This window comes from Gemmatimonadaceae bacterium, from assembly GCA_030647905.1.
Lineage (GTDB): Bacteria > Gemmatimonadota > Gemmatimonadetes > Gemmatimonadales > Gemmatimonadaceae > UBA4720.
Genome location: JAUSJA010000034.1, coordinates 57,672 through 152,778 on the forward strand (window position 1 = coordinate 57,672; position 95,107 = coordinate 152,778).

The window sequence follows — 95,107 nt, forward strand, 5'->3', positions numbered from 1 at the left end:
GTCGAGACGCTTCGCCTCGTCGCGAACGCCGATCTGCTTGAGTTCGATGCGCGCGCGGAAGAGCGCCGCCAGATCGCGCACGAGGTTCCGGAAGTCCACGCGCTTTTCGGCGGTGAAGTAGAACGTCAGCTTCTTGCGGTCCCACTGCCACTCGGCGTCGGAGAGCTTCATCACCAGGCCGTTGGCGCGAACGCGCTCCATGGCCTTGAGCCGGGCCTCCCCGTTCAGCTTGCGCAGATCCTCCGCCGCGGCCCTGTCGCGCGCTGTCGCCATGCGCAGCGCCTTGCGCGTCGGCGCCGACGTGCCGCAACCGTGCGCGCATCCGCCGCTCCTGATCTGCGCCAGCTCGCCAAGCGAGTGCACGTAGCCCAGATCCTCACCGCGGTCGGCATCCACGATGATCGCTGATTTCAGCGCTGGAGGATCGGGATAGTCCCAGAGGAAGAATTCCTTGCGGTTTCCCCTGAAGGCGACTTCTACGAGATGAGCCAAGATCAGTTTTTCACTCGGTCCACTGGCCAAGCCGCAGGAATCTCTGCCTCCGTCGCCGCACCAGCTTCTCGGGGCGGAACTTCCGCAGCTCCTCGAGATGCCGGTTGAGGGTCTCCTGTAATACTTTCGCCGTCGCCGCGTGGTCCGTGTGTGCGCCGCCCGGCGGCTCGGGGATTATCTCGTCGATCACGCGAAGCTCGAACAGGTCGGGAGCGGTGATGCGGAGCGCGGTCGCCGCCTTCTCGCGCATCTCGGGGCTCTTGCCGTCCTTCCAGAGAATCGTCGCGCAACCCTCGACGCTGATCACCGAGTACACCGCGTTCTCGAGCATCAGCACGCGGTCGGCGACTCCGAGCGCGAGCGCTCCGCCGGATCCGCCCTCGCCGATCACCGTCGCGATGATCGGCACCTTGAGCTGGCTCATCTCGAACAGATTACGCGCGATGGCCTCCGACTGCCCCCGCTCCTCGGCGCCGATCCCTGCCCACGCTCCCATCGTGTCAATGAACGTTATCACCGGCACGTGGAACTTCTCGGCGAGCTTCATGAGGCGCAGCGCCTTGCGGTACCCTTCGGGGTGCGGCATGCCGAAGTTGCGCTTGAGCAGCTCCTTGGTGTCGCGGCCGCGCTGCTGTCCCATCACCATCACCGTCTCGCCGTCGAGGCGCGCCCATCCGCCGACGATCGCCGGGTCGTCGCGGAACGCGCGGTCTCCGTGAAGCTCGATGAAATCGGTGAATGCGAGCTCGATCAGCTCCGACGTGAAGGGTCGTCTCGAATTGCGCGCGACCTGCACGCGCTGCCACGGCGTGAGACTGCGGTAGATCTGCTCGCGCAGCTCGGCCAGCTTGCGCTCGAGGGGAACGATTTCGTCGGCGACGCTCATCTGGCGATCGCCGGCGAGCCGCTTCAGCTCGTCGATCTGCCTCTCCAACTCTACGATCGGCTTCTCGAAATCCAGCGTTTGGGTGGAAGTCGCCACCTATCTGCTCCCGCGTTGCAGGCGCACAGAGTCGTTCCCGAGCAGCGATCGCAGCTCGCCGAGCGCGGTGTTGTTGACGGCAAGTGTCAAACTGCGGGAACGGAGTGTCGCCCGCAACCCGTTGCCGTCCGAGTACTGCACCTCGAGCGGAACCGTGCCGGGATAGGCTTCCACTATGGAACGCAGCTCGCGCATCGTCTCCGGCATGCGCGACGGATCGTTGCGCAACTCGATCGCGATCATCACCTGGCCGTTGGCGCGCAGCTCGGCCAGCTTCGTCACCGAGTCCACGACGAACGCAGGATTGTCGGCGTCCTGATCCCGCCGCGCGTAGCCGCCGCGCATGAGAATCGGCACATCGGTCTTCACCTGGTCGGAGAGCGCTGACCATTTCTCGGGGAACACGAGAACTTCCGTCGATCCCGAAAAATCCTCGATCGTAAGCCGGGCGAACTCCGCGCCCGTGCGCTTGCTCATCTGACGCTTGATCGCCGTCACGACGACCGCCAGCGCCATGGGGTCGGAACTCCACTTTCCGATGTCCGCGACCTTGTGCGTCGAGAAGAGCTCGCATTCCGTCGCGAACGGCTCGAGCGGATGACCCGAAGTGTAGAAGCCGAGGATCTCCTTCTCGCGCGCCAGGCGGATTGATTCCGCCCACGGAGCGACGTTGGGGAGCGTCTGCTGCACATGCTCGCGCGATGAGCCCGCCGGTGGAGTGCCGAACATGGACACCTGTCCCGACGCCGCCTCTTCCTGCTGCAGCGACGCCTCGCGGAGCGCGGTGTCGAGCACGGTCATGTACTGCGCGCGATGCCCGCCCAGCCCGTCGAGTGCGCCCGACTGGATGAGCGCCTCGAATACCCGCTTGTTACAGACGCGGAGATCGACGCGCTCCGCCAGATCGAAGATGGACTTGAACGGCGCTTTCTCCCGTGCGGACAGCATCGAATCGATCGCTGACCTGCCGACATTGCGGATTCCACCGAGGCCGAAGCGAATCCGCTTCTCGCCGATGACGGTGAATTTGTAGCCCGATTCGTTCACGTCCGGCGGCAGCAGCTCGATGCCGATCTCGCGCGCTTCGTTGATGTACTTGACGACGCTGTCAGTGTCGCCGATCATCGCCGAGAGAAGCGCCGCCATGAAGTCGGCCGGATAGTGCGCCTTGAGCCAGGCCGTGTGGAACGAGATGATCGAGTACGCAACCGAGTGCGACTTGTTGAAGCCGTAGCGGCCGAACGTCTGGATCTGCCCGGCGATGTCCTTGATGATCTCCCGGGCGTAGCCGCGCGCGACGGCCTTCTCGACGAACTTGCCCAGCTCTGCGCGAATGAGCTCGGCATCCTTCTTTCCCACGGCCTTTCTCAGCACGTCCGCTTCGGCGAGCGAGATGCCCGCCAGCTTCTGCGCGATCCTCATCACCTGCTCCTGATAGGTGATGACCCCGTACGTCGTGTTGAGGATCTCCTCCAGCTCGGGCAGCTGAAAGGTGACCTTCTCCTCGCCCCTCTTCCTCCGGATGTACACCTTGTGCATGCCCGCATCGAGCGGGCCCGGCCGCATCAACGCGTTGGACGCGACGAGATCGTCGAATCTGTCCGCGCGCATGCTCTTCAACATGTCCGTGGCGAGGCTGGACTCGAACTGGAATACTCCCGCGGTCTTCCCCGCGCGGAGCATGCGGAATGTCTCCTCGTCCTCGAGCGGAAGCGAGTCGAGGTCGGGCGCACTGCCGGTCCGCGCACGGATAGACGCCAGCGCGTCCTTGATGATCGTGAGCGTCGTGAGGCCGAGGAAGTCCATCTTGAGCATCCCCACCTTCTCGAGCGCGTTCATGTCGTACTGTGTGACGACGATGGCGTCTTCGCTTCCCGCGCCAGCTCCCTTCGAGCCCTGCGTGCAGATCGGCACGTACTCGTCGAGAGGGCCCGGCGCGATGACGACGCCGGCCGCATGGACGCCCGCATGCCGAGAGAGGCCTTCGAGCGCGATTGCGAAATCGAGCAGCTCGCGGTAGCGCTCTTCTTCCTTATAGAGCTTGCGTACTTCCGGAACCTTGTCGATCGCCTCCTTCACGGTGAGCGAGTAGTTCGGCATGTTCGGAATCAGTTTCGCCAGCGCGTCGGTCTCGGCGGGGGTGAATCCCAGCGTGCGTCCGACGTCCTTCACCGCCGCGCGCGACTTGAGCGTTCCGAAGGTGATGATCTGTCCCACCGAGTCGCGGCCGTACTTCTCGCGCACGTACTCGATCACCTCGCCGCGCCGCTCGAAGCAGAAGTCCACGTCTATGTCGGGCATGGACACGCGCTCCGGATTCAGGAAGCGTTCGAAAAGCAGATCGAACCTGAGCGGACAGACGTTGGTGATGCGCAGACAATACGCGACGACCGAGCCGGCGGCTGATCCGCGGCCTGGTCCGACGGGGATGTCCTTCTCGCGTGCGGCGCGAATGAAGTCGGCGACGATGAGGAAATAGCCCGCGTAACCAGTCTTGGTGATGACGTCGAGCTCGTACTTCAGCCGATCCTGCACCTCGGGGGAAAGCACTTCGCCGTAGCGCTCGTGCGCGCCCTTCTCGGCCAGCGAGACGAGCAGGTCATTCTCGCTTGACGCGCCCTCGGGGAGCGGGAAAGCGGGGACCTGATACTTCTTGGACAGCTCAATCTGTGCTTCCTCGCCGATCCTGAGCGTGTTCTCGATGACGTCCGGCCTGTCGGGAAACGCCGCCTTTATCTCGTCCACGTTCTTGAAGTACAGCCCTTCGTTGTACCGCATCCGGTCGGTGGATGCGTAATCCTTTCCGAGCCCGATGCAGAGCAGGACATCATGCGCTTCGTGGTCCTCACGGCGGAGGAAATGCGCATCGTTGGTGGCGACCACTGGAAGACCGAGCTCAGCGGCGAGCATGAATACGCGCCGGTTCAGCTCGGCCTGGTTCTCCGTGTCGTGCGCCTGCACCTCGAGGTAGTAGTCCTTGAAGGTGTTGGCGTACCACGATGCGGCTTCGCGCGCCCCATCCCAGTTGTCGGTGAGGAGATGGGAGGCCACTTCTCCCGCCATGCAAGCCGAACTGACAACTAATCCTTCGTTGTAGCGGGCGAGCAGCTCGCGGTCCACGCGCGGGCGGGAGTAGAACCCCTCCGTGTAAGCGAGCGAGGAGAGCTTCACGAGGTTCCGGTAGCCGGTGGCGTTCCTGGCGAGGATAACCAGGTGGTAGTACGGCTTGCGGTTGCCCTCGCGCTGCTTGTTGCGGCGGTCGCCCGGGGCGACGTAGGCCTCCATCCCGATGATCGGCCTGATTCCGGCCTTGCGCGCCTTTTCCTGGAATTCCCACGCGCCGTGCAAGTTGCCATGGTCGGTGATGGCGAGAGCGGGCTGCTCGAACTCCAGCGCCCGCGCGATCAGGTCATCGATCCGGTTTGCGCCGTCGAGGAGGGAGTATTCGGAGTGGCAGTGGAGATGTACGAAGGACACCCCTGAAAAATAACACGTTTTCCGGCGCCGCTTTTTCTATTTCGTGTTGACCATGATCACGGCGCTGGCGGGCCCTGTACTCATATCGCGGACAACCGTCGCGGCGCGGGTCGGGGTCAGGTATTCCATCGATACGATGGTGGAGGTCATGATTGTCCGCAGCGCCTCGATGCCGCCGAGACGCAAGCCGTCGAGGTAGACGAGAACCTGCTGATTCATGCTGTTCTGGATTCCCGGGCGCATTTCGGCCTCCTTGCTGGTTTGGACCGATGGAAGTCGAGTCCTGATTCGAGTTTCGCGACTGGGGCAATGCAATCAATTGAATATGGTAGTCCGGCCCGGGAGGCTGCAATCGATCGCTCGACGGAGATGGCGGGGACGGCTGGGGGCCGGCGCCCAAAAAAGACTTGCGTGGGACCGTGGCCGTTCCATATTTGGCGGTTGGAACACACGGAATCACCGTCACCACCGCCCATTTGCTTCGATGCGGCAGGGCTAGTTCCACAATCTTCGTCGTATACGCGAGGCTCCCGATTACCCGTGACAGGAATCTCACTCACTTGGACACTGGCACACCTGGAAAGGTTTGCCGGGTCGATGGCATTCGGCGCGTTGCAGATTCTTCACCTTAGCGAAAGGGGGAACGGGATCTTTCAATGTCAGCTCAGCTACAGTTGCTCGCAGGATACTCACAGCAGCCAATGGCAGTGAAAGGGCAGTGCAATTGGTGGTTTCTCAATCACTTTATTGAGGTATGCATGAAGAGACTATTCCGTTCTACAAGATTCCTCGCCTGGTCTCTGGCGGTGCTGGCGGGCGTGAGCCCGGCGCTGGCACAGGGGCAGGGGGCGGTAATCACGGGTCGGGTTACCTCCAGGGACGGCGATCCTATCCGGGGAGCGAATGTTTACATCAACGACCTGCAGATCTCGGTCGGTAGCAACGAAACCGGCAACTATACCATCAGCATCCCGCAGGCGCGTCTCAGCGGACAGTCGGTCAATCTGCGGGTACGTGCGATCGGGTATACGCCGGATGTAAAGCAGATCACGCTGACCGCCGGCTCGCAGACTGCGAGCTTTACGCTTCGCCGTGATGTGAACCGCCTGGCGGAAGTGGTGGTGACGGGCGTGACCGGCGCCACGGAGCAGACCAAGGTTCCTTTCGCGGTCGCGCGCGTTGACGCGGAGGAGCTCGAGAAGGTTCCGTCGGCCAACCCGCTGGCGGCGCTTTCCGGCAAGGTGGCTGGTTTGAACATCGTTGCGGCTTCCGGCCGCCCTGGCGCGCCTCCTTCGGTGATGCTTCGCGCGCCGACATCTATCGCGACATCGGGGACGGGCGCGAGTCCGCTGTACATCGTCGACGGGGTTGTGCTCAGCGACCAGCTGGCGAACACCGGTGGTGGCGGTCTCGCCAGCATCAACGTCCAGGATATCGCGAGCATCGAAATCGTGAAAGGCGCAGCCGGATCGTCGTTGTATGGCTCGCGCGCGGCACGTGGCGTGATCGCGATCACCACCAAATCCGGAAAGGGGATGGCCGAGGGCATTCGCTTCGGCACTCGCACCGAGTACGGCACCAGCAACATCGAGCACAAGTTCAAGCTCTCCCAGTCGCACGCGTACCGGCTGGACGAGACAGGAACCCGTTTCTGCATAAACGTCACGGGATTCGCCGGCACATCGTGCGCCCGGTCGATCAACTATCAGGCTGAAGTGGCCCGCATCAACAACTATGGCGACGTCTTCGCGCTGTCGCCTGTGGGTTCGTTCCCGGTTGATCCGGGTTCGACTCTGTCGAAGACGACGGCCGGGAACCCCCTCCGCAACGTTTTCGAGAATGAGCGGTGGCCGGGGACCAACTATGACAAGATCGGGCAGTTTGCCGATCCCAAGCCGTTCTGGCAGCAGAACGTCGACATGCGCGGCCGCAGCGGAAACACGTCCTTTTATGCCAGCGCCAACGCATATAACGAAGGCGGGGCCATCAAGTACCTCGACGGTTTCCAGCGTCAGAGCGGGCGCCTGAATCTCGACCACACGAAGGGCGACTGGACGCTCGGTCTTACAAGCTACTTTGCGAAAGACCGCAAGGACGGATTCGTTCAGGAGGATGGCGGCGGAGCCTTTTTCCGGCTGACTCGCCAGATCCCGATTGCGAATCTGGATGCGCGCGACGATTTCGGCCGTCTTTACATCCGGCCGAATCTTGGCGGCGGCGGTACTCAGAACTACAACCCGATGTACTACCTCGAGAATTTCCGGGACATCGCGAACACCTCCCGGTTCCTCGGCAGCGCCAACGCGCAGTGGCGGCCGCTCACGTGGGCGGAGATGGACTTCAACTTCAGCTACGACGGGGCTGATGTCGCGTACCAGCAGTTCCGCGACAAGAATTTCAGATCGACTGCCGGTCCGTCGACCTCCTTCAACCAGGGCACGCTAGTTAAGCGGGCAGAGACTCAGCATCAGTACAACACCGGATCGAACCTCATCCTCCGGAAGACCTTCCTGAGCGATCTCAACACGCGCGCGACCTTCCGCTACGGCTATGAGAATCAGCTGTACGACTATCGCCGCGGCGAAGGTACGACGCTCGCGGCCGTCGGCGTGCCGAACCTGAATAACGTCGGAGCCGATGTTTCCATCACGTCGGGCACCCAGCGCGTGAAGAGTATCGGTTACTTCGGCGGCCTCGACATGGACTGGAAGGACAGGTACGTCGTCGGGGGCCTCGTTCGGCGTGACGGCAGCTCTCTGTTCGGATCGGCGAACAGGTGGAGCACGTGGGCGCGCGGCTCGGTCGCGTGGAGAGTTTCGCAGGAGCCCTGGTGGTTCCTGCCGCAGATGAACGAGCTCAAGCTTCGCGCATCGCGCGGTACAGCGGGCAACCGTCCCGTGTTTGCCGCCCAGTTCGAAACCTACAGCCTGGCGAACGGTGTCCTCGGTGGCGCCGCCACGATCGGTAACAAGGATCTCAAGCCGGAGACGGTACAGGAGACCGAACTTGGCGCCGACGCGGAAATTTTCAATCGCATTGGCCTTGGGTTCACCTGGGCCAGGACCAAGGCGACAGACCAGATACTCGTGGTGCCGCTGGCGACGTTCAATGGTGCATCACAGCAGTATCAGAACGCTGGCCAGCTCGACGGCCAGACGTATGAGGCGTCTGTAAACATACCGGTTCTCATTGGAAAGGATCTCAACTATTCCATCCGTGGCACCTATGACCGGTCGTGGGCGACGATCACCAAGCTGCTCGTGCCGCCGTACACGTTTGGCTCAAGCGCTCAGGGGACGGACAAGCTCTTTTTCGCACGCGAAGGCGAGAAGTATGGCACGTTCTATGGCCGGGTCTTCATGACCAGTTGCGGCCAGCTTCCGATCGCGCTTCAGGCGTCGTGCGGAGCGGGCCAGGATTTCCAGAAGAACAAGGAGGGCTACATCGTCTACGCCGGCGCCGGAAACTCGCCGTCGGACGGTATCACGAAGAACCTCTGGCAGTCCTCGCTATCCAAGAAATCGGGCTACTACACTTCAAAGGCGGGTGGCGAAACCGGAAAGCTGAATCCATCGGTTGACGTGAACTGGGGAATGCCGATGGTGCTCCGGGATTCGACTGGCCAAGCGATCACCTCGCCGCTCGGCAACGCGCTGCCGAAGTATCGTTTCGGAATCGCGCAGACGTTCTCGTTCAAGCGCCTGACGGCGTATGCCCTGATCGACGCGGCCATCGGGCGCAGTGTTTACAATCAGGGACGTGGCTGGGCGCACCTCGACTTCCTGTCCGGCGACCAGGACCAGGCCGGCAAGAACGTCGAAGACGCGAAGCCCCTCGGCTACTACTACCGTGTCGGTCTTCCGGATAACGGTGCCGGAATCGGCGGTTTCTATGACGTGCTTGGCCCGAATTCCAGGTTCGTCGAAGATGCCAGCTACAAGAAGCTTCGCGAGGCCAGCATTGGCTTCCATATCGGGAGCGTCCCCGGCATCAACGGCGATTGGACCGCGTCGGTGGTCGGGCACAATCTCAAGACGTGGACCAAGTACACGGGCTTCGATCCTGAAGTCGGGTTCGGTGCCGTGAGCGGTACTGGCGGGAATCAGGCCAACTCTTCGGGTTCCGCTCTCATCAACGCAGTAGACGCGTTCCAGTTCCCCAACACGCGGACGTTCACATTCTCGCTGTCCACCAGTTTCTAATCAGTCGTGTTGCTGGCGCGGAGGGTTGCCTCCGCGCCAGCAGCAGCTACCGAGGAATACAATGCGAAAGCTGAGTTTTTGGATCGCTCCCATCGCTGCCGGACTGGTTGCGTGCAACAGCGATCTTGTAGTGACGAACCCCAACAACCCTGACGTGAGCCGGGTGCTGGCCCGTCCGGTGGATGTGGAGACTTCGATAGGGAACTCCTACGGCCGGATGCAGCAGGCTGCGTTCGGATTCAACGGTTCGATCACGCCGTCGCTGCTCACGATGTCGTTCGAGAACTCGTCCGACCTCAACAACTGGGGGATGGGACCGCGCAGCTCGATTCCGCGGGTCACCATCGCAAACAATCGCGGGAATCTCTACCAGGACGAAAACCAGACCCAGTTCACGAGCTCTGCGCGCGCTGCGAGGGCGGCCGCCGATGGACTGAACTCCCTCGACAAGCCTGCATTCACTATCGGTTCCGCAGCCGCCGATCAGCGGGCGCGCGCATTCGCCTGGCTGGTGATGGGCGCTGCCAACGGAAACGTTGCATTGGCGTACGATTCGCTGACGGTCGTCACCCCGGTGAACAAGGGGGCGCCTCCAACTCTGATCTCCTACAAGGATGCGATGGCGATAGCGCTGGCCCAGCTCGATACCGCGATCATCATCGCAGGCCAGAGCCCCGGCTTCACGCTACCCAACACGTGGGTGAATGGAAACGGACTCACGTCGGTGCAGGTACAGCAGCTGGCGCGTGGCTGGAGGGCTCGCCTGCGTGCCGGCGTGGCTCGTACTCCAGCCGAGGCTGCGGCAGTCAACTGGGATGCTGTGATCGCGGATGCGGGCGCCGCTTTGGTCGCCGATCTCAAAATAATCACGTCCAATGCGGCCGGCAGTGTCTGGACCGTCGGCGATGCTCAGCATTACACCTATGACACGTGGTCGCAGATGAGCCCGATGATACTCGGCATGGCCGACAGTGCGCGCAATTGCGCACCCGGAGGTGATTGCTATGACGGGTGGCTCGCGACTCCGCTCAACAGCAGGTACCCGTTCCTGATCAAATCGGCGGACCAGCGTCTTCCCTCGGGCGCAACGCGGGATGACCAGCGCGTCAGCTCAGGAGATGGAAACTTCCCCAACCCGCCGCGCACCAACCTGTACTTCCGTAACCGTCGGCCGACAGATCCGGCCGGCGCGGCGTTCAATCTCTCGCAGTACGATTTTTACCGCTTCCAGGAATGGGCCAATACCCGGAACGGCCCGTACCCCTTGATGACGCGCGCTGAAATGGATCTCCTCATGGCAGAGGGCTACATCAGGAAGGGTGACTACGCCAACGCAATGGCCAGGATCAACATTACTCGTGTGGCCAACGGCAAGCTGCCTCAACTCGCGGGCATAACCTCGGCGACCCAACCAATCAGCGCTGCCGGTTCGTGCGTGCCGCGCGTTCCGCAAGGCCCGGCGTTCAACGCGGCAAGCTGCGGGAACATCATGGAGGCGATGAAGTGGGAGAAGCGCCTTGAAACCGCGTTTACTCACTTTGGGGCGTGGTTCTTCGATAGTCGTGGCTGGGGCGATTTGCCGGAAGGCACGCCGCTTCAGTATCCGGTTCCGTTCCAGGAGCTCGACGTGCGTGGGATTCCGTTGTATAACCTCGGCGGCGTTGGCGGTCCTTCCTCGGCGGCTCGTGGTTCCTACGGCTACTGAGGACGGAGTAGTTGGCGGGTTTTCGAGTGTCGCCACTCGCGGGTGCGGTCCGTCACGCTATGCGTGCGACGGGCCGCGCGCTGGCCGTGAACTCCTGCCGAGCGGTTGCGGCGGCGGGAATAGCGAGCATGGCTCTGTGGACATCCGGTTGTTACGCCTACGTTCCGAGAACGACATCGGATGTGAGGCCGAACACGGTGGTCACCGCGGACATCACGGATGTCGGGCGCGTGGCATTGGGCGAACGGGTGGGTGCGGAAGTGATGCGGATCGAAGGCAAGGTAGTTCAGCGGTCCGATACCGCGTTTCGTCTTATGGTTTCAGAAGTGGTCTATCTGAACGGGCTTTCGAATCACTGGCAGGGTCAGGAGGTCAGCCTCCGGACGCAAGACGTAAAGTCAGTGTCGCAGCGCACTTTCTCGACAAGTCGGACGGCGATCATGGTGGGTGCGGTCGTCGCCGGGGCGCTGTTTGCAATTTTCGGTCTCAGTTTTCTCGGTCTTACGAGCGGCGACTCATCCAGGGACAAGCCCGGTGAGCCGCCGCCAGAGTCGTAACACAGATTTTCAACAGAGGAGCGATTTGATGCAATTTTCCCGTGCATTCTTGTTGGGGCTCGCTGTTTCCGCTGTCGCGGCGTGCAGCTCCGATCCTGTTTCGAAGGAAGTAGCGCCTGAGCCGTCTGCCGCGATTCGCTGGGTAAACGCGGTGGCCGATACAGTTCCAATGGACTATAGGATCATCGATTACCCGTCCAATGCCTCCGAACCCAACCTGGCCTTCCAAGCCAACAGCGGGCGCTGGCGGATAGTTCCCGCCGGGTCGCACAAGGTTAAGGCGTTCTTCACCAATACGACTGCGGCCGGCGATGGCGTTTCAATCGTCTCACAGGTGATTGATGAGGCCACGTTCAGCCTCGAGGCGAACAAGAAGTACACGATTCTTCACTACGGTTTCGCCAAGGCCGGAGCGTCGCCTCAACGGCGGTTAATCCTCATCGAGGACGTTGTTCCGACTGTGCCGGCTGGTCAGGTCGCCATCCGCGTGATAAACGCCGCGCCCGCTCTTGGCACGGTGAATGTCTTCACAAACCTTGGAACCGCGGTCGGCGGACCGGCCACAGGTACCGCCGCATTCGCGAACGTTGCCGCAGGAGCTGTAACACAGTGGGTCAATTTCCCAGCGGCGTCCGCGCCCAATACTTACCGGGTGACTGCGACGGCGCCTGGCTCGACCGCCCCGCTCGCCGATGCACTCGCCTCAGTTGGGGCTGCGGCCGTAGCGGCGTCGGCCACGACCGGGGCGCTCGATGCGGTTCCGGGTACCCGGCAGGCTACTTCCGCCATCACGGTCGTGATCTTTGGGCGACGCGTGGCGTACGTTCTTACCACGCCGACGGGTGGAACCAGCGCCGTCGCGGCCACGACGACGGGTGCAGTCGGTATGCTGCCCGATGTATGGCCGACGCGTATCAGTCCCTGATCCCAGGCGGGTAGCGACAAAGAGAACGGCCCGCCTGGTTGCGGGCCGTTCTCTTTTGTGCTCGCGGGCTTTGTGCTCGCGGGCTTCGTGGTATCAGGCTAGATTGTATCATTCCCAGCCGGGAGATCCCAGTGCGCATTGCCGGCGCGCGTGGCGCTTTTTTAGGGGCCTTTATTCTTGCCGGCGCCCCCGGAAAGTCGGACGCGCGGCAGCTGCAGGCCACGAGTTCCGGATTGAGCGGGATCGTTGTTGACTCGCTCGACAGCCCGGTGCAGTACGCGCTCGTCACCGTTGGAAACAGCAACAGACGCGCGACCGCCGACGAAGATGGGCGATTCCGCCTGAGGGGTCTCAGCACCGGAAAGACTCTCTTCCAGGTGCGCCGGATCGGGTACGATCCGGTATTCTTCGAAGTCGAGCTGCCTGAGGCCGCCACTGTCGAAGTGCGGGTGCGGATGCGCGAGACCGTTCGCGATCTGGCACCGGTCGAGATTTCTGACGTCAGGGAGCCCCTTCGCCGCGTCGGGTTCTACGAGCGAATGGCCGCCGGGAACGGTTATTTCATCACCCCCGAATACCTCGAGCGCATACGGCCAGTGCGCGCGTCAGACGCATTCGCAAACATTCCGAATCTCGTCGTGGACAGGCGCGGGAATCGCAGCCGCCTCGTGACAGCCAATTACAGATGCGAGTATGCAGTTGTCATAGACCAGGTGCTTGTAGGCGAACCCGGCTCGCGGGTCCGTACCACCTCGCCCGATGATCTTGTTTCCGCGAACGATCTGTACGCCATCGAGGTTTATCCCAGGAACCGCGGCGTGCCGGCGCGATTTCTCGGTATGTCTCACGAAGATGGTTGTGGGACAGTCGTGATCTGGACCAAGGGAATGATTCCCCGGTAAAGCGCGTCTCAGTTCGCCGCCAGCCGGCGTACGCAGAGCGCGCCCTCTGCTTCGGCAGGGGGCGCGCTTTAGTTTTATGCTGAACCGGGCGCAGGCCGGCGTGTACCCGCAGCCATGGAGAATCCCATCATCGTGAAAGTCCGAAGGAGAGTCTGGGCCGTCCTCGCTGTCGGTCTGATTGCGATGGTCGCTCTGTCTCCGACCGCCTGCTATCTGAGCAGGGGAGCGTGGGAGGAGGGGAAGATTCTCGCGCGACGCCAGCCAATAGCCGAGCTCGTGGCGGACAGGCGGACTGATTCCCTCGTTCGCCGGAAGCTCGCGATCGTCCTCGAAGCGCGGCAGTTTGCACAGGATTCCATTCGGCTCCGGACGAGGAAGAGCTTCACCACCTACTCGAAGCTGGATCGCGACACGCTCGTGCTCGTTCTCTCGGCCGCGTACCGCGACCGGCTCGAGCTGTACACGTGGTGGTTTCCCATTGTGGGCCGCGTCCCGTACAAGGGGTTCTTCGACTTTGGCAATGCCAGGCGGGCGGCGAAATCGTACTACGACGATGGCTATGATGTCGCGCTCAGGCCGTCTGCCGCCTTCAGCACGCTCGGGTTCTTCAACGATCCTCTGACGAGCACGACATTGGCGAGAGACACGCTCGACCTCGTCAACACCGTGATTCACGAGGTGACCCACAACACGTTCTACGCGCCCGGCGAGGCGGCCTTCAACGAATCGTTTGCCAGCTTCGCGGGTGCACGTGGGGCGGCCGCGTTCTTTCGCTCGAGGGGGCAGCCAGAGGCCGCGACGCGCGTGGATGCGGAGTGGGAGGACGAGAAGCTGCTCGGCGATTTCTGGACGCGTCTCGTGAAATCCATCGACTCGGCCTACGCCCGCCATCCGGAGAGCAAGGAGGCGAGAATCGCCGCCCGTGACACTGTCTACGTGAGAGCGAGGCAGGCTCTCGTCAGCGAGATAGGGCCTCAGCTCAGAACCATCGGTCCTTTCTACGTGCAGCGCGTTCCGCTCGACAACGCATCCCTTCTCGCTCGACGGGTGTATGCGAAGGACCTCGACCTGTTCGACCAGGTGTACGCGCGGGAAGGCGCGAACCTGAAACGCACCATCGGCCGGATCATTGCTCTGGCGAAGTCGGACAAGCAAGATCCTTACGCCGCGCTCAGGCGCTGGCTCGGACTGCCCGGCCAAGCGTCACTCCGCTACGGCCAGAGGGCTCACCAACCTATTCACCGCTCGGATGCGCGCCGATGAGCTAGCCTCCGAACCGCCCTCTCAAGAGCGCACGAAGATCCACCATGGGCACCGCCGGCGCTTCCGCCGGCTTCTGCACCTCCTGAGCTCCAAGCGCAATCCGCTCCATCCTGTCCCGCACGCCCCGGTCAATGAACCTCGACAGCTGGTCGAGCGAGTACTCCGACCCGCGCCGGGTCGAATACGCGTTGAGCGGGTACGTCACACTGAGATAGTTCTTCGCGCGGGTCATTGCGACATACATCAGGCGGCGCTCTTCATCAGTCTCTTCGTCGCTGCCGAGGCAGCGTGCGGAAGGGAACCAGCCATCCACCGCCCAGATCAGGAACACTGCGTCCCACTCCTTCCCCTTGGCGGAGTGAGCGGTGCTGAGAACGAGGCAGTCGTCGTCTTCATTTCCAGCGGCTCCAGCCAGGTCCTGCGTCGCCTGAGGCGGCTCCAAGGCAAGCGCCGAAAGAAATGTCGCGCGGTCCGGGTAGCCGGCTGCGATCTGCTGGAGCTGATCGAGGTCGGAGAGGCGGGGCTCGGTCTTGTCGTAGCGCTCGCGGAGGATGTTGTCGTATAACATGCGCACCCGCGCGATCTCGGCGGCTACGATCGCCTCATCGGCAGGTTTGCCGGAGCGGAGCTCTTCCAGAAGCGCCACCAGCGCCGAGTGCGCCGCCCGTGCCCTCGGCGGTGGCACGTATCTCCCGAACGCAGCCGACTCCCACGCCGCGCTCGCCATTGTGTCAATCGCCGAGCGCGCGGTCGCATCGCCGATCCCCGGAAGAAGCAGCAGGATGCGGTACCAGCTCACCTCATCGCGCGGGTTTTCCAGTATCCGCAGGAAAGCGAGCACATCCTTCACGTGTGCGGCTTCGAGAAACTTGAGGCCGCCCCACTTCTCGAACGGGATCTTGCGATTGGTCAGTTCGATCTCGAGATCGGCGGACATGTAGCCGGCGCGGAAGAGCACCGCTATCTCTCTCAGCGGAATTCCCTCCTCGTGCAGCTCGAGGATGCGGTCCACCACGAACTGTGTCTGCTGCTGCTCGTCCTGGGCGGCGACGAGCCACGGCGGCTCCCCGCCTGTTCTCTCGGTCCACAGATTCTTGGTGAACCTCTCCGTGGCGCGGGAGATCAACGTATTCGTCACCTCGAGGATCGGAGGCGTCGAGCGGTAATTCTGCTCCAGCGTCACGACCGTCGCGCCCTCGAACTGCTGAGGAAATCCGAGGATGTTGCGGAAGTTGGCGCCGCGGAACGAGTAAATGCTCTGCGCGTCGTCGCCGACAACGGTGATGTTGTTGTGCGCACGGCACATTCCGCGGAGAATGCGGGCCTGGAGTACGTTCGTGTCCTGATACTCGTCCACCAGTACGTGATCGTAGAGCCCGGAAATTTTCGTGGCCAGCTCCGGCGACGCCTCGAGCATCAGTGCCCAGAAGAGGAGGAGATCGTCGTAGTCCACGAGATTCCGTGCCTGCTTTCGCGCGGTGTAGTCGCCGAAGATCTTCGTGAAGTCCTCGAGATAATCCGTGAACTGGGGATAATCGTCGCGGACGATGTCCTCGATCGAGATGCCGGTGTTGATGTGGCGCGAGTAGACGTAGTGAAGCGTCTCCTTTTTCGGGAAGCGCTTCGATTTCTGCGCGTAGCCGAGCTGCGACCGGGAGAGCTGCATAAGATCGGCGGAATCTCCCTGGTCCATGATCGTAAAGTCCTTCGCGAGTCCGGCCGCGGCGCCAAAGCGGCGCAGCAGGCGGTGCGCGGTGGCGTGAAAGGTCCCGCCGTGCACCTTCTTGCTCGTCGCACCGACAAGCCGCTCGGCGCGCGTGAGCATTTCCTGCGCGGCGCGGCGCGTGAAAGTGAGGAGAAGGATTCTGTCCGGGCGGACACCACGCTTGATCAGGTGGGCAACGCGATAGACGAGCGTTCTCGTTTTGCCTGTGCCGGCGCCGGCGATGATGAGGAGGGGGCCGTCGGGGTGGGTGGCAGCGGCAGCCTGCTCGGGGTTCAGATCGGCCGCGATATCCCTTGGATTGTCAGGCGCGACGACGCGCTCGCGTGCAGGATAGACGCGAGGGACCGGTGCTTCACTCATCGGTCGTAATATAGGCGGGGTGACCGAAAAGGGGCCGAAAGAGGGCAGTTGCCCGGTACCCGTTCCCCGGCACAACGAGCCGTCTTGACGTCATAACGCTATAGCGCCATACTGCCAATATGCCAACAGCCAAACGCGCTACCGTGTACTTCGATGAACGCCTCCATAAAGCGCTGCGACTCAAGGCCGCCGGGCGACGATCACCAATGTCGACTCAGCTCGGATGGACGTCGTGCTGAGCTGACCCGCACGTCGCCAGAGGGAACCTCCAACGGCACGAGCTCGAAGACGCGTCCGAGCATCGATGCGGCAATATCTCCCGCAGCATCGACAGTGCAGGGCGGCGGCTTATCCCGGAACGCCAGCTCCTTCGCGATAGACGTCATCTCTACTCCGACGATTCCGCAAGGAACGATCAGATCGAAGTACGAGAGATCCGTCGTGACGTTGAGTGCGAAGCCATGCCAGGTGACCCAGTCGCGAGTGTGAACGCCGATTGACGCGATCTTGCGGCCGCCGGTCCACACGCCGGTGTACCCCGCGCTCCGCTCTCCCGGAATCCCATATTCACCGATAGTCCTGATGAGCGCCTCTTCAACCGAGCGCAGATACCAGTGCAGATCCTTCCGGTGACGCTTGAGGTCAATGACCGGATAGCCGACGAGCTGACCGGGCCCGTGGAACGTCACGTCGCCGCCACGCTCGACCTCGAACAGCTCGACCCCTTTCGACGCAAGAAACTCAGGGCTCGAGATCATGTTCTTCTGCTTCGACGACCTGCCGAGCGTCACTACGGGCGGATGCTCCACCAGCAGAAGGACGTCCTGAGGGATTGCGCCGCTGATCCTGTCACGCGCAACGGACCTCTGAAGATCCAACGCCTCCGAATAGCCCATGCGCCCGAGACGAACGACCCATACCTCACGCGCGCCGGGCTCACCCATCACAACATCGACCGCGTCAGGCGTGGATCACCTTGCCGAGCGAATCGAGACACGCTTCGGCAATGGCTTCAGAAAGAGTCGGGTGGGCGTGTACGGCAAGGTCAATCTCCTCCACCGTGAACTCGTTCTCTCGTGCGACGACGATCTCGTGCAGGATCTCGGTAGCATGCGAGCCGATGATGTGTGCGCCGAGGATCTCACCGTACTTCGAGTCGCGGATGATCTTCACGAAGCCCTCGGTCTCACCCGACGTGCGCGCGCGGCCGTTGGCGGAGAAAGGGAACTTCCCGACCTTGTAGTCGAGCTTCTTCTCCTTGCACTGCGCCTCGGTGAGTCCAACAGATGCAATTTCCGGATGGCAATACGTCGCGTTGGGAATGTTGCCGTAGTTCACGAGGTGCGGCGTCTGTCCCGCGAGCAGCTCGGCGAGAACGACGCCTTCGCGTGAGCTCTTGTGCGCCAGCATCGGCGGGCCGGCGACGTCGCCGATGGCGTAGATGCCCTTCGTGCTCGTCTCCATCCGCTCGGTGATCCGGATGAAGCCGCGCTCGGTGAGCTGGACGCCGTTCTCCTTGAGCCCGATGTCCTCGACATTTGGCGCGCGGCCGGTCGCGACGAGCACCTGCTCGACCTCGAGGTCCTGCTTCTTCCCGCCGGCGTCTATGGTCATGCTCACCGACGTCTTCCCGATCTTCACGTTGCCGATCTTCGCGCCGGCAATGACGTCTATCTTCCTTTTCCTGAACGCCTTCGTCAGCTCCGCCGAGCAGTCGGCGTCCTCGAGCGGAAGAATGCTTGGCGCAACATCAATCAGCGTCACCATCGTTCCGAACGCATTGAACACGTCGGCGAATTCGCACCCGACCGCGCCGGCGCCGACGATCGCCATCGTCTTCGGCGCTTTCTCGAGGACGAGCACTTCGTCCGACGACAGCACGTTCGTCTTGTTGAGCTCGAGCCCGGCCTGCGGCAGTCCCTTCACGCGCGAGCCGGTGGCGATCACCACTCCCTTCTTCGCGTCGTGTTTTTCTTCCTTGCCGTCGGCCAGCTTCACCGAGACGGAGTTCTTTCCAGCCAGCTTGGCCGTGCCCTTGATGTGCGTGATCTTGTGCTTCCTGAAGAGGAACTCCACGCCCTTCGAGTTCTGAGTGCTCACTCCGCGCGAGCGTTTCATCGCCACGCCGTAGTCGAAGCTCGGCTCGCCGACGTTCACGCCAAACTCGGCTGCCTTCTTCACCTTCTGGGCGAGCGCAGCTGATTCGAGCAACGCCTTGGCGGGAATGCATCCCCAGAGGACGCATGTTCCACCGAGCCCCTCGCGCTCGATCACCGCGACCGACATGCCCAACTGCGCCGAGCGGATGGCGCCGACGTATCCGGCCGGTCCGCCGCCTATGAAGATCACATCGAATGATGCCATTTTCCGTTACCCGTTACCCGTTACCCGTTACCCGTTACCCGTTACCCGTTAGATCACAAGCAGAAGCGGATTCTCGAACAGCCGCTTCACCGACTGGAGGAACCTGGCGCCGGTCGCACCATCTATCACCCGGTGATCGCAGCTCATCGTGACGCGCATTCTTTGCCTCACGACGACCTGTCCGTCCACCACGACCGGCTTTGCTTCGACACCGCCGATGGCGAGGATGCCGGCTTCGGGCGGATTGATGATCGCCGTGAACTGGTCAATGCCGAGCATGCCGAGGTTGGAGACGGAGAACGTCGAGCCGGTGTACTGCGCCGGCATGAGCTTCCGCGCGCGGGCGAGCCCGGCGAGCTGCTTTGCTTCGGCCGAGATCTGTCCGATGGATTTGCGATCCGCATCGAAGATCACCGGTGTGATGAGCCCTTCCGGGATCGCGACCGCCATCGCCACGTGCACGCGGTTGAAGTGGCGAACGTGGTCGCCCATCCAGTGCGCGTTGATCTCCGGGTGATCGGAGAGCGCGTTTGCGACGGCTTTGATGACGATGTCGTTGAAGCTGATCTTGTAATCGTCGCCCAGCTCCTTGAGCTGCGCGCGCATGTCGGCCGCCCTCTCCGCATCCCACTCGGCCGTGAGATAGAACGTTGGCACGGGACCGATGGATTCGGCGAGCCGGCGTGCGATCGTTTTCCGGATCTGCGTGAGCGGAATGTCCTGGTAGTCGCCTTCGCGCGTGATGAATCGCGGAGCGGCTTGGGGTGCGGCGGCAGCGGCGCGCACGGGGCCCGCGGCAACGGCTGTCTCGACATCCTTCTTGATGATGCGACCGCCAGGGCCGGAGCCGCGAACGTTCGACAGCTCGACGCCGCGCTCGGAGGCGAGGCGCCGCGCGAGCGGTGAAGAGCGGGGACGGGAAGAAGAGGACGCAAAGGGAGCAGAGATCACAGAGATTGGAACCGCTCCGAACCCGGATGTGCGCGTCGGTGGCGGCGGAGGCGCGGGCACCTGCGATGGGGCGTCTGTCGCAGCCGGCGCCGTTGCCGGCGCTTCCGGCGACGGCTTTGGAGCAGCCGCGCTCGCTATGATCGCGTCAATGTTCTCGTCGGGTCCAGCGATGACGGCGAGCAGCGTTCCCACCGGCGACGAATCGCCCTCGTTGGCGATGCGCTTCCGTATTACCCCATCGCTGCGGGCAACCAGCTCCATCACCGCCTTGTCGGTCTCGACCTCGGCGAGGACGTCGCCCGATTTCACGGCGTCGCCTTCGTTCTTGAGCCATTTGACGAGGCGCCCTTCCTCCATCGTCGGAGAGAGCGCCTCCATCACAACGTTCGTCGCCATAGATCGTTAGCCGAGGTACATGACTTTTCTGATGGCCGCGATCGCCTTGGGGGCGTCGGCCTTCGCGAGCCTTTCCAGATTCTTCGCGTACGGCATGGGTACGTCTGCCTGGTGGACGCGGAGAACGGGCGCGTCGAGATCGTCGAAGCACTCTCTCTGAATGAAATCCACCACCTGCGCGCCAATGCCGCAGATCTCCCAGCCTTCCTCGAGAACGACCGCGCGATTCGTCTTGCTCACCGACGTCGCGATGGCTTCGACGTCCATCGGTCTCACCGTGCGGAGATCCACCACGTCCACCTTGATGTTCTCCTTCGCCAATGTGTCGGCCACCTGCATCGCCACCAGCGCCATCCTGCCGTGCGCGATGATCGAGCAGTCGCCGCCTTCGCGCTTCAGCTCGGCCTTTCCAATCGGGATGACGAGCTCACCGTCGGGCACTTCGCCCTTGGTGTTGTAGAGCATCTCGCCTTCGAGGAAAACAACCGGGTTGTCGTCACGGATGGCCGCCTTGAGCAGTCCCTTCGCGTCAGCGGGCGTTCCCGGGCAGATGACCTTGAGTCCGGGAATGTGCGCGAGCCAGCTCTCCCACGCCTGCGAATGCTGCGCGGAAAGCTGCAGCGCGGATCCGTTGGGGCCGCGGAATACCATCGGCATGGGAAACTGGCCGCCCGACATGTACAGCATCTTGGCGGCCGCGTTCACGACCTGGTCGAGCGCAAGCAGCGCGAAGTTCCACGTCATGAACTCGATGATCGGCCTCAAGCCGACCATCGCCGCGCCGACACCGATGCCGGCGAAGCCGAGCTCGGTGATCGGAGTGTCCACGATGCGCATCGGTCCGAACTCGTCGAGCAGACCCTTGGAGACCTTGTATGCGCCGTTGTACTGCGCAACTTCCTCGCCCATCAGGAAGACACGCTCGTCGCGGCTAAGCTCTTCGCGGAGCGCCTGCGTCAGCGCCTCGCGGTAGGTAAGTACGGCCATCTCAGCTCGTGGTGTCGACGAGAACGTCGGCGTAAAGGTCTTCCGGTGAAGGCTCGGGACTGGCTTCGGCGAAGTCCCACGCGTCCTGGCAGATTGCCTTGAGCTCCTCGTCCAGCTTCGAGAATTCGCCGTCCGAAAGCTGCCCGGCGACGCGCATGATGTCATGCAGCACGACGATCGGGTCTCGCTTCATGCTCTCCTCCAGCTCTTCCTTCGAGCGATACGTGCCGCTGGCCGCGTCGGACATGGAGTGACCCATGAAGCGGAACGTGCGCATCTCGATGAGCGTTGGCTTGCTCTCCTTGCGCGCCAGCTCCACGGCGCGTCCGATCGCGTCGCGCACGGCGAAGATGTCCTGGGCGTCAACCGACTCACCGGGCATTCTGTACGCGGCGGCGCGGACGTGAACGTCCTCGTTCGCGGTGGAGCGCGAGATCGCGGTGCCCATGCCGTAGCGGTTGTTCTCGATCACGAAAACGGCGGGAAGATTCCACAGCGCAGCCATGTTCAGCGCTTCGTGGAACGAGCCGATGTTCACCGCCGCCTCGCCGAAGAAGCAGACGCATACCTGGTCACCCTTGCGGTACTTGATGGCCCACGCGACTCCGGCTGCGAGCGGGACGTGCGCGCCGACGATGCCGTGTCCGCCGAGGAATCCGAGGCTCTTATCGAAGAGGTGCATCGAACCGCCCTTGCCGTGCGAGCAGCCGTCCCTGCGTCCAAACAGCTCGGCCATGACGGAGCGCGGCTTCATTCCACGCGCCAGCGCCTGCCCGTGATCGCGATAGGACGTCACCACGTAATCGTCGGGGCGAAGCACTGACATCGTGCCGGTGGAGATCGCCTCCTGCCCGATGTAGAGGTGGCAGAATCCGCCGATCTTGCCGAGGGCGTACGCTTCGGCGGCCCGCTCCTCGAACCGGCGCTGCAGCAACATCGAGCGGAGCAGCTCCTTTCGGAACGCCGCCTCGTCGGTGGCGGCAGACGCCGCCTTGTTCTCTTCGTCAGCCATTACCTGCCTGGATTTGCGAGTCTGTTCGCGGCGAATGGTTTCGGTCATACGCCGGCGGCCTGCACCTGCTCCCACGCGTGATAGCTCGACCGCACCAGCGGCGCCGATTCGACGTGGCGGAAGCCCATCTCCATCCCCGCCTCGTACAGATGGCGGAATTCAACTGGCGTGTAGTAGCGATCGAGGGCGATGTGATTGTCGCTCGGACGCAGGTACTGGCCAATCGTCAGGAGGTCCACGTCCACCTTGCGAAGATCGCGCATGACGAGGAGGACCTCCTCGATGGTCTCACCCATGCCGAGAATGATTCCGGTCTTGGTCGGAATGTCGGGCGCGATGCGCTTGGCCGTCCGGAAGATATCCATGACGCGCGGATACCGTCCGCCCGGTCGTGCCTTCTTGTAAAGGCGAGGGACGGTCTCGGTGTTGTGATTGTAGATTTCGGGCTCTGCCTCGAGCACGGTGCGGATGCTGTCCTCGTTGCCCTGGAAGTCCGGCACCAGCACTTCGACGGAGCAGCCCGGTACCCGCGCATGGATCTGCCTGATGGTTTCGGCGAATATGTACGCGCCAAAATCGGGCAGGTCGTCACGGTCCACCGAGGTGATGACGGCGTGCTGGAGCTGCATCTGGGCGATGGCTTCGGCGACGCGATCGGGCTCCGAGATGTCGTACTTCGGGGGCCTGCCGTGCGCGACCGCGCAGTACGCGCAGTTCCGGGTGCAGACGTCGCCGAGGATCATGAACGCGGCTGTGCCGTGCTCCCAGCATTCGCCGACGTTGGGGCAGTGCGCCTCCTCGCATACCGAATGGAGGTCCAGCTCGCGCATCATGTGCTTGAGCCGCAGGTAGTTGGGTCCGCCCGGAGCCTTCACCTTGAGCCACGACGGCTTGCGCTGGGGAAGGGGCTCGACGCGATGGCGACCCATGATCTGGTATAGCACTTCGCTCATTTGTCCGGGGGAATCTATCCTAAAAGCGCCCTGGGCGAAATTGAGACAGATCGTGTCGGGCGGCCTGGCCGGTCACGATCTCCGCGACGGTTTCTCCCGTGAGCGGTGCGAGGAGGATTCCGTTGCGGGAATGACCGCACGCATAGACGATCTGAGGATGATCGGGATCCGGTCCGAGGATCGGCAGCATGTCGGGCGTGACAGGGCGAAGGCCCGCCCAGCCGGCCATCATCGGAGCGATGCTCAGGGCGGGGGCGATCTCTTCGGCGGCGGAGCGGACCTTGGCGATTCCTTCGGATGTTGTCTCGGAGACGAAGCCGACATTCTCCATGGTGCTCCCGGCGATGGTCGTTCCTGACGCTCGTGGGACAAGGTAGCCGCGCGGTCCGTACGTGACGTGCCTTAGCCCGACCGACGCAAACGACACCAGCTGGCCGCGAGATGGCGCGACAACGTGAAGCGCGGGCGCGCCTTCGATCGCCGCTCCCCATGCGCCTGGTGCGAGAACCACATGCTCTCCCTCGAGAATCTCGCCGGATGCCAATTCCGCCGAAGCGGAGGATGCGCTGCCTGACACGCGGAGCACGGCCCCTGTCAGGCGCCTGATGAGAGGTGTCCTGTTCACGAGTTCCGAGAGCGCGGCAACGAGAAGCACGTTGTCCACGGATCCGTCGTCCGGATTCAGCACCGCGCCAAGCGCATGCCCGAGAGCGGGCTCCATTTCCGCGAGCTCGGACCGCTCGAGCCACTGGCTGTGTGGCGCGGCCGTCCCGCGGAGGCCGCGAACTCCTTTCTCACTCAGCGCGACCTGGAGTATGCCGAGCCGGTTGAGCGGCACGCGCATGCCCGTGGCATCGGCGAGCGACTCGAGGAAGCCGGGATAGAAATCCCTTGCCGCGATCGCGAAGCGATGCGCGGGACCCGTCGCCCGCTCGACGGACGGGGCGAGCATTCCGGCCGCGGCGGCGGAGGCCTGGCCGCTCCGCAGCTCGCCGACGAGGATGACAGTTCGGCCGCGCCGCGCGATTGCGGTGGCGGCGCACAGTCCGATCACCCCCGCGCCGACGACGACGGTATCAGCGGTTTGCGTCATCCTCGTGCGTCCCTTGTCCGGGCCGTCATCGCCCGAGCGTTTGCGCCTGGGCTGTCGCGGGAATGTACGATCTCAGGTACAAATTGAGTGAGCCAAACGACAGCCGCGACTTGATCTGAAGAAGCATCCGCGCAGGATCGTCGGACAGCCACACCTCGGCCTTTCCGTTCTCGGAGAAAATGCCCCGCGTCTTGATGATCGGCTGCAGGACGATGGCGTTGTACGTCCCCGCGGGGACCGTCACGCGCTCCTTGCGCAGCACGCGGATGCGGACCGGATTGCGGTCAGGCATGAAGTACCGGTTGAAGTCGTACGTCCGGCCGACGACGAGAGGAACGGTCCGTACGAAATAGAGGAAAGCCGCTTCGTCGAGCGGTTCGGCGACTGTCCTGAGCGTCCTGCTTCCCTTGCGCGTGCGCTCGACGTAAAGCCCTCGCTCCGGCATGATCTCGAAGGTGTGCTCACGCTCCCGCGTGCCTTCCTCGATCTGCCTGATGAAAAGCAGCGAGTTGAGAGTGCGTGTGTCGATCCAGCTTTCGTAGACGTCGTTTACGCGGTAGAAGAACGCTCCGCCGTGCACGGTGAACGAGGTATGCCACGTATCCCGGCCGCGCACCGACTCGACGCCGATTACCTCGAGAGCCGAGCTTCCGACGCGCACGCCGCCGAAGCGGACGTCGAACGTGGATTTTTCTCCCGCGCCGAACGGAACGCTCACGCCCTCGGGCGCCACCGAGCGAAGGCCGGCCCGCGCGCCATCATGCTGGCGCACCGAGGTCCGTCCACCCGGCGTATCATATCCCGTGGTGAAGAGGGCGAGTCCGAGAGTGACCGCCCTGATCGCCGGCGAGATCACGAGGTTGCCCGCTCTCGCGGCTTGGATGCCCGGGGAGCTGTCTCCGTGGGCGGCGCCTGGAGCGGCGGTGCGATCCGGCTTCCGCGAACCGTGCGGCCGAAGCGATACAGCGCCATGGCGTCGGCGAGGGGGCGGATCCGGCTTGCCCTGACCCTCAGATCGTAGCGCGGCTCGAGCGTCACCCGCTCGACGCGGCGCGCGAGGGGCACCGTGCCGAGCAGCATCTGGATGTTGGCTGCCCATCCGTCGCCCGAGGTGATCGGCTTGTCGGGGGATGCTTTGAGCAGATCACGGATGAGTGAGATCCGGAACAGCCGGTAAGACGCGAAGGGATCGGTGATTCCGTCAATGCCGATTGAGAACCGAAGCGCCCATGGAGCCAGACGGCGGAGGCGTCGCACCTCGACCGGCTCGCGCGCGGCTGCGCGCTCGCCGATGACGATGTCCGCCCCTCCCTCGAATCGTTTGACGAGCTCGGGAAGGTGCTCGGGCTGATCGGTGAAGTCGCCCTGCATCACGATCATGGCATCGCGGCGGGGGTAGCGGGTGCGGCGGCTGGCCTCACGCGCCAGCGTGTCAATGGCGTGGCCGTATCCCCTTCTCGTCTCGCCTCGAAGTACGGTGAGCGGCGCGACCTCGGCGTAGGGTGCCAGCGTCTCCGCGGTCCCGTCAGTGCTGCCGTCGTCGTACACGAGGATCTCATACTCGCGCGAATAGCCCTGGAACACCTTGCGGATGCGCCAGAGCAGTACGCCGATCGTCGGTCCTTCGTTGTATGCGGGAATGCAGATGTAGAGCAAAGCGCGCCTATGGCCTTCAAATAGATGTGTCGTCGCAAGATAGACGAACACTTCAGATAAACGCTACCCTGAAAGAACGTCCTGATACACCGCTTCCGTCCCTTGGATCATTGCCGCCGCGTCGAACTTTTTCGCGCGCGTGCGCGCGCCTCCCGATAGCCGTGCGCGAAGAGCGGGATCCTCGATCAGACGGGCGACCGTCGCCGCGAAGGCCCTATTATCCCCGGCCCGGACCAGGAAGCCGCTCACGCCGTCCTCGATGACCTCGGGCAATCCTCCCGTGGCAAAGGCGACAGGGGGGATTCCCAGCGCCATTGCGTCAATCACCGCTGTGCCGAGCCCCTCCGCCTTCGATGGATGCCACAGGACGTCGACGCCAGCGATGGCCGGCGCGATGTCCGAAACAAATCCCGCTGAATATGCCGGCACACCCCCAATGACTGTGGGGCCGCCGGCGCTTCCCCCCATCAGCACGAGTCTCGTGCGGTCGCGTGTGGCGACAGGAAGCGCAGACGTGATCGCGGCGAGCGAATCAATCCCTTTTTCGGCCGTCATCGCGCCTACCACGCCACAGATGACCGCATCCGCCGGCCAGCCAAGCTCGGTGCGCCAGTCCCTCGGCGCGATGCCTTCCACGGGCAGGAGGATGCCCGAGTGGACTACGTCAATCCGCGCCGGGTCGATGCCGGACGCCACCATCGCGTGGCGCACCGCGTTGGAGATGGCGATGAACCTCGTGACGCGCTCACCGTACTTGAGCCCGATCGAGCGCGGCGGGAAGGGAACGCGTCGCGTGACGATGAGAGGAATCCGCGGATGCCCGATCAGCGCGAAGAGGGCGAGCGCGTGTGACCGTGCGTCGTGGGCGTGCACCATGTCTACGTTCCACGCGCGCATTCGCGCCCTGATCCGGCGGGCGGCGGCAACGTCCCAGTCGGCGCGCATCGCGACAGTCGCGACGGCGAGTCCGGCGGCACGCGCGCGCTGCACAAGCGGTGACTCCGGAGCGCCGATGAGGAAGGGCTCATGCCCTCGATCCCTGAGACCCAGCGCGAGGAGGAGCACCTGCCTCTGACCGCCGCGCCAGCTCATTCCGGAATCGAGGTGGAGAACCCGAAGCCGCTTCACTCTCCGGCTAGTCGGTCGGCGAAGGTCCGGAACAGACCCCTGTCCCATGGCTCCGGCGAGTCGTTCATCTCCTCGGGGTGCCACTGAACGGCCATTACCCACCAGCCGCTCGAATCCGATTCCACGCCTTCGATGACGCCGTCGGGAGCACGCGCCGTGATGCGAAGTCCTGGCGCGACGTCGCGGATGCTCTGGTGGTGAAGCGAGTTGACGCTGATGCTCGTCGCCCCGATTGCGTGCGCGATGAGTGATCCTCTCTCGATGACGACGTCATGAACGCGCGACGCTCGCTCGTCCTGCGGATTATGCTCCAGAGCGCCGGGTACCTCCGACGGAATGTCCTGGATCAGCGTGCCTCCGAGAGCGACATTCAGTACCTGCGGGCCGCGGCAGATCGCGAGCACCGGCTTTCCGAGCTCCCTGGCGGCGAGGATCAGGGCGATCTCGGTTCTGTCCCTGGCGGCGTTGGGTTCGCCCGATTTCGGAGCCCGGGGTTGTCCATAGAGCGCCGGATCTACATCTTCGCCCCCGGTGAGAAGGAGCCCATCTACTCGCGAGAGTATTGCGCGGGCCGCGTCTCCATTACCGAGCGGCGGAACGACGAGTGGTATGAGCCCTGCACTCTCGAGAGCGGTGACATAGGCGCTGTTGAGCCGCACGCGATGAGCTCCCCCGAGGCTGGTGTCGGAGGTTGCCGAAACGGCGACTACGGGCGCTGTGCGAACGGACCGGCGCGGACGAGCGTCGGGAACACTTTTCGCGGTTGCGGATAACAAGTTGAGATCTCTCGGGTTCGGATTTCTGATACTACCGGCGGCACTTGCGTCACCCGCCATCCTTCTGGCTCAAAGTCTGGAAGGGAGGCCGGTGCCCTGCAAGGGCCAGATCATCAGCCGCATCGAAGTCAGCGCGCGTCCTCCCTTCGAGGCGAAGGGCTCGGCATTCCAGCGGCGACTCGTACGCCAGATCACCGACCTCCACGCGACAACCAATCCCGAAGTCATTTCGCGGTTCCTCGCGCTCAGGCCGGGGACGGCGTGCACGGAGCTGAGGCGTCTCGAATCGGAGCGCATTCTGCGGGCGCAGCCGTACCTGGCCGACGCTACGGTGACCGCGTTCCGGGATGACGCCGGCGGAGTCTATCTCTCCGTCATGACGGTGGACGAAATCTCGATTGTAGTTGGCGGCGGAGGCTCGGCAGCGGTTCCGTATGTCCGCAGCTTCCGCCTCGGCGAAGAAAACCTGATGGGCGAAGCGAAGTCGGTCATCGCGTCGTGGCGGTACAGCGAGAACTTCCGCGACAACTTCGCGGCGCGGATCATCGATTATCAGTTCCTCGGCCGGCCGTACCACATGATACTGGAAGGCTCGCGCAACGAGCTCGGCGGCGGATGGGGGTTCGAGGCCAGCCATCCATTTCTCACCGACCTGCAGCGCGTATCGTGGCGCACGACCGCGGGCTCCCGCGAGGATTACCGATATTTTCGCCGCGCCGGCTTCGCAGCGCCGGCCGTTCAGCTCCAGCGCTCATACGCCGACATCGGCGGCGTTGCGCGCATCGGTCCGCCGGGGAAGCTGGCGCTGCTCGGGGCGTCGTTCTCGTATGAGGACGAGATGCCGGGGTCGTTTCCGACGATGATCGGAAGCGGAACGACGGAGCGCGACACCACGCAGGCGCTGGTGAATCGGTATGACCGCCGCCGCGTAACGCGCGTGAATGCTCTGGCCGGCATTCGCAATGTCCAGTATCTGCGCGTGACCGGATTCGAGTCGCTGGATGGAACGCAGGACATTCGAAAAGGCTTCGAGCTGGCAACGCTGGTCGGGCGCGGAATGCAGATGCTTGGAGGCACTGAGAAGGATCTTTTCGCGTCGGCGAATCTCTACGCCGGCGCGGGAAGCCCGCTGGCATTCGCGGCGGCGGAGGGCACGATCGAAGGACGGCGCGGGGACGGGACGAGGGAGTGGGACGGAGTGTTGGCGAGCGGGCGGCTGGCGGGCTACATGAAGCCCGCCCCGAGGCATACGGTGATGACCAGTCTCGAGCTGAGCGGGGGCTGGAGGCAGCGCATTCCGTTCCAGCTTACGCTTGCCGACAAGGATGGCGGTCCGCGCGGTTATCGCGATTCGTGGCTCGCCGGCGGCCAGCGCGCTGTGCTTCGCGTGGAGGACCGGATATTCCTCGGTCACGCCAAGCTGTTCGCGTCCCTCGGAATCGCGCCATTCATTGACTTCGCCAAGCTCTACGCCGGTGACGTCCCGTTCGGCGTGAACAGCGGCGTCAACACCTCTGTCGGGATCTCGCTGCTCGCTTCAGTGCCGCCGCGATCGCAGCGGATGTGGCGGCTCGACCTGGCTTATCCTCTCAATCGCGACAGCGGAGCGAAGTTCCGGATCCGCCTGCTCAGCCGCGACTTCTCGTCCATCTTCTGGAGAGAGCCGCGCGACGTGCAGCGGAATCGAGAGCGGTCGATTCCGACGAGCATCTTCAACTGGCCGTAGCGCGCGGTTCGCCCCGCGGCCTCAGTGACTGGCCGCGGAGCTGTCTCTCATCATCCGGCGAATCGGAATGGACATCAGGCCCAGCACCGCTGCGGCGATGAAGAGCGACATTGCGGTGCGCTGGAAGAGCGCCGGCATTTCCTTGAGATTTTCCGGATCGACGTGTCCGCCCACGATCCCGGCGATGAGGTTGCCCAGTGCCGCGGCCATGAACCACACGCCCATCATCTGACCCACGAACCTGCGCGGAGCGAGCTTGGTCATCGAGCTCAGTCCCACGGGGCTCAGAGAAAGCTCGCCGATGGTCTGCAGGAAGTAACTCGCGGTCAGCCACAGCATCGAGACGCGCACCACTGTGCCGCCCGAGATCACACGATTCGCGGCCGCGACCATGACCAGAAAGGCGAGTCCGGCGAAGAACAGTCCGAACGCGAACTTGGCCGGGCTCGACGGATCCTTGCCGCGACGGCCAAGGGCCACCCACACGGCCGCAAAAACGGGAGCGAGCAGGATCACGAACAGCGAGTTCGCTGCCTGGAGCCAGAGCGTGGGCACTTCCCAGCCGAATACCATTCGATCGGTGAAGTCGCGCGCGAAAAGGTTGAGCGAAGTAGGCGCCTGCTCGAACGCGGACCAGAAGATCGTCGCGAACACGAACAGCACGATGATCACTCCGACGCGCTTCTTTTCGTCTCCCGAGAGTCCCGCAAACAGGAACAGGTACAGGAAATACAGAACCGCCATGGCGAGCATGACGTTCCTCATCTGCTTCGCGACGGCCACTGGGTTGATCGTGAACACGCCGAGCATCGCCATTGCGACGACGAGGACGATGACTCCGAACATTCCAACCGCGATCTGCTTCACGCGCGTCTGCTCGGCGGGATTTCCGGTTGGCTCCGTCCCCAGAGGTCCGAGGGTATCGCCCGCACGGATGCGGAACGTGATGAGACCCGCCAGCATGCCCACGCCGGCCGCTCCGAAGCCCCAGTGCCAGCCCACCCGCTCGCCGAGAAATCCGGTGATCAGCGGAGCGATGAGCGCACCGACGTTGATTCCCATGTAGAAGATCGAGAATCCGGCGTCGCGCCTCGATCCTCCTTCAGGATACAAATCACCGACGATCGCGGAGATGTTCGGCTTGAGAAGACCCGTGCCGAGGACGATGAAGATGAGCCCGAGGAAGAACGCCCGGTGGGCGAACACGGTGGACAGCGCGATGCACAGATGCCCGAGCGCGATCAGGATTCCGCCGTACCATATCGCACGCCTGAGGCCGAGCCACCGGTCGGCGATCCAGCCGCCTGGCAGCGATGCGAGGTACACGCACGCGGCGTAAATGCCGACGATGGACGACGCCGCCTGCCTTTCGAAGCCAAAACCGCCGTTGATCAGGGCGGCGGTCATGAACAGCACCAGGAGAGGGCGTATCCCGTAGTACGAGAAACGCTCCCACATCTCGGTGAAGAAGAGCGTCGAGAGACCGCGGGGCTGTCCGAAGAAGCCGCGATCGCCCGTCCAGCGCTCCAGTCCCGAAGGAGGCACGTCGGCGGCGACGGCAGCGGCCTGTGTCTGGTCGAACACTGATTTGTCTGGCGTCATCGTGATGTGCCGGCTTGAGGGGCGTCGGTTGATTGTCGCGAAAGCTGCTCCACGACGGGAAAATATCGCTTCGGGGGATTCACGCCACCCGCTTTCACCTGCTCGTCCCACGAAATGACCGTGGGTGGCTGCTTGATACACGCCGCAAAGTGCCCCGGTGCCTTTTCTTCGAGCGGAGGATTGATTCGCGAGCAAGCTGCGTCCTTCGCCGGATGATGGCACCGCGGATGAAACACGCATCCTGACGGAGGTGACGCCGGGGACGGCACGTCTCCCTCGAGGAGAATCCGCTTCTTTTCGAGCCTGGGATCGGCGACGGGCACCGCCGACAACAGCGCCTGCGTATAAGGCATCGTCGGCTGCCGATACAGATCTTCCGCCTTCGCGATCTCGACGATCTTGCCGAGGTACATGACGGCCACGCGGTCGGACATGTGCTTTACCACCGACAGGTCGTGAGCGATGAAGAGGTACGTCAGGCCGCGCTCCTTCTGCAGGTCGCTGAGCAGGTTGATCACCTGCGCCTGCACGGACACGTCGAGCGCCGATACGGGCTCGTCGCAGACGATGAACCGCGGCTCGACGGCGAGCGCGCGCGCGATGCCGATGCGCTGTCGCTGGCCGCCGGAGAATTCGTGCGGATATAGCGTCGCGTACTCCGCTCTCAGTCCGACTTCGTCGAGCAGCCGCCTCACGCGCGCGTCGGCCTCGGCGCCCTCGGCGAGATGATGAATCGTGATGCCCTCGCGGATCGCTGCGCCGACAGTCATGCGCGGGTTGAGCGACGACACGGGATCCTGGAAGATGATCTGCATCTCCCGCCTCACCGCGCGCAGTTCCGCCGGTCCCATCGCCAGCACGTCGCGGCCGGCGAACTTCACCTCGCCCGACGTTGGCTCGATGAGGCGGAGGATTGCGCGCCCCGTCGTCGTCTTGCCACATCCCGACTCACCGACGAGGGAGAGCGTCTCACCAGGCGCGATGTCGAACGACACGTCGTGCACGGCACGTACTTCTCCCACCTTGCGCGCGAACACGCCGCGGGTGATCGGGAAAACCTTGCGAAGGTTCCTTACCGAGAGGAGCGGCTCCGTCAAAGCGTCGCCCCCGCCTGTTCGACCAGCGGAAGATGCGGATGCGCGCGCCTCTCGGGCTCCACCGCGAGATGACAGCGCGAAGTGTGTCCTTCCGAGATCCGATACAGCGGGGGATGCTCGCTCTCGCATCGCCCCCACGCGTATGGACAGCGATCGCGGAAGCGGCAGCCAGTCGGCCATGCGGTTGGAGACGGAACCGTTCCCGGAATCACGTTGAGGCGCGCTCTCGACTCCGACATCTGCGGCATCGCGTTCATCAATCCTTCGGTGTACGGATGATGCGCGGCGCTGAAGAGGGCGTCCACGCTCGCTTCTTCCACGATCTCGCCTCCATACATCACGAGCACTCGCGTCGCCGTCTCGGCGATGACGCCGAGGTCGTGGGTGATCATGAGTATCGAAGTGCCGAGACGTTTCTGCAGATCGGTGAGCAGCTCGAGGATCTGCGCCTGAATGGTGACGTCGAGCGCGGTCGTCGGCTCGTCGGCGATGACGAGGGCGGGCGTCATCATCAGCGCCATGGCGATGAGCACGCGCTGGCGCATTCCGCCGGAAAGCTGATGCGGATATTGTTTTGCGCGCTCCCCGGGCGACGGGATGCCGGTGAGCGCGAGCATCTCGACCGCGCGGTTCCACGCGTCGCGTCTCGACCCCGTCCCGTGCACGCGCGCCACCTCGGCGACCTGGTCGCCGACGGTGAACACGGGATTCAGCGCCGACATCGGCTCCTGGAAGATCATCGAGATGCGATTGCCGCGAATATTCCGCATCTCGGCGTCGCCGAGCGTCACGAGATCCTGTCCTTCGAACATGATGCGGCTGCCTTCCTCGATCCGGCCCGGCGGCTGGATGAGGCGGAGAATGGAAAGGGCAGTGACCGACTTGCCGCAGCCGGATTCTCCGACGATTCCCACCGTCTCGCCCGCGTTCACCACGAACGACACGCCGTCCACCGATCGCGCGATCGCGGAAGGCATGTGGAACCAGGTGCGCAGGTTTTCGACCGAGAGCAGCGGATGAGTCATCCCATCACCGATTGCCGCGGCTGAAGCGCGCGGAGCAGCGCGTCACCGAGGACGTTGAACGCCATCACCGTCAGCACGATCGCCAGCCCCGGGAAAAGCGAGATCCACCAATGGGCGGCGATCTGATCCGATCCGTCCTGAATCATGTTTCCCCAGCTCGGCGTCGGCTGTCTGACTCCGATGCCGAGATAGGAAAGACCGGCCTCCAAAACTATCACGTGGCCGATGCCGAGAGTCGCCGCGACGACGACCGGCGTGACCACGTTGGGCAACACATGGCGCATGAAAATGCGGGTTCGCGTAGCGCCGAGCGCTCTCGCGGAAGCGACGAAATCCTGCGTCTTCAACGCAAGAACCTGACCTCTCACGAGGCGTGCCACGCCGTACCAGCCTGTGACGCCGAGTATCAGCACGAATCCGGCAAGAGGGATGTCCCGCCATGCGGCGAAGACGGCGATGAGAAGCAACAGCCGCGGAATCGAGAGCAGCGCATCGAGAACGCGCTCGAGCGCCGATGCCGCCAGTCCCTCGGAGTAACCAGCGGCCGCGCCGTACGCCGTGCCGAGCGTCACGCTCACCAGCGTTGCGAACAGCGCGACCGAGAGCGACAGCCGCCCACCGTATAACAGCCGGCTCATCACGTCGCGGCTGAATGGATCAGTGCCCATTGGATGCGCGATTGATGGCGGTCTGCTCTGCAGGCCGATGATGTCTGGTTGGGCGCTCGGATCGTAAGACGCGGCGACTGGAGCGAAGAGACATGGCAGAGCGATGCACACGAGGAGCACGGCGGCGAAGAACGCCGACCTGTCGCGAGCAAGCCAGCGGCGGCCGGCGCGCGATACGCTCGAATACAGAAGCGGCGTGTCAGAGTTCATCGCGCATCCGCGGATCGAGCCAGCGATAGAGGACATCGGCGATAATGCTGCCGATGACGACGAACACGCTGGCCAGGATCACCGACGCGACGAGAAGCGGATAGTCGCGACTCTGAATTGCGTTGACGATGAGCAGCCCCATCCCCGGCCACGAGAAAACCTTCTCCACGAACACGGCACCGGTGAGGAGTGCTGGAAACGCCACGCCAAGGAGCGTGATCACCGGCAGCAGCGCATTCCGCAGGACATGCCGGTTGATCACCGCGCTCTCGGGGACCCCCTTGGCTCGCGCGGTCGTCACGTAATCCGACGGGATCGCGTCGAGGAGCGCTGCGCGCTGATGCCTCGCGATCAGCGGGAAGTACAGCAATGTCAGCGTCAGCGCGGGCAGCACGAGATGTTCGAGACGGTCCAGCAACCGCGCCCCCGTGCCGAGCATGTCGTACATCACCGGATCCGCCGCTCCGCCAATCGGGAAGATCGGAATCCAGTACGCGAAGGCCACGAGAATGATGAGCGCGAGCCAGAAATCCGGCACCGAGAAGAACGTCAGCGAGAGGCCGCCGAGGATGCGGTCGGCCGCGCCGCCGCGCCGCCGCACCTGCGTCACGGCCGCGCCGACACCAGCGGCGAATCCTCCGATGAGTCCCGCCGCCATCAGCAGCAACGTGTTCGGAAGCGCGTCTCCGAGCGCGCTGACGACAGGCCGCTGCAGCGAGAAGGAAAAGCCGAGATCGCCGCGGAAGACGCTCACCACGTATCTCGCGTATTGCTCGGTGAGCGGCCGGTCCAGGCCATACGCGCGTCTCCAGCTTGCACGCACGGCATCGCTGATGGACGGATTGTCCATGGACGCGCTGAATGGATCGCCGGGAGCGGCGTGGATGAGAAGGAAGACGATAGTGGCGACGAGACCGACTACTACCAGTCCCTGCGCGATGCGGCGGGCGAGAAAGACCCCCACTCGCTAACGGGCCGGGGCGGCGTGGTCGCGGGCGATCCTCTTGTCCGCTGGAATCGTCCACTCGGCGATGTTGGCCCACCACGCGTCGGGCCTGAGGCCAGTCATGACTATGCGCTTGTGCACGGCGACGATGCGCTTCGGCTCGGCGAGCCATATCGCCGGCGCGTCATCTATGATCGCCTGGTAGGCGGAAGTGAAATGCGCGCGCCTCGAGCCGAAGGAACCTGCGGACAGCGCACTGTCCACCTGCGCGTCGAACGCGGGGTTTTCGTAGGACCCGTAGTTGCTGCCACTCGTCGCCCGGGATCCCGGCGTGCCCCAGGTCTGCCTGATCCCCCCGGGGCTCGCCTCGACGTGCCATCCCCCGACCACCGCGTCGAAATCGCGTCGCGTCTCCCGGTCTATGAACGCGGCGAAATCGAGCTGTTCGATGTTGACCTTCACGCCGATCTGGCGGAGCTGTTCCTGAGCCAGCACCGCCATTGTGTTGCGCGCCTTGCTCGACCCCGGCACGGCAAGATTGAATTTCAGCTTCGTTCCGCTCCGGTCGCGGACGCCATCGCCGTCGGAGTCCTTCCATCCGAGCGAGTCGAGCGTTTTGCGCGCGGCGTCGGGGGAGAACGGAAGCTGCCGCAACGTCGTATCAGTCGTCGGATACGCACGAACCGTCGGTCCGATCGCGACTGAAGCGAGCGAATCGTACGCGTTCTGCACGATGCGGCGGCGGTCGAGCGCCCTGGTGAGCGCGCGTCGCAGCTCACGATCGCCGAACAACGAATGCGGCCGCGAGCGGCGCTTCGGATCCCGCAGATTGAACTGGATAAAATTGTAGTCGAGGCCCGGCGTGAGCTCGGCGCGCAGGCTTGTGTCCCTGGCGAGCTCGGCCAGACTGGTCGCGGGAACCTGCTCGAGCATGTCGGCCTCGCCTCCGAGGACGCGGGTCAGAGCCGCATTGAAATCGGGCGCGATCGTCATGATCACGCGATCCAGGCCCGGCCGACCGCGGTAATTGGTCGTGTCCGCGGCGAGCTGAATGGACTGTCCGGCACTCCACCGGACGAACCTGAACCGTCCGGTGCCTATCGGTGCGCGAGCGATGGCGGACGTCCGCAGCGCGGTGCCCCGTACACCCTCGAGCGCGTGCGCGGGAAGAATGGACATCGTGTTGACGGCGTCGTAGAACTGCATCGGCGACCGCGCGTGGAACCAGAATGCGGCGGTCACGCTGTCCGGCGTGGTGACCGAGTCAATGCTCGCGATGGACGCGGCGAACGGTGAGCCGGTCGTCGAATCGGAATAGAGATGGTACGTGAACCGCACGTCGCCGGATCGGACCGGCACGCCATCATGCCACCGCGCGGACGAATCGAGATGGAACGCGATGGACATCGAGTCGTTCGCCCACGTCCAGCTCTTCGCGAGGCGCGGCCGGAATCCAGCGTCGCCTACGGTATTCATCGAATCGCCGATCTCGGCCAGCCGGTCGTACACGAGATCTCCGATGATCTTGCTCGGCACCGTCGAGGAGAGGGGCGGGAGCAGGGACTCGGGATCCCCGCCGACGGAGATGACGAGCGTGCCGCCCGCGTTGTCCGCCCGATCGCGCGAGTTCCCGCTGCAGGCGCCGACCGCGAAGAGGAGCACCGGGATTGCCAGTGCCTGCCGCATAGCGCTCATTCTTCCGGCGTCACGCGGGCTGGTTCAGCGGCGGCTGATGGATGCGACGTGCGGGAAATTGATGCCACAGGAGCACAAAGTTGTGCCCTTATCTGCGCCACGTCCACAGTTCGTTTTCGAATTGCCTCATACGCCGGGAGGTCGCGTCGCGAACCGCGGCGCGGTCAGCGTGGCCGCCGGCGGTGCTTCGCTCGCGCTCACGCCGAGCCGAACCAGCCCGTCGAGAAGGATCCTGTTGATCGCGGCGCTCGATCTCATCCATGTCGTAGCGGCCGCGGGCGGCCTGGTTGCGTCCGAGCGACAGCGTTGGCCGTTCCCAGCAGAAGACGGAACGAGCAGCAGCCGCCACCTGGGGGAAGTACGCTGGTCTGTCATGGCATGTTAAATTGACACCACTATGGCAACGACAATCAAGCACGTGGACAGCGCCCTGGCGATGCCCGAATCATTCGTGCCGCGGCACATCGGGCCCGGCGCAGAAGACATAGAGAAGATGGTCGCGGCGACCGGGTTCCGGTCGCTCGACGAGCTGATAGATGCGACGATCCCTGAGGAGATCAGGGCGCGGAAGAGTCTCGCGCTCCCGACGGGAATCGCCGAGCATGAAGTGCTCGCCGAGTTCCGGGCGATGGCGGCGCGAAATCGCGTGTACCGCTCCTTCATCGGAATGGGCTATGCCGATTGCGTGACGCCTCCCGTCATTCAGAGGAATATCATCGAGAATCCGGCCTGGTACACCGCGTACACGCCCTACCAGGCGGAGATCGCGCAGGGACGGCTCGAGGCGCTGCTCAACTTCCAGACGATGGTGATGGATCTCACCGCGATGCAGATCGCGAACGCGTCGCTGCTGGATGAAGGCACCGCCGCCGCCGAAGCGATGACGATGAGCTACGGCATTCGAGGAAAGGAAGGGAAGGAGGTCTTCTTCGTTTCCGATCTCTGCCATCCGCAGACAATTGACGTCGTGCGCACGCGCGCGTCGGTGCGCGGCATCACGGTGAAGGTCGGCGACCACCGCACCGACGCCATCGGCGGCGACGTGTTCGGAGTGCTCCTTCAATACCCGGCCACTGATGGCGCCGTGCTCGATTATCGCGAGCTGTGCGAGGCCGCGCACGCCGCCGGAGCGCTCGTCACAGTCGCGGCAGACCTTCTCTCGCTCACGCTGCTCGTCCCGCCCGGCGAGTGGGGCGCCGACGTCGTCGTCGGCAACTCGCAGCGGCTGGGAGTGCCTCTCGGCTACGGCGGACCGCACGCGGCGTTCTTCGCGACGCGCGACGAGTTCAGGCGCCATATCCCCGGCCGCATCATCGGCGTCTCACGCGACGCCGACGGCCACATGGCATTGCGGATGGCGCTGCAGACGCGCGAGCAGCACATCCGCCGCGAAAAGGCCACGAGCAACGTCTGCACCGCGCAGGTGCTGCTGGCGGTTGTCGCGAGCATGTACGGAGTCTATCACGGACCCGACGGGCTTCGCCGCATCGCGTCGCGGATTCACCAGTTTGCGGTGGTGCTCGCCGAGGGGCTGCGGAAGCTCGGCTTCGAGATTGCGCACGACGAATACTTCGATACGATCCGCGTCGAGCTCGGCGCGAAGACTTCGGCGGAGGTCATCGCCGCCGCAGCGGAGCGCAGGATAAACCTGCGGGCGATTGGCGCCAGCGCCGTCTGCATCGCACTCGACGAGACCGTGAGCGAGGGCGATCTCGCCAATCTGTTCGCCGTGTTCGGAGGCGGGCCGGATCTGGCGCCGTCTTCCATCGCGGCGACTGCCGACACGCGCTACGACGAGAGATTCAAGCGCACGACCCCGTTCATGCGGCATGACGTGTTCAACACACACCGGTCCGAGACCGAGCTGCTGCGCTACATGTACAAGCTCGAGAGCCGCGACTTGTCGCTCGTACATTCCATGATCCCGCTCGGCTCGTGCACGATGAAGCTGAACGCGACGGCGGAGATGATGCCGATCACGTGGCCGGGATTCTCCAGGCTGCATCCATTCGCGCCGCTGGATCAGACCGAGGGATACCAGCAGCTGTTCGAGGAACTCGAGTCCGCTCTGGCGGAGATCACCGGGTTTGCGGCGGTGTCGCTTCAGCCGAACGCCGGCTCGCAGGGCGAGTACGCGGGTCTGCTCACGATTCACGGCTACCATCAGTCGTGCGGCGAAAGCCATCGCGACGTGTGCCTCATACCGCAGTCGGCTCACGGCACCAATCCCGCGAGCGCGGTGATGGCCGGAAACAAGGTCGTGGTGGTGAAGACGGACGAGCGCGGCAACATCGACATCGCCGATCTTCGCGCGAAGGCGGAAGCGCATCGCGATGATCTCGCGGCGCTGATGGTGACGTATCCTTCCACTCACGGCGTGTTCGAGGAAGGGATCGCCGAGATCTGCAGGATCGTCCACGAGTTCGGCGGCCAGGTGTATATGGACGGCGCCAACATGAACGCGATGGTGGGTCTGTGTCGCCCCGCCGACATCGGCGCCGACGTGTGCCACCTCAACCTGCACAAGACTTTCTGCATTCCACACGGCGGCGGCGGACCGGGCATGGGCCCGATCGGAGTCGCACCGCATCTCGTGCCGTTTCTTCCGGGCCACGCGGTCATTCCGCAGCCCGGTCGAGACGCGGCCGGCGCCGTATCGGCGGCGCCCTGGGGAAGCTCGAGCATCCTGCCCATCTCCTACGCCTACATAAGGCTGATGGGAGGCGATGGGCTGACGGAGGCAACGAAGATCGCGATTCTCAACGCCAACTACATCGCGCGGCGTCTCGAGCCCCATTTTCCGGTGCTCTACAAGGGCACGCACGGTACGGTCGCGCACGAATGCATCATAGATACGCGAATCGTGAAGGCGGCGAGCGGGGTGGAAGTGGAGGACATCGCGAAGCGGCTGATGGACTACGGATTCCACGCGCCGACCGTGTCGTTCCCGGTTGCGGGGACGCTGATGATCGAGCCGACGGAAAGCGAATCGCTCGCCGAGCTCGACCGTTTCTGCGACGCATTGATCTCGATCCGCGATGAGATCCGTGACATCGAGACGGGGAACGCGGATCCGAAGGACAACGTTTTGAAGAACGCTCCCCACACCCTCGCGCGGGTCACGGCCAATGCGTGGTCGCACCCGTACAGCCGGGAGAAGGCGGCGTTTCCGGCGAAGTGGAGCAGGGACTCCAAGTTCTGGCCGGCGGTGGCTCGCATCGAGTCTGCCTATGGCGACCGGAACCTGATCTGTTCGTGTCCCCCGACCGACGCTTATGCCGAGGCGCCAATATTGAGCGTTGCGGCGGAGTAAACGAACGGTAATTTTGCTGACCTGAGAGCTGACCCCTTTTCTGGCCAGGTCTCAGGCACGCGGCCGATACCGCTTGCGCATCTCTCCACAATGCAGCAAACGGAGCGGGTATGAACAAGGCGGAAATGCTGGAAGCGCTGCAGCGTCAGACGAAGCTGCGGCCGACGCATGTGAAACGCGTAGTGGACGCGATCTTCGATCCTCAAGACGGCGTCATCTCCAGACAGGTCAGGCGGGGCGGGAAAGTGACGATCGCCGGATTCGGAACATTCGACCGGCGAAGTCACAAGGCTCGCGAGGTCAACAGCGTGTTCACCGGACGGACCGTGAAAGTGAAGGCGCGCAAGATCCCCGGATTCAGGGCCGGAGTGAGCTTCAAGAAAGCGATGAGATAGAAACAGGGGCGACGCGTGATAACGTCGCCCCTGTTTCATTGCCAAAGCCCCGCGGGTGCTACCCCACGTGCGCTCCATAGGCAGCCGCATCCATCAGGCCCTCCACGGCTGAAGGATCCTCCGCGCGAATCCTGATCATCCAGCCCGCGCCGTACGGATCTCCGTTCACCAGGGCGGGCTCCTGATCGAGCCGCGGATTCACTTCGATCACTTCTCCCGCCACCGGCGAGAAAAGCTCGGATACCGCCTTCACCGCTTCGATAGTTCCGAACACGTCGTGCTTGCCGAGCTTCGTTCCAACAGCGGGAAGCTCGACGTAGACGACGTCGCCCAGCTCGCCCTGCGCATAGTCCGTGATGCCGACCTCGACCACTCCATCGGCAGTCGTGCGAACGTACTCGTGCTCTTCCGTATACTTCAGGTCGTCCGGAATGTTCGCCACTCTACACCTCGTATTGTGAAGCTTCGCCCGGGCGGCGAAGCGAACGCGACGCCCGTCTGCCGGGCGCCCCGAATTATATCAGCGAATGCTTGCCGTATCGAGCGACGACACCCGGTCACCTCCGATCGCGTTCCACACGCGATCCACCTCGGCCTCGAGATCCTGGAGCGATCCGGAGTTCTCGATGACGTAGTCCGCGCGCGCGCGCTTGAGGTCCGCTGGCATCTGCGAGGCGATCATCTGCATCGCTTCGGCCTCATCAATGCCGCGGTCGCGCACGATGCGCTCGAGTCGCACGGAACGTGGCGCGTCCACGAGAATGATCGCGTCGAACTCCTTCGCCAGGTGACGCTCGAACAGAAGGGGAATCACGCACACCACGAGCCGGTCGCCGCGAGCACGCGCGGCCGCCACTTCCCGGGCGTGAAGGCGCGCGATCTCAGGGTGAACGATGCCGTTCAGTGCATCGAGATCCGTCTGATCCTGAAATACGACGTGGCGGAGTGCAGCGCGATCGAGGTTGCCGCCGGCATCAAGAATGTCCTTGCCCCATTTCGCAACGATAGCGTCGAGAGCCGGGCTGCCCCTGGAGACCGCATCGCGCGCGAGAACGTCGGCGTCGATGATGGTCGCTCCCCGCTCAGCGAGCATGTTCGCGGCGACGGATTTTCCGCTCGCGATATTTCCTGTCAGGCCGATTAGTCGCATCGAATTGGGGGTGAGTGGCGACACCAAGCTACAGACTTTCGCCATCCGGTACACAAGGAATGTGCCGTTCGTTCCTGATTCTGACGTTTACCGGGCTTTCAGGAGCGCGTCGCATCCTTCGGCGCGGCTGGCGCGACGACTAGAGCAGCGAAGCCTGGCTTGCGTCCTTGCGCGGAGCCGAGAAGCACATCCGGCAGCGAGCTTCATACGACTCGGTGCCACCAACCATGATGGTCGGCGAGTCGTACGGTGCCGGTTGACCACCAATGAGCCTCTGGTTTCGGCTTGCAGGCCCACCGCAAAGCACGCAGATGGCGTGCAGCTTGTCTACCACTTCGGCGATCGCCATCAGCGCCGGCATCGGGCCGAACGGCTCTCCGCGAAAATCGGTATCGGTTCCGGCGACGATCACTCTGCGTCCGCGGCCCGCGAGTGAAGTCACCAGCGGAATCACACCGTTGTCCAGAAACTGCGCTTCATCTATGGCAATGACATGCGCCATCGGATCTATCTGAAGCGCGATCTGAGCAGCCGAGTCGGCGGGAGTGGCTTCGACAGTGCGACCGTCGTGGCTGGAGATGCTGTAGATGCCGGCGTAGCGCGCGTCCAGATGCGACTTGAACACCTGCACGCGCTTTCTCGCGATGATCGCGCGCCGCACGCGCCTGATCAGCTCCTCACTCTTCCCGCTGAACATGACGCCGGCGACGACTTCTATCCAGCCGCCGGTCTGGTGGAACGACTGGCTCATGAACGATCGCGCCGGGGAGGACGTGGTGAGCTATCGCGCGGCGGACGGCGTTCGCCGCGTCCCGAAGGTGCCGGCCGTCCGGAGCCGCCGTCGCGCGGGCCGCGCGAATCGCTAAATCCGCGTCCCGGCGGGCGCCGCTCGAAATCAGGCCGACCTGCGGGTGCGCGTGCGCCGGTTTCCTGCTGCGCCTTGTGTTCCTCCTTGGCCGCCTTCCGCAACGTGCGCTCCCTTTCGAGAATCCGGAGCGCGGCAGCGGCTATCTCGATGCCGTCATACCGCTCGAGCAGCGGCTCCAGCGCGAGCACTTCGCGCGACGCTACCCCCGACTCGAGGATCCCGCTCAGCTCGCGCCGCATAGCGATGTCGCGATCGCGCGCCGCGTTCCCTGGCGACGAAAGCGCGAACGGCTTGACGTCACCCCCGGCGGTTCGCTTCAGCGCTGCCAGCTCGCGCGGGTCGGTCAGCGCGACGATGGAGACCGGGGTGGCTTTGGCCGCCGCCGCGATCATTGATCTGGAGGTTGGTGCCTCGTAGAAAATCACCGCGTGAGTCGAAGGCTCGATCTCGCCGCGAGTGACACGCACGGATGCCGAGTCTGAACCGTAGCCAAGCAGGCGCAGAGTCTTCGATACTTCGCGCTCGGCGTCGTCGTCGGCGACGATGATCGCGGCGGATGGCGGATCCATGTCATCGAGCAGACGGCGCAACCCGGTCGCGCGGGAAGTTGCCGTCACGGTTACGTATTGAAGGGAGACAGGCTCCTCCTCCGCTTCGATGGGCACATCGCGGTGGGCTCGCCGCAGGTATCTCTCCGCGAACGCGTTCACGCGGCCTTCCGCGCGACTGGCGACGACGATGCGCGCGGCGTCCTTCGGCAGCTCGCTCATCACCGCTTCGAGGGCTTCGATGTCTTCCGGGTCGCCGGCCAGGATCTCGTCGGCCCATGCGAGCACGACAGCCTTCACCGATTCGAGCTTGATGTGACTGCTTCGCACCAGATCCCGGAGATCGCGCGGCGAGCCCGCCGCGGCGAGCACCGGACGTCCGGCCATCAGCCTGCCGGCACGCCGCGCACTGGTCACTGGGAGCAGCTCGATACCGGCGTGCCCGGTCATCCGGAGGACAGCTTCCGCCAAAGCCACGGCCGTCTCGGGATCGGCGGTGATGACGAGCACCTGCGTCGAGCCCGCGGCAGGGTCCACACGCTCCAGCGGCCCGGTGAGAAAGCTCGGCACTGAGGCCATGGACCGCGGCAGGGTATGGACGACATTCTGGCTGCGACCCGGGCCGCGCTCTTCTCTTTCTTCCGGTTCCACCTTTCATGCTCCTGGATGCGACATGGCGCAGCTTCCGCCGCGCCGATACTGTTATTATCCGTCTGACGGCGGTAGTGGCCGCCCAAACAAAACATAGCACCATCAAGGCGGCATCGCCCCCGGCGGACCGCCACCTGCCGACCTCTTCGAGAAGCCCGATGATCACCGCCATCGTCCTCATCAAAGCGGAGCCCAGCTCCATTCCACAATGCGCGACCCGGCTGGCGGGAATCGAGGGCGTGTCCCAGGTCTACTCCGTGTCCGGCGAGTGGGACCTGGTCGCTATGGTCGAGGTGACGGACTATGAAGGTGTCGCGACGGTCGTCACGGAGCACATTACGAAGGTGCCCGGTCTCCGGAGCACTCAGACGCTCACCGCATTCCGGGCTTACTCGAAGAAGGATCTGGAGCAGGCGTGGGACATCGGGCTGGAGTGAGCGGTCAGACGGGTAACGGCGAAGAGGGACGCGGCTGGCCAGCATCTGCCCATGAGGCGAGACGGTTCATACTCGACCGGCTTCCCGGAGCCAGCCCTGTAGAAGGCCTTCCGAGCGACGGAGACCGCTACGGCCGCGGCGGCGATCCGCCGGTTCTCGTCACGCCTGACCTCGTCGAGGGACCATCGTTTCGCGCCCTTCATGTCGCCGATCCTCGCAGTGTGCGCGGGCAGTCCGGCTTCGCCGCATTTCTGGATGGAGCGCAGGATCTTCGCGTCGTCAATCAGGTCGCCGGAGTGCCTATCGTATGGGCGACGGTCTCCGCCGCGATTCGCGCGCGCGTCAATCGGCGGCTCGTTTCATGGAGCGGCCGCGCTCCCATCGTCAGTGGGAGGTATTACATCCCCTTCCGGTACGTTGACGGATTGCGTGACGAACTGAAGAATCATTCGCAGGTGGTGGACACGGCTTTCGAAGACGCGGCGGGTGCGTTCCCATCGCGGCATCCGGCCGCACTGATGGAAGCGGCCGTGCAGCGCGTTCAACAGGACAGAGAGCGTATCGAGCAGGAGCTCGCGGAGTCGTGGTGCGCGTCTGGTGAACGCGTTCTGTACGTTGACGGCAGCATCACCGCAAGCGTGATCGTCTCCGCATCCGATGCGGCCGTCGGCGTTATCAAGAGTCACCGCCGTCTGTACGCTGAAGGTGATGCGTTCCGCGTTCTCGTCGGGCTCGCAGCTGGTGAGCGATCGTCGATATTCCGCGTGGCGCCGCGGTCCCGTCACGCAGTCGCGAGCTGGTACGTGCGCGTGCGCGCCGCAACGGGACGTGACGCTTTGTTCGGGCTGGTGCGCGTCGAGGCGGCGCTAAGCGCGGACATTTCCCCCCGCGCCGACGAAATCTCGCGCTGGATCATCGCCGAGGGCGCACCACTCGCGCTGCCCGACGGGCGCTGGGACAAGATGGCTTACGGAATCAGGGGCACCGAGGAATTTCTGCGAGCGATCTCGTGACGGAACCGCTGGGACGTGTAGTAGCGACGGAGAGAAAGCCCAACACGCCGCACGAGTTTCACTTCTGGACGTCGCTCGACTGCCCCGTCGGCATCGGGACGATCGTGCGCGTTGACGGTTCGCATCCCGTTGACGGACAGATTCCGCGCATCTACGGCGTGGTTGTGGAAGGCTTCAGCTACACCGATCTCCAGACGCCGATGCACGATGTCCTCGGCCACGATGGATCGCCGGCCACCGCCGGCCTCGCCGTCACCGAGCGCGCGGAGATCCGCCTGTACACCGCGGCAGTCCTCCGCCAGATCCCCGAGGAGCCGCTGCAACCGGTTCCGATGGGCGAGGTATTCCTCGCCGCCGGGGAGGACGTCGCGGTCGCGCTGCGCATGGACGGCTACCTGAAGGAAGGCGCCAATACCGGAATTCCGGTCGGAGTGTATCGCGCCGGCGCGACGGATTCGGTCATCTATCTCGACGCCGATTTCCTGCTCGGTCCCGAGGCCGCGCATCTCAACATCTCCGGCATGTCGGGCCTCGCCACCAAGACGAGCGCGGTCGAGTGGCTGCTCGCATCGGTGTTTGCGCATTTCCCGGAGAGCAAGGGCTCGATCGCTGCGGTGTGCTTCAACGTGAAGGGTCCGGATCTCTGCTACATAGACTTGCCGGCGGGACGCCTCGAGGACTCCGACAAGGCGCTTTACGAGAAGATGGGAGTCGAGCCGCGCCCGTTCGACAACGTGACCTACTTCGCCCCGTACACCGCCAAGGGATTCACGCTCAACACTCTTCGCTCGAACGAGGCGCTGCTGCACAACGTGAAACCGCTGACCTGGGGGCTGCGCGAAGTCCTCCAGTACGCGGAAGTGCTGCTCAACAAGGACGACATAGACGCGAAGGCCGACGCACTCATTGACTTCATCACCGAGCGGGTGGTGGATCGGAAGATGGAGAAGGAGGGACCGCTCTCGCGCGACCACACGGTACAGTCCTTCGCCGATCTCGAGGCATGGTTCCGCGACCTTCTGCAAGGCATGGAGCGCGCGAACGCGGAGTCGTGGCGCACGCACCACGTCGCGACCATCCGCAAGGTGCGGAACCGCCTGACCAACATTTCCACCCGCTGCGCCGGCCTCGTAACCGACACTGGTGACGTGAGCGACCTTCCGTTCGGGAGCTTCGAGGACCGCGCGGTGTATGTAGTGGACGTCGCGTCGCTCGAGGAGGACGCGCAGGACCTCATCTTCGCGCGCATCGTCTCCCGGCTTCGCGAGCACCTCGAGCGGCGCGATCTCGGGGTGAAGCATCTGATCGTCTTCGTGGACGAGCTCAACAAGTATGCGCCGGGCGACGGGCAGGACACATACGTTCGCAAGATGCTGCTCGACATCTCTGAGCGCGGCCGGTACCTCGGCCTCGTGCTCTTCAGCGCGCAGCAGTTCCGCTCGCAGGTTCACCGGCGCGTTGTCGGCAACTCGGGCACCGCGCTTTACGGTCGCATGGATTCGGACGAGCTCGCAGCGCCGGTTTATTCGGTGCTCAGCCCGTCCATCCGCACCAAGCTGGCGACGCTCGAGAAAGGGCAGTTGATGGTTCGTCACCCGCATTTCACACAACCGATTTTCGTTCGTTTCCCGCGGCCCGCGGTGATGCTGGGTCGCGATGGTGCCGAGCGCTATCCGCAGGCGAGCGACGTGACACTGGAATCGGCGCTGTACCGGTCGCTTCGCACGCTCGATCCCGACATTTCAATTTCGTGGGTCAAGGACCTCGTTTCGCTCTACGACGAAGAGGAGCTGCTGCGGGCGCGGAATGCGACGCTGCTCGAGAAGCCGTCGAACGTGCGCTCGTATTTCGAGAAGAGATTGCGTCGCATTGTTCCGTCGGAGCCGTCCAACGGCTCGTCGCGCAACGTTCCCACGCCGCTCAAGCCGCTGCCTATCGGTGACCCGTATGAGGTCTAGGGCGATGACGATTGCGTCGGCTGCTCTGGTGTTCTCCGCTTGCCCTCCGCTGTACGCTCAGCCGGTGCTGCTCCAGATCCGGCCGCGCGTCGGCGATACGCTCGCCGTGCGTCTGAATCAGACGGTGGAACTGACGGGCACGCCGACGGGCTGCGGCGTGGAAGAGCCGTTGTCGCGCCGAAACACGAAACCGGCCGAGCATCCACGTCCGTGCTCAGAAATCGCCCGCCGGATGACGACCGTCATGGAAGTCTTCAGCCGCGCCATCGTGCGGCGCACATCGAGTGAAGGGGCGATTATTCTCGCGGTGACCGATTCGATTCGTACATCTACCAGCGCCGGCGGCAAAGGAGGCACGCCCGTCCGGGTCAAGGGAGGCGACGATACGATTGAGCTTCGCGTGTCCACCGACGGCGGGGTGGAGGTGATAGATGCCGAAGCGAGCGACGAGCTCCGCGCCATTTTCGGGCAGATGCCTGCGACCCTCTCGCGCAAGCCGGTCGCTGCCGGAGAGAAGTGGATGCGGCAGATGCGCATCCCGATCGTCGGCGAGCCGGGCGCGTCCGGACTGGTGCGTGCCACGTTCCGGCTCGACTCGCTCGGACGAAACGGCGACATGGCGTACATCTCCATGCGCGGCACGCTCTCGCATGACCATCGCGACGGAAGCGATTCCGAGCTGAGCGGATGGATGTCCGGCTCGATGCAGCTCGACCGCCGGCTCGCCTGGATCACCGAGACGCGCGCGACGATAGACGTCACGTCCATGGTTCGGCCGACGGCCGGCGGAAAGCCGATGCGCGTGCGGACGAAGGTTACGCAGCTGCTGAGAGCGGGGCCGGCGCGATGAAGCTCGTACATCTCTCCGATCTGCACCTCGGATTCCGGCAGTACCAGCGCCAGACTCAGACGGGCATCAATCAGCGGGAAGCCGATGTCGCGGCTGCATTCCGCCAGGCGGTAAACAAGATCATCGAGATCGCGCCCGACGTGATCGTGATCGGCGGCGATGTGTTTCACACGGTGCGGCCGTCCAACCCGGCGATCCTTCACGCGTATTCGCAATTCTCGCGTCTCGTTCAGATGCTTCCCGATGCCGACATCGTGATGGTCGAAGGGAATCACGATCATCCGCGGACCGCCGAGACAGGCCACATCATCCGGCTGTTCAGCTCGCTCGGGATCACAGTCGTGGACACCAGAGAGGATCGAGTGAAGCTTCGCGGCGGCGAGATCTCCATTCTTGCGGTTCCCGCGCTGATCCGTCCGCAACCCAGATTCGATCCCGATCCCGCCGCGCGGTACAACGTCCTCCTCATTCACGACGAGGTAGAGGGCGTCATCCAGCGCTTCGGCTCTCTGGCGGAGCGTCCGGGCGGTGATCTCACGCTCGATGAGATCCATCCCGAGCGCTGGGATTACGTGGCTCTCGGGCACTACCACGTCTACCATCAGGTCGCGCCGAACGCCTACTACTCCGGCTCTCTCGAATACACCAGCACCAATGTCTGGGGCGAGGTGGACGAGGAGATCGAAAAAAAAGTCAGCGGCAAGGGCTTCATCGAGTGGGACCTGGCCACGGGCGCGCACAGATTTCATTCCATTGAACTCGCGCGGCGCGTCGTTGATCTTCCGCAGATTCAGGGCGCGGGTATGACCGCGGCGCAGCTCAGCGAGGCAATCTGTGCGACTGTGGACGCCTGCGAGGGCGGCATCGACGACAGGGTCGTGCGGCTGATCGTGCGCGACGTGCCTCGCCATATCCTCCGCGACCTCGACCACCGCAAGATCCGCGAATTCAAGCGGCGTGCGCTGCATTTCCTGCTGGACGCGCGCCGGCCCCAGCCGGTCCGGATCGAGGCAAGCGGCGCGCCGGGCAGACGCGCCTCGCTCGCCGACACGGTGCGCGCGATGCTCGAGTCGCGCGACGTCACGCCGGGAATCGATCGAAAGTCCCTCGTCGAGCTCGGGCTGCACTACCTCGAAGAAGCGGACCGTCTGGCTCCCGCCATCAGCGGAGACGACGCTTGAAGCTTCTCGCTCTGCGGCTCACGAATTTCCGTCAGCACGTCTCGACCGCTATCAGGTTCGAGTCGGGCTTGACGGGAATCATCGGGCCGAACGGCGCGGGCAAGACGACGATCCTCGAGGCGATCGCGTTCGCGCTCTACGCGTGGGGCCGCTCCACGCGGGAGCAGATGCTCTCGCTCACGGCCACGGGTCGCCAGGCGATGAGCGTGGAGCTGGAGTTCGAGCTGGGACGCCATCGTTATCGCGTCGTCAGGGGCCGCACGAACGCCGAGCTTTATCTCGACGGGGACGACGCACCGATCGCCACCTCGTCCACCGCCGTCACTGACCGGCTCCAGCGACTGCTCGGCATGTCGCGCGACGAATTCTTCCGCACGTATTTCACCGGCCAGAAAGAGCTCGCGCTCATGGCCGCACTGGCGGCGTCGGAGCGTGCGCGATTCCTCTCGAAGGTCCTCGGCTACGAGAAGCTGCGACTCGCCCAGGACATGATCGGCGAGCGGCGCCGCATGCTGAGCGCCGAGATCACGGGACTGAGAGCGGGAATGCCCGATCCCGAGTCGGTCGAGCGCGCGATTCTCGAGGCGACGGAGCGCGTAGGCCACGCTACCGCTGCCGCGCAGAGTGCCGATCATCGCTACACGCTCGCCAGGGGAACGCTCAGCATGATCGCTCCCCGGTGGGAGCTGGCGCAGCAGAATCGCGACAAGGTGCAGGCCATATCGTCCGACATCGCGGCCAACGAGCGCGAGGAGAGCTCGCTCCGGCAGAACATGGAAAGAGTCGCGGCCGAGTTGGCGATGGTGGCCGAGTCGCGGGCGGAGCTGGCGCGGCTGCAGCGCTCGCTGGAGCCCCTCGGCGAGCTCCGCGCGGAGCTCTCGATTCTCGACGAGATGTATCGCGAAGAGGGAAGGCGAAAGACGCTCGTCGAGGGTGAGCACGCTTTACGGGAAGAGCTGGACCGCCTGCGAGCGCGTCACACGGTCATCGAGCGGGCGCCTTCGCAGGAAGAGGAAGTGACGCTCGAGCTTGAGAAGAAGCGCGCCGAGCTGGAGGATGCGCAAGGCGAGCTCGAGGCGAGGCGCACCGAATGGGTGCGCGACCGGCAGGACGCGGACACGAAGCTGCGCGATCTGCGCAAGCAGTACCTCGAGATCCAGGAGCAGCGCGAGCGCGTCATCAGCCTCGGCGCCGACGGGGCGTGTCCCACCTGCAGCCGCACGCTGGGGGAGAATCTCCAGACCGTCGTCGAGCATCTCACCGAGACGAGCGAGACGCTGCGCGTGGACGGCGCCTACTACCGGAGCAGGTTCGAGCAGTTGTCGGAGATGCCGGCGAACGTCCGCGAGCTTGACGAGCGGCGCCGCACGCTGACGGCGGAGACCGCAGCCCTCGAACGCAAGCTCGCGCGCGTTCAGCTCGCCGTGCAGGAGCTGACTGGAGTCGTGCGCGACATCGCCGCCAAGGAGAGACGCATGGAGCAGATGCGACGCGACATCTCGGTAATCACGCGCGGATTCGACGCTGCACGATACGATTTCGTGAAGACCGAGATAGCCAACCTCGCTCCGCTCGGCGATCGCGCGGCCGGTCTCAGCGCGCTGCTCGAGCGCGAGCCGCTGCTGCTGGGGCAGAGGAGCGAATACTCGGCGTCACTTTCCTCGGTGGAGTCGCTTCTCGGAACTCTTCGCGTGAGGCATCGTCAGATGTCGTTCGCCGCGGCGGACTTCGATCGGTTGAAGGCCGATTACGACCGCTGCTTTGGCGGGGCGCGAGCGGCAGAGCTCGAAGCCCACACCGCCGCGGGCAACCTGAGAAATGCGCGCGAGGCGGTGGAGAGAGCGGTCGCTTCGGGAGAGGCGTCGAGAGCCATCCAGGCGACAGTGACGCAGCGGGAAGGCGAGCGGCGCCTGCACGAAGAGCTGGACCGCGCGTTCAACGAGATGCGCGCGCAGCTCAACGCGCAGCTCAGGCCCGAGCTCTCCGAGCTCGCGACGACGTTCCTGCGCGAGCTCATGGACTCGCGCACGGCGGAGATCGAGCTCGACGAAAAATACAATATCACGGTCCTCGAGGACGGAATCGCCAAGCCCGTCCTCTCCGGCGGCGAAGAGGATCTCGCCAACCTCGTTCTGCGTCTTGCGGTGTCACAGATGATCGCCGAGCGGTCGGGCCAGTCATTTTCTCTCCTGATCCTCGACGAGATATTCGGCTCACTGGACGAGTCGCGCCGGTTCAACGTCCTGGAATTGCTGCGCGCACTCGGCGACAGGTTCGAGCAGGTGATTCTCATCACCCACATCGAAACGGTGCGCGACGGGCTCGACCAGGTGATATCGGTGCGCTACGACCCCTCCATCGCCGCCTCGGTCGTGGATCAGAGCGCCGGCGCGGGAAGCGCCGTGTCGGGCGATCGCGATGCGGGGCTCGAGCTCGAGCCGGCAGGAGCCGCCTGATGGCCGTCGCGCGCACGTGGCGCCAGCCGCGCCAGCCGAGCGGCCCGCAACAGATTCGCGATGCGGACATTCCCGCGTTGAACGAGGTGTTCAGCGAAGCGTTCACCGACCGCTACCGTCGCGACGGAATGGCGGGGGTGCGCGTGCCGCATCTGAATCCGCCGGTGTGGCGATTCGCCATCGCTGACGCCGGCTCCGGCGCGATGCTGTGGCGCGACGAGAGCGGCAACGTGATCGCGTTCAACGTCGCGCATCTCTCGGGCGCAGAAGCGTGGATGGGCCCGCTCGCCGTGCATCCGAACCACCAGGGTCATGGGCTTGGGAAGACTGTCGTCAGCGCCGGGATCGAACTGCTCAGGTCGAGCGGCGCGAAAGTCATCGGCCTCGAGACGATGCCGCGCACGATGGACAACATCGGCTTCTATTCGTCGCTCGGCATGAATCCCGGTTTCCTGACGCTGACGGTAACCGTGGACGGAGTCTTCTCGGCGCCCATGACGGGACGAATCAGAGCGATGCGGCTGGGAAGTCTCGCGCCGGATGATTTCGATCAGGCCGTGCGAGCGTGCAGAGAGCTCACCGACTCGATCCTGCCGGGCTACGATTTCTCGCGCGAGATCAGTCTCACCGAAGAGCTCGCGCTCGGCGACACCCTCATGCTCCAGGATGGAGACAAGCTCGCCGGATTCGCGCTGTGTCATTCCGTTCCGCTGGTGGAAGGCCGTGTGCGGGAGGAGCTCCGCGTACTCAAGCTGGTTGCCCGCGGCGACGACGACTTCGACGTGCTCGTCACGGCACTCTCCGATCACGCGCGCCGGAGCGGCACACGCCGTGTCGCGGTGAGGGTGCAGGGACAGTATTCGGGAGCATACCGGCGACTCATGCGCCGGGGCGCTCGCGTGCGATGGTCGGATCTCCGGATGACGCTTGACGGTTTTGCCGAGCCACAGCCCGGGCAGGGAATCGTTCTGTCGAACTGGGAGATCTGAGCGCGCTCCCGCGCGCTAGTGCCGGAAGAGCGAGCGCAGCGCCGAGCCGACCGTGATCTTGCGCAGGTACAGCAGCTCTTCGGGCGCGAACGGAGTCGGCTCTATGCCGAGCTCGTGCTGCAGGTCGTTGTGCTCGATGACATTGTCGAGATCGAGCAGGTCGAGGAGTGCTGTCGTCACGGGCGGATGCGGAAGGATGCGCTGCGCCGCGGCGACGAGCGGGCGCAGCATCGCGACGGGCATGCCGACAAGCAGCCGCGATGCGTTCATCGCGACGAGGATGCGCTCGGTCATCTGACGGAGCGTGAGCGGGGTCGAGCCGCCGATCGCGAAGCTTCGTCCAACCGTTGATTCGTCCTCGAGGATTTTCGCGACGGCGCGTGCTACGTCGCCGACGGCGACAGGCTGGAATCGCGCAGTACCGCCGCCAGGAAGCGGAAACACGATCGGCGAGAGGCGGATCAGTCGCGCCAGGACGTTCACGAACTCGTCGTCAGGCCCGAAGATCACGGATGGCCTCACCACCGTCCACTGCGTTCCGGTCTGCTGCACGATGTCCTCCGCGCGTCCCTTGCTGCGGAGCAAAGGGTACCGCGAGGCGCTGTCGGCGCCGTTCTGCGACATGTACACGATGCGGTTCACTGACTCTGCCCGCGCGGCATCGAGCAGCGTGCGTGTGGCGTCGGTGTTCGTGACTTCATAGCTGTCGCCGCTCTTCTCGATGGCGATTGCCGCGAGGTGAACGAGCGACCCCGTGCCGGTGAGCGCCGAACGCATCGCCTTGGCGTCGCGGATGTCTCCGACACGCATCTCGAGCCGCAGATGACCGAGCCGGTGTGCGGCTCGGGCCACGTCACGCACGACCGCGCGCACCTTCCAGCCGCGCTCGCAGAGCTGTGTGCACACCTGCACTCCGACGAGTCCCGCCGCGCCGGTGACGACGACTGGCTTCGCGCGCAGTTCCTGGGCCGTTTCGGGCTGCTCCGCCACCGCTATGCCGGTCGCGCCTGTCGGTTCGAAAGAGGGCGCCGCGTACTCGTCGGAGGAGGAAGTCATCGCGCCTCGTCCGGTGCGCTAGCCGTTCGGGCGGGTGCCCGAGCGCCCGTTCCGGGCGATTATCCGCCAGAAAAGCAGGAAGAGACCAATCGTCAGCAACAGGTGTACATATCCCGGCGCTTCGGTGGTGAATGTCACTGCTGCCCAGACCACGAGCATCAGCACTGCCGCGACGATTCCGATATCCATGATGATTTCGTTGACGGTTAGTTTGTCTGTCCGTAAATTATAGTCGTTCCAGAGGTGTGAAGCCGCATCTCTGAGGAACGGAGAGATTCACTTTTTGAGCCGATAAGTCCTCCGGGTGGGTCCAATAAGTCGTGCTGATGTCATGCCCCAGTGCGGGGAAGACAAGAGGCAGCGGTGAGGGCCTCATACATTCGACAGGGCTTCAAAAACCCTCTTCGTTCCCGAGTTCGGGCTCCGCCGTCGCCGTTGTGTGCCGGCGGAGCTTTTTTCAGTCTTTCCGTGAGCTCACCATGCCCCGCGTCACCGTCACCCGGCGGCTCCGCTTCAACGCCGCCCATCGCGTGTTCAATCCTTCGTTCTCCGATGCCGAGAACGAGGCGACCTTCGGGAAGTGCAACAATCCCAACTGGCACGGCCACAACTACACCCTCGACGTATCGGTCGAAGGCCCGATAGACGAGCGAACGGGATACGTCCTGGACCTCAGCAAGCTGAGCGAGATCGTCGAGCGTGAGATCGTCAGCATCGTGGATCACCGCAACCTTAATCTCGACGTCGGATTCATGAAGGGCATAATTCCGACGGCCGAGAACATCGTGGTTGAATTCTGGAAGATTCTGGAGCCGGCCGTGGCGCCAGCGAAGCTCAAGCGGCTCGTCCTTCGGGAAACCGGGAACAACAATGTCGAATACACAGGAAACTGAGGATCTCGAGGAGCTCGTCAGGAAACAGCTCGAGCTGATCGGCGAGGACCCCGATCGCGACGGCCTGCTCAAGACGCCGGCGCGCGTCGCGGCCTCGCTCAAGTGGCTTACGCGGGGTTACGAGCGGGATGTGAGGCAGGTGATCGGCGACGCGCTGTTCGAGGACTCGCACGACACCATGATCATGGTGCGCGACATCGAGCTGTACTCCATGTGCGAGCATCACATGCTGCCCTTCTACGGCAAGGCGCATGTCGCGTACATCCCGGACGGAAGGATCGTCGGGCTCTCCAAGCTGCCGCGGGTCGTGGACGTGTTCGCCCAGCGGCTCCAGGTGCAGGAGCGCCTCACCGAGCAGATCGCGCAGGCGCTGAGCGACGTTCTCGAGCCGCTCGGAGTCGGAGTCGTCATCGAGGCGTACCACCTGTGCATGATGATGCGCGGGGTGCAGAAGCAGAACTCGAAAACAATCACATCGGCGCTTCGCGGCGTATTCCGCGACGACCCCAAGACGCGCGACGAATTCCTCCGCCTCGCGCACAACGGATGACCGGATCGAGCGATGGCGCGCTCGTCGGCCTGAGCGCTTCGGTCCGAACTTGTACATCGAGCTGATAGATCTGCTGCGCTGTCCGAACGAGCACGAGGACAGCTGGCTTGTTGCGGCGTTTCACGAAATGCATGGCCGCTTCGTCGTGAGCGGCAAACTCGGCTGTCCTGTCTGCTCGGCCAGCTATTCCATCGTTGATGGAGTTGCCGATTTTCGAGCTGGAGCCCAGGTCGCAACGGCTCCGGGCATCGGGCGATCGGAGGAAGTGACAGGCGCCGACGCTGAAACGACCATTCGATTCGCCGCGATGCTCGGGCTGATGCGTCCCGATGCACTCGTAATTCTCGAGGGCGAATCGGCTACCGTAGCCCCGCGCCTCGCCGAGCTCACCGATGCTCGCGTCGTCGCGCTGAACCCGCGCGCCATTCCCGCCGAAACCGAGCGACTCGCATCGGTTCTCGCGTCCGCACGTCTGCCGCTTGCTCCGTCGTCCGCCGACGGAATCGTCCTCGCGGAAAATGCCGATGCGATCGCTGCTGCCGAGGCCCATCGAATCCTCAAGCCGGGCGCGCGATTGGTGGCTCCGGCGCGCCTTCCGCTTGGCCCGCGCTTCCGCGAGCTCGCTCGTGACGACGATCACGTAGTCGCGGAATCCGTCGGCCCACTCGTAAGTCTTTCCCGCTGAGTGGACGGCGGCGGCCATTCAGCGGCGCCACGACAATGCGGGGCTGCTCCTACTCGCCGGGCTCGGCGTAAAGAGAGTCGATCAGCTCCTTGTAGTGCTGGTCAACAACCCGCCGCTTCACCTTCTGCGTCGGCGTCATCTCGCCCTTCTCGAGCGAGAAGTCGTGCTCGAGCAGTCCGATTTTCTTCGGCATCTCGAAATGCGCAAGGCCGGCGACCTCGCGCATCACTTCCTTCTCCATTTTCGCCTGGATCGTCGGCATCCGCAGCAGCTGGGCACGGTCGGTCCAGATGATGTTGCGCCTCTTCGCCCAGCTCTCGAGCTGCTCGAAGTTCGGCAGGATCAACATCGAGGGGAATCTCCGCTTGTCGCCGATCATCACTGCCTGGCTCACGTACTTGTTCGTCTTCACCAGGTTCTCGATCGGCTGCGGAGCGATGTTCTTTCCGCCCGCCGTGACGATGATGTCTTTCTTGCGATCCGTGATGGCGATGAACCCGTCGCGGATCTCGCCGATGTCGCCCGTGTGGAACCACCCGTCGGAGTCGATCGCCTCGGCCGTCGCGACGGGGTCGTTGTAGTAGCCCTTCATCACGCCCGGGCTCCGCGTCAGGATCTCGCCATCCGCGGCGATAATCACCTCGACGCCGTCCACCGGTCGTCCGACGGCTCCGATTCGGAAATCCGCCGGCGTGTTGACGCCGATCACGGGAGACGTCTCGGTGAGCCCGTATCCCTCGAGAATGGTCAGCCCGGCCGAGTAGAAGAACTTGTTGATCTCCGAGGCCAGCGGCGCGCCGCCCGAGACGAAATACCTGATCCGGCCGCCGGTGCGCTCCTTCAACTTTGAGAAGACGAGCTTTTGCGCCAACGCGTACTTGCCCGCCAGGATACCACGCGGCTCTCCTCCGGCCAGCTTCACGTTCGCCCAACGGTCGGCGACATCGCGCGCCCAGAAGAAGATGTTCCGCTTGATGAAGCCACTCGACAGAGCGTTCTGAAGAATGCGGGCGTACATCTTCTCGTACAGGCGCGGAACCGAGAAGATGATCGTCGGCCGTACTTCCTGCATGTTGATCGGGACGGTGTCGAGCCCCTCGGCGTACGCGATCGAGCTGCCCGTGGCGAACATCAGGTAGTCGCCCATCCGCTGAAAGATGTGCGACAGCGGCAGAAAGCTGAGCGCGACGTCGTCGCCCTCGAAAGGCAGCTTGTGCCTCGTCGCCTCGATGTTCGACCGGATGTTGTTGTGCGTCAGCATCACGCCCTTCGGATTGCCGGTCGTGCCGGACGTGTAGATCAGCGTCGCAAGGTCGTCCGGACCGACGCTGTCGGCGATTCTCCGGTACTCCTCCCTCGACTGCGGAGTCTCGGCAGCGGCGCCGCGCTGCTCGAGTTGATGTAGCGTCATGTCCGACGACGGGCCCACTTCGTCGAAGCTGATCACGTGCTGCAGCACCGGAATCTGGGAGCGGATCTCCGCAATCTTCGCCGCCTGGCCGGCGCTGGAAACGAATATCGCGACGGCTCCCGAATCCTTGAGTATGTAAGCGATCTGGTCCGCAGGAAGCGTGGGATAGATCGGCACGTCCGTAATGCCGCTCGTGAGACACGCGTAGTCCGCGATCGCCCACTCAGGGCGGTTCTCCGAGAGGATGCCGACGCGATTTCCCGGCGCGACTCCAAGACTGCGGAGACCGAGCGCGGCGTGGAGCACACGCTTTTCGATCTCGCGGTGCGACACCGGTACGAACGCCCCGCCGCGCTTCACTTGAAGCGCGTCCGGCCTGTCGTAGCGCGCGATCGCGTCGAAGAACAGTTCGTTCAGCGTCCCGGGCTTTGGCGCCGGGCCACCTCTCACGTATGGATTCGCGTGAGTCGCCGCCGCGCTTGTCGTCGTCACTTCGGCTTCACCTTGAGAACGAGTTTGACCGGGCTTCCCTTCACGCTTGCTCCACGATACCGCACCCGCGCCTCGACGATCACCGAATCAACCAGCGCAGTGAGCCGCGTAACGTCCAGCTTGATCTTTCGCGTCGCCACGCCCGATGCATCGGTGGTGTCCGAGGAGGAGCGCGCGCCATTGTCGTTCACGAGCTTCGCCAGCACCGTGTCGGAGGGGCTCAGGATCCGGAAGGTCACCGGATACGATGCGACCGCGGTATCGCTGCCGAACGGCCCATGGATCACACGCACGCCGAGTCCCGCGGAAACGTTTGCGGCGGTGTCCGTGAGCGAGTACGAAAGAGAATCGCGCGCATTCGATCCGACGACGGTGTCGGGCCTCAACGTGACGGCGATCATTACCGCGCCGTTGAATCCCTTCATCGTCGCGACAATCCGCGCCGCCGAGCGCACGCTGTCGCCGATCACTGTGCCCTTCAAGCTGTCTACCCTGATCCCCCGGTCCACGGCGGTGAAGCGAACCGGTGGATTGGTCACGATACCACCACTGTAGTTGAACGCCGTGAAAGTGATCGGCGCGACGACTCCCGACGAATCCCTCAGCGTGTCGCCGACGACGACCGACGGCGACGGCAGCGGATTGAACTGGAACGACAACACCTCGTCGGTACCTGTCGGTATCTCCACGCACGCACCGACCAGAATCGCTCCGCATATGAAGGAGAGCGGAATTGCGCGCGCGCGGTGGCTCACAGGAATCTGTCCGCCAGGTGCGTTGCAAGGTTGACGTATGCCTGCGACGCGGCGTCGGCGGGGCTGCGCAGCACAACCGGTTGTCCGGCGGCGAATGCGTCGGTAGTGGCGATGGTGCGCGGGATCACCATCGGGAAGACGATGTTTGCGGGGAGGTGGCGCCGCACGTAGTCCACGACGCGCTCGCTCGCCGGATTCCCCGGCTCGAACATCGTCATCAGAATGCCGTCGAGTGTGAGCTGGTCGTTGGTGGACGCGATATCCTGTATCAGGCGAAGAATCTGCGGCGTCGTCTGAAGTGCAAGCGGCTCGCACTGAAGCGGCACGATCACATGCTGGGTTGCCTCCAGGACCTTGCGCGTTATCGCGCCCAGCCCTGGCGGCGAGTCCACCACGACGACGTGGCATCGCGCGCGCGCGGTTTCCAGAAGCTCCGGAAGCAGATTCGTCTCGCCGATCAATTGCTGGTACGTGGCGTGATCCGCCTCGTCCGATACTGAACCGGCGAGTATCGCTCGCAGCCAGGGAAGGGCAGTGGGAAGAATCACTTCACGGAGCGACTTCTGCCCGTTCAGGTAATCGGCGAACCCGGCGTTCTCGTGGTCCCTGCGCAGTCCGACTCCGTATCGGACCGCGCCCTGCGGATCCACATCAATGATCAGCGTCTTGAGTCCGCGCCGCGCGAACGCGGCGGCGAGATTCACCGCTGTCGTCGTCTTTCCGACACCACCTTTCTGGCTGACGATGGCAAGCACATCTCCCATCTACTCGGAGACCTCTGGAAACTCCTCACTTTCCAACTTGTTCCCTTGCGCCGGCTCGTCGGTCGTCTTGATCCGCTCCAGCGTCTCCCGCGCGTGTCGGATCCAACGATCGGCTTCCGCACTCGGCGCCGGTGGATCCATGAGGAACGATTCGAGATGGAACGCTGCGTTGTCAGTCTCGCCGCGACGGAGCAGAAGGAACGCCAGGCCGTAATGCGCTCCGGAAAGCTTTGGCTGAATCTCGAGCGCACGGCGATAACAGCGTATGGCCTCGGTCTGCCTTCCCGTTCGGGAGTACGCGATGGCCATATTCTGCAGAACCCGGTGATTGGTGGGTTGATCCCTCAAGGCGAGCTGATACGACGTCAGAGCGGCTTCGTAATCGCCCTGACGCTCCAGCGCGAGCCCCTCGCTCAGGTAGTCGAGGCGCTTTTGCTCGCTCTTGGGCTTCCCACCGCTGAAGCGACTCCAGAAAGACATCGGTCCGAATCTACCGTCGAGTATCCGTCAGAGCTAGGTTCCAGATGCCATGTCACCACGCAAGCAAACCGTCGATCCCGCGGAGGGAGTTCTACACGTCGAGTGGCCGCTGTTCGGCGAGCTCTCGCGCGCGCTGGCCCTCAAGGTATCGCGCGAATACGATCCGGACATGGTGGTCGGTGTCGCGACAGCGGGCGTAGTCCCCGGCGCGGTCGTGGCCGCGATGCTCGGACGCGAATTTCATTCGATCGTCGTCAGCCGCAAGTACCGGGCTGAAGAAACGCGGGAGACCCCTGCGATATTCGGTGCCGCACCGCAGGAAGTGCGCGGCCGCCGCGTGCTCATCGTGGACGAGACATGTGATTCGGGCGACACCCTGCGCCTCGCTGTCGGGGCGATCGTGAACGCCGGCGCGAAAGAGGTGCGCACCGCCGTCGGATTCAAGACCGGAGCCTACGAGCCCGATTTCCACGCCCTGGCAACCGACAGCACGATCATTCTGCCGTGGGACCGTGAAGTGATCGTGGACGGTGAGCTGATGCCCAACCCGGCTTACCAGAACGCGCTGGAGTCACGGTAGCCGGCTACCGCATCTCCTCCCACTTGTAGTTCATCACGTCGGCGTTGCCGAGGAGGAAGCGGCAGCGCGACCCGTCGCCGTCGCAGCACTCCGTCTCCAGCACGGCAACGGGATACCCGGCGATCCGTCCGAAGAAGGCCGAAAGCAGCCCGGTAGTGATGTGGCACGCCTGCCCGGCGGACGATCCTTCGGCTGTCGCTTCCCAGCAGCTCGTGACGTCCACGATGGCGACGCCCTCTGCTTCATCCTCCGAAAACAAAACGTCGCCCCAACCAGCATCCCGGAAGAATCTCCCCACGCTCGGGCCGAACTCGTCGATCGGCAGATCGCCCGCGTCGGGCGGCGGCGACGCCGACTCGCCAGTCTCGGCGAGCCACTGCCCGAACGCTGTGTATACCGAATCTCCGCCAGCGAATCCGGCCTCGCGCAGCGCGCTCACGGCAGCGTCGGGCGCACTCGACGCGAGCACCGCAGAGCGCAGCTCGCGAAGCGTGGCGACGGCAACTCCGACCAGCTGTGTTCTCGAAGAATCGGTCATCTCGATCTCAACATTAACGGAAATGGAATCACTGCGCGCCGCCGATTCTCCGCAGCAGCTCGGCCTCGTTTAAGATCTCCACGCCAAGAGAGCGTGCCTTCTCCAGCTTGCTCCCCGCCTCTTCTCCGGCGACGAGGAAGCTCGTCGCCTTCGAAACGGAGCTCGTCACGCGTCCACCGGCTTGCTCCACCATTTCGGTCGCCTTCGTCCGGGTCAGCGTCGGCAGGGTGCCGGTAATGACGACCGTCTTTCCCGACAGGGCACCGCCGGCAGCGACCATACGCGGCTCGGTGAAGCTCACCCCGGCCCGGCGCAGCTTCTCGATCAGACGCCGCGCGCCCGGATCGGCGAAATAGCCGGCCACACCTTCCGCGATGATCGGGCCCAATCCCCGGATTTCCGCGATCTCCTCCGCAGACGCCGCGGCGATCGCGTCGAGCGTCCCGAAATGCCTCGCCAGAAGCTGCGCCGCCGCGGATCCCACATGCCTGATTCCCAGCGCGCCGAGCAGCCTCGACAGCGGCTGGCCCGTGGACGCCTCTATTGCCGCCAGTAACGCTTCCGTTCCCTTCTCCGCGTAGCCTTCGAGCTGGAGCAGCTGTTCCGCGGTGAGCGAATAAAGGTCGCCTGCGTCCACCACGAGTCCCGCCGAAATGAGCTGCTCTATGCGCGAGTACGACAGGCCGCGAATGTCCATCGCACCGCGCGACGCGAAATGCACGAGACCTTCGAGCCGCCGTCCCGGGCATGTGACGTTCGGGCAGTAGATGGCCACTTCCTCCTCGTCGCGCACGACAGGAGTGCCACACGATGGGCAGCGCGGCGGCATGCGCCACTTCTTGCCTCGCGGCTCGCTCTTCTCGGGTACCGAGGCGATGATCTGCGGGATCACTTCGCCCGCCCTCTTCACCTGCACGATGTCTCCGATGCGCAGGTCTTTTCTCCGAATGATGTCCTCGTTGTGAAGGGTGGAGAGCTTCACGACGACCCCTCCGATCTCCACCGGCTCGAGCACCGCGTACGGATTGAGCGCCCCCGTGCGTCCGACATTCACCCCGATGTCGAGCAGTCTCGTCTCGGCGATGTCGGGCGCGAATTTCCGCGCGATCGCCCATCGCGGCTCGCGCCCGCCGACGACTCCCAGCTCGTCCTGCAGCGCCAGGCCGTCCACCTTCACCACGCCGCCGTCAATCGCGAAGTTGAGCGCGCCGCGCACGGTATGCTCGATGTCGTGCGCCCACTCGAACACCGCCTCGAGCTTCAGGCAGCGGGCGCGGTTCGGGGCGATGGGAATTCCCCACGCGGCGAGCTGTTCGAGCAGCTCCCATTGGGTCCGAAATGGAAGCAGCGATGGATCAGCGCTGGTCACGGAGTACCCGAAGAGCCGGAGCGGGCGTCGCGCTGTCACCGACGGATCGAGCTGGCGAAGACTGCCCGATGCCGCATTGCGCGGGTTGGCGAAAACCGGTTCGCCCGCCTGAACGCGCTCCTCGTTCATCCGCTCGAACCGATCGAACGGCAGGTACACCTCTCCGCGGATCTCGATGCGCCCGCGCGGAGCCTCGCCGAGCAGACGCAGCGGCACGTCACGCACCGTGCGCAGATTCTCGGTGACGACCTCGCCGACGCTGCCGTTCCCGCGAGTTGCGCCGCTGGTAAATACGCCGTCGTCATAGGTCAGGCTGACCGCGGCGCCGTCAATCTTCAGCTCGACCGTGTAGCCCGAAGCGTCCATGTCGCTTCCGGCGAGCCGCACGAGTCGCTCCTGCCACGCCTCGAGCTCCTGATCGTCGAACGCGTTCCCGAGCGACAGCATCGGAACGATATGTTCATGCTTTGCAAGAGAAGTCTGCGGTGCGGCACCGACTCTCACCGTCGGAGAGTCTGGCGTTATCAGCTCCGGGTGGCGGGCCTCGAGATCCTGGAGCTCGCGGAAGAGGGAATCGTATTCCCGGTCGGAGAGGACCGGCGCGTCGAGAACGTAGTACTCGTGCGACGCGCGGTTAAGGATTTCCCTCAGCTGCGACGCGCGGTGCTGCGGGTCGGCCGGCCTGGCTTGGCTGGGGTAGCTCGGCTTCTTCGGCATTCGCGTCGTTTTCCGCCTTGATGTGCTCGTTGAATTCGGCGCTGTCGAAGCGCACGACCCGGTTGCGGCCCGTCTCTTTCGCCACGTACAGCGCGTCGTCAGCCGCCTTCAGCATGTCATCGCGACCCTTGATACGGGGGTGGGGCCATGAAGCGACGCCCAGGCTGACGGTGCGGTGCAGTGTGCCGCCTTCGAACGAAAATGTATGTGCCTCAACCCGTTGGCGCAGCCGCTCGGCGAACGTCACCGCGGAGTCGAGAACAGTGCCGGGAAGCAGCAGCAGGAACTCCTCGCCGCCGTATCGGCCCACACGATCTATCTCCCGCGCCTCCTGCTTCAGGATCTCGGCGAGCTGCTTGAGAACCTCGTCTCCGGCGGCGTGGCCGTACGTGTCATTCACCTTCTTGAAATGATCTATGTCGCACATCATGCACGAAATCGGCTCGTGCAGTCTCAGGGAGTGCTCGAACATCTCGTGAAGCCGCTGCTCGAGAGCGCGGCGGTTATCCACCCCGGTCAGGCCGTCGGTCAGCGACATTTGGAGCAGGCGGTCGTTCATCTGCGACAGCTCACGCTCACGTTCGCCGAGGTCCTGCTGAAGCTTCTTGATCCGGAGAAGAGAGCGAATCCTCGCTTCGAGCTCCGCGAAATTGATCGGTTTGGTAACGTAATCGTCGGCTCCTGCTTCGAGCCCGGCGACCATGCGCTTGGTCGAATCAAGCGCAGTCTGCATGATCACCGGGATGAAAGGAAGCCGGCGGTCGGCCTTGAGCCGGCGCACCACCTCGAGCCCGTCCATGTCCGGCATCATCACGTCGAGCAGAATCAGATCCGGACGCCAGCGAGAAGCTATTTCCAGCGCATCCTTCCCGTTGATCGCGCCCTCGACCTCGTATCCGCGCGCCTCCAGCCGCGCGCGAAGCACCTCTACGTTGTCCTGATGATCATCGACAACGAGAATCCGCTTCTTGACGTCCCCGGCGTTGGGTGACTCAGTGGCCATTGTTGCGGCCCAGGAATCGCTGCACTTCCGCAACAACCGCTCTGGGCTCACAAGGTTTGGCGAGGTAGCCGTCGCAGCCCACCTCGAACGCCTTCTCGCGATCGGATGCCAGGGCATGCGCCGTCAACGCGATTATCGGAATGTGTTTGGTCGCCGGGTCGTGCTTGAGGACCTGGGTGGCCTCCCAGCCATCGATAATCGGTATTGATATGTCCATCAGAATCAGGTCAGGGCGCGACGAGCGGGCCTTGGAGATTCCCTCTTCGCCATTCCAGGCTTCTGTCACCTCGTACCCGTAGTGCTTCAGAATGGTCGAATACACGATACGATTGTCTTCGTTATCCTCAACAAGCAGAATCATCTTACCAGACTCGCTCATCTAACCTCGCATGGGTATTGCATTCTTTAACCTGCAAGCAAATTTCTTACCACCCCAACGCAGACCTTGAAAGATGACCGCTGCCGAGACTCCTGAGAGCGGGCGGAAGCCGGCCCGACGCCCGCGAGGCCGTCCCTATAAGAATGTGACCGACGCGAAGTCGGTCAGCATGCTGGGAATCGGAATGATAGCTGGTGCGGTAATCGGCGCTGGCATTGCGCTCCTCATGGCCCCTCAGAGCGGAGTCGAAACCAGGCGCGTCCTGGGTCACCGTGCCGATCGGCTGCGCGGCAATACAGGTGTTTGGGAAAAGCTCGGCAGGGAGCTCAGGCGAGCGGCCGTCGCAAAACGCAAATCGCTGGAGCTCGAGGCAAGGCGCAACGAGATCGCCGCTCGAGCCGCCGCCAGACAGGAGTCGTCCGTCGGGTAAGCCAGCGGCTCAGAGCCGGGCCAGCGCGGCCTTTGCCTGAGCCTTGTAGAATCTGTCGTTGGCGTCGCTCACTGGCAGGCGGAGAGCCATCTCCAGCTCCGCTTTCGCCTTCGTGTTTTCCCCTGTGTCGCGATAGACCTCGCCCAGATCCACCCGGTGAACTATCCGGTCGGGCTCGGCGGCGACCGACGCTTCCATATATCGCACCGCCTCCTTCCAGCTCGCTGTTCCCAACACTCTCCCGCCCAGAATATTCTTCGCGACGATGCGAGTCAGGCTGTTCAGTCGCATCACCTCGGCGTTCCACATGCCCATGACGTGGAGGCAGCCGGCGTGGCGAGGCCTGATTCTCAGGCATTCCAGCCCCTGGGATCTGATCTCCGTCGCGTATCGCACGCGTCCGCGCGGGCCTTGGGCGAGCGCGGCCTTGCCAAGCGCCCGGGCGAGCGCGAAGTGGCCTTCCGCATCTCCGGGATTCAGCGCAACCGCGCTTCGCGCATATTGTTCACCACGGGTGAAGAGCGCGGTTCGCCGCGTCGCATCCGTCGCGTACGATCCGATGTCAACCGCCGAGCGCGACGCCTTCCACCAGGCTTCGTAGCTCCCCGAGTCGACTGCCGCTTTCTCGTAGTGGGCGAGCGCGCCCGAGGCATCGAGTGATGCGTAGGCGCTGTCGCCCATCGCCAGTTGCATGGCTGTCGTCTGGGCGGTGCCGATGGACGCGCCGAAGAAGCAGAGCAGAACAGTTACCGGAGGTAATCGCATTGGTGCCGGAGATGATGGGGTCTATTCGACATGGTACACGCGCGGGTGGGCAATGATCGTTCCGCGGCTTATCGAACGTAAGCGCGACGGCGGCCGCCTTGAGGACGCCGAGTGGCACGCGCTGATCCAGGCGTATGCCCGTGACGAGGTGCCGGACTACCAGATGTCGGCACTGCTCATGGCGATCTACTTCAAGGGCCTCGACCGCGGAGAGACCAACGCCCTGACGGATTCGATGATCGAGAGCGGCGCGCGCCTCGACCTGTCCCACCTGAACATCCCGCGGATCGACAAGCACTCCACCGGTGGAGTGGGAGACAAGGTCTCTCTCGTTCTCGCGCCGCTGATCGCGTCGCTCGGGGTCGCCGTGCCGATGATGTCGGGACGCGGCCTCGGTCATACCGGCGGCACGCTCGACAAGCTCGAGTCGATTCCCGGATTCCGCACCAACCTGTCGCTGGCGGACGCGGCGCGTCAAGTCGAGTCGATAGGCTGCGCACTGATCGGTCAGACCGGAGAGATCGCTCCCGCCGACCGCAAGCTGTACGCACTTCGCGATGCGACGGCGACAGTAGAGGCGATTCCCCTCATCGCCGCGAGCATCATGAGCAAGAAGCTGGCGGAAGGACTGACTGGTCTGGTGCTCGATGTAAAGGAAGGGTCGGGTGCATTCATCCCCGACCCCAATCGAGAAGGGCGCCTCGCGAAGGCGATGATCGAGCTCGGCGCGGACCGCGGTTGCCCCGTCGTCGCCCTGCAGACCGCGATGGATCGCCCCCTTGGCTTCGCCTGCGGAAACGCGCTCGAGGTTCGCGAGTGCATTGACGCGCTCGAGGGGAACGGTCCGCCCGACCTCATGGAAGTGACCTACGCGCTCGGGGCGGAGATGCTGATCCTCGCTGGCGTAGCTGGAACCGCAGCCGACGCCTGGCGGCGAATGAGAGAGGCCATTCGCAACGGCGGCGCACTCGCGAAATTCGCCGAAATAATCGCGGCGCAGGGAGGTGACGCTCGCGTTCTCGATGACCCTTCGCTTCTTCCGTCGGCCGCCCGCACGGCCGATTTTCTCGCCGGGCGCGACGGTTTCGTAACCGACATCTCGCCGCGGACGATTGGCTACGGGATCATCGCGCTCCGGGGCGGACGGCGCACGATGGAAGATACTATCGATCCCGGCGTCGGATTCGTGATCACCGCGAAGCCCGGAGCGCAGGTGACGAGAGGTCAGGCCCTCGCGACGATTCACGCGCGCGACGAAGCAGGAATCAGGGAAGGGAAGCGCGTTCTGTCCGAGGCCATAACCATCGATGATCAGCCGGGCAAATGTCTCGATCTGATCTCCATGCGGATCTCTCGCGAAGGGGCGAAGACCTGGCAGAGGCCGGCGGTTGCCTGAGACCAGCATCGCGATCTGCACACGGGCGAAGCTCTCCGAAGGCAAGCCTGAGCTCATCCAGAGATTTCTCGCCTCGGCTGGATTCGATGCGCGTCTGGCTCTCGATGATTCTCCGAACTGGGCCGGAGCGGACGTTGTCTGGGTGCTGGACAACATCAACCACGTGTTGCGTCGCAGCCCGACGGGACACGCTCAGCGCCTCACGTTACTGTTTGCGATCAGATATCCAGGTTGCTCACGAACTTCGCGTTCTGCTGGATGAACAATCGCCGCGGCTCGACCTCGTCTCCCATCAGCGTCTGGAATGTCTGGTCGGCCAGCACAGCGTCCTCGAGCGTCACCTTGAGGATCGTCCGCGTCTCCGGATCCATCGTCGTTGACCACAGCTGCCCCGGGTTCATCTCGCCGAGTCCCTTGTAGCGCTGGATGTTGACGGAGCCCTTGCCCTCGCCGTTGCCGAGCCGGGCGACGTAGTCGTCGCGCTCCTTCTCGTCATACGCGTAGTATTCCTCCTTGCCCTTCGCCACGCGGTAGAGAGGCGGCTGGGCGATGTAGATGTAGCCCGCCTCAATGAGCTCCGGCATCTGACGATAGAAGAACGTGAGCAGCAGCGTCCTGATGTGGGCGCCGTCCACATCGGCATCCGTCATCAGGATCACCTTGTGATAGCGCACGTTCTCGAGCGTGAACTCTTCCTTGATTCCTGCTCCGATCGCCGTGACGATCGTCCTGATCTCTTCGTTGCCGAGGATCTTGTCGATGCGCGCCCGCTCGACGTTGAGGATCTTTCCGCGGAGCGGGAGAATCGCCTGGAAGGCGCGATTGCGTCCCTGCTTCGCCGAACCGCCAGCGCTGTCGCCCTCGACCAGATAGATCTCGCAGAGAGCAGGATCGCTCAGCGAGCAGTCCGCCAGCTTGCCGGGCAGGTTGCCGATGTCGAGCGCCGACTTTTTCCGGGTCAGGTCGCGCGCCTTTCTCGCCGCTTCACGCGCCCGAGCGGCGGAGACCGCCTTCTCGATCACGATGTTCGCGACGCGCGGATGCTCCTCGAGGTATGCGCCGAGCATCTCGTTCACGACCGTCTTGACCGCACCTTCGACTTCCGAGTTGCCCAGCTTGGTCTTGGTCTGCCCCTCGAACTGCGGCTCGCGCACCTTCACCGACAGCACGGCGGTGAGACCTTCGCGCACGTCGTCGCCGGACAGCGTCGTGTCGCCGCCCTTCCTGGTGGCGTTCTTCGACGCGTAGGCGTTGATCGTGCGTGTCAGCGCCGACTTGAAGCCGGTGAGATGCGTCCCGCCTTCATGCGTGTTGATGTTGTTGACGAAGGAGAAGACGTTCTCGTTGTAGCCGTCGTTGTACTGGAACGCGATCTCGATCTCGACGTCGTCACGCTCGGCCTCGATGTAGACGATTTCGTTGTGCAGCGGCTTGCGGCTGGCGTTGAGGAACTGGACCATCTCCCTGAGGCCGCCCCTGGCGAGGAAGGTCTCGTCCTTTTCCTGTCCCTCGCGCTCGTCGTGGATCTGGATCTCCACGCCCTTGTTGAGGAACGACAGCTCACGCAGGCGATTGGCCACCGTGTCATAGTCGTACCGCAGCTCGGTGAAGATCTCCGGGTCGGGCTTGAACCAGACCTTCGTGCCCGTGTCGCGCGGCGCGACCTTGCCAACCACTGAGAGCTTCGTGCGCGTGTAGCCACGCACGAAATCCATGAAGTACTCCTTGCCGTCGCGCTTGACCCACACCTTGAGCTGCTCGGAGAGAGCATTGACGACGGATACTCCGACGCCATGCAGTCCGCCCGAGACCTTGTAAGAGTTCTTGTCGAATTTTCCGCCGGCGTGCAGCACCGTCATCGCCAGCTCGACGCCCGGGATCTTCTCCGTCGGATGGATGTCCACCGGAATTCCGCGCCCATCGTCAATGACGGTTATGGAATCGTCGGGATGTATCGTGACTGCGATACTCTTCGCGTGACCGGCGAGCGCTTCGTCAATGGAGTTGTCCACGACCTCGTACACGAGGTGGTGCAGTCCGCGCGACGATGTGGATCCGATGTACATGCCGGGCCGTTTGCGCACGGCTTCGAGGCCCTTGAGTACCTGAATTTGCCCCGCGTCGTAACGCGTCTCGCTGGCTGTTGCGGTCTTCGCCATGAAATTGAAATGGGTCGAAAAAGGTGGGACCGAATACAAACCGAAACCAGTCTGTCCGGCAGATTGAATAATGTAACGCAAAATCGCCTTTTCCGCAATTCCGGGCTAGGCGTTTAAGCGCTTGTCCAGGAATGACTTAGCGGCGGAGCTGGAACCGGATTTTGCGGATCTTCTCCCGCCCCTCCACCGCGTTTAGCGCCTTCAGCAGATCGGGCTCCATCAGTGACAGCTCGGTCATCCACGCATGTGTCGAGACGGCCACGAAAAGAGTGCCGTCGGGCGTGATGGACATGGGCTTGGTCACGGCCGCGATCTGGGCTCCCACTACGTCAGGCCAGTCGTCCACGGCGCCCGCCTGATCTACCCGCTTGGTCAGACCGCGATGCGCGAGAAATCCGCTCAACGCCTCGCTGATCGGTACCGGCCTTCGCTTCTTCTCGTTCACGCCGCCGCTCCTTCGACAGACCCGGCGTGAATGCGACGTCGCTCCAGACCGACCAGCTCCGGCGGTATGTCGCCCGCTCTCGGCACGACGAGAATCGTCTGGCCGAGTCCCGCTCCGCAGAGGAGCTGAAGGATTCGCGCCGACCGGCGAAGGTCCAGTTCGGCGAACGGATCATCGAGCAGAAGGATTGGCGCGAGCCCGCGCGACTCGCGGAGCGTCGCACCCTCGAGCATGCGAAGCGCGATCGCCGCCGTCCGCTGCTGGCCCGCCGATCCGAAGAGACGAAGCTCGCGTCCGTCGAGCGTGAGCGCGACGTCGTCCCTGTGCGGTCCCGAGTGCGTCACTCCCCGCCTGATGTCGTGCCTGCGATGCCGCTCGAGAGAGTCGGCTAGCGCGGCTCGCGTGTCGTCCGCCTTCGAGATCGCGCTGACGTATGTCATGCGGGCTTCTCCCGGCTCGCCGATCGCCGCGCACAACCGCGCGAACTCGTCCGCACGTTCCTTCACCCAGCAGGCTCGCTCCATCACGAGTGTCGCTCCGTACTCGGCCAGCGTCGGCTCCCACACAGCGACGGATGCGCCATCGCCGGTGCGTGCGGCATCGCGCAGCGCGGCATTGCGACGCGCAAGACCCGCGCGGTAATGCTGAAGCGCGGCAAGGTACCTCCGCGACGTCAGCGCCAGAACGAGGTCGAGAAACCGCCGCCGCTCGCTCGGCGCACCGGCGATGAGCTGAATGTCGCGGGGTGAGAACATCACCGATGGCAGTGAGCCGAATGCGTCGCTCAGCCGCGCCGCAACAGCACCGTCGAGCGTCACTTTCTTCTTCTTCCCGGCAGTCTCGAATCCCGCGCTCAGCGTGTGATCACCATCGGATCTTGACCGGGCAGAGATGTGAAATCCCTTCGCACCGAATCGCACGAGGTCCTGGTCGCGAGCGCCGCGCACACTGCGCAGCACCTGCAGATAGTAGATGCTCTCGAGGAGATTCGTCTTGCCCTGGCCGTTCTCGCCGATTATCGCCAGCCCGCTCTCGGGCAGCTCCAGATCGAGTCTCTCGAAGTTGCGGAAGTCCCGGCAGGAGAGGTGCTTCAGCCAGACGTGCGGCTCGCTCACTTCCCCCGGAAGGCCGGCGTCCGCTTCTCCAGAAACGCCTTCATCCCCTCGGTCATGTCTTCGGTTGCGGCGAGCAGTCCGAAGTGGTTCGCCTCGAGTATCAACCCTTCGTCGAGCGACATCTCGAGCCCCCGGTCCACGGCTTCCATGCACAGCGCGACAGCAAGCGGCCCATTGGCGAGAATCTGCCCCATCATTTCCACCGCGGCGCCCATCAGCGCCTCCGGTGCGACTACCTTGTTCGCCAGCCCGATGCGATATGCCTCGGCCGCATCGATCATCTCGGCCGTGGTGATGAGCTGGATCGCGCGTCCCTTGCCGATGAGTCGGGACAACCGCTGTGTTCCGCCGTAGCCGGGACAGGTGCCGAGCCTGACTTCGGGCTGCCCGAACTTCGCCTTGTCGGAGGCGATACGGATGTGGCATGCCAGCGCAAGCTCGCATCCCCCACCCAGCGCGAAACCATTCACCGCGGCGATGACAGGCTTGGGCGACGTCTCGAAGCGGCGGAAGACCTCCTGGCCCGCGCGCGCCCGCGCCTTGGCGATCGTCGGTGTCTGGCTCGACAGCTCGGAGATGTCGGCGCCGGCGACGAAAGCACGGCCGGCACCGGTGACGATGAGACCGCCGATGTCGTCGCGTAGCCTCACCTCGTCGATTGCATGGCCCAGCTCGGCAATCGTCGCATCGTTCAGCGCGTTCAGCTTGTCCGGGCGATTGACGGTGAGAGTCGCAATGCGATTCTCGACTGTGAGGGTCAGGAACTGGTATGACATGGCGCGCGAGTTGAGGTGGGGACGTCTCCGCTGTAATGTACGCGGCCAGCATTCGTTCGCCTACTCGGAGCGGCATGGCAGAGAAATGGATTCTGCGGAACGGCTCGAAGGCGGGCGGATTCACGTATTCCGCGCCCGACGGTCGCCCGGTTAAGAGCAGGAAGGAGCTCGAGCGCATAGACCTGCTGCGTATCCCGCCGGCATGGCGCGATGTCCACATCGCGGCCAATCCGCGCGCCGCCATCCAGGTGTGGGGCTTCGATGCGCGCGGCCGTAAGCAGTACCGGTATCACGCGCGCGCGGTGCAGAAGGGCGAGCTGAGGAAGTTCTACCGCGTCGCGCAGATGGGTCGCGATCTTCCACGTCTCAGAAGGAAATTTCTGAAAGACCTGAAGCGGCAGGATTATTCACGGGAACGGGTGTGTGCGGGCATCGTTCTCATCATCGGCGAAGCGTTCATTCGCGTCGGCAGCGAAAAGTATGAGAAGGAGAACAATACCTTCGGCATCACGACGCTCCGGACGTCGCACGTGTCGGTCGAGGGCGACGTTGTCGAATTCAACTACGTCGGCAAGCGCTCGATACACCACCGGCAGGTCGTGAAGAATCGGGGTATCGCCCGGTTCGTCGAATCTCTGCTGGGAACGCCGGGCCCGCGGCTCTTCCGGTACCAGAATGACAGCGAGTGGACGGATGCCGATGCGAGGGACGTCAATGAATACATCGGGTCCGTGGCCAGCTTCCCGTACACTGCCAAGGATTTTCGCACCTGGGGCGGGTCGCTGCGAGCGGCGACGGTTCTCGCGGAGATCGGCACCGGCCGAAATGAAAACGCGCGCAAGAAAGACGTCACCATGTCCGTTCGCATAGTCGCGAGCGAGCTCGGAAACACACCCGCGATCTGTCGAAAGTCATACGTCCACCCGGTGATACTTACCCGATACCTGAGAAGCGGCGCGAAGATCGGGCTGTCAGCGCGTCATCGCGGCGTCCGCACGTCCCCATATGGGCACACCGCCGAGGAGAAGGCATTGATCGCCTTCCTCAACAAGCACTTTCCCGATCGCCGCAAGGAACGCCGTGATGGCTGATCTCATCCCGCAGTCCGCCGCTGCGCGGTTCTTCCCTTGAAACACGTCCTGGCCATTGACGAGGGCACTACCGGCGCGACGTGCCTCGTCGTCTCCGCCGATGGGCGCGTCGTGGGTCGCGGATACCGCGAGCTCACGCAGCATTTCCCGAAGCCGGGATGGGTGGAGCATGACGCGACGGAAATCTTCGAGCGCGTGCTCGCCGCCGCGCGCGATGCCATCGCGCAGAGCGGTGTCACGCCCGACGTCATTGGCATTACCAACCAGCGCGAAACGGTCGTCGTCTGGGACCGCACTACCGGCGAGCCACTCGCGCGCGCGATCGTCTGGCAGGACCGTCGTACCGCCGGGCGATGCCGGGAGCTCGAGCCGGAGGCTGCCTGGATCACGGAAAGGACCGGGCTTCCGGTGGATCCTTATTTCTCGGCGACCAAGCTCGAGCTCCTGCTGCGTAAGCCGCGCATCGCCGAATGCGTCGCCCGCGGCGACGCGCTGGCCGGCACGATGGATACGTGGGTCATATGGAAGCTCACCGGCGGTGACGTGCACGCCACCGATCCCACGAACGCATCGCGCACGCTCCTCTTCGACATCGGGCTGCGTCAGTGGAGCGACGAGCTGTGCGAGCTTTTCAGCGTGCCCCGATCGGTGCTGCCCGAAGTTCGCCCGTCCAGCGGAGAGTTCGGTATCGCGCGCTCCGCGCACTTCGGGGTTCCGATTCCCATTTGCGGTGTCGCCGGCGACCAGCAGGCGGCGCTCTTCGGACAGGGCTGCTTTCGCGCCGGAGAGGGAAAGAACACGTACGGGACCGGAGCGTTCCTTCTGCTCAATACAGGGGAGCTTCGCCCAACGCCCGGTGAAGGAATCCTCGCGACAGTCGCCTGCGATCCCGGCGGCGGATACGCGTACGCTCTGGAAGGATCCATCTTCATCGCTGGAGCCGCAATTCAGTGGCTGCGCGACGGACTCGGAATCATTGCAACGGCAAGCGAGTCGGAAGCTCTCGCGCGCAGTCTCGACTCGAACGACGGCGTGTACTTCGTCCCCGCGCTCACGGGCCTTGGCGCTCCGCACTGGGAGCCCCAGGCGCGCGGTATGATCGTCGGATTGACGCGCGGCACGGGCCGCGCTCACCTCGTCCGTGGCGCGCTCGAGGCGATGGCCTATGGAACCGCCCACGTGCTGAACGCGATGCGCGCGCGAAGCGGCGTTCCATTCGACCGGCTGCGCGTTGACGGCGGAGCCAGCGTGAATGACTGGCTGATGCAATTCCAGGCGGACATCATCGGCGTTCCCGTCGAGCGGCCGGAGATTGTCGAGACCACCGCGCTCGGCGTAGCTGGGCTGGCAGGAATCGCCGCCGGTGTGTGGCAGGACTCCGAGGAGTTTCTGTCGGTGCGCCGTTACGCCACATTTACTCCCGGGATCGGCGACGAAGCGAGACGCGCTCTCGTCGCGGGCTGGGACCGTGCCGTCGGCGCGGCATTGAGCTGGGCACGCAACGATGGCAATCCGGAGGAACGGTGACCAATAATCGAAGGAAGACGCTGGCAATGTTCGCTGTAATTGTCACGGCGCTTGGATGCGCCAGCCGGTCGCAGACGGGCGGGACATCCGAGCCCCCGCTTCCGGCGGCGCCTGATTCGATCGTCGAAATGCCGGTGACGCTCGCTACTCCTGGTGGCAACGTGTTCGGCACGCTCGAGCTGCCCGCGTCGCGATACCCGGTGCCGGTGGCGCTCATCATCGCCGGCTCCGGGCCCACCGATCGTAACGGAAACAGCCCCGCTTTGCCCGGCGCCAACAACAGTCTCAAACTTCTCGCGCGCGGTCTGGCCGAGCATGGAATTGCGTCGCTCCGGTACGACAAGCGCGGCATCGCCGCCAGCAGGCAGGCATCCACGCGCGAGCAGGACGTGCGCTTCACGCACTTCATTGAAGACGCGGAGGGCTGGCTCGCTCAGCTTCGCGCGGACCGGCGTTTCTCGACTGTGGCGGTCGTGGGGCACAGCGAAGGATCTCTCATCGGGATGGTCGCCGCGAGGGAAGCCGGTGCCGACGCGTACGTCTCTCTCGAGGGTGCCGGCCGAAAGCCCCTCGAGCTGATCAGCGAGCAGCTCAGCGGGCAGCTTCCTCCGGAAACGGTCGCTCAGGCACGCGCGGTGATGGCCACCATGGAAGCGGGGAATCTTCCCGATTCGTCGGTGCACATTCCGCCAATACTTGCCTCTCTTTTCCGTCCGAGCGTACAGCCATACCTCGTATCGTGGTTAAAGTACGATCCTGCCGTCGAAATTGCGAAGCTTCGCATTCCCATCCTGATCGTTCAGGGGACCACCGACATCCAGGTCGGAATGAAGGACGCCGACACACTCGCTGCCGCACAGCCGGCCGGGAAGCTCGTCGTGATCGAAGGGATGAACCACGTGCTGAAAACTGCGCCTCCGGGGAGAGCCGAGCAGATGGCAACGTATTCGGATCCGACCCTGCCGGTGGTTCCCCGGCTGCTCGGGGAGTTAGCGGGATTCATTCACGGAGCGCGGAAGAAGGCGCGCTGAATCGTGACGTGTCACCGGTTCGCCATCGCATTCCTCGCGGCGGCGCTCGTTGGCGGTGCTCCTCTTTCGTTGCGAGCGCAGGCGGCGGAGCAGCGGTCGCGGGATTCGCTCATCGGAGTGGACAAGGTGAAGCACTTCTTCATCGCCGGGTTCCTGGAGAGCGTGAGCTTCGCGAGCCTGCAGGCCGCCGGGGCGGGACGGAGGCCGGCTCTTTCCGGAGCGATCGGGCTCACGACGGCCGCATCCATCGGGCGAGAGCTCCACGACCGGCGGACGAAGGGACTGTTCAGCTTGCGCGATCTCGTATGGGACGCGCTCGGGGCGGGGGCGGCGTTTCTGATTCTCTCGCGCACCCAGAAATAGCGATTCGTCCGCCGCATTATGCCGTTGGCAGGGCCTGCTCCATGTCGCGGCGGTACCTTCCATATATTCCGAGGCGTGAAACCTCGCACAAGATTCCTGCTTGGCGGAGTCCTGGTTCCTGGAACCTTCCGCGCAACGACGCTCCTCGCCAAGTGCGCTTCCCGCCATGAGAATGCGCCGGAGAAATACAAGGAAACTTCCGGGTACCGCTCGACAGCGAACGGCGCGTGATTCTGGTTGGTGAGCTGTCGCTATGGGTCGCCCTGCTCATGGCGACCTGGGCGGCGACGGTATCCTTCACGGGCGGCGCGCTTCGCAGGCGCGACCTGACGTTGAGCGGCGAGAGAGCGATCTACGCGACTCTCGCGATGGTGGTCCTGGCGTCGGCGGGTCTCTGGACGGCTCTGTTCACGCACGATTTCTCGATCAGGTACGTTGCGTCGTTCAGCAGCGCGAATCTTCCGAAGGTCTACACGTTCACGGCGTTCTGGGCGGGACAGTCCGGCTCAATGCTGTTCTGGTGCCTGATCCTCGCGGCCTACTCCTCGCTCGCGGTCTACAGCAACAGGGCGCGCAAGCACGAGCTCATGCCCTATGTGTCGGGCACACTCGCCGTCGTGATGATCTTTTTCCTCGCGATGATGTGCTTCGGCGCGAATCCGTTCGAGCGGCTCGACTGGATTCCGCCGGATGGGCGCGGAATGAATCCGCAGCTCCAGAATCCGGGAATGGCGATCCACCCGCCGACTCTCTACCTCGGCTACGTCGGCACGACGATTCCGTTTGCGTTCGTGATCGCCGCCCTCATTACGCGGCGTCTCGACGCCGAATGGCTGACGGCCATCCGGAAGTGGACGCTGGTATCGTGGTTCTTCAACACGACCGGGATCGTGCTTGGAATGTGGTGGGCGTACGTGGAGCTTGGATGGGGCGGATACTGGGCCTGGGATCCGGTCGAGAACGTGTCCCTGCTTCCGTGGCTCGTGAATACGGCGTTCCTGCATTCGATCATGGTTCAGGAAAAGCGGGGAATGCTCAGAAAGTGGAACGTTACGCTCGTCGCCTCGACGTTCCTGTTGTCAATCTTCGGAACATTCATCACCCGTAGCGGAATCATCTCCAGCGTTCACTCGTTTGCGCAGTCGCCGGTGGGGAACTGGTTCGCCGGGTTCCTGCTCCTGTCGATCGCGATCACCGCGTACCTCGTGACGACGCGGCTCAAGGATCTCGAGGCGAAGGCGAGTCTCGAAAGCATGGTGAGCCGCGAGGCCGCGTTCCTTTATAACAATGTGGTGCTCGTCGGCATCGCTTTCTCGGTGCTGTGGGGAACGCTGTTCCCGATCATCACCGAGGCGGTGCGGGGTGAGAAGATCACCGTCGGGCCGCCTTTCTTCAACGCGGTCAACATTCCGCTCGGCCTCGCGCTTCTGCTGCTGATGGGAATAGGGCCGCTGATCGCGTGGCGTCGCGCATCCGTGGCGAACCTGCAGCGGCAGCTCGCCGGGCCGGTGCTCGCCGGCCTCACGACGGGATTCGTGCTGCTCCTGTTCGGAATGCGTGACTTCACCGCCATCCTTGCCTACACGTTCGCGGGATTCGTCGCGATGACGGTGACTCAGGAGTTCTACAAGGGAGTGGGCGCGCGGAGAAGGATGTATGGCGAGAGCCTCGTGCCGGCGCTTGCGCGCCTCGTCGCGCGCAACCGGCGGCAGTACGGCGGATACATCGTGCACATGGGTATCGTGGTGATTTTCGCCGGGTTTGCCGGCCTCGCGTTCAAGAAGGAGTTCGACGTCACGCTCAAGGCCGGCGACTCGAAGGAGCTGACTGATCCGTTCGGCCACAAGTGGCGGTTCGTGAGCCAGGGTCTGTCGGCCTACGATATTCTCAACCGGCAGGTAACGGCGCTGGTGCTCGATCTCACGAGGGATGGAAAGAGCGCCGGGGTTCTCACGACCGAGAAGCGCCAGTACGTGGACAGCCGTGGCGCGCCGACGTTTGGGCCATCTACTGAAGTCGGCATCAGGGAGTCATGGCGGGAGGACGTGTATGTCGTTCTCGCCGGTGTGGGCGAGGACGAGAGCGCGGAGATCCGCATCACGTTCAACCCTCTCGTGCGGTGGGTATGGCTGGGAGGGGCGCTGATGGCGATCGGCGGTCTGGTGGTGATGTGGCCGCAGGTGCAGCGCCGGCGCGTCGAAAGCGGCTATGCCGCGGTGATGGCTCCGATAGAAGCCCCGGTAACAGAGCGCGAGCTCGCGGGAGCGACCGCCGCCGAGCTCGAGAAGCTTCAGGCCGCGGTGAGGGACGACAGCTGATACCGCTCATAGTCGGCACCCTGCTCGCGCTCGCCGCGCTCTCGTTCGTGCTTCATCCTCTCCTGATGGGTGATGCACTCGGTCAATCAGTCGCGCCGGCGGCACCTCCCACGGACCCGTCGCGGAATCAGGCGATTGACGCTCTTCGCGAGATCGAATTCGATCGCGCCACAGGGACGCTGTCGGAGCCCGACTACGACGCTCTCAAGGCGGTGTACACGCAGCGCGCCATTGACGCGATGCGCTCCGCGGAATCCGGCACTGTGTGCCAGCGATGCGGTCCGCGCCCGGAGGCCGGTGCGCGATTCTGTTCCAAATGTGGTGCCGGAATCAACGCTTTGAGGAGCTGGCGACGCGAGAGGAACTAAGCTTCCAGCGACTCCAACCTCTTCCTCGCCAGACGAACCGGCACGACCGTGGCGACGATGCACAACGCCGCTGCGAACCCGAATCCGAATACCATCTCCATCGGATCGCGCGCGGTGCCGAATGACTTCGACGCGAGGTAGCTGAAGACCGGACGCGCCTCGAGCGTGATGACGCACCCAATCACCACGATTGACGCCATCATGAACAGCAGTCCACCGAACGACGTCGGAATCTGCGCAGCGTTCTCGGTGTCGAAGCGCGGGAACATCGTCCCGAAGCCCACCGCCAGTCCGGCGATCGCGAAAGTCATCATCGTTATCGTCAGTACCGACACGGCCATGATGAAATCGCTCACCTTCATCAGCAGTCCAGTGGTCAGCACGAGCGCCAGTGCGAATAAGAGTAGCGGGATCGTACCCACCCAGAACTTGGACCACAGCAGGTCGCGCATCGGGAGCGGGCTGGAGCGCAGCAGCCACATCGTCCGCCCCTCGAGACTCACCCCCGGAAAGATGAATCGCGCTGCAATCGATGCGAGCACGAACCCGGCGAGGACGAGATTGAGGAAGGGAATCAGGTTCGCGATGAAGAACGTTACGCCCTCTCCCTTCATCGGCAGGAACTTGATGTTGAAGATGTACACGATCACCAGCACGGCGAGCAGGATCAGCTGCGACCATTGCGTCGTGTCGCGGAAAAAGAGGCGCACCTCCTTCATCACCAGCTCCCGCCGCACCAGGCCGAGGGGGGTGAGCATCCGGCTGAACGCGCCGGAAAAGACGCTCTGCTTCACCCACCGGTCGCTGCTCTCCTGCGCTTTCGAAAATCCCTTCGCGTACAGAGCGCGCTGCACCACCGCACCGATGACCACGAACGCGGCCGCCGTGGACCATAGCAGGTAGAGCGGAAGCGCGTCCGGCTCTTCATTCAGCCAGCTCATGACCGCGGTCTGCACCCACTCGCTCGGCAGCCACGGCGACGTCGGCGTCCGCAGAACGGAAATGAACTCGATGAGCGACCGGAATCCCTCGGGGCGCGCCAGCTGCTCGGGACGCATCAGCCGGAACAGCAGAATCACTCCGCCCGCGGAGAGCACCGCGATGACGCTCAGGATGTCTTTCGTGCGGCGCGCCGGAAAAAAGTTCACCAGCAGCAGCGTGATCGCCGAACCGATGGCAGTTGGCACGATCAGGAACGGGACGAACGTGCTGAACACGACGAACACGAACATCGGTCCACCGTGATACACGACTCCATAGGCGGCGAACAGCGGGACCGCCATCAGAATCACCATCCAGCTCGAATGCGCGCAGGTCTCGACGAGCTTGGCGGCGTAAAGCCGCAGCCAGTCCACCGGCCCCGCCACGAGCAGGTCGAGATCCCGCGCCAGAAAGAACGTCGACAGAGAGCTGATGACGTTGGACAACAGCAGCATTCCGAAGAAGCTCACGAGAATGAGCCCGAGCAGCTTTCCCGCGAGCAGCGGACCTATCTCCGGAATGCCGCGGAAGTACACGAGGAGCCGGTAGAGAATTGCGAAGAGGAATCCCCAGAACGCGAGTCCGACGATCCCGAGGACCACGCCTCGGCCCGCAGCTCCGGTCTGCTTCTTCACTGCGCGCGCGCGCATGCTCTGCCACTTGGGCGCGAGCAGATGGATGAACGACGGCCCCGTGACGGCCTCAGGCATCGAGAACGTCCACGAATTCGCGGGCGGCGTTTTCTCCGGTCAGATTGAGGAAGATCTGCTCCAGTCCTTCGGCGCCGGATGTGGAGCCCGCGCGCAGCTCGTCCATCGTTCCGAGCGAGCGGATCTTCCCGCCCTGGATGATCCCGATGCGGTCGCACATCGTCTCCGCGACCTCGAGCGTGTGCGTCGACATCATGATCGTGTGGCCGCGCCTCGTGTACTCGCGGAAGAGATCCTTGAGAATGCGGGTGGCTTTCGGATCGAGGCCCACCATTGGCTCGTCCACCACGATGACGTCCGGCTTGTGAATGAATGCGCTCGAGATGATGAGCTTCTGCCGCATGCCGTGGCTGTAGCTCTCCACCAGCTCGTCGCGCCATTCGTCCAGATCGAACAGCGTCAGCAGCTCGCGGCCGCGATGCTCGATGTCCTTCCCGTTCTGGCTGTAAAGTCCGGCGACGAAGCGCAGAAACTCGGCGCCGGTCAGCTTGTCGTAGATGAACGGCCGGTCGGGTATGTAGCCGAGAATGGACTTGGCTTTCATCGGATCGGCGGCCACGTCCACGCCGCCGATACAAACTTGGCCCGCTGTCGGTCGCAGAATACCGGCGATCATCCTCAGCGTCGTCGTCTTTCCCGCGCCGTTGGGGCCGAGGAATCCGAACAACTCACCCTTGGGTACGTGCAGGTCGATCGCGTCCACGGCGGTGAACGAGCCGTAGCGCTTCGTGAGTGCGTTGAGTTCTATCATGGCGTCATCATAGGACGAGCGGAGAGGGCTGCTGGTAATGCGGCACCGGGACGGGCCCGTTACCGCATTTCCCCGACCGCTTATCGGGAGTTCCCTGATGGATCGCCCGCATCGTCCCGGCGACGCTTCCGCTGACCACTTTTTTCAGTCCGCGAAGGCGGGCGGGAGCGGGATTTGTCCCATCAGAGCTGGGCCGAGCCATGGCGGGTGAAGGTCGTCGAGCCGCTGCGCATGATCTCACCCGCCGAGCGCGAGAGCGCCATCGCGCGGGCGGGCTACAACACCTTTCTGCTCGACGCCGACGACGTCTACATAGATCTCCTCACTGACTCGGGCACCAGCGCGATGTCGGACCGCCAGTGGGCGGGCATGATGATGGGCGATGAGGCCTACGCCGGCTCGCGGAACTTCTACCGGCTCCAGGGTGCCGTGCGGCGCTTCTATGGCTACGAGCATGTGATTCCGACGCATCAGGGTCGCGGCGCCGAGCACATCCTGTCGAAGATTCTCATCAAGCCGGGCGACCACGTCGCCGGCAACATGTACTTCACCACCACGCGCGCGCACCAGGAGCTGGCCGGCGCGACCTTCCACGACGTGATCTGCGACGAGGCACTCGAGCCGGCGTCGGAGTTCCCTTTCAAGGGCAACGTGGATCTGGCGCGGCTGGTCGAACTCGTCGAGCGCGTCGGTCCCGCGAACGTTCCATATATCTCGGTGGCCGCAACGGTGAACATGGCTGGCGGACAGCCGATAAGCCTCGAGAACCTGAGACAGGTGCGCGAGTACACACGCGACCATGGCATCAGGGTCATTCTCGACGCGACGCGTGCGGTGGAGAACGCGTGGTTCATCCAGCAGAAAGAACCCGGGCAGGAGCACCGTCTGGTGTCGGAGATACTGCTGGAGATGTGCAGTCTCTCCGACGGGGCGACGATGTCGGGCAAGAAGGACAGCCTGGTCAACATCGGAGGATGGCTCGGATTGCGGGAGGACCGGCTTGCCGACAACGCGAAGAACCTCCTCGTGCTGTTCGAGGGACTGCACACCTACGGCGGGCTCGCCGGCCGCGACATGGAAGCGATGGCGATCGGCATCGAGGAATCGGTGAGCGAAGATCACATCCGGAGCCGCATCGGCCAGGTCTTCTACCTCGGGCAGAAGCTGATTGACGCCGGAATCCCAGTCGTCCGGCCGATCGGCGGACACGCCGTCTTCCTCGACGCGGCCGCCATTCTTTCGCATCTCCCGCGCAAAAGGTTTCCGGCGCAGGCGCTCACCGCCGCGCTTTATGTAGAGTCGGGCATCCGCGCGATGGAGCGTGGAGCGGTGTCAGCCGGCCGCGACGAGACAGGCGCGAACCGCTACCCCGCTCTCGAGCTCGTTCGACTGACGATTCCCCGGCGGGTCTACACGCAGGCCCACATGGACGTGACGGCGGAGAGCGTCATCCGGGTTCATGCCGCTCGCGAACAGGTACCCGGCCTTCGTTTTACATACGAGCCGCCGATCCTGCGATTCTTCCAGGCCCGATTCGCGCCGGTGCCGCGCGTCGTCGCATGGGCGGGTGGCGCATCATACGTGACCATGACTGCAATCGGAGAATAGAATGAATCAGACGTTGAGCATTGACCAGGAATTGTCGGTGAACGAAGTGATGAAGCGGTATCCCGTGACGATGGAGGTATTCAACCGGTTCGGCATAGATACGTGCTGCGGCGGCAACGCCTCGGTGATCGAAGCTGCGCGACGCGATGGCGTGAACCTCGACTCGTTGCTCGACGCGATTCGCGATGCCGTGAGTCCGCAGTGAAGACGTATGACCTGCTGGCCCAAGCTGCGAGCGCCGTCTCTGCCCGTGCCGACCGACCTGCCACCGCGGTCGTGCATGACTCTGCAGACGCACGGCTGGTGATCTTCCGAATAGAGCCGGGACAGACGGTCGCGCCGCACACGAACCCCTCAACGGTGATGTTGTCGGTCATCGCCGGAAGCGGCAATGTGTCCGATGCGGAAGGCGAGCGCTCTGTCCGCGCCGGGCAAATCGTCACCTACGATCCGGGCGAGCTGCACGGAATGCGCGCCGGGGACGAGCGGCTGGTCATTCTCGCGATGATCGCGCCGAGGCCGGGCGCTGCGCGGTAGATCCGCGATGTAGGGATTTCCCTCACCCCGTCGCGGGCGTTCCCTGAGCGAACTTCCACCAATCTCCGACAGGTGATGCATCGGCTCCGAAGCTTTCTTATCTTTTACTGATCACAGCCGGTCTTTCGGAGGTTTGAAATGCTTTCCCGCAGGGCCGTAGGTGACGCGCATTCCTCACACGATGCAACCCGCGCGATGGATGGACTGCGCCGCGTGGTGCGCGCCGTACGCTCGGGGAACTCTGAAGCCGAGCACACTCTCGGCATCTCGTCCGCTCAGCTCTTCGCCTTGCGCGCAATCGCGGCGCAGCCGGCCGGATCGCTGCACGAGCTCGCCGAGCACACGCTGACATCGCAGAGCAGCGTATCTGAAGTAGTTGCGCGCCTCGTGGCGCGCGGCCTGATCAAACGCACACCGTCGTCGCGGGATCGACGGCGAATGGAACTGACGATCACCGAGCAGGGCTGGGAGTTGCTCGTTCGCACGCCGGAAACGGTGCAGGAGCAACTTGCCGCCGGCTTCATGTCCCTGCCGCCCGTGCAAAGACGCGCTCTCGCCGAAGGCATCGAGGCCTGGATGTCCGCGGCCGGTCTCACCGCAGTGCCGGCCGCGATGTTCTTCGAGGCCGCTGGAGCTGAGTCGCCAGCGTCTATCAATCCCTCAAGTGCAGCAACCACCGGCGCTGCCGGCTAACCCACGGACAACTACGATGCATCTCAGCAATTCCGCGGCGGACACGAGACCTCTTCCCGTCATCATTCAGGGCGGCATGGGTGTCGGCGTGTCCAGGTGGACTCTCGCCCGCGCAGTATCGCTCTCCGGCCAGCTCGGCGTCGTCTCGGGGACCGGCATGGACGCCGTTTTGGTGCGGCGCCTTCAGGATGGGGATCCGGATGGACACGTTCGCCGCGCGATGGATCATTTCCCGATCCCTGGCGTCAGCGAGCATGTGCTGCATCGCTACTTCCTTCCCGGCGGTCGTGCTCAAGGCGCGCCGTACAAGGCGCTCCCGCTCTACAAACAGAATGTGAGCATTGCGCGCCAGCACGTCACGATCCTCGCGAACTTCGTCGAGGTCTGGCTGGCCAAGGAAGGCCACGACAACCCCGTCGGCATCAATCTGCTGACGAAGGTGCAGATGCCGAATCTTGCGTCACTGTACGGCGCAATGCTGGCCGGAGTGGACTACGTGCTGATGGGAGCAGGCATTCCGCGCGAGATTCCCGGTGCGCTCGACGCTCTTGCCGAACATCGCCCTGCGCGGATCAGGCTCGACGTGGATGGCGCGAGCAGCGCCGACGCCTATTATCTCGATTTCGATCCCGCGATTCACTGGCCTGATCATGGCGCGCCGCTGAAGCGTCCGCGGTTTCTGCCGATCATCTCGGCCAGTTCGCTCGCGACGACGCTTGCGCGAAAGGCGACGGGGCGAGTGGACGGGTTCGTCGTCGAGGGCCCGACGGCCGGAGGCCACAACGCTCCTCCGCGTGGCGAGCCCCGCTTCACTGACGATGGCGAGCCGGTCTATGGCGAGCGCGATGTGGTGGATCTCGAGAAGATACGCGAGCTCGGTCTTCCGTTCTGGCTGGCAGGCGGAAGAGGCTCGCCCGAAGGAATGAGAGCCGCACTTGCCGACGGCGCCGCCGGCATTCAGGTAGGAACCCTGTTCGCGTACTGCGACGAATCGGGATTGACGCCTGAGATAAGGGCGCGTATACTCGCCGCCGTATCGGCCGGAAGGGTGCGCGTCCGCACCGATCCCCGTGCTTCGTCGACCGGCTACCCGTTCAAGGTCGTCGAGGTTGATGGGATGCCAAGGCAGAACGACACGCGCGTGCGCGTATGCGATATCGGCTACCTGCGGACCGCGTACCGCGATGCCGACGGCAAGCTCGGTTATCGCTGCTCGGCTGAGCCCGTGGATGCGTATGTGAAGAAAGGCGGTGACGTCGCGGACACTGTCGGCCGCCGCTGTCTGTGCAACGCGCTTCTATCGAACATCGGACTGGCGCAGGAGCGCGATGAGGGAGCGGAGCTTCCTCTGATCACGAGCGGTGACGATCTCGTCTCTCTTGGCGGCTTCCTCGCCGGCAGAAGCGGATATTCAGCCGCCGATGTGATCGCTCACCTTCTTGCCGGGACGAGCGCGACCGCGGCGTGAGCAGAGGGTCAGCGCCTTCGTGCGGAGCGCCCCGTGCGATGTGCTCGTGGTCAGCACGCCGCAGGTCGTGGTCTCGCCCCCCTGAGTGATCTGCGGTCGTTGCCGCGGAGGTACGGTTCACATCCTGCATGTCGAGGAGACGGCCAGGCATCCGCGAAGGCACCGCCGACAGGTCATTCTGGTACCGCCACTGCGTGAGGCATCAACTGATGGCAGCGGAAGCTCCGGCGAAGATTCCCGGCGAGGACGCGGCTCCGACACCTGGAAGCAGCGTGACAAGCGATCATGGGGTCCCTTGGTACACGCGGGCGGTGGCCACGGTCGCCGCCGATCTTGGCACAGACCTCCAGTCGGGACTCGACGACGCGGAGGCCACTCTGCGGCTGGCGAGTCACGGGCCCAACGCACTGGTCGAGAGCCGGCGGCGTGGTCCGGCGCGGATCCTCCTGGCGCAGTTCACCGACTTCATGGTAATCGTGCTGCTGGCTGCCGCGGTCGTGGCGGGGGCCATCGGCGAACCGCAGGACACCATCGCTATCATCGCCATCGTCGTTCTCAACGCGATGCTCGGCTTCGTGCAGGAGTACCGGGCGGAGCGGGCCGTTGCCGCGCTCAAGGCCATGGTCGCGCCCCAGGCGCGGGTCCAACGTGCGGGCGTCGCGCGTACAATCCACGGCACCGAGCTGGTGCCCGGCGACCTGGTGCTCCTCGAGGCCGGTAACGTGGTGCCCGCCGACCTCCGGCTGATCGAGGTCGCACAGCTCCGGATCGAAGAGGCGGCCCTGACCGGGGAGTCCCAGCCAGTCGACAAGATTACCGATGTACTCGCGGAACCGGAGCTGCCGCTCGGTGATCGGCGCAACATGGCCTACAAGGGCACGATGGTGACCTACGGCCGGGCCGTTGGCGTCGTGGTCGCCACCGGAATGCAGACGGAACTTGGACGCATCGCCGCACTGCTCCGCGAGGAGGAGGAGGTCAAGACGCCGCTACAGCGGCGGCTGGCGCGCTTCGCCCAGCGACTCGCGCTCGCGGTCCTCGCCCTCTGCGCCGTGATCTTCGGCATCGGGCTACTGCGTGGCGAGGAGCCGGTCCTGATGTTCCTGACCGTGTTGAGCCTCGCGGTCGCCGCCATTCCGGAAGCGCTCCCCGCCGTCGTGACGGTGTCGCTCGCGCTCGGGGCGCGACGCATGGTGGCGCGCAACGCCCTCATTCGGCGGCTACCGGCCGTGGAGACGCTCGGCTCGGTGACGTTCATCTGCTCGGACAAGACGGGCACCCTCACGGAAAACCGGATGCGGGTGCGGGCGATTCGGACAACGGACGCCTTGGCTCGCGACGCACAATCACCGAAGGGCGCCGAGAGCGCTACGCCCCCCCTGCTGCTGGCACTGGCACTCAGTAACGACGCGGAGCGCGGACCCGACGGCGCTGTACAGGGCGATCCCACCGAGGCCGCGCTCTTCCAGGCAGCGGCTGATGCCGGCTACGAGAAGGCCACGCTCGAGCGGACGATGCCCCGGCTTGGGGAGATTCCCTTCTCTTCAGAGCGGGGGAAGATGACCACGATGCATCGCGACGGTGGGGGAGTGATCGCGTTCACCAAGGGTGCGCCGGAGCGGGTGCTCAAGCGCTGTACCCACGGCCTGACCGCGTCTGGGGTGGGGTCGCTCGACCAGTCGGAAGTGAGCGCCGCGGCCGAGGCGATGGCGGCGGACGGACTCCGGGTTCTGGCGGTCGCTTCGCGGAACTTCGCCGCGTTGCCCGAGGATCTGTCGCCGGATGCGATCGAGGGGGATCTGACCTTCCTGGGCCTGGTCGGTCTCCTCGATCCACCCCGCCCGGAGGCACGTGCCGCCATCGAGGAATGCAAGACGGCGGGGATCCACGTCGTCATGATCACCGGCGATCATCCGGCCACCGCGGCCGCGATCGCCCGCCAGCTCGGCATCGTGGAGGATGGCGACCGCCGCGTCATCGCCGGGCCCGAGCTGGCGCGGCTCTCGGGCGACGCCCTTGGCGACATCGTCGAAGGCGCGCCCGTCTACGCCCGGGCCGCGCCGGAGCAGAAGATCAAGATCGTCAAGGCGCTCCAGGAACGCGGCCAGATCGTCGCCATGACCGGTGACGGTGTCAACGACGCTCCGGCGCTTCGGCGAGCGGACATCGGCGTGGCGATGGGCCGGAGCGGAACCGATGTGGCCCGGGAGGCCGCGCACATGGTCCTCCTGGATGACAACTTCGCCACCATCGTAACTGCGGTACGCGAGGGCCGCCGGATCTACGATAACATCCGCAAGTTCGTTCGGTACGCGCTGACCTGTAACTCCGCCGAGATCTGGACCCTCTTCCTGGCCCCGTTTCTTGGTCTGCCCGTGCCGTTGCTTCCCATCCATATCCTGTGGATCAACCTGGTTACTGACGGCCTGCCAGGGGTCGCATTGGCCGTCGAGCCGGCGGAGCGCGGCGTGATGCGGCGTCCCCCCCGGCCGCCGACCGAGGGCATCTTCGCGCGCGGGCTCTGGCAGCACGCATTGTGGGTCGGCCTGCTGATGGGTGGCGTCGCCCTCGTTACCCAGGCGTGGGCCTACCATGCCGGCTCGGCCCACTGGCAGAGCATGACTTTCACTGTACTGGCCCTGTTGCAGCTTGGTCACCTGTTGGCCATCCGTTCGGAGCGCGATGCCTTTCACCGCGGGTTCTTCTCGAACCTGCCGCTGCTCGGCGCCGTCACGTTCACGGTGGGCCTGCAGCTCGCGACGCTCTACGTACCGGCCCTCAATCGGGTGTTCAAGACGGAACCGCTCAGCGGACCGGAACTGGCCTTCTGTTTCGCGCTGTCCACGGTAGGGTTCGTCGCCGTCGAAGTTGAGAAGCTGCTGGTGCGGCGGGGAGTGCTTTACCGCGGCGACCCGGATCCGGCGCGGCCATGATCCAGGCACTGCTGTGGTTTGCCGCGAGCGGCGCGATCATCGTGGTGGCCGGCACCCTGCCGTCTGGCTCGGCGCCTTCGATCTCGCCGTGGGCAACCTGTTTGGCTCCAACAGCTTCAACATGATCATCTTTCTGGCGCCGCGATTCGACCGCTGGGAATTCGGCAGCGTGCTCATGGTACTCAGCTATTTCGGCGGACTGTTGTTGCTCTACCGACACACTGGGGCCCGTTCGTAGACCTTTGCGAGCGCCGGCTGACGGCGCTGGGGAGAAGCGTACCATGGCGGCTTACATTGCAGCGTTCGAAGAGCTCTCCCGCGAGAGCGTCGCCATCGCTGGAGGCAAGGGCGCCAACCTTGGCGAAATGACCCGCGCCCAATTCCCGGTTCCCCCGGGGTTTGTAGTGACGGTGGATGCATTCCTGAGCGCACTCGACACCGCCGGCATTCGCGAGGAGCTGCGCCGGCTGTACGCCGAAGTACCTGCCGATGATCCACAGCTGCTCGCAGCATCTTCGGAGCAGATGCGGGCGCTCGTTCGCAAAGCCGGCATGCCCCCGCAGATACGCGATGCCGTCATCGCCGCGTATGCAAAGCTCGGTGCCAGCGTTCCGGTGGCCGTGCGGTCATCTGCCACGAGTGAGGACACGGGCACGACCTCCTTTGCCGGCATGCATGAGTCGTACACCAACGTGGTCGGCCCCGATACGCTGGTCGAGCGGATCGGGGCGTGCTGGATGTCGGCGTATGGCCAGCGCGTCATCGCGTACCGGAAATCGCAGGGCATGCTCGAGGAGCCGGTGATCGCGGTGGTGGTGCAGCGCATGGTCAACTCATCCCGCTCGGGAGTGACGTTCACGGCCGACCCATCGACAAGCGACACGGACACGATCGTCATCGAAGCCGCCTTCGGCCTGGGCGAAGTCGTTGTCGGTGGTCAAGTCGAAGTGGACACGTACAGCCTGTCAAAAGCGGGACCCCGCATTCGGCAGGTGCGCATCGGGCACAAACAGTTCAAGATCGAGCGTGACTCTGACGGACGAGAGCGCAAGGTGGACCTCGACCCCACAGAGGCTGAGCGCCGCGTCCTGACCGACGCGGAGGTAGAGGGTCTTGGTCGTGTCGCTCTTGCAGTCGAGCGTCACTACGGTACCCCACAGGACATCGAGTGGGCGGAAGAGGGGGGAAAGTTCTTTCTGGTCCAGACTCGGCCCATCACCACACTCGGGACGTCTGCGGCTGGTGGCATCCTGGTCAGCGGCTTGGGGGCCGCTCCGGGGATTGCGAGCGGCAGGGTCCGGGTTCTGATGTCCCCAGCCGAGGGGAGCAGCCTGCAGAAGGGTGAAGTCCTGGTTGCCCCGATGACGTCGCCCGACTGGGTGCCGACCATGCGACGAAGCGCCGCAGTTGTCACCGACAGCGGGGGAATGACGTGCCACGCGGCAATCGTCAGCCGTGAGCTTGGAATCCCTTGCGTCGTTGGCGCGCGCACCGCCACCCGCACGCTCCGGGCGGGAGAGGTGGTCACCGTCGATGGTCGCCGCGGGCAGGTGATTGCCGGAGCCTCGCCACAGGTACACGCGGCACCGACGGTGGCAATATCGCCCGCGGTCGATTCGTCAGGCGAGAACACCGTACTGGCAACCAAGCTCTATGTCAACCTCGCGATGGCCGACCACGCCGAAGACGTGGCCGCGCTCCCCGTGGATGGCGTGGGCCTTCTTCGCGCCGAGTTCATGATCCTGGATGCCTTGGGCGGCAAGCACCCTAGAAACGAGGTATTGCGGTTGGGCGGAGCACAGGAGTTTGTCACTGCGATGGCCGCCAAACTGCTCCGCATCACCCGGGCCTTCATGCCTCGACCGGTCATCTACCGAACATATGACTTTCGCACCAACGAGTTCAGAGGGCTCGAGGGCGGGACTTCGCACGAACCGCAAGAAGAGAATCCGATGATCGGCTACCGCGGGTGCTTTCGGTATGTGAAGGACCCCGCGCTGTTCCAGCTCGAGCTCGAGACGCTCGCGCAAGTCCGCGCCGAGACACCCAACCTGCACGTCATGATTCCGTTCGTGCGAACCAAATGGGAACTCGAGCGCTGCCTGGAGCTGATCGACAAGAGTCCGCTCGGTTCCGACCGCACGCTGCTGCGCTGGGTGATGGCAGAGGTCCCGTCGGTCATCTACTGGCTACCCGAATACGCGAACTGCGGTATCCACGGGGTGTCGATTGGCTCAAACGATCTGACGCAGCTCATGCTTGGGGTCGATCGGGACTCTGCACTCTGCGCGGAACTGTTTGATGAATCCGATCCCGCAGTCGTCGACGCGATAGGTCAGATCATCCGCGGAGCCCGGGCGTCTGGCCTGACCTCTTCGCTGTGCGGTCAGGCTCCGTCAAACCGGCCGGAGTTTGCGGAGACGCTCGTTCGACTCGGCATAACTTCCATCTCGGTGAATGCGGACGCCGTGGCGGCGGCGCGGCGGGTGATCGCGTCTGCTGAGCAGCGGCTGCTCCTCGATGTCGCGCGCGACCGCACGGGTGAGCCGGCGGAACTCAGCAGCAAACGGTGATCTGTCGGCGACATCCCGGCGGCCCGGGCGCGAAGAGTCTGGAGAGATAGCAGTGAACCGGCCAAGAGGCGCGTTTTGGATCGCCGTGTATCTGACGCTGGTGCTCGCACCGGTCCTTGCGCTGCTCATCGGGCCCACCCCGCCTGGCCGCGGATTCTGGTGGGAGTTCGCCATCGCGATCGGCTTCGCGGCCACCACCATGATGGGCGTGCAATTCGTGCTGACCGCGCGGTTCCGCCGGGCCGCCGCACCATTTGGCATCGATATCGTCTACTATTTCCACCGGTACCTGGCACTGGTCGCCGTCGGACTGGTTCTGGCGCACGTGCTGGTGCTCCTGGTGGTGGAGCCGGTACTCCTCGGACTGCTCGCCCCCTGGCAAGCTCCCGCGTACATCACGGCCGGGCTAGCCTCCGTGGTCGCGGTTCTGCTGCTCGTCGGCGTCTCGCTCGGCCGGAAACGATTCGGCATCCGCTACGAGACGTGGCGGTGGACGCACGGACTGCTGGCGATCCTCGTCATCTGTCTCGCGCTCGTGCACATCTGGGGCGTCGGGTATTACGTTGCGGTCCCTTGGAAGCGAGCGCTGTGGGTGGGGATCGCAGCATCGTGGGTGGCGATTCTGGGTTACGTAAGAGTTGTCAAACCGTGGCGCCTGATGCGGCGACCATATCGGGTCGCGGAGCTGCGCCCAGAACGTGGTGATGCGTGGACCATGGTAGTTGCACCCGTCGGCCATACAGGGTTCTCGTTTCACGCCGGCCAGTTCGCGTGGGTGACCGTGGGCCGTTCCCCATACACGATGAGCGAGCACCCTTTCTCGATCTCGTCGCCTCCCGCGTCAGGAGGGGAGCTCGCGTTCGCCATCAAGGAACTCGGGGATTTCACGGGGACCGTCGGACAAATTCCGCTCGGGGAACGGGTCTGCGTGGACGGTCCCCATGGCGCGTTCACGGTCGACGCGCATGCCGCCACAGGCTACGTGTTTGTTGCTGGCGGTATCGGGATCGCACCGATCATGAGCATGTTGCGCGCCCTCGCGGATGCCGGAGACACACGACCGCTCACGCTCGTTTACGCGTACCGCCGCTGGGAGCGCCTGACGTTTCGGGAGGCGATCGACGAACTCAAGACGCGTCTGAGTCTTTCCGTCATCTATGTCCTGGCGGAACCTCCCGAGGGATGGTCCGGAGAGCACGGCCTGGTGAGCGAGGCGTTACTCGATCGCCATCTTCCGCCAGAGCGTGCCGAGCTGCAGTACCTTGTCTGCGGCCCCGTGCCGATGATCGATGTGGTTGAGCGAGCGCTGTATCAGCTCGGTATTCCGCTGGACCGAGTGCATTCGGAGTTGTTCGATCTGGTGTAGTAGCGTGCATAGCGCGGGACGGACACATGCGTCGTTACATGGCGAGACAGCTGGCGATCACGACAGGCGCAATTCTTGTCGCCCTTGCCGCAATCTTTGCGCTCCTGCAGAACCCGTGAGTGAAGTTGCGGGCACAAGCCGGCCTATGACAGACTTTCAAAGGCTGATCTCGACGCGTTTGGTCTCATACCTCAAGAGCTTGAGGACAACCGCGAAGGTCTAGTGAGTCACATCCCGATGAAGGGCACTCCGCGTGAGCCGCGCTACCGCGTGGAGGGCACGCACACGTGTATCGACATATCCCTGCATACGGCGCAGCAGCTCTTTGACTGGCGTGATCCCGCCCCCTTTCGCGAACGCGACCTCGACGAAGATGCTGCCGACTACATCTACGCCGCCGCCACAGATATTCCCCGCGAGAGACCTCTCAAGCTCGTGCTTGTCCTGGAACAGCCACTCGGTCCGTCGCTCAGCGCATCGGTGATCGAGACTGCCGTGCGCGCACACTTTCAGTACGAAGCGGATCGGGTGAATCGACAACTGCGTCAGCAGCGCCGCTTTGGGCGAGTTGCGCTTGCCGCTCGTCAACGGCGGACGTCGATTGCTCCACATGAGAGCGCTTGCCCCCGCGCCCGCCCATGTCCCGTTGCGTCAGGCAGGGACACCAGCGCCAGCGTTTAGCCCCGTCCGCAGCGCTCCGCGGACCGCCAACAGTTCGCCAACGTTGTCGAGCGTGAGGAGTCCGATCACCCGCCCCTCGTCCAGTACGGGGGCGGTGTGGGTCACGTGCACGCGCAGACGCGCAAGGACCGCATCGAGAGCTTCGCCGGGTGTGGCCGATTCGAAGGCGGACACCATCGCATCGCGCACAAGTACTTGCTGGCCTCCACGCGCCAGACCGGCGATCAGCCCGGTACGCGTGAGAATTCCCGCCAAGCGGCCGTCTTCGAGAACCGGAAAGTCGACCTGTGCTCCGGCCAGCAGCCGCTCGGCCGCCTCAGCCAGCGTCGCCGTCGTCGGCAGGGATTCGAACTGCGTCACCATGGCCTGGCGCACCGTCGTGCCCTTCAACAGGGCTGTAGCCTCAACGCTCCCCGCCTCAGCCGCAGCGGTGATCCAAATGAATACTGCGATCAGCGTGATCATGGGATTGACGAACAGGCCCAGCGTGCCGAGTACCAAAGCAATGCTCCGCCCGACGCGCGCCGCCGTCTGCGTAGCGCTCACATAGTTCATCCGCATCGCCAAAGTCGCCCTCAGGACTCGGCCGCCGTCCAACGGAAACGCCGGGATGAGGTTGAACACGGCCAGAGACACATTGACCCAAACCAGCCGGCCCAGGACCGTGTGAAAGGTCAGTGGCTGCGACCAGTCGGCCGACAGCGGCTGCGACAGCATCTGCGCGACCAACGCCAGCAGGAGTGCCAGACCCACGCTCACTGCGGGACCAGCGATCGCCACCAGGAGTTCGTGAAGGGGTCGCTCCGGCATTCGGTCCAGCCGCGCGACCCCGCCAATCGGCAGCAGAATGATGTCGCGCGTGTGCACGCCGAAGCGCATCGCTGTCACCGCATGCCCAAGCTCGTGCAGAACGACAATGCTGAAGACGGCGAGCATGAACGCAACCCCCGATACAGCGCCTGCCACCGTCCCAACCGCGCGGTACTGCGACACCGCGACGAAGAAAAGGAGCAGCAGAAAGGTCGCATGCATCGAAAGCTCAATGCCGAAGACCTTTCCGAGACGAATCGTCCATTTCATCTGGTCACATCCATGGACAGGGAATTCAGCCGAGGTGGATGCAGTATGCGGCAAGCCGCGGCGATGGGCAACGTGTCAGGCACCCGACTGTCAGGCACCCGACGGGGCGGCAGCCCACGAGTGCCTGATCGTCAGGTTTCGCTGGGAGTATCAAACGGCTGAACCTGGTCAGCGCCTTCTCCGCTCGACGGGTGGAGGCGCGGCCGTTCCGGGCGATGCGGGATGATCGATTCGCCAGTTCCCGAACGCGAGCTCGAAAGCCGTTCGGGCGAGGGAGACACCGCCTGGCTCGCTCGCCGCGAGAAGCCTACCCGACGCGTCGACCCACGCGGTCAACGGAGACGCCTTTCCTGTTATTCGCCATCCGCGCACGGAATCCTGGTGCGCCTTGAGCCAGCGGCCGCTCGTCGAATCGAACCCGGCGCTGTCCGCAACGAGGAACAGAGAATCGGCTTCGATCCTTATCGTGACTTCGCGAAGCCCGCGCGAAAGCGGATCGAAGATCGCAACTCTCGCCGTATCACCGACCCTCGGATTCTTCGTGAGCATCAGGAGCAGCGGTGACATGGTCGGAACGAAAACGGGCTTCGTTGCGACTGCTTCCTGCGTGATCGGGCGCTCACCTTTCGTCTCCGTGGTGATGCGGAGCGTCTTCTCCTCGCCCTCCTGCATCACGCCTCGCAGCGTGAACGGCGTCACGCCCCCGACAGCGCGTATCATGAAGTCGCGCAATCTGAGGCCGCGCGTGAATCGCGCTTCTGACCGCGCCTCGAGTCGCAGGACCTGCTTCCCAACTGGAATCTCTCCACGCACGAAATCCACGGAGATGACACGCGTCTTCGACGTGTCAATGGCCGACGAAGCGGCGCCGACCTGCTTCTCACCCTGTTGAAGCGTGTAATAGTAAGTCGCTGGCGAGACGCGGAGCCCGGCTTCGGTCAGCCCCTGCTCCGGTGTACGCGTGCTGTTGCGCCGGTAGAGCAGGGCCAGGCCCGTCACCCACACGGCGATGACGGCTATGGCAATTGCTTTCCTGCTCACGCGATGGTCAGACTGGTCTCGCTGTTGATCCAGCCCAGATATCGTTCCAGGCCGCCGGTGACCGGTATCGCGAGCAGCTCCGGCACCTTGTACGGGTGCAGCTCGGCGAACGCACGTCGCAGGCCTTCGATGCATCCCGACCGCGTCTTGAGCATCACGACCGCCTCCTGCTCGTCGGCGATCTTGCCCTCCCACCGGTAGATAGACCGCGCGCCGGGCTGGACCGTCCCGCAGGCGATGAGCCGGCGATCCAGCAGTGCCCGGATGAGCTCAACGGCTTCGTCCGCGTTCGCGATGGTGGTGAGCACTACTACTGCGTCAGTATGAGCCAAGCCCGAGTCCCGAAAAAGTCTGGTCGAAGATAATACGCGGAGCGGAGTCCGTAGTCACCGGTTTCTTATCGCCAGGTGGGGTCTTTCTCCCGTCCGCCCGCGTCGCGGGTCGTTGCTTCGGCCCCGCGACGGGTCGTCGTCGCCTGGCGGGGGCTCGATTCCGGACGAGCGGGCACGCCGCGCGGCCCCGACCAGTGAGCCGGGGGGCGACA

The 95,107-nt window shown here is 64.1% G+C and carries 85 protein-coding genes and 1 pseudogene (1 of these 86 running past the window's edge); 38 read left to right on the plus strand and 48 right to left on the minus strand.

From position 1 onward, the window contains the following. The 4 genes in view from ricT to Q7S20_13245 are tightly spaced (at most 36 nt apart) and all read right to left on the minus strand, a layout consistent with a single transcriptional unit that may run on beyond the window. Positions 1–492, minus strand: the beginning of a protein-coding gene (gene ricT, locus Q7S20_13230) for a regulatory iron-sulfur-containing complex subunit RicT (GenBank protein ID MDO8502794.1). 654 nt of this gene lie to the left of the window's left edge; the window shows 492 of its 1,146 coding nt (coding positions 1–492); the start codon lies at positions 490–492; the stop codon falls past the left edge of the window. 10 nt (positions 493–502) lie between these two features. Beyond that, positions 503–1,474: an acetyl-CoA carboxylase carboxyltransferase subunit alpha gene (locus Q7S20_13235; protein MDO8502795.1), complete on the minus strand. Its 972-nt coding sequence runs from the start codon at positions 1,472–1,474 to the stop codon at positions 503–505. After that, a complete protein-coding gene (gene dnaE, locus Q7S20_13240) occupies positions 1,475–4,951 on the minus strand; it encodes a DNA polymerase III subunit alpha (protein ID MDO8502796.1) in 3,477 nt (1,158 codons plus the stop codon). 36 nt (positions 4,952–4,987) lie between these two features. Then, positions 4,988–5,194 (minus strand): hypothetical protein, encoded by a 207-nt coding sequence (locus Q7S20_13245; protein MDO8502797.1) that lies wholly within the window; start codon positions 5,192–5,194, stop codon positions 4,988–4,990. Between the two features lie 515 nt (positions 5,195–5,709). On the opposite strand from Q7S20_13245, the gene Q7S20_13250 reads away from it, so the two are divergent. From Q7S20_13250 to Q7S20_13275, 6 genes are all read left to right on the plus strand, one after another. Beyond that, positions 5,710–9,153 carry a SusC/RagA family TonB-linked outer membrane protein gene (locus Q7S20_13250; GenBank protein ID MDO8502798.1) on the plus strand — a complete coding sequence of 1,148 codons (3,444 nt, stop codon included), beginning with the start codon at positions 5,710–5,712 and terminating at the stop codon, positions 9,151–9,153. Positions 9,154–9,214: 61 nt separating this feature from the next. Next, entirely contained in the window at positions 9,215–10,858 is a 1,644-nt protein-coding gene (locus Q7S20_13255) for a hypothetical protein (GenBank protein ID MDO8502799.1), read from the plus strand. Between the two features lie 182 nt (positions 10,859–11,040). After that, positions 11,041–11,415 carry a hypothetical protein gene (locus Q7S20_13260; protein MDO8502800.1) on the plus strand — a complete coding sequence of 125 codons (375 nt, stop codon included), beginning with the start codon at positions 11,041–11,043 and terminating at the stop codon, positions 11,413–11,415. A gap of 28 nt (positions 11,416–11,443) precedes the next feature. Beyond that, positions 11,444–12,340, plus strand: a complete 897-nt coding sequence (locus Q7S20_13265; GenBank protein ID MDO8502801.1) for a DUF4397 domain-containing protein — start codon at positions 11,444–11,446, stop codon at positions 12,338–12,340. A 131-nt stretch (positions 12,341–12,471) separates the two neighbouring features. Further along, positions 12,472–13,242: a carboxypeptidase-like regulatory domain-containing protein gene (locus Q7S20_13270; protein MDO8502802.1), complete on the plus strand. Its 771-nt coding sequence runs from the start codon at positions 12,472–12,474 to the stop codon at positions 13,240–13,242. A 114-nt stretch (positions 13,243–13,356) separates the two neighbouring features. Continuing rightward, positions 13,357–14,505, plus strand: a complete 1,149-nt coding sequence (locus tag Q7S20_13275; GenBank protein MDO8502803.1) for an aminopeptidase — start codon at positions 13,357–13,359, stop codon at positions 14,503–14,505. Between the two features lies 1 nt (position 14,506). On the opposite strand, the gene Q7S20_13280 is transcribed toward Q7S20_13275, so the two are convergent. The 12 genes and pseudogenes from Q7S20_13280 to Q7S20_13335 form a co-directional block, all read right to left on the minus strand. Then, on the minus strand, positions 14,507–16,591 hold the full coding sequence (locus tag Q7S20_13280; GenBank protein ID MDO8502804.1) for an ATP-dependent helicase: 2,085 nt from the start codon (positions 16,589–16,591) through the stop codon (positions 14,507–14,509). A gap of 200 nt (positions 16,592–16,791) precedes the next feature. Further along, entirely contained in the window at positions 16,792–17,535 is a 744-nt protein-coding gene (gene lipB / locus Q7S20_13285) for a lipoyl(octanoyl) transferase LipB (GenBank protein ID MDO8502805.1), read from the minus strand. A gap of 16 nt (positions 17,536–17,551) precedes the next feature. Next, positions 17,552–18,955 (minus strand): dihydrolipoyl dehydrogenase, encoded by a 1,404-nt coding sequence (gene lpdA / locus Q7S20_13290; GenBank protein ID MDO8502806.1) that lies wholly within the window; start codon positions 18,953–18,955, stop codon positions 17,552–17,554. A 48-nt stretch (positions 18,956–19,003) separates the two neighbouring features. Next, a complete protein-coding gene (locus tag Q7S20_13295) occupies positions 19,004–20,302 on the minus strand; it encodes a dihydrolipoamide acetyltransferase family protein (protein ID MDO8502807.1) in 1,299 nt (432 codons plus the stop codon). A 6-nt stretch (positions 20,303–20,308) separates the two neighbouring features. Then, positions 20,309–21,319: pseudogene (locus Q7S20_13300) on the minus strand (pyruvate dehydrogenase complex E1 component subunit beta). Further along, a complete protein-coding gene (gene pdhA, locus Q7S20_13305) occupies positions 21,291–22,301 on the minus strand; it encodes a pyruvate dehydrogenase (acetyl-transferring) E1 component subunit alpha (protein ID MDO8502808.1) in 1,011 nt (336 codons plus the stop codon). Before pdhA ends, Q7S20_13300 begins: the two are co-directional and overlap by 29 nt. Before the next feature lie 44 nt (positions 22,302–22,345). After that, positions 22,346–23,254 (minus strand): lipoyl synthase, encoded by a 909-nt coding sequence (gene lipA / locus Q7S20_13310; protein ID MDO8502809.1) that lies wholly within the window; start codon positions 23,252–23,254, stop codon positions 22,346–22,348. 19 nt (positions 23,255–23,273) lie between these two features. Continuing rightward, positions 23,274–24,347, minus strand: a complete 1,074-nt coding sequence (locus tag Q7S20_13315) for an FAD-dependent oxidoreductase (protein ID MDO8502810.1) — start codon at positions 24,345–24,347, stop codon at positions 23,274–23,276. A 25-nt stretch (positions 24,348–24,372) separates the two neighbouring features. Beyond that, positions 24,373–25,203: a DUF3108 domain-containing protein gene (locus tag Q7S20_13320; GenBank protein MDO8502811.1), complete on the minus strand. Its 831-nt coding sequence runs from the start codon at positions 25,201–25,203 to the stop codon at positions 24,373–24,375. After that, the gene (locus Q7S20_13325) at positions 25,200–26,003 is read right to left on the minus strand and encodes a glycosyltransferase family 2 protein (protein MDO8502812.1); all 804 of its coding nucleotides are present in this window, start codon (positions 26,001–26,003) and stop codon (positions 25,200–25,202) included. Before Q7S20_13325 ends, Q7S20_13320 begins: the two co-directional genes overlap by 4 nt. Positions 26,004–26,066: 63 nt before the next feature. Next, positions 26,067–27,131, minus strand: coding sequence for a glycosyltransferase family 4 protein (locus tag Q7S20_13330; protein ID MDO8502813.1), 1,065 nt, complete (start codon positions 27,129–27,131; stop codon positions 26,067–26,069). Beyond that, positions 27,128–27,967 carry a gamma-glutamyl-gamma-aminobutyrate hydrolase family protein gene (locus Q7S20_13335; GenBank protein MDO8502814.1) on the minus strand — a complete coding sequence of 280 codons (840 nt, stop codon included), beginning with the start codon at positions 27,965–27,967 and terminating at the stop codon, positions 27,128–27,130. The genes Q7S20_13330 and Q7S20_13335 overlap by 4 nt, the downstream gene beginning before the upstream one ends. On the opposite strand from Q7S20_13335, the gene Q7S20_13340 reads away from it, so the two are divergent. Next, a complete protein-coding gene (locus tag Q7S20_13340; GenBank protein ID MDO8502815.1) occupies positions 27,909–29,633 on the plus strand; it encodes a hypothetical protein in 1,725 nt (574 codons plus the stop codon). The genes Q7S20_13335 and Q7S20_13340 overlap by 59 nt on opposite strands. Positions 29,634–29,654: 21 nt before the next feature. Here Q7S20_13340 and Q7S20_13345 read toward each other — a convergent pair whose 3' ends face one another. The 7 genes from Q7S20_13345 to Q7S20_13375 form a co-directional block, all read right to left on the minus strand. Continuing rightward, positions 29,655–31,235, minus strand: coding sequence for a peptide MFS transporter (locus tag Q7S20_13345; protein ID MDO8502816.1), 1,581 nt, complete (start codon positions 31,233–31,235; stop codon positions 29,655–29,657). Then, complete coding sequence (locus tag Q7S20_13350; GenBank protein MDO8502817.1) at positions 31,232–32,332, minus strand: ABC transporter ATP-binding protein; 1,101 nt, start codon at positions 32,330–32,332, stop codon at positions 31,232–31,234. The genes Q7S20_13345 and Q7S20_13350 overlap by 4 nt, the downstream gene beginning before the upstream one ends. Further along, positions 32,329–33,357: an ABC transporter ATP-binding protein gene (locus Q7S20_13355; GenBank protein ID MDO8502818.1), complete on the minus strand. Its 1,029-nt coding sequence runs from the start codon at positions 33,355–33,357 to the stop codon at positions 32,329–32,331. The genes Q7S20_13350 and Q7S20_13355 overlap by 4 nt, the downstream gene beginning before the upstream one ends. Continuing rightward, on the minus strand, positions 33,354–34,235 hold the full coding sequence (locus Q7S20_13360; GenBank protein MDO8502819.1) for an ABC transporter permease: 882 nt from the start codon (positions 34,233–34,235) through the stop codon (positions 33,354–33,356). Before Q7S20_13360 ends, Q7S20_13355 begins: the two co-directional genes overlap by 4 nt. Further along, positions 34,225–35,199 (minus strand): ABC transporter permease, encoded by a 975-nt coding sequence (locus tag Q7S20_13365; GenBank protein ID MDO8502820.1) that lies wholly within the window; start codon positions 35,197–35,199, stop codon positions 34,225–34,227. Before Q7S20_13365 ends, Q7S20_13360 begins: the two co-directional genes overlap by 11 nt. Positions 35,200–35,202: 3 nt before the next feature. Further along, entirely contained in the window at positions 35,203–36,876 is a 1,674-nt protein-coding gene (locus Q7S20_13370) for a peptide ABC transporter substrate-binding protein (protein MDO8502821.1), read from the minus strand. A gap of 126 nt (positions 36,877–37,002) precedes the next feature. Beyond that, positions 37,003–37,134 carry a hypothetical protein gene (locus Q7S20_13375; GenBank protein MDO8502822.1) on the minus strand — a complete coding sequence of 44 codons (132 nt, stop codon included), beginning with the start codon at positions 37,132–37,134 and terminating at the stop codon, positions 37,003–37,005. Between the two features lie 139 nt (positions 37,135–37,273). Between Q7S20_13375 and gcvP the strand changes: the two genes are divergently transcribed. Together gcvP and Q7S20_13385 are read left to right on the plus strand one after the other, a co-directional pair. Further along, entirely contained in the window at positions 37,274–40,189 is a 2,916-nt protein-coding gene (gene gcvP / locus Q7S20_13380) for an aminomethyl-transferring glycine dehydrogenase (GenBank protein ID MDO8502823.1), read from the plus strand. Positions 40,190–40,299: 110 nt separating this feature from the next. After that, positions 40,300–40,584 (plus strand): HU family DNA-binding protein, encoded by a 285-nt coding sequence (locus Q7S20_13385; protein ID MDO8502824.1) that lies wholly within the window; start codon positions 40,300–40,302, stop codon positions 40,582–40,584. Between the two features lie 58 nt (positions 40,585–40,642). Here Q7S20_13385 and gcvH read toward each other — a convergent pair whose 3' ends face one another. From gcvH to Q7S20_13405, 4 genes are all read right to left on the minus strand, one after another. Beyond that, positions 40,643–41,026: a glycine cleavage system protein GcvH gene (gcvH, locus tag Q7S20_13390; protein ID MDO8502825.1), complete on the minus strand. Its 384-nt coding sequence runs from the start codon at positions 41,024–41,026 to the stop codon at positions 40,643–40,645. Between the two features lie 78 nt (positions 41,027–41,104). Next, positions 41,105–41,734 carry a dephospho-CoA kinase gene (gene coaE, locus Q7S20_13395; protein MDO8502826.1) on the minus strand — a complete coding sequence of 210 codons (630 nt, stop codon included), beginning with the start codon at positions 41,732–41,734 and terminating at the stop codon, positions 41,105–41,107. 139 nt (positions 41,735–41,873) lie between these two features. After that, complete coding sequence (locus Q7S20_13400; protein MDO8502827.1) at positions 41,874–42,485, minus strand: thymidine kinase; 612 nt, start codon at positions 42,483–42,485, stop codon at positions 41,874–41,876. Continuing rightward, on the minus strand, positions 42,482–43,801 hold the full coding sequence (locus Q7S20_13405) for a DEAD/DEAH box helicase (GenBank protein ID MDO8502828.1): 1,320 nt from the start codon (positions 43,799–43,801) through the stop codon (positions 42,482–42,484). The genes Q7S20_13400 and Q7S20_13405 overlap by 4 nt, the downstream gene beginning before the upstream one ends. A gap of 158 nt (positions 43,802–43,959) precedes the next feature. Between Q7S20_13405 and Q7S20_13410 the strand changes: the two genes are divergently transcribed. From Q7S20_13410 to Q7S20_13440, 7 genes are read left to right on the plus strand one after another with little or no spacing between them, the layout of a single operon-like run. Continuing rightward, positions 43,960–44,238, plus strand: coding sequence for an Lrp/AsnC ligand binding domain-containing protein (locus Q7S20_13410; protein MDO8502829.1), 279 nt, complete (start codon positions 43,960–43,962; stop codon positions 44,236–44,238). After that, entirely contained in the window at positions 44,217–45,251 is a 1,035-nt protein-coding gene (locus tag Q7S20_13415; protein ID MDO8502830.1) for a hypothetical protein, read from the plus strand. Before Q7S20_13410 ends, Q7S20_13415 begins: the two co-directional genes overlap by 22 nt. Further along, the gene (locus Q7S20_13420; protein MDO8502831.1) at positions 45,248–47,209 is read left to right on the plus strand and encodes a hypothetical protein; all 1,962 of its coding nucleotides are present in this window, start codon (positions 45,248–45,250) and stop codon (positions 47,207–47,209) included. Before Q7S20_13415 ends, Q7S20_13420 begins: the two co-directional genes overlap by 4 nt. Before the next feature lie 4 nt (positions 47,210–47,213). Further along, positions 47,214–48,059: a hypothetical protein gene (locus Q7S20_13425; GenBank protein ID MDO8502832.1), complete on the plus strand. Its 846-nt coding sequence runs from the start codon at positions 47,214–47,216 to the stop codon at positions 48,057–48,059. Further along, positions 48,056–49,240: a DNA repair exonuclease gene (locus Q7S20_13430; GenBank protein ID MDO8502833.1), complete on the plus strand. Its 1,185-nt coding sequence runs from the start codon at positions 48,056–48,058 to the stop codon at positions 49,238–49,240. Before Q7S20_13425 ends, Q7S20_13430 begins: the two co-directional genes overlap by 4 nt. Then, the gene (locus tag Q7S20_13435; GenBank protein ID MDO8502834.1) at positions 49,237–51,696 is read left to right on the plus strand and encodes an SMC family ATPase; all 2,460 of its coding nucleotides are present in this window, start codon (positions 49,237–49,239) and stop codon (positions 51,694–51,696) included. Before Q7S20_13430 ends, Q7S20_13435 begins: the two co-directional genes overlap by 4 nt. Continuing rightward, positions 51,696–52,685, plus strand: a complete 990-nt coding sequence (locus Q7S20_13440) for a GNAT family N-acetyltransferase (protein MDO8502835.1) — start codon at positions 51,696–51,698, stop codon at positions 52,683–52,685. Before Q7S20_13435 ends, Q7S20_13440 begins: the two co-directional genes overlap by 1 nt. Positions 52,686–52,700: 15 nt before the next feature. Here Q7S20_13440 and Q7S20_13445 read toward each other — a convergent pair whose 3' ends face one another. Continuing rightward, positions 52,701–53,741, minus strand: a complete 1,041-nt coding sequence (locus Q7S20_13445) for an NAD(P)H-binding protein (protein ID MDO8502836.1) — start codon at positions 53,739–53,741, stop codon at positions 52,701–52,703. Positions 53,742–53,759: 18 nt separating this feature from the next. After that, positions 53,760–53,930: a hypothetical protein gene (locus tag Q7S20_13450; protein ID MDO8502837.1), complete on the minus strand. Its 171-nt coding sequence runs from the start codon at positions 53,928–53,930 to the stop codon at positions 53,760–53,762. A gap of 290 nt (positions 53,931–54,220) precedes the next feature. Between Q7S20_13450 and Q7S20_13455 the strand changes: the two genes are divergently transcribed. Genes Q7S20_13455 through Q7S20_13465 form a run of 3 tightly spaced genes read left to right on the plus strand, consistent with a single transcriptional unit; the run spans position 54,221 to position 55,869 of the window. Continuing rightward, positions 54,221–54,634 (plus strand): 6-carboxytetrahydropterin synthase, encoded by a 414-nt coding sequence (locus tag Q7S20_13455; protein ID MDO8502838.1) that lies wholly within the window; start codon positions 54,221–54,223, stop codon positions 54,632–54,634. After that, the gene (folE, locus tag Q7S20_13460) at positions 54,612–55,184 is read left to right on the plus strand and encodes a GTP cyclohydrolase I FolE (protein MDO8502839.1); all 573 of its coding nucleotides are present in this window, start codon (positions 54,612–54,614) and stop codon (positions 55,182–55,184) included. The genes Q7S20_13455 and folE overlap by 23 nt, the downstream gene beginning before the upstream one ends. Before the next feature lie 49 nt (positions 55,185–55,233). Continuing rightward, complete coding sequence (locus Q7S20_13465) at positions 55,234–55,869, plus strand: hypothetical protein (GenBank protein MDO8502840.1); 636 nt, start codon at positions 55,234–55,236, stop codon at positions 55,867–55,869. Positions 55,870–55,918: 49 nt separating this feature from the next. Here the strand turns inward: Q7S20_13465 and Q7S20_13470 are convergent, their stop codons facing one another. From Q7S20_13470 to Q7S20_13485, 4 genes are read right to left on the minus strand one after another with little or no spacing between them, the layout of a single operon-like run. Then, complete coding sequence (locus tag Q7S20_13470; GenBank protein ID MDO8502841.1) at positions 55,919–57,772, minus strand: long-chain fatty acid--CoA ligase; 1,854 nt, start codon at positions 57,770–57,772, stop codon at positions 55,919–55,921. Further along, a complete protein-coding gene (locus tag Q7S20_13475) occupies positions 57,769–58,527 on the minus strand; it encodes a hypothetical protein (GenBank protein ID MDO8502842.1) in 759 nt (252 codons plus the stop codon). Before Q7S20_13475 ends, Q7S20_13470 begins: the two co-directional genes overlap by 4 nt. After that, on the minus strand, positions 58,524–59,291 hold the full coding sequence (locus Q7S20_13480; protein MDO8502843.1) for a ParA family protein: 768 nt from the start codon (positions 59,289–59,291) through the stop codon (positions 58,524–58,526). The genes Q7S20_13475 and Q7S20_13480 overlap by 4 nt, the downstream gene beginning before the upstream one ends. Next, on the minus strand, positions 59,292–59,771 hold the full coding sequence (locus Q7S20_13485) for a tetratricopeptide repeat protein (GenBank protein MDO8502844.1): 480 nt from the start codon (positions 59,769–59,771) through the stop codon (positions 59,292–59,294). It abuts the gene before it with no gap. A gap of 49 nt (positions 59,772–59,820) precedes the next feature. Between Q7S20_13485 and Q7S20_13490 the strand changes: the two genes are divergently transcribed. Continuing rightward, the gene (locus Q7S20_13490) at positions 59,821–60,351 is read left to right on the plus strand and encodes a phosphoribosyltransferase (protein ID MDO8502845.1); all 531 of its coding nucleotides are present in this window, start codon (positions 59,821–59,823) and stop codon (positions 60,349–60,351) included. A 4-nt stretch (positions 60,352–60,355) separates the two neighbouring features. On the opposite strand, the gene Q7S20_13495 is transcribed toward Q7S20_13490, so the two are convergent. The 4 genes from Q7S20_13495 to Q7S20_13510 are packed head-to-tail and all read right to left on the minus strand — an operon-like array spanning position 60,356 to position 64,357. Continuing rightward, positions 60,356–60,889 (minus strand): V4R domain-containing protein, encoded by a 534-nt coding sequence (locus tag Q7S20_13495; protein MDO8502846.1) that lies wholly within the window; start codon positions 60,887–60,889, stop codon positions 60,356–60,358. A 28-nt stretch (positions 60,890–60,917) separates the two neighbouring features. Further along, positions 60,918–62,975, minus strand: coding sequence for an NAD-dependent DNA ligase LigA (gene ligA / locus Q7S20_13500; protein MDO8502847.1), 2,058 nt, complete (start codon positions 62,973–62,975; stop codon positions 60,918–60,920). After that, positions 62,893–63,978: a PleD family two-component system response regulator gene (locus tag Q7S20_13505; GenBank protein MDO8502848.1), complete on the minus strand. Its 1,086-nt coding sequence runs from the start codon at positions 63,976–63,978 to the stop codon at positions 62,893–62,895. The genes ligA and Q7S20_13505 overlap by 83 nt, the downstream gene beginning before the upstream one ends. Beyond that, positions 63,968–64,357 carry a response regulator gene (locus Q7S20_13510; GenBank protein MDO8502849.1) on the minus strand — a complete coding sequence of 130 codons (390 nt, stop codon included), beginning with the start codon at positions 64,355–64,357 and terminating at the stop codon, positions 63,968–63,970. The genes Q7S20_13505 and Q7S20_13510 overlap by 11 nt, the downstream gene beginning before the upstream one ends. Positions 64,358–64,430: 73 nt before the next feature. Between Q7S20_13510 and Q7S20_13515 the strand changes: the two genes are divergently transcribed. Beyond that, positions 64,431–64,787 carry a YtxH domain-containing protein gene (locus Q7S20_13515; GenBank protein ID MDO8502850.1) on the plus strand — a complete coding sequence of 119 codons (357 nt, stop codon included), beginning with the start codon at positions 64,431–64,433 and terminating at the stop codon, positions 64,785–64,787. Positions 64,788–64,796: 9 nt separating this feature from the next. Here Q7S20_13515 and Q7S20_13520 read toward each other — a convergent pair whose 3' ends face one another. After that, positions 64,797–65,480 (minus strand): hypothetical protein, encoded by a 684-nt coding sequence (locus Q7S20_13520; protein MDO8502851.1) that lies wholly within the window; start codon positions 65,478–65,480, stop codon positions 64,797–64,799. On the opposite strand from Q7S20_13520, the gene Q7S20_13525 reads away from it, so the two are divergent. Further along, positions 65,479–66,948, plus strand: a complete 1,470-nt coding sequence (locus Q7S20_13525) for a thymidine phosphorylase (GenBank protein MDO8502852.1) — start codon at positions 65,479–65,481, stop codon at positions 66,946–66,948. The genes Q7S20_13520 and Q7S20_13525 overlap by 2 nt on opposite strands. Positions 66,949–67,166: 218 nt before the next feature. Here the strand turns inward: Q7S20_13525 and gyrB are convergent, their stop codons facing one another. The 4 genes from gyrB to Q7S20_13545 all read right to left on the minus strand — a co-directional run bounded on the left by gyrB (position 67,167) and on the right by Q7S20_13545 (position 71,443). Further along, positions 67,167–69,107, minus strand: a complete 1,941-nt coding sequence (gene gyrB / locus Q7S20_13530) for a DNA topoisomerase (ATP-hydrolyzing) subunit B (GenBank protein ID MDO8502853.1) — start codon at positions 69,105–69,107, stop codon at positions 67,167–67,169. 136 nt (positions 69,108–69,243) lie between these two features. Beyond that, positions 69,244–69,552: a DUF721 domain-containing protein gene (locus Q7S20_13535; GenBank protein ID MDO8502854.1), complete on the minus strand. Its 309-nt coding sequence runs from the start codon at positions 69,550–69,552 to the stop codon at positions 69,244–69,246. After that, positions 69,549–70,667, minus strand: coding sequence for a DNA replication and repair protein RecF (recF, locus tag Q7S20_13540; GenBank protein ID MDO8502855.1), 1,119 nt, complete (start codon positions 70,665–70,667; stop codon positions 69,549–69,551). Before recF ends, Q7S20_13535 begins: the two co-directional genes overlap by 4 nt. Continuing rightward, positions 70,664–71,443: an enoyl-CoA hydratase-related protein gene (locus Q7S20_13545; protein ID MDO8502856.1), complete on the minus strand. Its 780-nt coding sequence runs from the start codon at positions 71,441–71,443 to the stop codon at positions 70,664–70,666. The genes recF and Q7S20_13545 overlap by 4 nt, the downstream gene beginning before the upstream one ends. Before the next feature lie 74 nt (positions 71,444–71,517). Here Q7S20_13545 and Q7S20_13550 point away from each other — a divergent pair, with 74 nt between their 5' ends. The 7 genes from Q7S20_13550 to Q7S20_13580 all read left to right on the plus strand — a co-directional run bounded on the left by Q7S20_13550 (position 71,518) and on the right by Q7S20_13580 (position 78,141). Continuing rightward, positions 71,518–72,534, plus strand: coding sequence for a hypothetical protein (locus Q7S20_13550; GenBank protein ID MDO8502857.1), 1,017 nt, complete (start codon positions 71,518–71,520; stop codon positions 72,532–72,534). 36 nt (positions 72,535–72,570) lie between these two features. After that, a complete protein-coding gene (glpK, locus tag Q7S20_13555; GenBank protein MDO8502858.1) occupies positions 72,571–74,061 on the plus strand; it encodes a glycerol kinase GlpK in 1,491 nt (496 codons plus the stop codon). Continuing rightward, complete coding sequence (locus Q7S20_13560; GenBank protein ID MDO8502859.1) at positions 74,058–75,092, plus strand: alpha/beta hydrolase; 1,035 nt, start codon at positions 74,058–74,060, stop codon at positions 75,090–75,092. Before glpK ends, Q7S20_13560 begins: the two co-directional genes overlap by 4 nt. A gap of 3 nt (positions 75,093–75,095) precedes the next feature. Then, the gene (locus Q7S20_13565) at positions 75,096–75,455 is read left to right on the plus strand and encodes a hypothetical protein (protein MDO8502860.1); all 360 of its coding nucleotides are present in this window, start codon (positions 75,096–75,098) and stop codon (positions 75,453–75,455) included. Between the two features lie 75 nt (positions 75,456–75,530). Next, a complete protein-coding gene (locus Q7S20_13570) occupies positions 75,531–75,686 on the plus strand; it encodes a hypothetical protein (GenBank protein MDO8502861.1) in 156 nt (51 codons plus the stop codon). Continuing rightward, positions 75,683–77,773 (plus strand): heme lyase CcmF/NrfE family subunit, encoded by a 2,091-nt coding sequence (locus tag Q7S20_13575; protein ID MDO8502862.1) that lies wholly within the window; start codon positions 75,683–75,685, stop codon positions 77,771–77,773. Before Q7S20_13570 ends, Q7S20_13575 begins: the two co-directional genes overlap by 4 nt. 47 nt (positions 77,774–77,820) lie before the next feature. Continuing rightward, positions 77,821–78,141 (plus strand): hypothetical protein, encoded by a 321-nt coding sequence (locus Q7S20_13580; GenBank protein ID MDO8502863.1) that lies wholly within the window; start codon positions 77,821–77,823, stop codon positions 78,139–78,141. Here Q7S20_13580 and Q7S20_13585 read toward each other — a convergent pair. After that, positions 78,138–79,832, minus strand: coding sequence for a hypothetical protein (locus Q7S20_13585; protein ID MDO8502864.1), 1,695 nt, complete (start codon positions 79,830–79,832; stop codon positions 78,138–78,140). The two genes, Q7S20_13580 and Q7S20_13585, sit on opposite strands and share 4 nt — an antisense overlap. Further along, positions 79,825–80,583, minus strand: a complete 759-nt coding sequence (locus tag Q7S20_13590) for an ABC transporter ATP-binding protein (protein ID MDO8502865.1) — start codon at positions 80,581–80,583, stop codon at positions 79,825–79,827. The genes Q7S20_13585 and Q7S20_13590 overlap by 8 nt, the downstream gene beginning before the upstream one ends. 174 nt (positions 80,584–80,757) lie before the next feature. On the opposite strand from Q7S20_13590, the gene Q7S20_13595 reads away from it, so the two are divergent. The 9 genes from Q7S20_13595 (at position 80,758) to Q7S20_13635 (ending at position 91,761) form a co-directional block, all read left to right on the plus strand. Continuing rightward, positions 80,758–82,191 carry a tryptophanase gene (locus tag Q7S20_13595; protein ID MDO8502866.1) on the plus strand — a complete coding sequence of 478 codons (1,434 nt, stop codon included), beginning with the start codon at positions 80,758–80,760 and terminating at the stop codon, positions 82,189–82,191. A 1-nt stretch (position 82,192) separates the two neighbouring features. Further along, the gene (locus Q7S20_13600; GenBank protein MDO8502867.1) at positions 82,193–82,396 is read left to right on the plus strand and encodes a DUF542 domain-containing protein; all 204 of its coding nucleotides are present in this window, start codon (positions 82,193–82,195) and stop codon (positions 82,394–82,396) included. Then, the gene (locus Q7S20_13605; GenBank protein MDO8502868.1) at positions 82,393–82,728 is read left to right on the plus strand and encodes an AraC family ligand binding domain-containing protein; all 336 of its coding nucleotides are present in this window, start codon (positions 82,393–82,395) and stop codon (positions 82,726–82,728) included. The genes Q7S20_13600 and Q7S20_13605 overlap by 4 nt, the downstream gene beginning before the upstream one ends. Before the next feature lie 138 nt (positions 82,729–82,866). Beyond that, positions 82,867–83,421 (plus strand): MarR family transcriptional regulator, encoded by a 555-nt coding sequence (locus Q7S20_13610; GenBank protein MDO8502869.1) that lies wholly within the window; start codon positions 82,867–82,869, stop codon positions 83,419–83,421. A gap of 16 nt (positions 83,422–83,437) precedes the next feature. Further along, positions 83,438–84,889, plus strand: coding sequence for a nitronate monooxygenase (locus Q7S20_13615; GenBank protein ID MDO8502870.1), 1,452 nt, complete (start codon positions 83,438–83,440; stop codon positions 84,887–84,889). Positions 84,890–85,098: 209 nt separating this feature from the next. Next, positions 85,099–87,822, plus strand: coding sequence for a cation-translocating P-type ATPase (locus Q7S20_13620; protein ID MDO8502871.1), 2,724 nt, complete (start codon positions 85,099–85,101; stop codon positions 87,820–87,822). Positions 87,823–87,835: 13 nt separating this feature from the next. Further along, on the plus strand, positions 87,836–88,060 hold the full coding sequence (locus tag Q7S20_13625; GenBank protein ID MDO8502872.1) for a hypothetical protein: 225 nt from the start codon (positions 87,836–87,838) through the stop codon (positions 88,058–88,060). Positions 88,061–88,103: 43 nt separating this feature from the next. Then, the gene (ppsA, locus tag Q7S20_13630; protein ID MDO8502873.1) at positions 88,104–90,395 is read left to right on the plus strand and encodes a phosphoenolpyruvate synthase; all 2,292 of its coding nucleotides are present in this window, start codon (positions 88,104–88,106) and stop codon (positions 90,393–90,395) included. Positions 90,396–90,447: 52 nt separating this feature from the next. After that, entirely contained in the window at positions 90,448–91,761 is a 1,314-nt protein-coding gene (locus Q7S20_13635; protein MDO8502874.1) for a ferric reductase-like transmembrane domain-containing protein, read from the plus strand. Positions 91,762–91,980: 219 nt separating this feature from the next. On the opposite strand, the gene Q7S20_13640 is transcribed toward Q7S20_13635, so the two are convergent. The 4 genes from Q7S20_13640 to cutA all read right to left on the minus strand — a co-directional run bounded on the left by Q7S20_13640 (position 91,981) and on the right by cutA (position 94,895). Further along, positions 91,981–92,349, minus strand: a complete 369-nt coding sequence (locus Q7S20_13640) for a hypothetical protein (protein ID MDO8502875.1) — start codon at positions 92,347–92,349, stop codon at positions 91,981–91,983. A gap of 63 nt (positions 92,350–92,412) precedes the next feature. Then, positions 92,413–93,522 (minus strand): site-2 protease family protein, encoded by a 1,110-nt coding sequence (locus Q7S20_13645; protein ID MDO8502876.1) that lies wholly within the window; start codon positions 93,520–93,522, stop codon positions 92,413–92,415. Between the two features lie 168 nt (positions 93,523–93,690). Then, entirely contained in the window at positions 93,691–94,563 is an 873-nt protein-coding gene (locus tag Q7S20_13650; GenBank protein MDO8502877.1) for a hypothetical protein, read from the minus strand. Continuing rightward, complete coding sequence (gene cutA / locus Q7S20_13655) at positions 94,560–94,895, minus strand: divalent-cation tolerance protein CutA (GenBank protein ID MDO8502878.1); 336 nt, start codon at positions 94,893–94,895, stop codon at positions 94,560–94,562. Before cutA ends, Q7S20_13650 begins: the two co-directional genes overlap by 4 nt. Between the last annotated feature and the right edge of the window lie 212 nt (positions 94,896–95,107).

Bases quoted from the DNA above. Each gene is read 5' to 3' on its own strand.
- Q7S20_13275 (MDO8502803.1), top strand. From the start codon at position 13,357: ATGGAGAATCCCATCATCGTGAAAGTCCGAAGGAGAGTCTGGGCCGTC.
- Q7S20_13345 (MDO8502816.1), bottom strand. From the start codon at position 31,235: ATGACGCCAGACAAATCAGTGTTCGACCAGACACAGGCCGCTGCCGTC.
- Q7S20_13450 (MDO8502837.1), bottom strand. From the start codon at position 53,930: ATGGATATCGGAATCGTCGCGGCAGTGCTGATGCTCGTGGTCTGGGCA.
- Q7S20_13600 (MDO8502867.1), top strand. From the start codon at position 82,193: ATGAATCAGACGTTGAGCATTGACCAGGAATTGTCGGTGAACGAAGTG.
- Q7S20_13375 (MDO8502822.1), bottom strand. From the start codon at position 37,134: ATGAGATCGAGCGCCGCGATCAACAGGATCCTTCTCGACGGGCTGGTT.
- Q7S20_13315 (MDO8502810.1), bottom strand. From the start codon at position 24,347: ATGACGCAAACCGCTGATACCGTCGTCGTCGGCGCGGGGGTGATCGGA.
- coaE (MDO8502826.1), bottom strand. From the start codon at position 41,734: ATGCGACTAATCGGCCTGACAGGAAATATCGCGAGCGGAAAATCCGTC.
- lipA (MDO8502809.1), bottom strand. From the start codon at position 23,254: ATGAGCGAAGTGCTATACCAGATCATGGGTCGCCATCGCGTCGAGCCC.
- Q7S20_13400 (MDO8502827.1), bottom strand. From the start codon at position 42,485: ATGAGCCAGTCGTTCCACCAGACCGGCGGCTGGATAGAAGTCGTCGCC.
- Q7S20_13510 (MDO8502849.1), bottom strand. From the start codon at position 64,357: ATGAGCGAGTCTGGTAAGATGATTCTGCTTGTTGAGGATAACGAAGAC.
- Q7S20_13550 (MDO8502857.1), top strand. From the start codon at position 71,518: ATGGCAGAGAAATGGATTCTGCGGAACGGCTCGAAGGCGGGCGGATTC.
- Q7S20_13495 (MDO8502846.1), bottom strand. From the start codon at position 60,889: ATGACCGATTCTTCGAGAACACAGCTGGTCGGAGTTGCCGTCGCCACG.
- Q7S20_13295 (MDO8502807.1), bottom strand. From the start codon at position 20,302: ATGGCGACGAACGTTGTGATGGAGGCGCTCTCTCCGACGATGGAGGAA.
- Q7S20_13280 (MDO8502804.1), bottom strand. From the start codon at position 16,591: ATGAGTGAAGCACCGGTCCCTCGCGTCTATCCTGCACGCGAGCGCGTC.
- Q7S20_13455 (MDO8502838.1), top strand. From the start codon at position 54,221: ATGCCCCGCGTCACCGTCACCCGGCGGCTCCGCTTCAACGCCGCCCAT.
- Q7S20_13610 (MDO8502869.1), top strand. From the start codon at position 82,867: ATGCTTTCCCGCAGGGCCGTAGGTGACGCGCATTCCTCACACGATGCA.
- Q7S20_13425 (MDO8502832.1), top strand. From the start codon at position 47,214: ATGACGATTGCGTCGGCTGCTCTGGTGTTCTCCGCTTGCCCTCCGCTG.
- Q7S20_13360 (MDO8502819.1), bottom strand. From the start codon at position 34,235: ATGAACTCTGACACGCCGCTTCTGTATTCGAGCGTATCGCGCGCCGGC.
- Q7S20_13445 (MDO8502836.1), bottom strand. From the start codon at position 53,741: ATGACTTCCTCCTCCGACGAGTACGCGGCGCCCTCTTTCGAACCGACA.
- Q7S20_13255 (MDO8502799.1), top strand. From the start codon at position 9,215: ATGCGAAAGCTGAGTTTTTGGATCGCTCCCATCGCTGCCGGACTGGTT.
- lpdA (MDO8502806.1), bottom strand. From the start codon at position 18,955: ATGGCATCATTCGATGTGATCTTCATAGGCGGCGGACCGGCCGGATAC.
- pdhA (MDO8502808.1), bottom strand. From the start codon at position 22,301: ATGGCTGACGAAGAGAACAAGGCGGCGTCTGCCGCCACCGACGAGGCG.
- Q7S20_13355 (MDO8502818.1), bottom strand. From the start codon at position 33,357: ATGACTCATCCGCTGCTCTCGGTCGAAAACCTGCGCACCTGGTTCCAC.
- Q7S20_13545 (MDO8502856.1), bottom strand. From the start codon at position 71,443: ATGTCATACCAGTTCCTGACCCTCACAGTCGAGAATCGCATTGCGACT.
- ppsA (MDO8502873.1), top strand. From the start codon at position 88,104: ATGGCGGCTTACATTGCAGCGTTCGAAGAGCTCTCCCGCGAGAGCGTC.
- Q7S20_13520 (MDO8502851.1), bottom strand. From the start codon at position 65,480: ATGCAACTGGCGATGGGCGACAGCGCCTACGCATCACTCGATGCCTCG.
- Q7S20_13245 (MDO8502797.1), bottom strand. From the start codon at position 5,194: ATGCGCCCGGGAATCCAGAACAGCATGAATCAGCAGGTTCTCGTCTAC.
- ligA (MDO8502847.1), bottom strand. From the start codon at position 62,975: ATGCCGAAGAAGCCGAGCTACCCCAGCCAAGCCAGGCCGGCCGACCCG.
- Q7S20_13585 (MDO8502864.1), bottom strand. From the start codon at position 79,832: ATGCCTGAGGCCGTCACGGGGCCGTCGTTCATCCATCTGCTCGCGCCC.
- Q7S20_13480 (MDO8502843.1), bottom strand. From the start codon at position 59,291: ATGGGAGATGTGCTTGCCATCGTCAGCCAGAAAGGTGGTGTCGGAAAG.
- Q7S20_13485 (MDO8502844.1), bottom strand. From the start codon at position 59,771: ATGTCTTTCTGGAGTCGCTTCAGCGGTGGGAAGCCCAAGAGCGAGCAA.
- Q7S20_13250 (MDO8502798.1), top strand. From the start codon at position 5,710: ATGAAGAGACTATTCCGTTCTACAAGATTCCTCGCCTGGTCTCTGGCG.
- Q7S20_13410 (MDO8502829.1), top strand. From the start codon at position 43,960: ATGATCACCGCCATCGTCCTCATCAAAGCGGAGCCCAGCTCCATTCCA.
- lipB (MDO8502805.1), bottom strand. From the start codon at position 17,535: ATGGGTGAGCCCGGCGCGCGTGAGGTATGGGTCGTTCGTCTCGGGCGC.
- Q7S20_13590 (MDO8502865.1), bottom strand. From the start codon at position 80,583: ATGATAGAACTCAACGCACTCACGAAGCGCTACGGCTCGTTCACCGCC.
- Q7S20_13645 (MDO8502876.1), bottom strand. From the start codon at position 93,522: ATGAAATGGACGATTCGTCTCGGAAAGGTCTTCGGCATTGAGCTTTCG.
- gcvP (MDO8502823.1), top strand. From the start codon at position 37,274: ATGGCAACGACAATCAAGCACGTGGACAGCGCCCTGGCGATGCCCGAA.
- Q7S20_13430 (MDO8502833.1), top strand. From the start codon at position 48,056: ATGAAGCTCGTACATCTCTCCGATCTGCACCTCGGATTCCGGCAGTAC.
- Q7S20_13440 (MDO8502835.1), top strand. From the start codon at position 51,696: ATGGCCGTCGCGCGCACGTGGCGCCAGCCGCGCCAGCCGAGCGGCCCG.
- Q7S20_13265 (MDO8502801.1), top strand. From the start codon at position 11,444: ATGCAATTTTCCCGTGCATTCTTGTTGGGGCTCGCTGTTTCCGCTGTC.
- Q7S20_13490 (MDO8502845.1), top strand. From the start codon at position 59,821: ATGTCACCACGCAAGCAAACCGTCGATCCCGCGGAGGGAGTTCTACAC.
- Q7S20_13505 (MDO8502848.1), bottom strand. From the start codon at position 63,978: ATGGCCACTGAGTCACCCAACGCCGGGGACGTCAAGAAGCGGATTCTC.
- folE (MDO8502839.1), top strand. From the start codon at position 54,612: ATGTCGAATACACAGGAAACTGAGGATCTCGAGGAGCTCGTCAGGAAA.
- Q7S20_13385 (MDO8502824.1), top strand. From the start codon at position 40,300: ATGAACAAGGCGGAAATGCTGGAAGCGCTGCAGCGTCAGACGAAGCTG.
- Q7S20_13615 (MDO8502870.1), top strand. From the start codon at position 83,438: ATGCATCTCAGCAATTCCGCGGCGGACACGAGACCTCTTCCCGTCATC.
- Q7S20_13525 (MDO8502852.1), top strand. From the start codon at position 65,479: ATGGCTGTCGTCTGGGCGGTGCCGATGGACGCGCCGAAGAAGCAGAGC.
- Q7S20_13515 (MDO8502850.1), top strand. From the start codon at position 64,431: ATGACCGCTGCCGAGACTCCTGAGAGCGGGCGGAAGCCGGCCCGACGC.
- Q7S20_13370 (MDO8502821.1), bottom strand. From the start codon at position 36,876: ATGAGCGCTATGCGGCAGGCACTGGCAATCCCGGTGCTCCTCTTCGCG.
- gyrB (MDO8502853.1), bottom strand. From the start codon at position 69,107: ATGGCGAAGACCGCAACAGCCAGCGAGACGCGTTACGACGCGGGGCAA.
- Q7S20_13335 (MDO8502814.1), bottom strand. From the start codon at position 27,967: ATGGCGGGTGACGCAAGTGCCGCCGGTAGTATCAGAAATCCGAACCCG.
- Q7S20_13620 (MDO8502871.1), top strand. From the start codon at position 85,099: ATGGCAGCGGAAGCTCCGGCGAAGATTCCCGGCGAGGACGCGGCTCCG.